The following is a 111,823-nucleotide window of genomic DNA, read 5'->3' on the forward strand; positions in this document are numbered from 1 at the left end:
GCAATGATTTCGTGGGTGCGGGCGTTGGTGTGAGTAATCCAGCAACTGACCTGGCGTGGATGTTGTTCCTTGTTGCCCATGAACGACATCACCGGGATCGGCGTATCGCCTGGTTGCTCGGTCATCACCGAGAAATCCACAGACTTGCCATCAATGCGCGGTGGCGTACCGGTTTTCAGGCGACCGACACGCAGCGGCAGTTCACGCAGACGATGTGCGAGGGCAATCGATGGCGGATCACCGGCACGACCGCCGGAGAAGTTCTGCAAACCGATGTGGATAAGTCCACCGAGGAACGTTCCGGTGGTCAGTACCACGGAATCGGCGAAGAAGCGCAGACCCATTTGTGTGACCACACCACGCACTTGTTCCTGCTCGACGATCAAGTCGTCAGCAGCCTGTTGAAATATCCACAGGTTCGGCTGGTTTTCCAGGATTTCGCGGACAGCGGCCTTGTACAGAATCCGGTCCGCCTGGGCACGAGTCGCACGCACGGCCGGGCCTTTACGGCTGTTCAACACGCGAAACTGGATGCCACCCAGGTCGGTAGCCACGGCCATCGCGCCGCCGAGGGCATCGATTTCCTTGACCAGATGGCTTTTGCCAATGCCACCGATGGCCGGGTTGCAGCTCATGGCACCGAGGGTTTCCACGTTATGCGTCAGCAACAGGGTTTTTGCCCCCATACGTGCTGAGGCCAGTGCTGCCTCGGTACCGGCATGACCGCCGCCGATGACGATCACTTCAAAACGGGAAGGGAAATCCACCACGCACCTCGTGCCTGCTTAAGTAGGTCATTCAGGAATAGTTTGAGATCAGGTTTCTGAACCTGGTCGACAAGTATAGGGACTTCGCCCTTCCTAAAGAACCCTTTGCACAAAATTTAACCAGCTGTGGAGAACTCGAGATCAAAAGAATAAAAAAGAGAGAAATTTATAAAACCTTTGTTTTTATGTTTATTCTTACTGACCATCCTTTCTGTGGATAGATCGCTACAAGCCTTATATTTCAGTATGTACAGAGTTTCAAAACCCTGTGACCAGGTGCCAATGAGGCCCTTGGATAACCGGTTTAAGCCTGTGGATGAATGGGGTGGTTATCCACAGAGGCAGTTATATCCAGTTTTGGAGCCCTGTTATCAACTGCCCTCAGTGGCAGTTATTCACAGGGCTTAATCCACAGAAATAGGCTGAGCGACTGTACGACGGCCGAGGGAAATCCACTGAGGGAGAGAGAATCTGCCCGGCACTGGAGAAAGGAATTGGAAATGAGGGTGCAGACAGGCCGCGAATGGGCCTGTCTGGTTACAGCAGAGGGGTTATTTACCGATGCAGAAGCTGGAAAAGATCCGGCCGAGCAGGTCATCGGAGCTGAATGCCCCGGTGATTTCGCCCAGTGAGTGCTGTGCCTGACGCAAATCTTCGGCCAGCAGTTCACCGGCACCTGCCAGCGTCAGCTGTGCACGACCATGTTCCAACGCTGCACTGGCATGGCGCAGGGCCTCCAGATGGCGGCGACGGGCACTGAAGCTGCTTTCCGAGGTTTGCTCATAGCCCATGCAGGCCTTGAGGTGGTCGCGCAGCAATTCCAGACCTTCGCCGGCGGATTTGGCGCTGAGGCTGATGGTCACGTGGCCATCGTCACTGACTTCCAGGGCAATCGTCTCACCCGTCAGGTCAGCCTTGTTGCGGATCAAGGTGACTTTGGCCGGATCTGGCCGGGTTTCGAGGAATTCCGGCCACAGGGCAAACGGATCCGCCGCTTCCGGCGCAGTGGCATCGACCACCAGCAGCACCCGGTCGGCTTCGGTGATCGCCTTCAGCGCTCGTTCAACACCAATCTTTTCCACCTGATCATCGGTATCGCGCAGACCGGCGGTGTCCACCACGTGCAACGGCATGCCATCAATGTGGATATGTTCGCGCAGAATGTCCCGCGTGGTACCGGCGATCTCAGTCACGATCGCGGCTTCGCGGCCAGCCAGGGCATTCAACAGGCTGGACTTGCCGGCATTCGGACGACCGGCAATCACCACGGTCATACCGTCGCGCAACAAGGCACCCTGTCCGGCCTCTCGCAGCACAGTGGATAACTCTTCGCGTACCTTGTCGAGCATGCTCAACACATGGCCATCGGCAAGAAAGTCGATTTCCTCTTCCGGAAAGTCGATGGCAGCTTCCACGTAGATGCGCAGGCCGATCAGTTGTTCGGTGAGGTTATGCACACGCTGGGAAAACGCTCCCTGCAGCGAGCGCAAGGCATTGCGTGCAGCCTGTGCAGAACTTGCTTCGATCAGATCGGCAATCGCCTCGGCCTGCGCCAGGTCGAGTTTGTCGTTGAGGAACGCGCGCTCGCTGAATTCACCGGGGCGGGCCAGACGGCAACCCAGATCCAGGCAACGCTTGAGCAACATGTCCAGAACAATCGGGCCGCCGTGGCCCTGCAGTTCCAGCACATCTTCGCCGGTGAACGAGTTCGGCCCCGGGAAATACAGGGCCAGTCCTTCGTCCAGCACTTGCTGATCATCACTGAAAAACGGACCGTAATGCGCGTAACGCGGTTTCAATTCACGGCCGCTGATGGCTTTGGCTGCGACGCTGGCCAACGGCCCGGAAATACGGACGATGCCGACACCGCCGCGACCTTGAGCGGTGGCGACAGCGGCGATGGTTTCACGAGGTGCGCTCATAAACCGGAATCCAGACAAAAGTGGCAGATAGCAAAACGCCCCACTAGGGGGCGTTTTGAGTGGTGTTATCCACAGAGTAAGTTACGCCTCGGCTTTTTTCGTCGCCGCTTCGATCTTACGCGTGATGTACCACTGTTGGGCAATCGACAGGCAGTTGTTCACAACCCAGTACAGCACCAGACCAGCCGGGAACCACAGGAAGAAGAAGGTGAAGATGATTGGCATCATTTTCATCACCTTCGCCTGCATCGGATCCGGTGGAGTCGGGTTCAGACGCTGCTGAATGAACATGGTCGCGCCCATGATGATCGGCAGGATGAAGAACGGATCCTTGATCGACAGGTCAGTGATCCACAGCATGAATGGCGCCTGGCGCATTTCCACGCTTTCCAGCAGAACCCAGTACAGCGAAAGGAAAACCGGCATCTGCACGAGGATCGGCAAGCAGCCGCCCAGCGGATTGATCTTCTCTTTCTTGTACAGCTCCATCATGGCTTGCGACATTTTCTGCCGGTCATCGCCATGTTGCTCTTTCAATGCAGCCAGTTTCGGCGCAACGGCACGCATGCGCGCCATCGATTTGTAGCTGGCGGCCGACAATGGGAAGAAGATCCCTTTGATCAGCATGGTCAGGAAGATAATCGACCAGCCCCAGTTACCCACAATCGCGTGAATGTGTTGCAGCAGCCAGAAGATCGGTTGAGCGATGAACCACAGAATGCCGTAGTCGACCGTCAGTTCCAGACCTGGGGACAACTGTTTCAGCACGGCCTGGCTTTTCGGACCGGCGTACAGAATGGCGCTGGTTTCAACTTTCGCACCCGGTGCAGCGGTCAGCGAAGGACCGGTGTAACCGATGATGTAGTTGCCTTTGCTGTCTTTACGCGTCTGAACGATGTTGTTTTCGCCTTTCGGCGCAACCCACGCAGTCACGAAGTAGTGTTGCAGCCAGGCTACCCAGCCACCGGTGACGGTTTCCTTGAGCTGACCTTTGTCCATGTCTTTCATGGACACTTTCTTGTACGGCTCGGAACTTGTCCACAGGGCAGCGCCCAGGTAAGTCGCGGTGCCGGTGGCAGTGGTCGACGAAGGGTCGGCACTGGCATCGCGCTTCAGCTGGGCGAACATCGAACCCGACCAAGGCTGAGCGCTCTGGTTATCCACAAGGTAGGTCACGGTCACGTCATACAGGCCGCGTTTCAAAGTGAAGCGCTTGATGTAATTGACGCCGTCCTTGCTGAACTTCAGGTCGACAACCAGTTGGTCCTGACCGTCAGCCAGTTGATAACGTTTCTTCTCCGAAGCGTAAACCGGACGACCGGCCGGGCTTGCGTCCGGACCGTTGGTGCCGATCAGGCCACTTTGTGCCAGATAAGTACGCTCGCCGCCGTTGTCGAACAGTTGAAACGGCACATCAGGACGGTCCTGACGACGTGGATACAGTGGCAAAGTCAGTTGAGCAACGTCACCGCCCTGTGGATCGATCGCCAGATCGAGCACGTCGGTTTTGACCTGGATCAGATCCTTGCTGGCAGCGACTGGCGTTTCCACAGGTGCGCTGGTATCGCTGGCGGCACGCGGAATATCGTCACTGGCGGAAGCGTTATTGCCAGGAACGGTGTCCGGCAAACCGGATGCAGTCGTACTGGAAGCAACATTCTGAGTCGGCAGGGCAGCCTGGCCATAATCCTGGTTCCATTTAAGAACCATGACGTAGGACACGATTGCCAGGGCGACGATCAGGATCGTGCGTTTGATATCCATGATTACTCGGCCATCGAAGAAGAACGGGAGGTAGGGATAGGTGGAACCGGGTCATAACCACCGGGATTCCACGGATGACAGCGACCTAAACGACGAAAGGTCAGCCAGCCACCGCGCAGAAGGCCATGATTTTCGATGGCTTCATACGCGTAGCAAGAACAACTGGGGTAGAAACGACAGTGATTGGCCATCAAAGGACTAATGGCGTAGCGATAAAACTGGATCGGAACGAGGGCCAGTTTACGCATCTGGACTGTCTACCCCTACAGTTTCGGTTTTGACTGCTGGAACTGGCTTGTTACGGGCCAGACGCTTCCAGAGTTTGCCGAAATGCTGAATCAATTCGGGGTTTTCTACGTCGCCCAAACCTTTGCGCGCGACGATAACGATGTCCCAGCCGACCAGAGAATCCTGGTGCAGACGGAACGATTCGCGCATCAGACGTTTGAGGCGATTGCGCTCAACGGAGAGCTTTACGCTCTTTTTCCCGATAACCAGCCCGAGACGGGGGTGATCAAGATCGTTGTTGCGCGCAAGGAGCAGGAGATTTTTCCCCGGAACCTTGCCGGTAGGGGAGTCAAAGACTGCCTTGAAATGCCGGGGGGTAAGCAGACGCTTTTCCCGACTGAAGTCCTGACTCACCTCCAGTGCCGGATTATCAAACTGCCAGACGCGCACGACCTTTGGCGCGGCGACGCGACAGGACGGCACGACCGTTCTTGGTAGCCATGCGAGCACGGAAACCGTGGGTACGAGCGCGTTTGATAGTGCTTGGTTGGAAAGTACGTTTCATGTCGTGTTACCTGGTTCGTCCACAACGGGCCGGAATGGCCCCCGTTTTAAGAGACCGGGGATTCTAGAGAAAGCAAGCCTTCAGGTCAATTTCCAACCAGCGTTTCCTTATAAATAGATCTCTGGAGCTCACGTAACCGAAATCCTGTTAGCCAGACATAAAAATAAAGAAGGGAATTATTTAAAGCTTTTCTGTAAAGCTTGTAAAAGCTAGGCCGGCCCTCTTCTGTGGATAACCGTGCTCAGGCCTTGTAAAGCGTGATGTACAGAGAATGACAACTACGGTGGAAAACCGTGTTCAGCCTGTGCTGCGCTATCGGATAACCTGTGCGTGGAATGACCTGTTATCCACAGGCTGGTTATCCACCGAGTTCTACCCCCAGTTGTCCAGTGCTCTCAGAGGCGGTTATCCACAGAGCTTATGCACACACCGTTGGTCGCCTTTTTCCCGGTTAACGCATTGATTAATCATGCTCGCCACACCACCTGCATGTGGATAAGTGGACGGCTCGCCGCTACAATGGCCGCTTGTTTTTGCCTCACCGGCTTTCAACTTAGGGGATATCCGTGTCAGTGGAACTTTGGCAGCAGTGCGTGGAGCTTTTGCGCGAAGAGCTGCCTGCCCAACAATTCAACACCTGGATCCGTCCACTACAGGTCGAAGCCGAAGGCGACGAGTTGCGCGTCTACGCACCGAACCGTTTTGTGCTGGACTGGGTCAACGAAAAGTACCTCGGTCGCGTCCTTGAACTGCTGGATGAGCACGGCAATGGCATGGCGCCAGCGCTTTCCTTATTAATAGGCAGCAAACGCAGTTCGGCCCCGCGTGCCGCGCCTAATGCGCCGTTGGCCGCCGCGCAGGTATCCCAGGCGCAGGCCAATACCGCGCCGGCCAGTGCGCCAGCCCCCGCTCCAAGTGCAGCCCCGGCCAAGCGCTCGACGCAGAAAACCGAGGAAGTCAGTGAAGAGCCGTCCCGCGACAGCTTTGACCCGATGGCCGGTGCCGCCTCGCAACAGGCCCCGGTTCGCGCCGAACAGCGCACCGTGCAGGTCGAAGGCGCGCTCAAGCACACCAGTTACCTGAACCGCACCTTCACCTTCGAGAATTTCGTCGAAGGCAAGTCCAACCAGCTCGCCCGCGCGGCGGCCTGGCAGGTGGCGGATAATCCCAAGCACGGCTACAACCCGCTGTTCCTGTATGGTGGCGTCGGCCTGGGTAAAACCCACTTGATGCACGCGGTGGGCAACCATCTATTAAAGAAGAACCCGAATGCCAAGGTCGTGTACCTGCATTCCGAGCGCTTCGTGGCCGACATGGTCAAGGCGCTGCAACTGAATGCGATCAACGAGTTCAAGCGTTTCTACCGTTCGGTGGACGCTCTGCTGATCGACGATATTCAGTTCTTCGCCCGTAAAGAGCGTTCCCAGGAAGAGTTTTTCCACACCTTCAACGCCCTGCTTGAAGGTGGCCAGCAGGTCATTCTCACCAGTGACCGCTACCCGAAAGAAATCGAAGGCCTTGAAGAGCGCCTCAAGTCCCGCTTCGGCTGGGGTCTGACGGTTGCCGTCGAGCCGCCGGAGCTGGAAACCCGCGTGGCGATCTTGATGAAGAAGGCTGATCAGGCCAAAGTCGAGTTGCCTCACGACGCGGCGTTCTTCATTGCCCAGCGCATTCGTTCCAACGTCCGCGAGCTGGAAGGTGCGCTGAAACGCGTGATCGCTCACTCGCACTTCATGGGCCGCGACATCACCATCGAATTGATTCGCGAATCCCTGAAGGACTTGTTGGCACTGCAGGACAAACTGGTCTCTGTGGATAACATTCAGCGCACCGTCGCCGAGTACTACAAGATCAAGATTTCCGACCTGCTGTCCAAGCGCCGTTCGCGCTCGGTGGCACGTCCGCGTCAGGTGGCCATGGCATTGTCCAAGGAGCTGACCAACCACAGCCTGCCGGAAATCGGCGATGTGTTTGGTGGTCGCGACCACACGACGGTGTTGCACGCCTGCCGCAAGATCAACGAACTTAAGGAATCCGACGCGGACATCCGCGAGGACTACAAGAACCTGCTGCGTACACTGACCACTTGATGAACACCAGCGCAGCTTATTAAGGCAAGGGACTAGACCATGCATTTCACCATTCAACGCGAAGCCCTGTTGAAACCCCTGCAACTGGTCGCAGGCGTCGTCGAGCGCCGACAGACCTTGCCGGTACTGTCCAACGTGCTGTTGGTCGTCGACGGCCAGCAACTGTCGCTGACCGGTACCGACCTGGAAGTCGAGCTGGTGGGGCGCGTGCAACTCGAAGAGCCGGCCGAAACCGGTTCCATCACCGTGCCTGCGCGCAAGCTGATGGACATCTGCAAGAGCCTGCCCAACGACGCACTGATCGACATCAAGGTCGACGAGCAGAAACTGGTCGTGAAGGCCAGTCGTAGCCGTTTCACCCTGTCGACCTTGCCGGCCAACGATTTCCCGACGGTTGAGGAAGGCCCGGGTTCGCTGACCTGCAGCCTGGAACAAAGCAAACTGCGTCGTTTGATCGAACGCACCAGCTTCGCCATGGCCCAGCAGGACGTGCGCTACTACCTCAACGGCATGCTGCTGGAAGTCTCGGCTGGTGTAATCCGTGCCGTGGCCACCGACGGCCACCGTCTGGCGATGTGCTCGATGCAGGCCGATATCGGTCAGCCGGATCGCCACCAGGTGATCGTGCCGCGCAAAGGTATCCTCGAACTGGCGCGTCTGCTGACCGAGCCGGACGGCAACGTCAGCATCGTTCTGGGTCAGCACCACATCCGCGCCACCACCGGCGAATTCACCTTCACCTCGAAGCTGGTCGACGGCAAGTTCCCGGACTACGAGCGCGTTCTGCCGAAGGGTGGTGACAAGCTGGTACTGGGCGATCGTCAGGCTCTGCGTGAAGCCTTCAGCCGTACCGCGATCCTGTCCAACGAGAAGTACCGCGGCATCCGTCTGCAACTGGCCAACGGTCAGTTGAAGATCCAGGCCAACAACCCGGAGCAGGAAGAAGCGGAAGAAGAAGTGGGTGTTGAATACAACGGTGGTTCGCTGGAAATCGGCTTCAACGTGAGCTATCTGCTCGACGTGCTGGGCGTGATGACCACCGAGCAGGTTCGCCTGATCCTGTCCGACTCCAACAGCAGTGCGCTGGTGCAAGAGTCCGACAATGACGACTCGGCTTATGTTGTCATGCCGATGCGTCTCTAATCAGCTGATCCTGGATGTCGTTAAGTCGTGTTTCGGTCACCGCGGTGCGCAATCTGCACCCGGTGACCTTCTCCCCCTCCCCCCGCATCAACATTCTTTACGGCGCCAACGGCAGCGGCAAAACCAGTGTTCTGGAAGCCATTCATCTGCTGGGGCTTGCCCGTTCGTTTCGTAGCACGCGGCTGTTGCCGGTCATCCAGTACGAGCAACTCGCCTGCACCGTGTTCGGTCAGGTCGAATTGGCTGAGGGTGGCCACAGTGCGTTGGGCATATCTCGCGACCGTCAGGGCGAGTTCCAGATTCGCATCGACGGCCAGAACGCCCGTAGCGCTGCGCAACTGGCAGAAATCCTGCCGTTGCAGCTGATCAATCCCGACAGCTTCCGCTTGCTCGAAGGCGCGCCGAAGATTCGCCGGCAGTTTCTGGACTGGGGCGTGTTCCACGTCGAACCGCGTTTCATGGCGACCTGGCAGCGTTTGCAGAAGGCCTTGCGCCAGAGAAACTCCTGGCTGCGGCATGGTACACTTGACGCCGTTTCGCAAGCGGTTTGGGACAGGGAGCTGTGCCAGGCCAGCGCTGAAATCGATGAATACCGCCGCGCTTATATCAAAGCCTTGAAACCAGTCTTTGAACAAACCTTGAGCGAACTGGTTGAGCTTGAAGGTTTGACGCTCAGCTATTACCGAGGCTGGGACAAGGACCGGGAATTGAGTGCCGTACTGGCTGGCTCCGTGCAACGGGACCAGCAAATGGGACATACCCAGGCCGGACCGCAACGGGCTGATTTGCGTCTTAGATTGGGCGCACACAATGCCGCGGACATTTTGTCCCGGGGTCAGCAGAAACTGGTGGTCTGTGCCTTGCGAATTGCCCAGGGGCATCTGGTGAGCCAGGCCCGACGCGGCCAGTGTATTTATCTGGTGGATGACTTGCCGTCCGAGCTGGACGAGAGCCACCGCCGCGCGCTGTGCCGCTTGCTGGAAGACTTACGCTGCCAGGTTTTCATCACCTGTGTAGATCACGAATTATTGAGGGAAGGCTGGCAGACGGAAACGCCAGTCGCTCTGTTCCACGTGGAACAGGGCCGTATCACCCAGACCCACGACCATCGGGAGTGAAGGCATTGAGCGAAGAAAATACGTACGACTCAACGAGCATTAAAGTGCTGAAAGGCCTGGATGCCGTACGCAAACGTCCCGGTATGTACATTGGTGACACCGACGATGGCAGCGGTCTGCACCACATGGTGTTCGAGGTGGTCGACAACTCGATCGACGAAGCCCTCGCCGGCCACTGCGACGACATCAGCATCATCATCCACCCGGATGAGTCCATCACCGTTAAAGACAACGGCCGTGGCATCCCGGTAGACGTGCACAAAGAGGAAGGCGTTTCCGCTGCCGAGGTCATCATGACCGTCCTCCACGCTGGCGGTAAGTTCGACGACAACTCCTACAAGGTCTCCGGCGGTCTGCACGGTGTAGGTGTGTCGGTTGTGAACGCGCTGTCCGAAGAGCTGGTACTGACCGTACGCCGCAGTGGCAAGATCTGGGAACAGACCTACGTCCACGGCGTGCCTCAGGCACCGATGGCGATCGTTGGCGACAGCGAAACCACCGGTACCCAGATTCACTTCAAGGCTTCCAGCGAAACCTTCAAGAACATTCACTTCAGCTGGGACATCCTGGCCAAGCGCATTCGTGAACTGTCCTTCCTCAACTCCGGTGTCGGCATCGTCCTCAAGGATGAGCGCAGCGGCAAGGAAGAGCTGTTCAAGTACGAAGGCGGCCTGCGTGCGTTCGTTGAATACCTGAACACCAACAAGACTGCGGTCAATCAGGTGTTCCACTTCAACATTCAGCGTGAAGACGGCATCGGCGTGGAAATCGCCCTGCAGTGGAACGATAGCTTCAACGAGAACCTGTTGTGCTTCACCAACAACATCCCGCAGCGCGACGGCGGTACTCACTTGGTGGGTTTCCGTTCCGCACTGACGCGTAACCTGAACAACTACATCGAGCAGGAAGGTCTGGCGAAGAAGCACAAAGTCGCCACCACCGGTGACGATGCCCGTGAAGGCCTGACCGCGATCATTTCGGTGAAAGTGCCGGATCCGAAATTCAGCTCGCAGACCAAAGACAAGCTGGTGTCGTCCGAAGTGAAGACAGCGGTCGAGCAGGAGATGGGCAAGTACTTCTCCGACTTCCTGCTGGAAAACCCGAACGAAGCCAAGCTGGTTGTCGGCAAGATGATCGACGCGGCCCGTGCCCGTGAAGCGGCGCGCAAGGCCCGTGAGATGACCCGCCGCAAAGGCGCGCTGGACATTGCCGGCCTGCCGGGCAAGCTCGCTGACTGCCAGGAAAAAGACCCGGCGCTGTCCGAACTGTACCTTGTGGAAGGTGACTCCGCGGGCGGCTCTGCCAAGCAGGGACGTAACCGCAAGACCCAGGCGATCCTGCCGCTGAAGGGCAAGATCCTCAACGTCGAGAAAGCCCGTTTCGACAAGATGATCTCGTCCCAGGAAGTGGGCACCCTGATCACCGCACTGGGCTGCGGTATCGGTCGCGAAGAGTACAACATCGACAAGCTGCGCTATCACAACATCATCATCATGACCGATGCTGACGTCGACGGTTCGCACATCCGTACCCTGCTGCTGACTTTCTTCTTCCGTCAGTTGCCGGAGTTGATCGAGCGCGGTTACATCTACATCGCCCAGCCGCCGCTGTACAAGGTCAAGAAAGGCAAGCAAGAGCAATACATCAAAGACGACGACGCCATGGAAGAGTACATGACGCAGTCGGCCCTGGAAGATGCGAGCCTGCACCTGAACGAAGAGGCCCCGGGCATTTCCGGTGAGGCGCTCGAGCGTCTGGTGAACGACTTCCGCATGGTGATGAAGACCCTCAAGCGTCTGTCGCGCCTGTATCCGCAGGAGCTGACCGAGCACTTCATCTACCTGCCGGCCGTGAGCCTGGAAATGCTTGGCGACCACGCCAAGATGCAAGACTGGCTGGCTCAGTACGAAGTGCGTCTGCGCACCGTCGAGAAGTCGGGCCTGGTCTACAAAGCCAGCCTGCGTGAAGACCGTGAACGTGGCGTGTGGCTGCCGGAGGTTGAACTGATCTCCCACGGCCTGTCGAACTACGTCACTTTCAACCGCGACTTCTTCGGCAGCAACGACTACAAGACCGTCGTCACCCTCGGCGCTCAACTGAGCACCCTGCTCGACGAAGGCGCGTACATTCAGCGTGGCGAGCGCAAGAAAGCGGTCACCGAGTTCAAGGAAGCCCTCGACTGGCTGATGGCTGAAAGCACCAAGCGCCATACCATCCAGCGCTACAAAGGGCTGGGCGAAATGAACCCGGATCAATTGTGGGAAACCACCATGGACCCAAGCGTGCGCCGCATGCTGAAAGTCACCATCGAAGACGCCATTGGCGCGGATCAGATCTTCAACACCCTGATGGGTGATGCGGTCGAACCTCGCCGTGACTTCATCGAGAGCAATGCGTTGGCGGTATCCAACCTGGATTTCTGATCCCGGTCGGCGTCAAACCAAAAGGCCAACGCTCAAGCGTTGGCCTTTTTGTTGGCAGATCAAAAGATCGCAGCCTGCGGCAGCTCCTACATGGATTACCGGTAGGAGCTGCCGCAGGCTGCGATCTTTTGATTTTTACTCGGATGCAACCATCACACTCTCCAACCGATACCCATACCCATAAATCGTCAGCAACTGCCAACCGCGATCCGCCGTCAGCCCCAGTTTGTTGCGCAGGCGATAAATGTGCGTATCCAGCGGCCGTGACGAAGCGACTTCTTCGTGGGGCCAGAAGCGCTCGTACAGATACTCCCGCGACAACGGCCGACCCAGGTTACTGAACAGGCACCGCGCCAGGCGGTATTCACGTTCGGTCATGACGACTGACTTTCCCTCGCGGGTGACACTCAGTTCGGCATCGTCGAAGGTCAGGTCATTGAAGGTCAGGACTTCGCCAGCGCTACTGCGTGGCTGGCTGTGCCGGCGCAGGACGGCGGCGACGCGGGCTTTCAGCTCGTTGGGGCGGAAAGGCTTGCTGACGTAATCGTCGGCACCGGCGTTCAGCGCCTGGACGATATCGCTTTCGCCGTCGCGGCTGGTCAGCATGATCGCGGCGGGTGGCGATTCCATGTGTTCGCGGGTCCAGCGCAGCAGCACCAGGCCGGTGATGTCCGGCAGTTGCCAGTCAAGGATCAGCAAGTCGAAGGTGTCCCGACGTAGCTGGCGCAACAGGTCCTCCCCCCGTTCGAAGCTGTGCAGCGACCAAGGCTGCTCTCCCACTGCAGCCATCTGCTGCAGGGTTTGCTCGACCCGACGCAGTTCGGCGGGTTCATCATCCAGTATCGCAACGCGCATACGCGTGGGTTCCTTGTTGCTTGGGCAGTGGCCGGCCACGTTAACGGCTCGGCCTGCGCAATAAAAGTAGCCGTTCACCATCGGTCGACGTCCGCTATGATTCTTCGGATCTACATCCTCAGACCTGTGGCCCATGAATCCATTCACTGTCCCCTGCCCTGTTTGTCATGAATAGCCCGCGTCGGCGTGAAAGCCGCGAGCCCAGTCAGGTGCAGCGCCTGTTTCGGCGATTGGGGCGTGAGTGGTTGTGGATAAGTCTAGTGCTATTGCCACTGACTGCGCTGTTGTCGTATCGCGCGCAGATTAATCTGCACGATACGTCAGCGGTTTGGAGCGCGTTGCTTTCCGTGGGATGGGTGGCGGTTGTCCTCGGTTTGCTGCCGTGGCGTCCGCGATGGGCGATCTGGGTAACGCTGGGCGGGGTGGCGGGTGTGCTGCTCACCAGCGCCGCACTGGCGGAAGTTCGACACTGGTGGTCACCAACGCCGGCAGCGCTTGGCATATTGTTCGGCTACCTGGTCTGGAACTGGCGGCGCCTGAGCGTGGTGCTGACGTACTTTGGCTGGGAGCTGGCACGGCTGGATCGCGAGCCGAAAGTATTCCCGGAACGGCGCCGCGCGCAATTCACCAGCGCTGACCAACTGCAGGGCCAGATCATGGCACTGGAGCAAGCCATGAGCCGCACGCGCGATACCCGGCGCTTCATTGCCGACGGTCTGGAGTACCTGCCGGTGGCGACGCTGATCAGCGATCCCAAGGGACAGATCCTGCTGGGTAATCGCAAGGCCCGCGTATTGTTCGATGACCCACTGGTCGGTGACGACGTTGTCGAGCAACTGGCCCGCCTCGGTTACCCGGAGTTGTCCACAGAACCACGCCCGGCGCTGTCCGACCTGGCGCTGCTGGAGTTTCGCGATCACAAGGAACGCAGCCTGCGTCTGGAGCGCGCGGCTTTGCTGCCGGTGGATGGCGATACCCCCATCGGCTGGCTGCTGAGCCTCACCGACCTGAGTGCCGAACGCGCCGCCGAAGAACAGCGAGGGGTCTTGTTGCGGTTTCTTTCCCACGACCTGCGTGCCCCACATTCAGCGATTTTGGCCCTGCTCGATGTGCATCGCCATCAAGTCGGAGCGGACTCACCGCTGTTCGAACAGATCGAACGCCAGGTACGCCGCGCGCTGGAATTGACCGATGGTTTCGTGTTGCTGGCCCGTGCGGAATCCGAGGCTTACCAGTTTCAACCCAGTCTGTTCGCGATGCTGGTGCTGGACGTGCTGGATCAGGCGCTGCCCATTGCCCAGCAGAAAAGCATCAAACTGTTGCACGCGATGGATGAGCAATCCCAGGAACGCCTGATCAGCGCGGATCAAGGCCTGTTGACCCGGGCCTTGTTCAACCTGTTGGAAAACGCCATCAAGTACAGCCCGGCAGGCACCACGATCCGGTTGGGCGTCAGTTGCCAAGGCGAGTGGCTGTGCTGTGAATTGACCGATCAGGGCAAAGGCATTGCCGCCGAGGAACTGCCGGATCTGTTCACTCAATACCGACGGTTTTCATCGGCGCAGGGAATTGATGGCGTCGGTCTGGGGCTGTCGATGGTCAAGGCAGTGATCGATCATCATGGCGGTCGCATCGAGTGCCATAGCATCGTCGATGAAGGCACTACGTTCCGGCTGCAGCTACCGTTGATGGCCGAGTGAACAGGCACAAAAAAACCGGCTATATCAGCCGGTTTCTTTACTTCCGAAAAAAACTTATGCACCTTTTACGGTGTTTTATGAGCTTGAGAAATATATAAGTAAATCAACAAGTTAATTTCTATATTCAGGCTTTTTCTACAAAACCGTACACAGGTTATCCACAAATCTCAGACAGCTACCTGATCATTCGCGGCAGGTGCCTGCGGCGCCGGTGGCAGCGAACCCATTTCGCGCTGAGTCTGTTCATTCCAGGCCTGTACCCGGTCGTTCAGATCGGCAATGGCGCGAGGTCCAGTGCCTTCGGCGTACATCGGCTGACCGATGACCACGGTGATCACACCCGGCTTCTTGCCCCAGCCGATTTTCGGCCAGAACTTGCCGGCATTGTGTGCAATCGGCAGGACCGGAAGCGCCGCATTCACCGCCAAGGCGCTGCCACTGCGCGAGAACTTGCCAATAGTGCCGTGGGGAACGCGGGTGCCTTCCGGGAAGATCAATACCCAGACGTTGTCCTTGAGCAGCTCATCGCCTTTGGCTGCGACTTGCTTGAGTGCGGCTTTCGGGTTGTCGCGGTCAATCGCGATCGGCCGCAGCATGGCCATGGCCCAGCCGAAGAACGGGACGTACAGCAATTCGCGCTTGAGCACCTGGCTCAAGGGCGAGAAATAAGCGGAGAGAAAGAACGTCTCCCAGGTGCTCTGGTGGTTCGACTGAATCACGCAGGGCCGGTCCGGCACGTTTTCCGCACCTTTGATTTCGTAACGAATGCCGAGAAACACCTGGGTCAACCACAAGGCGCAACGGCACCAGTACACGTTGATAAAACGATAACGCGCCTTGAACGGCAGAAAGGGCGCGATAAAAAAGCTCAGGCTGCACCACAGCAAGGCAGTGGTGCCCAGCAGCAGGTAAAAGAGAAAAATTCTGATGGCCTGCAGTATCGACATGGCGACGTTTACCGTTACGGGCACTGCCCGACTGTTCAAGCGCACTCCCGATCAATCCCTGGTCAGGAACTTCAGAAGCACTCTAGTTGTGGATAAGTTCTGCGGCAATCGCCGCCAGATCGTCAAAAATCAGGGTGCCGACCGGAAGGGTCTTGCCCAGAGTTTTTTCGCCTTTCCCGGTCTTTACCAAAACGGGCTGTGAATCGACGGCTTTGGCGGCCTCCAGGTCACCAAGGCTGTCGCCAACGAACCAGACATTCGTCAGCGCCACGTTGTAATGCGCCGCGATGGTTTGCAACATCCCCGGTTTCGGCTTGCGACAGTCGCAACCTTCGTCCGGCCCGTGCGGGCAATACACGATCAGCCCGACTTCACCGCCCTGCTCCGCTACCAGCGCGCGCAAGCGCGCGTGCATGGCGTCGAGGGTGGCGAGGTCGTAGTAGCCGCGAGCAATGCCCGACTGGTTGGTGGCGACCGCCACCGTCCAGCCGGCCTTGCTCAACTGCGCAATCGCTGCGATCGAACCGGGCAGCGGAATCCACTCTTCCACCGACTTGATGTAAGCATCGGAGTCGTAATTGATCACACCGTCCCGATCGAGAATCAGCAGTTTCAACAGCAGTCCCTCAACCCAGCAGCGAAATGTCGGCAACCCCGAGAAACAGACCACGCAGGCGCGCCAGCAGCGCGTAGCGGTTGGCCCGGACTTTGGCGTCTTCGGCATTGACCATGACGGCGTCGAAGAACGCATCCACCGGCTCGCGCAATGCCGCCAGACGCGCCAGCGATTCGTTGTACTGACGCGCTGCGGCCATTGGCTGCACCGCCTGATCCGCTTGCTGGATCGCCGAATACAGCGAGAACTCGTTGGCGTTGTCGAAGTATTTGGCCTCGACCACGGTCGGCACCGAGCCTTCGACTTTGCTCAACAGGTTCGATACACGCTTGTTGACCGCCGCCAGCGCCGCCGCTTCCGGCAGCTTGCGGAAGGCCTGTACCGCTTGCACACGCTGGTCGAAGTCCAGCGCCGAACCTGGCTTCAGGGCACGGACCGACAGGTAGGTGGCGACATCCACGCCTTCGTCTTCGTAACGCGCACGCAGACGGTCGAAGATGAACTCCAGCACCGAATCGGCCAGACCGGCAGCCTTGACCTTGGCGCCGAACGCAGTCACGGCGAAGGCCACGGCGTCGTTCAAGTCCAGATCCAGTTGTTTCTCGATCAGGATGCGCAGCACACCCAGCGCCGCACGCCGCAGGGCATACGGGTCTTTGCTGCCGGTTGGCAGCATGCCGATACCGAAGATACCGACCAGCGTGTCGAGTTTGTCGGCGATCGCGACAGCGGCACCGGTCAGGGTGGCCGGCAGTTCAGCACCGGCACCGCGTGGCATGTACTGCTCGTTCAGCGCCAGCGCGACATCTTCCGGCTCGCCGTCATTGAGCGCGTAGTAGTAACCGGCGACACCTTGCATCTCCGGGAACTCGCCGACCATTTCGGTGGCCAGGTCGCATTTCGACAGCAAGCCGGCACGGGCCGCCCACGAAGCGTTGCCGCCGATGCGCGCGGCAATGTACGCCGCGAGTTTTGAAACGCGCTCGGCCTTGTCGTAGACGCTGCCGAGTTTTTCCTGGAACACCACGTTCTGCAGGCGCAGGTTGAACTCTTCGAGTTTCTGCTTCTTGTCTTGCTTGAAGAAGAACTCGGCGTCGGTCAGACGTGGGCGAACCACTTTCTCGTTACCGGCGATGATCTGCTGCGGGTCTTTGCTTTCGATGTTGGCCACGGTGATGAAACGCGGCAGCAACTTGCCCTCGGCATCCAGCAGGCAGAAGTACTTCTGGTTGTCCTGCATGGTGGTGATCAGTGCTTCTTGCGGCACGTCGAGGAAACGTTCCTCGAACGAGCACACCAGCGGCACCGGCCATTCAACCAGCGCTGTCACTTCGTCGAGCAGCGCCGGCGGTACGATTGCAGTGCCTTCCTGACGGGTCGCCAGTTCTTCGGTGCGCTTGCTGATGATCTCGCGACGCTCGTTGGCGTCGGCCAATACATAAGCGGCACGCAGGTCGGCCAGGTAGCTCGACGGCGAGCCGATGCGCACGTTTTGTGGATGGTGGAAACGGTGACCACGGGAGTCGCGGCCCGCTTTCTGCGCAAGGATGGTGCAGTCGATGACCTGGTCACCGAGCAGCATCACCAGCCATTGGGTCGGACGCACGAACTCTTCCTTGCGCGCACCCCAACGCATGCGTTTCGGGATCGGCAGGTCGTTCAGCGAATCTTCGACGATGGTCGGCAGCAGGCTCGCGGTCGGCTTGCCGGCGATGTTCTGGCTGTAGCGCAGTTTCGGACCGCTCTGGTCGATTTCGCTCAGCTCGACGCCGCACTTCTTGGCAAAGCCCAGGGCGGCCTGAGTCGGGTTGCCTTCAGCGTCGAAGGCGGCCTGACGTGGCGGGCCGTCGAGGTTGATGCTGCGATCCGGCTGCTGAGTGGCCAGCGCCGTGATCAGTACGGCCAGACGACGCGGCGCAGCGTAGACGGTTTTGCTTTCGTAGCTCAGGCCGGCAGCTTGCAGGCCCTTGTCGATACCGGCGAGGAACGCTTCAGCCAGGGTGTTCAGGGCTTTTGGCGGCAGTTCTTCAGTGCCCAGTTCAACCAGAAAATCTTGAGCACTCATTGTGCAGCCTCCAGCTTGGCCAGTACTTCGTCACGCAGGTCCGGGGTCGCCATCGGGAAGCCCAGCTTGGCGCGCGCCAGCAGGTAGGCTTGCGCAACGGAACGCGCCAGGGTGCGAACGCGCAGAATGTATTGCTGACGCGCGGTCACCGAGATCGCCCGGCGCGCATCCAGCAGGTTGAAGGTGTGCGAGGCCTTCAGGACCATTTCGTAGCTTGGCAACGGCAGCGGCTGGTCGAGTTCGATCAGGCGCTTGGCTTCGCTTTCATAGAAGTCGAACAGTTCGAACAGTTTGTCGACGTTGGCGTGTTCGAAGTTGTAGGTGGACTGCTCCACTTCGTTCTGGTGGAACACGTCGCCGTAGGTCACTTTGCCGAACGGACCGTCAGCCCAGACCAGGTCGTAGACCGAATCCACGCCCTGCAGGTACATGGCCAGACGTTCCAGACCGTAAGTGATCTCGCCGGTCACCGGGTAGCACTCGATGCCGCCAGCCTGCTGGAAGTAAGTGAACTGAGTCACTTCCATGCCGTTGAGCCAGACTTCCCAGCCCAGACCCCAGGCGCCGAGGGTCGGCGATTCCCAGTTATCTTCGACGAAGCGAATGTCGTGGACCAGCGGGTCCAGGCCGACATGCTTGAGCGAGCCCAGGTACAGTTCCTGGAAATTGTCCGGGTTCGGCTTCAGCACCACCTGGAACTGATAGTAGTGCTGCAGACGGTTCGGGTTTTCCCCGTAGCGGCCGTCAGTCGGACGGCGGCTTGGCTGCACGTAGGCGGCGTTCCAGGTTTCCGGGCCGATGGCGCGCAGGAAGGTCGCGGTGTGGAAAGTGCCGGCGCCTACTTCCATATCGTAGGGCTGAAGTACCACACAACCTTGCTCGGCCCAGTATTGCTGGAGCGCGAGGATCAAGTCTTGGAAGGTACGCACGGCTGGCGTAGGCTGGCTCACGAAATTCACCTGTTTCTTGGGCTGCGATTTAAAGAGCGGGAGTATACCCGATTCAGTCGCACCTCCACCCCCTGGAGCCTTATGCCACGCTGCTTTTGGTGTACCGAAGATCCGCTGTACATGGCTTATCACGATCAGGAGTGGGGCACGCCGCTACGCGATGCGCAGGGTTTGTTCGAGTTGCTTTTGCTCGAAGGGTTCCAGGCCGGGCTGTCGTGGATCACCGTGTTGCGCAAACGCGAGCGCTACCGCGAGGTGTTGTACGGCTTCGATGTGCAGCGTGTGGCGCAGATGAGCGACGCCGAAATCGCTGAATTGATGCTCGATCCGGGGATCATCCGCAACCGTCTCAAACTCAATGCCGCCCGGCGCAATGCCCAGGCCTGGCTGGCGCTGGAAGACCCGGTGGCGTTTCTCTGGTCGTTTGTCGGCGATCGCCCGATCATCAATCATTTCAAGGATCGCAGCGAAGTCCCGGCGATCACGGCCGAAGCGCTGGCAATGAGCAAGGCCCTGAAAAAGGCCGGTTTCACCTTCGTCGGCCCGACCATTTGCTACGCGTTGATGCAGGCCTCGGGCATGGTCATGGATCACACTCAGGACTGCGACCGCTACGCGCAGTTGGTCAACGGCGGTTAGAATGGCCGCCTCGCGCACAGCACAAGATCAGGAGTGACCTGTGGAAAAGTTTAAAGGCGCCTTGCTGGTAGGCGCTCTGCGGCTGTTTGCCCTGCTGCCATGGCGGGCCGTGCAGGCCGTGGGTTCAGCGATCGGCTGGATCATGTGGAAAACCCCCAACCGTTCCCGCGACGTGGTGCGGATCAACCTTTCTAAATGTTTTCCACAGATGGATCCGGCCGAACGTGAGCGTCTGGTCGGCCAGAGCCTGAAAGACATCGGCAAATCCCTGACCGAAAGCGCCTGCGCCTGGATCTGGCCGGCCCAGCGTTCAATCGATCTGGTACGCGAAGTCGAAGGCCTCGACATCCTCAAGGAGGCGCTGGCCTCGGGCAAAGGCGTGGTCGGCATCACCAGCCACCTGGGCAACTGGGAAGTGCTCAACCACTTCTATTGCAGCCAGTGCAAACCGATCATTTTCTACCGCCCGCCGAAGCTCAAGGCTGTGGATGAATTACTGCGCAAGCAACGCGTGCAGCTGGGCAACAAGGTCGCTGCCTCCACCAAGGAAGGCATCCTCAGCGTCATCAAGGAAGTGCGCAAAGGTGGTGCAGTGGGCATTCCGGCTGACCCGGAACCGGCCGAATCCGCCGGGATTTTCGTGCCGTTCTTCGCCACCCAGGCGCTGACCAGCAAATTCGTGCCGAACATGCTCGCCGGCGGCAAAGCGGTCGGCGTGTTCCTGCACGCCCTGCGTCTGCCGGACGGTTCCGGCTACAAAGTGATCCTCGAGGCGGCGCCGGAAGCCATGTACAGCACCGATACCGAGGAGTCCTGTGCAGCGATGAGCAAAGTCGTTGAACGCTACGTTGCCGCGTATCCAAGCCAATACATGTGGAGCATGAAGCGCTTCAAAAAACGTCCACCGGGCGAAGCGCGCTGGTACTGACCAAGTTGGCACACTCTGTGGATAACCTGCAGGAGCTGCCGCAGGCTGCGATCTTTTGATCTTGCTTCCGCGGCTTATCCACAACCCCGTTCATTCAAGGGCGCATAAAGATGTCCGAACAACGCAAATCCTTCCGCATCAAGATCACCCACGACAGCTTCGGTGAATGTCTGGGCCAGACGCGCAATCTGTCGGCCACCGGCGTGTATGTGCAGCATCCGCGTCTGGCGTCATTGCCCAAGGGTGCGGTGGTTTATGGCCAGGTGCAGGATTTGCCCACCGGCGCGCCACGGGTGCGAATGGAAGTGGTGACGGTGGATGCCGAGGGCATTGGCCTGCGCTATATCTAGCTCATTGCGCCTGGCGGTCGAGCTTCTTCAGAAACACGGTCATTTCCTTCTCCGCCTGCTTGTCACCATGGGCGCGGGCGGCTTCCAGACCATGCTCCCACGCCTGCCGCGCGGCGGCGTGCTCGCCCAGTGCAAGCTGGGCCTTACCCAATAACTTCCACGCCGCCGAGTACTTCGGATCGAAGCCGACGCAGCGCTGAAAATGTTCGGCAGCCTTGGCGTTCTCCCCCAGATCCAGATAACCCTTGCCCAGGCCGAAGCGCAGCAATGAGTTATCCACACCCTTGGCGAGCATTTTTTCCAGGGATTCGAGCATGGGTGGAGTCCTTTTCTAGTGCGTCAGAAAGATCTGCGGTGCCGCCATCGCTGGCAAGCCAGCTCCCACAAGGATCTCGGGTGCACATCACATGTGTGAACAACCGAAAAACCTGTGGGAGCTGGCTTGCCAGCGATGGGGCCAATGAAGGCACCGCTCATTCAGGATCAGAAGAAGCTCAGCCCCACATGAAACAGCTTCTCCACATCGCGGATATGCTTTTTATCCACAAGGAACAGAATCACATGGTCACCCGTTTCGATCACCGTATCGTCGTGGGCGATGATCACTTCTTCGTTGCGGATGATCGCGCCAATCGTGCTGCCCGGCGGCAGGCCGATTTTCTCGATCGGCCGGCCGATGACCTTGCTCGACTTCGCATCGCCGTGGGCAATCGCCTCAATGGCTTCCGCCGCACCCCGACGCAGTGAGTGCACACTGACGATATCGCCACGCCGTACGTGAGCGAGCAAAGTGCCGATGGTCGCCAGTTGCGGACTGATGGCGATGTCGATGTCGCCGCCCTGGATCAGGTCGACGTACGCCGGGTTGTTGATGATCGTCATCACCTTCTTTGCCCCCAGCCGTTTGGCCAGCAGCGACGACATGATGTTGGCTTCGTCATCGTTGGTCAGCGCGAGGAAGATGTCGGCGTCGGCAATGTTCTCTTCCAGCAGCAGATCACGGTCCGAGGCGCTGCCCTGCAACACCACGGTGCTGTCGAGGGTGTCGGAGAGATAGCGGCAGCGTGCCGGGTTCATCTCGATGATCTTTACCTGATAGCGGCTTTCGATGGCCTCGGCCAGACGCTCGCCAATCTGCCCGCCACCGGCAATCACGATGCGCTTGTAGGTTTCGTCGAGACGGCGCATTTCGCTCATCACCGCGCGAATATTCTCACGGGCGGCGATGAAGAAAACTTCGTCATCGGCCTCGATCACCGTATCGCCCTGCGGCAGGATCGGTCGGTCACGGCGGAAAATAGCCGCGACCCGCGTCTCCACATTCGGCATGTGCTCGCGCAACTGGCGCAGTTGCTGGCCCACCAGCGGTCCGCCGTAATAGGCGCGCACCGCCACCAGTTGCGCCTGGCCTTCGGCGAAATCGATCACTTGCAGCGCGCCCGGATGCTGGATCAGGCGCTTGATGTAGTTGGTCACCACTTGCTCGGGGCTGATCAGCACGTCGACCGGAATCGCTTCATTCTGGAACAGCTGTTCTTCGCGATTGAGGTAGGACGCTTCGCGCACCCGGGCGATCTTGGTCGGGGTGTGGAACAGCGTGTGCGCGACCTGACAGGCGACCATGTTGGTCTCGTCACTGTTGGTCACCGCCACGAGCATGTCGGCATCGTCGGCGCCAGCCTGACGCAGCACCGACGGCAGCGAGCCGCGGCCCTGAATGGTGCGGATGTCGAGACGGTCGCCGAGGTCGCGCAGGCGCTCGCCGTCGGTGTCGACCACGGTGATGTCGTTGGCTTCGCTCGCCAGGTGTTCGGCCAGCGAACCGCCGACCTGCCCCGCGCCGAGGATGATGATTTTCATCCAGTCACTCCGTTGAATCCGTTTAGCCGCGCGCGGCAGCGATCTTGATCAGCTTGGCGTAGTAGAACCCGTCATGCCCGCCCTGCTGGGCCAGCAGTTGGCGACCGTGGGGCTGTTTGATCCCGGCGGTGGTCGCCAGATCCAGTTCGCGGGCACCCGGCGTGCGCTCGAGAAACGCGGCGATGACGTCGGTGTTCTCGGTTGGCAAGGTCGAGCACGTGGCGTAGAGCAAAATGCCGCCGACTTCGAGGGTTTTCCACAGGGTGTCGAGCAGCTCGCCTTGCAGTTGCGCGAGGGCGGCGATGTCGTCGGCCTGACGGGTCAGCTTGATGTCCGGATGGCGGCGGATCACGCCGGTGGCCGAGCACGGCGCGTCGAGCAGGATGCGCTGGAACGGCTTGCCGTCCCACCATGCTGCGGTATCGCGTCCGTCAGCGGCGATCAGTTCGGCGCTCAGGCCCAGCCGATCAAGGTTCTCCTTTACGCGCACCAGACGTTTGGCTTCCAGATCCACGGCCACCACACCGGCCAGCGCCGGTTCGGCTTCGAGGATGTGGCAGGTTTTGCCACCGGGGGCGCAGCAGGCGTCGAGCACCCGTTGGCCCGGCGCCAGATCGAGCAGATCGGCGGCCAGTTGCGCGGCTTCGTCCTGCACGCTGATCCAGCCTGCGGCAAAACCCGGCAGGCTGCGCACGTCGGTGGCGGCTTCGAGGACGATGCCGTCGCGGCTGTAAACACACGGCGTGGCAGCGATGCCAGCGTCGCTGAGCATGCCGAGATAGGCGTCGCGGCTGTGATGCCGGCGGTTGACCCGGAGGATCATCGGCGGATGCGCGTTGTTCGCGGCGCAGATCGCTTCCCACTGTTCTGGCCAGAAGGCTTTCAGGGATTTTTGCAGCCAGCGCGGGTGGGCGGTGCGCACCACCGGGTCGCGCTCAAGTTCCGCGAAAATCGTCTCGCTTTCGCGCTGGGCGTTGCGCAGCACGGCGTTGAGCAATCCCTTGGCCCACGGCTTTTTCAGCTTGTCGGCGCAACCGACGGTTTCGCCGATCGCCGCGTGCGGCGGCACGCGGGTGTAGAGCAATTGATAGAGACCGACCAGTAGCAGCGCCTCGACATCGGCGTCGGCAGCCTTGAACGGCTTCTGCAAAAGCTTTTCCGCCAGTGCCGACAGCCGTGGCTGCCAGCGCGCAGTGCCGAACGCCAGATCCTGGGTGAAACCGCGATCGCGGTCTTCGACCTTGTCCATTTGCGTTGGCAGGGAGCTGTTCAACGACGCCTTGCCACTGAGCACGGCGGCGAGTGCCTTGGCGGCGGCCAGACGCGGGTTCATTGCGCGTCCACCGCAGCACCCAACACAGTGCCAACGGCAAATTTCTCGCGGCGGCTGTTGAACAGATCGGCGAAGTTCAGCGCCTTGCCGCCGGGCAGTTGCAGGCGGGTCAGGCACAGTGCCTGCTCACCGCAGGCGACGATCAGGCCGTCCTTGCTGGCGCTGAGGATTTCACCCGGTGCGCCTTTGCCCTCAGCCAGCGTCGCGGCCAATACCTTCAGCGCTTCGCCGTTGAGGGTGCTGTGGGTAATCGGCCATGGGTTGAAAGCACGCACCAGACGCTCCAGCTCAAGCGCCGGACGACTCCAGTCGAGACGCGCTTCATCTTTGTTCAGTTTGTGGGCATAAGTGGCGAGCTTGTCGTTCTGCACTTCGCCTTCGAGGGTTCCGGCAGCCAGACCGGCAATCGCCTGGACCACGGCGGGCGGGCCCATTTCGGCGAGGCGGTCGTGCAGCGTGCCGCCGGTGTCGTTGGCGCTGATCGGGGTCACGACCTTGAGCAGCATCGGTCCGGTGTCGAGGCCCGCTTCCATACGCATCACGGTTACGCCGCTTTCGGCATCACCGTGTTCCACGGCGCGCTGGATCGGCGCCGCACCGCGCCAGCGTGGCAGCAGCGAAGCGTGGCTGTTGATGCAGCCCAGGCGCGGAATATCCAGCACGGCTTGCGGCAGGATCAGGCCGTAGGCGACCACCACCATCAAGTCCGGCTTCAGTGCGGCGAGTTCTGCCTGAGCCTCAGCGTTGCGCAGGGTCGGCGGCTGCAACACCTGGATATTATTTTCCTGCGCCAACTGCTTAACCGGGCTCGGCATCAGTTTTTGCCCACGACCGGCCGGACGATCCGGTTGGGTGTAGACCGCAACGATCTCGTAAGGGCTGTTCAGCAGGGCCTTGAGATGTTCGGCGGCGAATTCCGGGGTGCCGGCAAAAACGATGCGCAGTGGCTCAGTCATGAAAGGAGTCTCATAAAAAGAAAAAGGCTTGCCGCAGCAAGCCTTTGAAGAGGGGCATCAAGCGTTCTGGCGGTGCAGCTTTTCCAGTTTCTTCTTGATCCGGTCGCGTTTGAGCGTGGACAGGTAATCGACGAACAACTTGCCATTGAGGTGGTCGCACTCGTGCTGGATGCACACCGCGAGCAAGCCTTCGGCGATCAGTTCGTAAGGCTGGCCATCGCGGTCCAGTGCCTTGATTTTGACCTTCTGCGGGCGGTCGACGTTTTCGTAGAAACCCGGCACCGACAGGCAGCCTTCCTGGTATTGATCCATCTCGTCGGTCAGCGATTCGAACTCGGGGTTGATGAACACCCGGGGTTCGGTGCGGTCTTCGGAAAGGTCCATCACGACGATACGTTTGTGCACGTTGACCTGGGTCGCGGCGAGGCCGATGCCCGGCGCTTCATACATTGTTTCAAACATGTCATCGACCAACTGACGCACTTCGTCGTCCACTACAGCCACAGGCTTGGCGATAGTACGCAGACGCGGGTCCGGGAATTCGAGGATGTTTAAAATGGCCATAGGCTGATTGCTGCACGTATTGAGTAAAGTCGGGTCGATGGCCTGGCAGGTCCGAAGATGCAGGCTACCGTTGTGAAGCGTAGCTAATGCAATTTGCAGTAGCGAGCCACGGGGGCTCTGACGGTTCACGCGAACGCACATGATAAAGGGATTCGCTGCATGAGGAAAACACTACTCGCCCTGCTGCTTCTGGCATCGGCCGCGGCTGCGCAAGGGCAAGTGCAACTCAGGGATGGTTTTCCACAGCAATACACGGTGGTTTCGGGAGACACCCTCTGGGACATTTCCGGCAAATACCTGCGCGAGCCCTGGCAATGGCCACAGCTGTGGCGGGCCAATCCGCAAATTGAAAACCCCAACCTGATCTACCCCGGCGACACGCTGACGCTCAGTTACGTCAACGGCCAGCCGCAACTGACCCTCAAGCGCGGCGAGTCACGGGGCACCATCAAGCTGTCGCCACGCATCCGCACCAGCCCGGTGGCCGAGGCCATTCCGAGCATTCCGCTGAAATCGATCAACAGCTTTCTGCTGAGCAACCGCATCGTCGACAAGGTCGAGGACTTCGACAAGGCGCCGTACATCGTCGCCGGCGATGCCGAGCGCGTATTGAGCGGCACCGGTGACCGAATCTTCGCTCGCGGGCATTTCGACCCGAATCAGCCGGTGTACGGCATCTTCCGCCAGGGCAAGGTCTATACCGACCCGCAGACCAAGGAGTTCCTGGGGATCAACGCCGACGATATCGGTGGCGGTGAAATCGTCGCCACCGAAGGCGACGTCGCCACCCTCGCCCTGCAACGCACCACTCAGGAAGTGCGTCTGGGCGACCGCCTGTTCAGCGGCGAAGAGCGCTCGGTCAATTCGACCTTCATGCCCAGCGCCCCGAGCACCCACATCAATGGACTGATCATCGACGTGCCGCGCGGCGTTACGCAGATCGGCGTAATGGACGTGGTCACCCTGAACAAGGGCAGGCGCGACGGCCTCGCCGAAGGCAATGTGCTGGTGGTGATGAAAACCGGGGAAACCGTGCGTGACCGGATCACCGGCCAGCCGCTGAAAATTCCTGACGAACGGGCCGGTCTGCTGATGGTGTTCCGCACCTACGACAAGCTCAGTTACGGCCTCGTACTCAACGCATCACGCTCGTTGGCGGTGCTCGACAAGGTGCGAAATCCTTAGCAGGCTTAACAAGTTACCAACAGAGTTATCCACAGCTTGTTCCGAATGGTTCGGGACTTATAACGATCAAGGATGATCCATGATGCTGTCTGCCAGTACCTCCATTTCCCCTGCGGAACTGGAAGCGCGTCTGCGCCTGCACCGCTTGCCGGAAATCGGCCCGAAACGTTTTGCCAAGCTGCTTGAAGCCTTCGGTTCGGCGTCAAAAGCCATCAGTGCGCCGGGCAGTGCCTGGCGTGCGCTGGGTTTGCCGGCGGCGTGCAGTGACGCTCGGCGCAGTTGCGAAGTGCGTGATGGCGCGAGCCATGCGTTGCGCTGGCTAGAGCAGCCGCAGCAGCATGTGCTGATGTGGGATCAAGCGGATTACCCGGCGCTGCTGGCGCAGATTTCCGACCCGCCACCGCTGTTGTTTGTGGCCGGCGATCCGCTGATTCTGGAAAAACCGCAACTGGCGATGGTTGGCAGTCGCCGCGCTTCACGTCCGGGCATGGACACCGCCGCAGCGTTTTCCCGTAGCCTGGCCGGGGCCGGTTTTGTCATCACCAGTGGTCTGGCGCTGGGTATCGATGCGGCGGCCCATCAAGCGGCGCTGGACGTCGGCGGACAAACCGTCGGCGTGCTTGGCACGGGACTGGAAAAATTTTATCCACAGCGCAATCGACGCCTTGCCGATGCAATGATCGCCTCCGGCAGCGCGGTGCTTTCAGAGTTTCCCCTGGACGCCGGCCCGACGGCGAGCAATTTTCCCCGACGCAACCGGATCATCAGCGGTCTGTCCCTTGGCGTGCTGGTGGTCGAGGCCAGTGTCGCCAGCGGTTCGCTGATCACCGCGCGACTGGCGGCGGAACAGGGTCGCGAGGTCTATGCGATTCCTGGCTCGATTCACCACCCCGGCGCGCGTGGTTGTCACCAGTTGATCCGCGACGGTGCGGTGCTGGTGGAAACCATCGAACACATCCTCGAAGCCCTGCGCGGCTGGCAGCAGCTGCCTTTATCCACAGAGATGCCGGAGGCCGGACACCCGTTGCTTGCCTTGCTGCATGCAGCGCCGCACACCAGTGAGGCTTTGGCCGACAGCTGTGGCTGGGCGTTGCCCAAAGTGCTGGCGGCGTTGACCGAACTGGAAATGGACGGCCGTGCGGTGTGTGAAAACGGTCGCTGGCTGGCCAGGACACGCTAGGTTTTACAGGGAAGATCGGTAAACTGCGCAAAACCTGTTTGCGGAGAGTTTTTTCATGGTCAACAGTTGGCGTGTGCAACAAGCCGCACGAGAGATTCGCGCCGGGGCGGTGATTGCCTATCCAACCGAAGCCGTCTGGGGGCTGGGTTGCGACCCGTGGAACGAAGAGGCAGTGGATCGGCTGCTGGCGATCAAGAACCGTTCGGTGGACAAGGGCCTGATCCTGGTCGCCGACAATATCCGTCAGTTCGACTTCCTGTTCGAAGATTTCCCGCAAGAATGGATCGACCGCATGGCCAGCACCTGGCCGGGGCCGAACACCTGGCTGGTGCCGCATCAGAACCTGTTGCCGGAATGGGTGACGGGCGTGCATGACACTGTGGCTTTGCGGGTCAGCGATCATCCGCAGGTGCGCGATCTGTGCTCAATAGTCGGGCCGTTGATCTCGACTTCGGCCAACCCGCAGGGGCGGCCGGCGGCGCGCACGCGGTTGCGCGTCGAGCAGTATTTCCGTGGGCAGATCGATCTGATCCTCGGCGGCCAACTGGGGGGGCGCAAGAACCCCAGCGTGATCCGCGATCTGGCAACCGGCAAGGTCATTCGTCCCGACTGATCCTGCGTCGAAAACCTTTACCGTGAGTCTTCCTCGCCTGAATGGCGAGGAAGACTACGCGTGCCTGCGATTCATCCTGCAATGACGCTGTTTTCCATGTCGGAAAAGTCGCCAAGTGTCCGTATTCATTGATATTTCCCACCTGATTATCAGATTTTCTGGCGTGGCGGAATTGTCAAAAGCAACCATCCTTTCCCTGCACTTGAAACACTTCGATAAGTTAAGGTCTGCGGAGAAAGAATGGACACTACCAATTTGCAACTCACGGATTACCTGCAGGCGCTTCAGGTGACGTTGAAGAGTCACCATGACGGGTGTCGCATCGTGACGCTTGAGGCGGGGGCGGATACTCAGGAGTTTGACCGGTTTATTGATCGACAATTTCGGCTTCGGCTGCAGCATTACATGCTGACTTCACGGGCGCGGATGCTCGAAACCAGACTGGCGATAAAGTCGCGCAGTACTCACTTTCTGCTGTATCGCCACGATCAACTGCTGGCGGTATTGAGGGCGACTCCGGCACCGTTCGAATGGGTATCGCTGGCGCAGCAACACGTTTCTCCCACGGCGGCGCTGTCGCGCCATGTCGAATTCAGCCGCTTGATCTCCTACACCCCCCATCAGCTACCCATCGCGGTCAATGGTTTGTTGGCAGCCGCTACCGAATGGGCCATCAAACGCGGCTATAAGGGCGTGACCGTGTTGTGCAGATCGCAACAGTTGCGCTTTTACCAGCGATTCGGGCTGATGCCGATCGCCTCCAACGCGCTGCACATCGAACAGCGCGCACGCGGCGATTACTGGGTGGTGTCAGCCGAATGGCGGCAAATCCTCGCGGCGGTTCAACCGCCGGATCACGCGACGGTTGGCCATTTGCTGCAGAAACCGCTGGAGTGTCATCTGCCGAGGTGTTGAACGCGTTCGAACGGTGTTGCCAGCCAGGAAGTTGCAACCCTGACTGGCAAGCCACCGAAGGTGGGTCAGGGCAGCAGGATGGTCGAGCCGGTGGTGCGTCGCGCCGACAGTTCGGTCTGCGCCTTCGCCGCATCAGCCAGTGGATAGCGCTGGCTGATATCGACCTTGAGCTTGCCGCTGATGATCATCTCGAACAGTTCGTCGGCCATGCGCTGCAGGTTCTCGGCGTTGTTGGCGTAGGTCGCCAGGGTTGGCCGGGTCACGTACAGCGAACCCTTGGCCGCGAGAATCCCCAGATTGACCCCGTCCACTGCACCGGAGGCGTTGCCGAAACTCACCACCAGTCCGCGCGGCGAGACGCTGTCGAGCGAGGTCAGCCAGGTGTCCTTGCCGACGCCGTCGTACACCACCGGGACTTTCTGGCCATTGGTCAGCTCCAGCACCCGCTCTGCCACGTTTTCGTGGCTGTAATCGATGGTCGCCCAGGCGCCGTTGGCCTTGGCCAGTTCGGCTTTTTCCTTCGAGCTGACCGTACCGATCAGTTTCACGCCCAGCGCCTTGGCCCATTGGCAGGCCAGCGAACCGACACCCCCGGCAGCGGCGTGGAACAGTATGGTTTCGCCGCCCTTGAGTTCATGGGTCTGGCGCAGCAGATACTGCACGGTGAGGCCCTTGAGCATGACCCCGGCAGCGGTCTCGAAGCTGATCTCGTCCGGCAGCTTCACCAGATTGGCTTCGGGCAGGGTGTGCAAATCGCTGTAGGCACCCAACGGGCCACTGCCGTAGGCGACGCGGTCGCCGACCTTGAACCGGGTGACGTCGCTGCCCACCGCATCGACAATGCCGGCACCTTCCGCGCCCAGGCCGGACGGCAAGGCTGGTGGGGCATACAGACCGCTGCGGTAATAGGTGTCGATGAAGTTCAGGCCGATCGCCTTGTTGGCCACCCGCACCTGATTCGGGCCGGGCGCGGCGGGCTGGTAGTCAACATACTCGAGCACTTCGGGACCGCCATGGGCACGGAACTGGATACGCTTTGCCATCTGCCTGCTCTCCTTGGGTCGTTTGTAAGCCCCCTATCCAACTCCCCTGCTTGATCTTCGTCAACTGCGGCACGCTTGCCTGCGGTGTTATGCTACGCGCCCATTTGCGCCGCCCCCTGCCTGCGGGGCGTGCGCGTAGTTATGCCCGATTCAAGGTGAAGCCATGACGACCCGCACCGACGCCGTAAAGGCCTATCTGCTCGACCTGCAAGACCGCATCTGCGCCGCGCTGGAAACCGAGGACGGCGGTACGCGCTTCGTTGAAGACGCCTGGAGCCGGCCTGCCGGTGGTGGCGGTCGCACCCGCGTGATCGAGAACGGTGCGGTGATCGAAAAGGGTGGCGTCAACTTTTCCCACGTGTTCGGCAGCGGTCTGCCGCCGTCGGCCAGCGCCCATCGTCCGGAACTGGCCGGTCGCGGTTTCGAAGCCCTCGGCGTGTCGCTGGTGATTCACCCGCACAATCCACATGTGCCAACGTCCCACGCTAACGTGCGCTTTTTCATCGCCGAGAAGGAAGGTGAAGAACCCGTCTGGTGGTTCGGCGGCGGCTTCGACCTGACCCCGTATTACGGCAACGAAGAAGACTGCATCCACTGGCACCGCGTCGCCGAGCAAGCCTGCGCGCCGTTCGGGGCGGACGTCTATCCGCGTTACAAGGCGTGGTGCGACACCTACTTCCACATCAAGCATCGCCACGAACCGCGCGGCATCGGCGGCCTGTTTTTCGATGACCTGAACGAGTGGGACTTCGACACCAGTTTCGCCTTCATGCGCGCCATCGGCGACGCTTACATCGACGCTTACCTGCCGATCGTGCAGCGCCGCAAGCACGAGGCATTCAGCGCCAAGCAGCGTGAATTCCAGGAATTCCGCCGTGGCCGTTACGTCGAGTTCAACCTGGTTTACGACCGTGGCACGCTGTTCGGCCTGCAATCGGGCGGGCGTACCGAGTCGATTCTCATGTCGCTGCCGCCGCAAGTGCGCTGGGCCTATGACTTCAAGGCCGAGCCCGGCAGCGAGGAAGCGCGCCTGACCGACTACTTCCTGCAAGACCGCGACTGGTTGGCCCAGGCCTGAGGACTGTTGATGGATCGTTACGTCGTTTTCGGTAACCCGATCGGCCACAGCAAGTCGCCGATGATTCACAAACTGTTCGCCGAACAGACCGGGCAGCGCCTGGACTACACCACCCTGCTGGCGCCGCTGGACGGCTTCAGTGCCTGCGCCACGGCGTTCTTCCAGGAAGGTCGTGGCGCCAACGTCACCGTGCCGTTCAAGGAAGAGGCCTATCGTCTGGCGAACAGCCTGACCGCCCGTGCGCAACGCGCTGGTGCGGTGAACACCTTGAGCAAACTGGCCGACGGTTCGCTGCTGGGCGACAACACCGACGGCGCCGGTCTGGTGCGTGACCTGACGGTGAATGCCGGGTTCAGCCTGACCGGTAAACGTATTTTGTTGCTCGGCGCTGGCGGCGCGGTGCGCGGCGCGCTGGAGCCATTGCTGGCGGAAAAACCGGCGTCGGTGATCATCGCCAATCGTACGGTGGACAAAGCCGAGCTGCTGGCGGAGTTGTTCTGTGATCTGGGGCCAGTGTCGGCCAGTGGTTTCGACTGGTTGCAGGAGCCGGTGGACGTGATCATCAATGCCACCTCCGCCAGCCTCACCGGCGACGTGCCGCCGATTGCAGCAAGCTTGATCGAGCCGGGCCAGACCCTGTGCTACGACATGATGTACGGCAAGGAACCGACCGCGTTCTGCCGTTGGGCCAGCGAGCATGGCGCGGCGGTGTCGATGGATGGTCTGGGGATGCTGGCTGAACAGGCTGCCGAGGCGTTTTTCCTGTGGCGCGGGGTGCGTCCGGATACGGCGCCGGTATTGGCCGAGCTACGCCGCCAGTTGGCGCAATAACAGCGTCTTTGTGGCGAGGAAGCTTGCTTGCGCTCGGGTGCGAAGCGCCCGCAACCGGCTTTGGGCTGCTGCGCAGCCAGCGGGAGCAAGCTCCCTCGCCACAGAGGTCTGGTATGGCCGGCAGGTCAGTCCTCAAACCGGATCGGGCATTTCTCCGGCCCTTCCAGCTTGCGCAATTCCTCCACCACCTGCGGCCGCGCCCGGCGCAGGGTCAGGCTGCGATCCTGACGCAGCAGGCGCCGCGCCTCCTGATGCAGCATTTCCACTCCCGAGTAATCGATGAAGTTGATCTGCTGCGCTTCGATCACCACCCGCGTGCCGTGCAGCCGTTGCAGGCGCACTTGCAGGTAATGGCTGGCGCCGAAGAAGATCGAGCCACCAACCCGCAGCACGTCCTCCTCACCCTCGCGCCAATGCTGCACTCGCGGTTGCGAGGTGCGCTTGAGGTAGAAGAACAGCGACGCCAGCACTCCGGCATAGATTGCTGTCTGCAATTCCAGCAGCAGCGTAGCGAGGCAGGTCAGCGCCATGACCACGAACTCGGCGCGGCTGACTCGAAGCAATGAGCGGATCCCGCGATGATCCACCAAACCCCAGGCAATCAGCAGAATGCTCCCGGCCATGGCGGGAATGGGAATGTGCGAAATCAGCCCGGCGCCGAAAATCGCGAACAGCGCGACCCAGATCGCCGAAAACACCCCGGCCAGCGGCGAGCAGGCACCCGCTTCGTAACTCAGGCCCGAGCGGGTGAACGAGCCGGCTGACAGCGATCCGGAAAAGAACGCCCCGACGATGTTCGACAAACCCTGCGCGCGGACTTCCTGATTGGCATCGAGCAACTGCTGCGAACGCGCGGCAATCGAACGGGCAATCGACAGGCTGGTGACCAGCCCGAGCATGCCCACCGCCACCGCGCTCGGCAGCAAGCGCAGGATCAGGTCCAGATCCAGTGGCAAGCCACTGAACGGCGGCAAGCGCCCGACAAAGGCGCTGACCCGATGTACATGGCCGAACATTGATGGCCACAGCCACACCAGCAGGCTGGCCAACACCAACGTAATCAACAACGTCGGCCAGCGTGGCAGCAGTTGTTTCAGCACCACGCCAACCACCACGGTGGCCAGGCCGAGCAGCAAAGAGGGTTTATCCACAGCCCTGAGGTGGTTCAACAAATCCATCAGACTGGCCAGCGCCGTGGCTTTGGCCGGCAGGTCCAGCCCCAGCAGATTGGGTAACTGGCCGATGGCAATCACGACTGCCGCGCCGAGGGTGAAACCGAGCACCACTGAATGCGAGACAAAATTCACCAAAGCGCCGAAGCGCAGCAACCCCAGCAGCCACTGAAAAATTCCCGCAAGGAAAGTCAGCAACAGGATCAGCGTGATGTAGTCCTGTGACGCGGGCACGGCCAAGGGACTGACGCTGGCATACAGCACAATCGAAATTGCTGCAGTCGGGCCACAAATCAGATGCCACGACGAACCCCACAGGCAGGCGATCAGCACCGGGATGATCGCGGCGTAGAGGCCGTATTCCGGGGGCAGGCCGGCGATCAGCGCGTAGGCGATCGACTGCGGTAGCGCGAGAATGGCACCGCTGAGGCCAACGACCAGATCCCGGCCGACACTGGCGCGGGTTTGCCGCGGCAGCCAGGTCAGGAAGGGGAAGAGTGAGTGGCGACTGGGCAGGGCCATGGGTCCTCGCGGTTGGGGTTTCAGGTAAAGCCTAACAGGACAGTACGGTCATTGTGGTGAGGGGATTTATCCCCGATGGGCTGCGAAGCAGCCCTGAATCCACTAGTCGCGGTAGATCTGACATACCGTGAATTCAGATTTAAGGGCCGCTTTGCGGCCCATCGGGGATAAATCCCCTCACTACAAGAAGCGGGTTGGACTGGATCAGAGTTTGGCCTTCACCGCTGGCAAAGCATCCTTGCCATCGACGGTCTTCACCCCCTCCAGCCACTTGTCCAGCACCGCCGGATTGGCCTTGATCCATGCCTTTACCGCATCGGCATTGCTGACTTTCTTGTTCACCACCTCGGCCATGATGCTGTTCTCCATGTCCTGAGTGAACGACAGGTTGGTCAGCAACTTGCCCACGTTCGGGCAAGCCTCGGCGTAGCCCTTGCGCGTCAGGGTGTAGACGCTGCCGGTGTCGCCGAAATACTTCTCGCCGCCCTTGAGGTAATGCATCTTCAGTTGCACGTTCATCGGGTGCGGGGTCCAGCCGAGGAAGGTGACGAATTTCTGCTTCTTCACGGCCCGCGAGACTTCGGCGAGCATCGCTTGTTCGCTGGATTCGATCAGCTTCCACTGGCCCAGGTTGAAGTCGTTTTTCTTGATGATTTCCTGTAGCGAAATGTTCGCGGGCGCGCCGGAACCGATGCCGTAGATTTTCTTGTCGAATTTGTCCGCGTATTGGTTCAGGTCGGCAAAGTCATGCACACCGGCATCCCACACATAATCCGGGACGGCCAGGGTGAATTCGGTGCCGTCGAGGTTCTTCGCCAGTTGCGTGACGTCACCGGTGGCGACGAACTTGTCGTAGAAGCCCTGCTGCGCCGGCATCCAGTTGCCGAGAAAGACATCCACCTGGCCGTCCTTCAGACCGCCGAAGGTGATCGGTACCGCGAGAGTGTCGACCTTGGCCTTGTAGCCCATGCCGTCCAGCAGAAACCCGGTGATGGCGTTGGTCGCGGCGATGTCACTCCAACCCGGGTCGGCCATTTTCACCGTTTCGCAGCTTTGCTCGGCAAATGCCGACGCGCTGCCCAGAGCCAGCAGGCCTATCGTCAGTACTGTGGATAACTTGCGCATGGACTTCCCCTTACATTATTGGTTTTGGCAGGGTTGTGGATAACGAGCCTTGCGTTCCAGATCGTCGAGGTCGATGTGGTTGCGCATGTACTGCTGACTGGCGTCCACCAGCGGCTGGTGGTCCCAGCTCTTCAGCTTGCCGATGGTCAGGGCATCGGCGACAAAACGACGACGGCGCTGGCTGGCGAGGACCTCGCGGTGAATGGCCGGCATGTCCCATTTGGCCCGCGCTTCGGCGAGAAAATCGTCGAACAGTTGGCGATGTTGCGGTGACTGGCTGAGTTCTTTGAGTTCACGCGGGTCGTTGTGCACATCGAAGAGTAGGCAAGGGTCGCTTTCGCTGTAGATAAATTTGTAGGCGCCGCGGCGGATCATCATCAGCGGGCTGACGGTGCCTTCGGCCATGTATTCGCCGAACACTTCGTCATGCCCGCCCTGCCCTTGCAGATGCGGCACCAGGGAGCGGCCGTCCAGCGGCAGATTCAGTTCCAGGCTGCCGCCGGCCAGTTCGACGAAGGTCGGCAACAGGTCGGCGGTGGAGACGGCCGAGCTGACACGGCCCGATTTGAACTGACCGGGTGCACTTATCAACAGGGGCACGCGAGCGGCCATCTCGAACCAGTGCATTTTGTACCAGAGTCCCTTTTCTCCCAGCATGTCGCCATGGTCGCCAGAGAAGACGATGACGGTGTCGTCCATCAGCCCACAATCTTCGAGGGTTTTCAGGAGTTTGCCGACGTTGGCATCGATATAGCTGCAAGCACCGAAGTATGCGCGCCGCGCGTCGCGGATTTTATCCACAGGCAGTGGCTTGTCCCACAGGTCATAGACCTTGAGCAGGCGTTGCGAATGTGGATCGAGGGAATGTTGATCAGGCGTCGTCGGAAGCGGGATATCCGCGTCGTCGTACAAATCCCAGAACGCCTTGGGAATGGTGTATGGGTCGTGTGGGTGCGTCATCGACACGGTCAGGCAGAACGGTTGGTCGCCGTCCTCGCGGATGTGATCGAACAGGTATTGCTGGGCCTTGAACACCACCTCTTCGTCGAAGTCGAGCTGATTGGTGCGCACGCACGGCCCGGCCTGCAACACCGACGACATGTTGTGATACCAGCTCGGGCGCACGTCCGGTTCGTCCCAGTTCACCGCCCAGCCGTAGTCGGCCGGGTAGATGTCGCTGGTCAGACGCTCTTCGTAGCCGTGCAATTGGTCCGGGCCGCAGAAATGCATCTTGCCTGACAGCGCGGTGCGGTAGCCGAGGCGGCGCAGGTAGTGGGCGTAGGTCGGAATGTCGGCGGGGAAATCGGCGGCGTTATCGTAGGCGCCGATCTTGCTCGGCAACTGGCCGCTGACCAGGGTGAAACGCGACGGCGCGCACAGCGGGCTGTTGCAGTAAGCGGCATCGAACACCACGCCCTGGGCGGCGAGGCGCGAAAGATTCGGCAGTTTGATCGGCGACGGGCCGTAGATCGGCAACATTGGCGCGGCCATTTGATCGGCCATGATGAAAAGAATGTTCTTGCGCTTCATGTGATCGCGGCATTCCATAGTGAATAGTTATGCGACATTGCTGCGATCGAGCATGGAGTCCATGCTCTGTCGGGTAAAGCCCGCGCCGGACAATGACTAGGATAAGCACAGCTTATGTATGAAGCCCTCGGCAATTTGTCTCTCGACCTGTTGCGCGCTTTCGAAGCGGCGGCCCGTCACCGCAGTTTTACTGCGGCGGCGGTTGAGCTGGGCACCACGCAGCCAGCGATCAGCCAGCAGATCAAGCGTCTGGAAGAACAGCTGGGAGCACGACTGTTTGACCGGATCTATCGCGGTATTGAACTGACCGAGGGCGGCGCGATCCTGTTCGAGCAGGTTCAGCTCGGTTTGCAGCATATTGACGCAGGATTGAGTGCGATCAGCACGCAGCAACAACACGAGGTATTGCAGGTCGCCACCGATTTCGCCTTCGCCGCCTACTGGCTGATGCCGCGCCTGCACCGCTTCCATGAAGCCAATCCGAACGTCGATGTCAGCCTGGTCACCAGCGAGCGCAACCACAACATGCTGCGCACCGACATCGATGTCGCGATCCTGTTTGGTGACGGGCGCTTCAAACAGGGCGAAAGCCATTGGCTGTTCAGCGAAGAAGTGTTCCCGGTGTGCAGCCCGCAACTGCTCAAGGAGCGCGCCCTGCCTTTGCCTGCCCAGGCGTTGCTGGAGTTTCCGCTGCTGCATCTGCGCGGGGAAAACAGCAGCAACTGGTTTGACTGGAGCGGGCTGTTTCGCGAACTGGGCATCAGCACCCCGCCGGCACCGGGGCAATTGCGCTTCGACAACTACACGCTGTTGATTCAAGCGGCGATTGGCGGCCAAGGCGTGGCCATCGGCTGGCGCCACCTTGTGGATAACTTGCTGAGCCAAGGCTTGCTGTGTCGGCCGATCGCCGAGACCACGTTGTCGCGCCTGGGTTATTACGTGGTGCTGCCGCAACGCAAACGCCGGGGCGCGTTGATTCAGCAGTTTGTCGACTGGTTGATGGCCGAGCAGGCCAGCAGCGCCGAATCCCTTGCCGGGGTGGCGCTGCCGTCGATTGCGGTTTGAACATCAAAAACAACTCTCTGTAGGAGCTGCCGCAGGCTGCGATCTTTTACGTATCCGACGTCGCCACAAAATTCACATGCTGCCCGACATGCAGGTTCAGCCGCAGCTCATCGGCAATCCCCACCGCGACCCGGTTCAGCCGCTCCAGCGGCTCCGCCAGCCCTGGCTCAAGATTGCCGCCGACCTGGCTGAAATGCTCGATGGTCAGCCCCGCCACGCCATGAGGTGCGTTCACCAGCGTCCACTGCAGCGGACTGCTCTGCAGGGCTTCGCGGATTTCTTCGGCGGCGTGGCGTTGCAGGCCGTCGTCCAGTTCCGGCTCGTCGAGCACGGCAAAATTCCCCACCAGAAACAGCCGTGAAACATTGGCCGCTTGCAGGCCGTCGACCAGCGCATCGACCGCCAGCACTTGTTCCACCGGCCCGAGCACCACGGACCTTTCCACATGGTCGCTGCTGAACGGCAAGCCCGGCGCGTCCAGCAGACAGATCACTGCCGAGCTGCCAGCTACGCTTTGCTTGACCCGCTCGGCATCGAACAAATCGCCGCTTTTGGTGCGCAGGCCGGGACGTGGCGCGAGTACGTTCAAATCGTCGAGAATCGTGATGACTTCGTGCTGGCGTCGCAGCAACTCAGCCATCAACGCACCGCCCAGGCTGGCCATGGCACCATAGAGCACCACTTTCACCGTCGGGGTTTCGGCATTTTTCATGGCTGATCCTTTTTATAATCCCTTGTATGGCGTGTGACATATGGGCACCGCCCAGGGTTCGAACCGATTTGCGAGGGTTTCAGATGCCAGCGATCAAGGGCTACCACGCCCACATCTATTTCGATGCCGACACCATCGATCAGGCACGCGCGTTGTGTGAGCAAGCCGCGCAGTCGTTTCCATTGAAGATGGGCCGCGTTCATGAACGCCCGGTCGGCCCGCACCCTGACTGGAGCTGCCAGTTGGCCTTCGGCCCGCAGATGATCGGAGAGGTATTGCCGTGGCTGGCACTCAATCGCAAGGGCCTGGTGGTGTTCCTTCACCCCGACACCGGCGACGATTTGCTCGATCACACCGAGCACGCGATCTGGATGGGCGCGATGCGGCCGCTGGACCTGTCTGTTTTCCGGTCAACGAAAGGTAGCTGAAAGGTTGCCCGATTAGGATCGCCGCCACTACCGGCAACAGACCGGTTGGCCAACGCGTGTGATCGCTCGCATGTCAGGCCCAATTAACAACAACAATGGTGATTCTGATGTCCTCTGTAGCCCGCCTTCTCGCTGAAACTCCGCCCGTACGTCTCGTGCTTCCCGTTCTGCGCTGATCCCTTCCGATCCGCTCACTCAATTAGCCGCGCTACGCCTGGAGTAATCCCATGCTGACTTTCCTTGGCTTCGCCATGGTCATCACGTTCATGTTCCTGATCATGACCAAGCGCCTGTCTGCGCTGATCGCCCTGATCATCATCCCGATCCTGTTCGCCCTGTTCGGTGGTTTCGCGCCGAAGATCGGCCCGATGATGCTCGAAGGTATTACCAAGCTTGCGCCGACCGGCGTGATGCTGATGTTCGCCATTCTGTACTTCGCCCTGATGATCGACTCCGGCCTGTTTGACCCGGCCGTGCGCAAGATCCTCAAACTGGTCAAGGGCGACCCGTTGAAAGTTTCGGTCGGTACCGCCGTGCTGGCGCTCGTCGTCTCCCTCGATGGTGACGGCGCGACCACTTACATGATCTGCGTGGCCGCCATGCTGCCGCTGTACAGCCGCATCGGCATGAGCCCGCGGATCATGGCCGGTCTGATCATCCTCGCCGGTGGCGTGATGAACATGACCCCGTGGGGTGGCCCGACCGCCCGCGCCGCCAGTGCGCTGCATGTGGACCCGTCGGACATCTTCGTGCCGATGATCCCGGCGATGGCCGCCGGTGTGGTGGCGATCCTGATCATTGCCTACTTCTACGGCAAACGTGAACGTGCGCGTCTGGGCGAGTTGCACCTGATCGGCGACGAGATCGATCACAGCGAAATCAGCGTCTCGCAGTTCCCCGATGCCCGCCGTCCGAAGCTGATCTGGTTCAACGGCCTGCTGACCCTGGCGCTGATGTGCACCCTGATCGCCGGCCTGCTGCCGCTGCCGGTGCTGTTCATGGTGGCGTTCAGCATCGCGATGATCGTCAACTACCCGTGCCTGCAAATGCAGAAGGACCGCGTGGCGGCCCACGCCGGCAGCGTGCTGTCGGTGGTCAGTCTGATTTTCGCGGCGGGTATCTTCACCGGTATCCTGTCCGGAACCGGCATGGTCGACGCCATGTCGAAAAGTCTGCTGGCGGTGATCCCGGACTTCCTCGGGCCCTATCTCGCGGTAATCACGGCGCTGGTGAGCATGCCGTTCACGTTCTTCATGTCGAACGACGCGTTCTACTACGGCGTGTTGCCGGTGCTCTCCGAAGCGGCCAGCCATTACGGCATCACCGCGGTGGAAATGGCCCGTGCCTCGATCGTCGGTCAGCCCGTCCACTTGCTCAGCCCGCTGGTACCGTCGACGTACCTGCTGGTGGCGCTGGCCGGTATCGAGTTCGGTGACCACCAGCGTTTCACCCTGAAGTGGGCAGTGCTGGTCTGCCTGTGCATACTGGTGGCCGCCTTGCTGCTGGGGACATTCCCGCTGTTCAGCACGATGTAACGGCATTCACTCACCATGACGCCAGCTGCTTGCTGGCGTCATGGTTTAACACTCGCTCAAAGGAATACACATGGATTGGCTGACCAACCCCGAAATCTGGGTTGCCTTCTTTACTCTGACCGCCCTGGAAATCGTTCTGGGCATCGATAACATCATCATGATTTCGATCCTGGTCAGCCGCATGCCCAAGCACATGCAGCAGCGCACGCGGATCTTCGGCCTGGGTCTGGCGATGATCACGCGGATCCTGTTGCTGCTGTCGATCACCTGGGTCATGCGCCTCACCGCCGACCTGTTCGTGGTGTTCGGCCAGGGCATTTCCGGGCGCGACCTGATCCTGTTCTTCGGTGGCCTGTTCCTGCTGTGGAAGAGCTCGCAAGAGATGTACCACGCACTCGAAGGCGAAGACGAAAGCGGCGACGAGCCTTCGGGCAAGGGCGGCAATTTCCTCTACACCATCATCCAGATCGCGATCATCGACATCGTGTTCTCGCTGGATTCGGTGATCACCGCCGTCGGCATGGTCTCCCATGTGCCGGTGATGGTCGCGGCAATCGTCGTTGCCGTGCTGGTGATGATGGCGGCCTCGGGCAAGATCAGCGAATTCATCGACAAGCACCCGTCGCTGAAGATGCTGGCGCTGTCGTTCCTGCTGGTGGTCGGTACCGTACTGATCGCCGAAGCGTTCGATGTGCATGTACCAAAAGGCTACGTGTACTTCGCCATGGCGTTCTCGCTGGCGGTGGAAGCGATCAACATCAAGATGCGCACCGCGATCGCCAGGAAGAAAAAACAGCAGGACCCGGTGAAGCTGCGCAAGGATGTGCCGGGGCAGTAACCCGGTAATCTGAATCACGCAACCCCCCTGTGGGAGCGAGCCTGCTCGCGAAGACGGAGTGTCAGTCGACAACAATGTTGACTGACCCAGCGCTTTCGCGAGCAGGCTCGCTCCCACAGTTTTTGTGCATTCAGGCAGGGGGGACGAGGTTGTGCAGCACCCGGTTCACCGCCAGTTCGCCGAGCATGATTACCTGCTGAATGCCGAGCAGAGAATTGCGCTGTGGCCCGTCGATGAACCCGGCCAGATCACTGGCCATGATGCTCGCCGACGCCAGTGATTCGCAGGCATGCACCAACAGGGTTTCGTTATCGACCTTGGGGTCGATGAGGAAAATCGTGCTGGGTTTGCGCACCGGCTCACAGGCTTTCTTGAGCGTGGGGTCGAGGTAGAAATCGATGGCCCGGTCGGCCGCCTCTTTCATCTTCTGGGTGTCGGTAGCCGGATCGGTGTCCGGTGGGTTGGGTGTCACTTTGAACATATTGACTAGCTCCTCAAATGAAGCCGCCATCGTTCTCTACTAAAAGAATGGAGGCGGCTGTGCGCAGGTTAGTAGACCGGGGAGCTAGCTTTACCGGCGCACCCGAGGGTGCCCTGCGCACAACCACCATCGAGTGCAGGAAAGCGAAACCTGACTGAACGGTACTTGTGCACAACACTAGCAACCCGGGCTACTAATCCCGACCACTGATGAGCAGTGGCAAGCAAACGATAGAGACCGGCCCCAAGGCGCACAAGCCGGCGGATTCTGGCGTAGCCGTAGGCAACGGCGCAAGGTTTTGTAGCCTTCCGGACGTAACACGGCGTGTGCATAAACACCCTGCAAAATCCGCGTTTAACCTCTTCAGGATCTGACACAAAACCTGTGGGAGCGAGCCTGCTCGCGAAGGCGTCATCTCAGTTAAAAAATAGCCTGCCTGACCCACCGCATCGCGAGCAGGCTCGCTCCCACAGTGGCACATCGCAACCCTTTGAGACGGAATTCAAAGGTTGACGCCCCAAGCTTCGCTCGCTAGCTTCCCCGCTCGCCCAAACGACAAACAAGGAGTGTTCATGTCTGGAAAACCCGCCGCACGCGTCACGGACCCGACCACCTGCCCGCTTCCCGGCCATGGCACCAACCCGATTGCCAGTGGCTCCGGCGACGTCTTTTTCAACGGCCTTGCCGCCGCCCGCCTCGGTGACACCTGCACCTGCGGCCAAGCCCTCAATGGCGCCTTTTCCGCGACGGTATTTATCAACGGCAAAAACGCCATGACCCTCGACAGTACCGCCAGCCATGGCGGCGTGGTGATTGGCGGCTCCGGCGACGTCATCATTGGCAGTTCGCACACACCCGCGCCTTTCATCCCGCCGCTGCCGATCATTGGCCAGCCGCTGGTGGAGTTCAAAGCCGTCAGCGCCGGCAACGGCGAACCCATCGCCGAACAAGGCTACGAAATCGAAACCGCCGAAGGCCGCATCGTCAAAGGCCAGACCAATGAAAAAGGCATGACCCAAAGCGTCGCCACCCTGCAACCCGATCTCGCCATCGTGCGCTGGACAGTCTGAGACTCAAGGAAGAAGCAATGACCGGACAATGCATCGCTCCAGACGACCTGGACATGAAAAAGCTTTGGGACAGCACCTGCGAACTGCCCACCTGCAAACGCGAAACCAGCACCGCCGGCCCCAATCCGAAAACCCGCGTCGAAGTCCCGCTGCTGACCTGCAACTGCCTATGGCGGCGCTTCCAGAAAGAAGCCGAAGACTGGGTCGCCCCCGGCGGCGTGCTCATCGCCGACCCTCAGGCACGCAACCGCAAAATCAACGCCGCGTACGCGCAGTTGTGGCTGGCGGATAACCGATTTCAGTGGGCGGGGCTGGCGGCGTTTGCATCGAAGCAGGTGGGGTGTGGCTTGATCCACGCTACCAAACTGCAAACTGCCATTGCTGCGCAGAAAGCAGCGCTGGAAAAGCTGCGCAACGCCCCATCGGAAACCTTGTTCGAAGGCTTCGGATTCAAATTCAGCAGAACCAATCCTGAGGTTGAGGAGGAACTTGAGAAAGCCCGAGCGGCAAACCCGATGCCGACCGAGGACATCACTATCGGCGACAACCCACGCTCAGTGGTTCAGCAGCAGCTGGATTATGTGTATGAGATGTTGGCGCTAGGTAATACATCGCTGTTTCTGGACGTTTATCCGTTGCACCGGTTTTTTATGGTGCGGGGGTACAAGGAAATGGAGAAGTGTCTGAAGAGCCGGCGCGAGATCGCGAAAGATGTGATTTGGCCGATTGCGAAGAAGGTAGAGTTTGGCGCTGATAATCCTGAGATTTACGCGACCTTCAAAGCCATTGATCAAGGAAACATCTCAGGTAGCGTTGAGCAAATGGCGCTCCATGAACAAGTCAACATTCTTCAGCCCGCGATGTACGACGAAACCCACTTTGCCCTGTTGATGCGAGGGACACATGGGGGGGACGTAATTTCGGTTGTGACTGGATTGTTGCCGGGGGCTGCCGAAGAGATCCAACTCACTCTCGCTAGTCAATGTAAAGCGCCTGACAATCGAAAAGTCGCTTTTGGCAGCAATCCCCTGGCTAACCTTGCCGATAAGGATCAGCGAATGGAGTTTGTTCTGCGCGCTGCTACTCAATTTAACGAACTGCTTAAACAGCCGTCCTCTCGGGCAAAACTTGAGCAATCCATCCGTGAGATTGCAGCCGGCGGGGGAGTAAAGTGATGCGTAAGCGCAGTTTTTACATTGCTGCTGTCGTCGTATTAGGAGCTATCGCGTTAACACTCTATTTGGGAAGAGGTCCGCATCAAATTTCCTTCCACATTGGAAAAACATATGACGAGGTCGTGCGCGACTCATCATTTCCTGTAACAGATAAAACTGCCATCTATCCTAGTGATCCCCCTCACCCGAGTTCGACTTGGATCAGTAGCCCAGTAATTATCACTTTCGATGACGAACAACACGGGTTCACGCTGCCCGTCACAAAATTCGGTGCAATTGGCTGGTCTGACTTCAAAGCAATCACCCTTTCTACGTCACCAATGCTGGAGACGTTGCCGTTCGAGCAAGCAGTGAATCTGCTGGGTGAGCTGCAGCAGATGTTCAAAAAGGCAGGTTGGTCGCCAGAAGCTGTTGAAGGGAATGATTGGCTCAAAACTGAAACCGAAGAAGATAAGACGCGTCTCCAGGCCAAGCTTTTTGATCAATTAGATGGTGTCATTCTGTTGATCCCCCATAAGTACAGCCTGTTTCTCCACATCAAATGCTATGCACGTTGCGACGAGCGAAATCCCGAAACGGCCAAATATTTGATTGATGTAGGTTTTGGTGAAGACCATTTCAGCGATTGACCCGGCAAAGCCGCAAACCCTGTGTGAGCTGGCAAGCCTGCTCCACAGGGGAATCGGGGATTTTCAAGTCAGGTGAATAAATCCATTTACATGACACTTTTGTTTCAATCCGCACTTTAGCTGTGCAATGCTGGCGCCCAGTCCGTTAGCCGACTACAGCTTAAGTACAAGACGTAGAAACCGCGCGGTGCCGTCCACTTGCCCCTCTGGGGCGCTGCTACTACAGGGGGTCTGCATGCTCACCCTGCTCAATTTGCTGTCTGCCGTGGCCCTGCTGATCTGGGGTACGCATATCGTCCGAACCGGCATCCTGCGGGTGTACGGCACCAATCTGCGCCATGTGATCGGCCAGAACATGTCCAGACGCTGGCTCGCGTTCGTCGCCGGCATCGTCGTCACCGCGATGGTGCAGAGCAGCAACGCCACGGCCATGCTCGTCACTTCATTTGTCGGTCAGGGCCTGATGGCGCTGACCCCGGCGCTGGCGACCATGCTTGGTGCCGACGTTGGTACCGCGCTGATGGCGCGGGTGCTGACCTTTGACTTGTCGTGGCTGTCGCCGTTGCTGATTTTCCTCGGGGTGATTTTCTTTCTGTCGCGCAAACAGACGCGCCTCGGGCAGATGGGCCGGGTCAGCATCGGTCTGGGGCTGATTATTCTCGCCCTGCAACTGATCGTCGAAGCTGCCGCGCCGATCACCCACGCCCAAGGTGTGAAGGTGATCTTCGCTTCGCTGACCGGCGACATCCTCCTCGACGCCCTGGTTGGTGCGTTGTTCGCGATGATTTCCTATTCCAGCCTCGCCGCTGTGCTGCTGACCGCGACGCTGGCCGGCGCCAGCGTGATCAGCCTGCCTGTGGCGATCGGCCTGGTGATCGGCGCCAACATCGGCAGTGGCGTGCTGGCGTTCATGAGCACCAGCATGCAGAACGCAGCAGGCCGACAAGTGGCGCTGGGCAGCCTGCTTTACAAGCTGATCGGTCTGCTGCTGATCATCCCGGTGCTCGATCCGCTGGTGCACTGGATGGACGGGCTCGACTTCAGCCCGCAGGAAATGGTCATCGGGTTTCACCTGCTCTATAACACCGCGCGCTGCCTGATCCTGCTGCCCAGCGTCGCCCCGATGGCGCGGCTGTGCGCCTGGTTGCTGCCGGAGCGCCCGGAAGTCAACGGCACCGCCAAGCCGCGGCATCTTGATTTGACGGCACTGTCGACACCGAGCCTGGCGCTGGCCAACGCGGCCCGCGAGACCCTGCGCATGGGCGATCTGATCGACAACATGCTCGACGCGATGCTCGATGTGTTGCGTGTCAAGCAGACCGCCGTGACCCAGGAGATGCGTCGTCTGACCGATGACGTCGAAGCGCTGTACAGCGCGATCAAGCTGTACCTGGCGCAAATGCCCCGCGAAGATCTCGGCGAGCAGGACAGTCGGCGCTGGGCGGAGACCATCGAACTGGCGATCAACCTGAAACTGGCCAGCGACCTGATCGAACGCATGCTGCGCAAGGTGCAGCAGCAGAAGACTTCCCAGCGTCGGTCGTTTTCTGAAGAAGGCCTGGAGGATCTGGCCGGGTTGCATCAGCAACTGATCGCCAACCTGCGCCTGGGCCTGTCGGTGTTCCTCAGCGGTGACAAGGAAAGCGCCCGTCAGCTGTTGCGCGAGAAACGTCGCTTTCGCGCACAGGAACGGCGTCTTGCCCACGCCCATGTCAGCCGTTTGCAACGTAAGATCGTGCAGAGTCTGGAAACCAGTTCGCTGCACCTGGAGCTGATTGCGGATATGAAGCGCTTGAATTCGCTGTTCTGCAGCAGTGCTTATGTGGTGCTGGAAACGGTGGATACCGGGGCGCTGGAAGCAGACGATATGGTAGACATTACGCATTCGCCTTGAACGTCTGGGGCTGGGGTCAGTCAGTAACATTGATTCAGCTGCAAGATATTCGCGAGCAGGCTCGCTCCCACAGGGAATGCATTTCAAGGTGGGAGCGAGCCTGCTCGCGAAAGCGGCCTGAATAGCGACACGGATCTCCAAATCAGCCGTACGGAAGCCTGTTATGCGTTGCCTGTTGTTCGCCTGTCTGTTGCTCGGTTCCCTGCCCGCCTTCGCCGTTGATCGCTTTCAGGTCGAAGGCTATGCGCTGCCCAACGGATTACAGCTGTTGCTCAAACCCGGCACTGAACGCGGGCATGTGGCGATTCGTCTGGTGGTCGGCGTCGGCCTCGACGATTTCGATTGTGATGAAAAAGAGCTGCCGCACCTGCTCGAGCACCTGTTGTTCAGCGGTGTCGATGCCACCGGCGAAGGTGGCCTTGAGGAGCGCATGCAGGCGTTGGGCGGTGAGTGGAACGCGTTCACCAGCAACGCCGACACCACGTTCGTCATCGAAGCCCCGGCGAAGAATCAGCGCAAAGTGCTCGACTTGCTGCTCGGTCTGCTGACCCAGACCCGCATTGACGACAATGCGATCAACGCCGCCAAGCGCGTAGTCGAGCGCGAGGACGGCGGCCATTACACGCGCCTGCAACGCTTTCTCGACCGCCAGGACCTGGGCCACACCGCCAGCAATCAACTGGCGGTGGAGCTGGGCCTGAAATGCCCGCAACGCGCCGAGGTCGGGCACCTGACCCAGGAGCAACTGGAGAAGGTGCGCAAGACCTGGTACGCGCCGAACAACATGACGCTGATCGTCGTCGGTGAACTCGACAAACTGCTGCCGGCCTATCTGGAACGCACCTGGGGCGCGCTCGAAGCGGTGGACCCGGCCGAACACCGCGAACTGCCGGATATCCGCACCAGCGCCGCCCATGAGCGCACCCTCACCCGTGGCTTCATCGGCGACAGCGCCAAGTTGCACTGGCTGGTGCCGGAGCCGATGCTTGACGATCAGTACGACGAGACCTTCGACATCCTCAAGGACTACCTCGACTGGGCACTGTACCGGCAGATTCGCCTGAACCATGGCTTGTCCTATGGGCCGTGGGCCGAGCGCGAAGTGTTCGGCGGGGTCGGTTTCATGAGCCTCAATGCCGATGTCGATCGCGATGATCTCGTCGAGGCCAGACAGGTGCTGGAAGACCTCAAGGCCGATTTGCTGAAAAACGGCCTCGACCCCGACACCTTCGCCCGGATCAAACAGGCCGCCATCGCCCACCAGGCCTGGGCGGTACAGGGCAACAGCGCGATGGCAGACTACTACTGGAGCGCGCTTGGCGATTACGAGGACGGGCGCTTTGCCAACCCTGCCCGCGAGCTGCAAGGCGTGACCCTGGAAACGGCGAACAAGGCCATGCGCGAGTTGCTGTTGCAGCCGGGGTATCTGCGGATCGAGAAGCCGTTGCTCAGTGATGATGAAGTTTTGTGGCTGATTGCCGGTGGTCTCGGGGTTCTGCTGTTGATCTTGATCGGCTGGCGTCTGCATCACCGCCGAAAACCCGCCGAACACTGACCCTGTGGGAGCGAGCCTGCTCGCGAAGGCGTCGTGTCAGTTGATGCAATGTTGTATGACCCACCGCATTCGCGAGCAGGCTCGCTCCCACAGGGGGGCTGCGTGATTTTACTGACCGGGAGCCTCGCCACCTCGCCCGGCGGACGGTACTCTGTCGAGGTTTTTCCCATCCAGTCGTGAACCGCCACCATGCAGAAAATCCCCCAGCTGATCCAGCGCATCCTCGAATTGATGAAGCGCTATCCCGGGGTCATTGCGCTCGGCGGTTTCATCTCCGGGGTCGGCAGTTTCATTTTGGTCGATCGCCAGCAAGGGCTGGCGAGCTGGATCACCATCATCATGCTGCTCAGCTGGATCTGGCTGATGCTGGAAAACACCCTGACCGGGCTGTTCACGCGCATCTTCAAGCGGGAAATCCCCCAGCCGCTGCTGCGCTACGCGACGCAGATGATCCACCAGGAAAGTCTGTTTTTCGTCCTGCCGTTCTTCTTCATCACGACGACGTGGAACAGCGGCCAACTGATCTTCACCGGCCTGCTGTGCATCGCCGCGCTGATCTCGATTGTCGACCCGCTCTACTACAAATGGCTGGCGCCACGGCGCTGGGCGTTTCTTGCGTTGCATACCCTGACCCTGTTCGCCGCCCTGCTCACCGCGCTGCCGGTGATCATGCACCTGACCACCGCGCAGAGTTTCAAATGGGCACTGGGTACGGCGGTGGTGCTGTCGTTCCCGAGTCTGGCGTCGATCTTCCCGATCCGCACCGTGCGCAACGCGTTGGCCATTCTGTGCATCACCGTCGGCATCGGCGCGGTCGGCTGGACCCTGCGCTCGTGGGTGCCGCCGGCGACGCTGTGGATGACCGACGTAGCGATCAGCACGCAGTTGCAGGACCGCACGCCTGGCGCCAGCCTCGACGAGGTCAGCGCCGAGCAGATTCGCAATGGCGGTCTCTACGCCTACACCGCCATCAATGCGCCGCGCGGGCTGGATGAACGCATCTACCATGTGTGGCAGTTCGACGGCAAAGAGGTCGATCGCATCGCCCTCGACATCCACGGCGGGCGCAAGGAAGGCTACCGCGCCTGGACGCACAAGCAGAACTTTCCCGGTAACCCGGCGGGCAAGTGGCAGGTGCGGGTGCTGACTGAAGACGGTCAGGTGATCGGCGTGCTGCGTTTCAAAGTGACAGACAGCACAGCGATCAAAGAAAAGTAATCCGGTTCGTGCTATTACGTTAGTTCGCTTAATAGCCGAACAAGCACGGAGCTTATGATCAGCAGCTCAATGAGCGGTAATGCCCAGCTGGACACGTCAATCAGCCCTGCCCGCCTGCGGGTTTCCGGGGACTGGACGCTTGCCCATTACGCCGAGCTCAAGCACCTGACCGAACAACTGACCGGCCAGTACGACGCCAACACCGTGGTCGACCTCAACAGCCTCGGTGCCCTCGACACTGCAGGCGCTTCGTTGCTGGTGGAGCTGCTCGGTTCCGAGCGTCTGGGCCGCTCCGCCGAACACCCTGACTGCACGATTTCCCAGGCTGACCGCGCGCTGCTGCAAACGGTGTATCGCTCGCTGACCGACTTCTGTGTGCCGATCAAGGAGCCGGAAGTCAGCGTCAGCGTGCAACTGTTGACCCGCATCGGGCGCGCGGTGGAAACGGTCTGGCAGGACACCCTGCAAGTATTGGGTTTCATTGGCCTGATCCTCGAAACCATTGCCCGCAGCCTGTTTCGTCCCAAGCGCTGGCGCATCACCCCCGTCGTCGCCCACATCGAACAGACCGGCCTCGACGCCGCGCCGATTGTGGCGCTGCTGACCTTTCTGGTGGGCGCGGTGGTGGCGTTTCTCGGCGCCACGGTGCTGGCCAGTTTCGGCGCGACGATCTTTACCGTGGACTTGGTGGGCTTCTCCTTCCTGCGTGAGTTCGGTGTGCTGCTCACGGCAATCCTGATGGCCGGACGCACCGCCAGCGCGTTTACCGCGCAGATCGGTTCGATGAAGGCTAACGAAGAGATCGACGCAATCCGCACCCTCGGCCTCGATCCGATGGAGCTGCTGGTAGTGCCGCGGGTATTGGCGATGCTGGTGGCGCTGCCGATGCTGACGTTTCTGGCGATGCTCTGCGGGATCATTGGTGGCGGCGTGGTGTGCGCGGTGTCGCTGGGGATTTCGCCGGCGATGTTCCTCTCGCTGTTGCAGAGCGACATCGGCATTCAGCACTTTCTGGTTGGTCTGGTCAAAGCGCCGGTGTTTGCCTTCCTGATTGCGACCATTGGTTGCCTGGAAGGCTTCAAGGTCAGTGGCAGCGCCGAATCGGTCGGCGCGCACACCACGTCCGCCGTGGTGCAGTCGATTTTCGTGGTGATCGTACTCGACGCGGTGGCTGCGCTGTTCTTCATGGAGATGGGCTGGTGAGTCGTTTACCCCGTGCGCCCTCGGAGGCGGTGATCGAAGTCCGTGGCCTGTGCAATCGCTTTGGCAGCCAGAGCGTGCACGAGAACCTCGACCTGGATTTGTACAAGGGCGAAATCCTCGCCGTGGTCGGCGGTTCCGGCAGCGGTAAATCGGTGCTGCTGCGCAGCATTGTCGGCCTGCGCCGGCCCAGCGAAGGCAACGTAAAGGTGTTCGGGCAGAATCTGCCGAGCCTGTCCGAGCATGAGCGCTCACTGGTCGAGCGGCGTTTCGGCGTGCTGTTCCAGAAAGGCGCGCTGTTTTCCTCGCTGACGGTGACCGAGAACGTCGCCCTGCCGCTGATCGAACACGCCGGTCTGAGCCGCAACGACGCCGAGCACCTGGCGGCGGTGAAGCTGGCGCTGGCCGGGCTGCCGCTGTCGGCGGCGGACAAATACCCGGCGTCGCTGTCCGGCGGGATGATCAAGCGCGCGGCGCTGGCCCGGGCCCTGGCGCTGGATCCGGACATCCTGTTTCTCGACGAGCCCACCGCCGGCCTCGATCCGATTGGCGCGGCGCAGTTCGATCAACTGATCCTGACCCTGCGCGATGCGCTGGGCCTGAGCGTGTTTCTGGTGACCCACGACCTCGACACGCTCTACACCATCACCGACCGTGTGGCGGTGCTGGCGCAGAAGAAGGTACTGGTCGCCGGTCCGATCGACGTGGTCTCGGAAACCGATGACGGGTGGATTCACGAATACTTCCACGGCCCGCGTGGCCGCTCGGCGCTGGACGCCGCCAAATTGCTCAACGAGGTCTGACATGGAAACCCGAGCCCATCATGTGTTGATCGGCCTGTTCGCCGTAATTGTCGTGGCGGGCGCCCTGCTCTTCGGTCTGTGGCTGGCCAAGTCCAGCGTCGACAGCGAGTTCAAGGATTATGAAATCGTCTTCAATGAGGCGGTCAGCGGTCTGTCCAAGGGCAGCCCGGTGCAGTACAGCGGGATCAAGGTCGGTGACGTGGTCAGCCTGCGCCTCGACCCGAAAGACCCGCGCCGGGTGCTGGCGCGGATTCGTCTGGGTGGTGACACCCCGGTCAAGGAAGACACCCAGGCCAAACTGGCGCTGGCCGGGATCACCGGCACTTCGATCATCCAGCTCAGCGGCGGCACTCCGGAGAGTCCGAAACTGCGCGGACACGACGGCGAATTGCCGACCATCGTCGCGTCGCCCTCGCCCATTTCCCGGCTGCTTAACGACAGCAACGACCTGATGACCGGCGTCACCGCCCTGTTGAACAATGCCAACCAGATGTTTTCCCCGGAGAACGTCGAGCGCGTCAGCAACACCCTGGCGCATCTGGAACAGACCACCGGTTCGATCAACGATCAGCGTGGCGACTTGCGTCAGGCCATGCAGCAACTGGCGAGCGTCGGCAAGCAAGCCGGCAGCATGCTCGAGCAAACCTCGGCACTGATGCGCAACGCCAACGGCCTGCTCAACGATCAGGGCAAGCAGGCGCTGGGCAGTGCCGAGCAGGCGATGAAGTCGCTGGAACAGAGCAGCGCCACCATCAACGGCCTGCTGAGCAAAAACCAGAACTCCCTCGACAACGGCCTGCAGGGCCTCAATGGGCTGGCGCCGGCGATCCGCGAACTGCGCGAAACCCTGACCTCGCTGCGCGGCATTTCCCAACGCCTTGAGGCCAACCCCAGCGGCTACCTGCTGGGCAGTGACAAGAACAAGGAATTCACCCCATGAAGCTGACTCACTTCGCCTTTCTCGCCAGTTTTACCCTGCTCTCGGCGTGCTCGATTCTGCCCAAGGCCGAGCCGTCGGACGTCTATCGCCTGCCCGCTGCGCAAGCGCCCGCCCCGGCCAGTTCGGCGGCGACCCAGCACTGGTCGCTGCGCCTGAACAAATTGCAGGCCAGCGAAGCGCTGAACCGGCCGAACATCGCGGTGATTCCACAGGGTGACGTGATCAGCAGCTACAAAGCCTCGCGCTGGAGCGATCCGGCGCCGGTGCTGGTGCGTAATCGGCTGCTCGATGGTTTTGCCCGCGATGGTCGGGTGACATTGCTCAGCACCGATGACAGCAACTTCGCTGCGGATCTGGAACTGGGCGGCAACTTGCAGGCGTTTCAGACCGAGTATCAGGGCAATCAGGCCAGCGTCGTGGTGCGCGTCGATGCGTTGTTGGTGCGCGGCTATGACCAGAAGATTCTCGCCAGTCGGCGCTTTGAAGAGCGCCAACCGCTGAGCGATGTGCAGGTGCCAGCAGTCGTTGCCGGGTTTGGACAGGCCAGTGATCGGCTGACGGCCAAGGTTGTTGCGTGGGCGGTAGATCAAGGCCAGAAAGTCGCCCTTCAGAGACCCTGATCGATCAACATTGCTTTTGTGGCGAGGGAGCTTGCTCCCGCTGGGCTGCGTAGCAGCCCCATCTTTCAGGGCCGCTTCGCGCCCCGGCGGGAGCAAGCTCCCTTGCCACAGAGAAATTGGTCGCCCGAAGCCCTTGTGGGTCAGCCGAAGAACCAGTAGCAGACGCCGATGGCGCCGAGTACGCCGGCCAGTTCGGCCAGCAGCGCGCATCCAACGGCATGCCTTGCGCGCTGAATGCCCACCGCACCGAAATACACCGCCAGCACATAGAACGTGGTTTCGGTACTGCCCTGCACCGTCGCCGCCACCAGCGCCGGGAAGCTGTCGACGCCGGAGGTCTTCATGGTCTCGATCAGCATCGCCCGGGCGGCGCTGCCGGAGAACGGTTTGACCATCGCCGTCGGCAGCGCGTCGACAAAGCGCGTGTCCCAACCGGCCCACTGCACCAGATGGCGGATGCCGTCCAGGCCAAAGTCCAGCGCTCCGGATGCGCGCAGTACGCCAATCGCACAGAGCATCGCCACCAGATACGGCAGCAGGTTCCTGGCGACGTCGAAGCCCTCCTTCGCGCCCTCGACAAACGCCTCGTAGACCTTGACCTTGCGTAATGCGCCGATCACCAGGAACAGCATGATCAGGCCGAACAGCGTCAGGTTGCCAAGGATCGACGACAGCCCGGCCAGCGCCGTGGCCGACATCGTCGCCAGCAGCGCCATGAAGCCGCCGAGGATCAGTGCGCCGGGAATCAGATAAGCCAGCACCACCGGGTCCCAGATGCGCAGGCGTTGCATGAACGCCACCGAAAGGAAGCCGACAATAGTCGAGCAACTGGTCGCCAGCAGAATCGGCAGGAATACCAGGGTCGGATCCGGTGCACCTTGCTGGGCGCGGTACATGAAGATGGTCACCGGCAACAGGGTCAGGGACGAGGCGTTGAGTACCAGGAACAGGATCTGCGCGTTGCTGGCGATGGTCGCGCTGGGGTTGAGCTCCTGCAGCGCTTTCATGGCCTTGAGGCCGATCGGTGTGGCGGCGTTGTCCAGGCCCAGGCCGTTGGCGGCGAAGTTCAGGGTAATCAGACCGAGCGCCGGGTGCCCCGCCGGGACTTCCGGCATCAGCCGCAGGAACAGCGGGCCCAGCACTTTCGCCAGCCACTCGACGATCCCGGCTTTTTCGGCGATGCGCAGAAAGCCCAGCCACAGGGTCAGCGTGCCGAACAGCAGGACCATGACCTCGACCGAGAGTTTGGCCATGGCGAAAATGCTTTCCACCATCGCTGCGAAAATCCCGGCGTTGCCGCCGACCAGCCACTGCACCAGCGCAGATATTGCTGCCACGACGAAGAAGCCAAGCCACAGGCCATTAAGCATCAGTCAAATCCCCCGGAAGATGCGGCGAATGATAGCGGGGTCGCCAGAAACGACAAACCCCGGATTGCGCCGGGGTTTGTCGGTAAGGCTTGCCTCAATCACCTGTAGGAGCTGCCGAAGGCTGCGATCTTTAAAAGCAAGATCAAAATATCGCAGCCTGCGGCAGCTCCTACAGAGGTTCAGCGATCAGTTCTTGGAGATTTCGCCAGCCGGCAGTTTTTCCTTGCTGCGCCAGTGCGGCAGGGAGTTCCAGTAGCGCTGGCCCTTGGCGTCGTCGTACATGCCTTCCCAACGTGCGATAACCAGTACCGCCAGGGCGTTGCCGATCACGTTCAGTGCGGTACGGGCCATGTCCATGATGCGGTCGACACCGGCGATGAAGGCCAGGCCTTCCAGCGGGATACCAACGCTGCCCAGGGTCGCCAGCAGCACCACGAAGGACACGCCCGGTACGCCGGCGATGCCTTTGGAGGTGACCATCAGAGTCAGCACCAGCAGCAGTTGCTGGCTGATCGACAGGTCGATGCCGTACAGCTGGGCAATGAAGATCGCTGCGATCGACTGGTACAGGGTCGAACCGTCGAGGTTGAACGAGTAACCGGTCGGCACCACGAAGGAGCAGATGGCTTTTGGTGCGCCATAGGCTTCCATCTTCTCGATGACGCGTGGCAGCACGGTTTCCGAGGAGGCGGTGGAGTACGCCAGGACCAGCTCATCCTTGAAGATGCGCATCAGCTTGATCACCGAGAAGCCGAACAGCTTGGCGATCAGGCCCAGCACCACGAAAGCAAAGAAAGCGATGGCGACGTAAACCAGAATCACCAGCTTGGCCAGCGGCAGCAGCGAGGCGAAACCGAAGTTGGCCACGGTCACCGCGATCAGGGCGAAAACGCCGATCGGGGCGTAGTTCATGATCATGTGGGTGACTTTGAACATGCTTTCCGAGACGCCCTGGAACATCTTCACCAGCGGCTCGCGCAGGTCCGACTGCAGGCTCGACAGACCGAGACCGAACAGTACGGAGAAGAAAATGATCGGCAGCATTTCGCCGCGGGCCATGGCCGCGAAGATGTTCGACGGGATCAGGTTGAGGATGGTCTCGATGAACGCGTGTTCATGTTGTACTTCGGCGGCGGTCGCCTGGTACTTGGAGATGTCCACGGTGCCCAGGGTGCTCATGTCGATGCCGGCACCCGGGTGGAACAGGTTGGCCAGCAGCAGGCCGACGATGATCGCGATGGTGGTGACGACTTCGAAGTAGATGATGGTCTTCAGGCCGATACGCCCGAGTTTCTTGGCGTCGCCCACGCCGGCGATGCCGACGATCAGGGAGGAGATGACGATCGGAATCACGATCATCTTGATCAGACGGATAAAGATATCGCCTGCCGGTTGCAGGACGTTGCTGATCCACCAGGCTTTTTCGGCACTGAAGTGGTTGAGCAACGCACCAATTGCAATCCCTAAAACCAGACCGATGAGGATCTGCCAGGCGAGGCTGAGTTTTGCCTTCTTCATTATCTTTACCCTTACTTGCGTTTGACTCAGGCACATGCAGCAACTGGAACGCTCTTTAGCGGAAAAGTCTGTGCATCTGCCTCCGTATAAGGTGCCCCGAAGCGCGTATTTACGGCTCTTCGGCAGGCGAAAAAAGGCGCAACTATTCCGATGCAAGGTTGCGCCGTCTAATGCCGTAAACGCCTACCCTATGCCGAATCGGCATGAGATTTTTTAAATGAAACTGACGTCCCAAGCGGTTCGATTACGACATTTCAGCCGGCATAAGTGCCGTGAACCGGCCATTTCAGCTTAGGTTGGTTGTTTTTTGAACGAGTGAATTCATCGAAAAATTCAGGAAAAAGCCTACATTTGCAGACTAGAAGTCCCACAGTTTAAAGGGGCTCTTTCTCGATATACGGTCGCCAGGAAACACGGCGAAATGTTTTCGCGCGCAGTCTGAACCATAAAAAGGCGAGCAGGACGCTCTGGATCAATGTTTTGTATCGCGCAAAGCTCAGCGCAAGTCCGTCGAACCGCTGAGGGTCGGCGAACCTGCGTCGCAGCTTTTGCCCTGACCCGGCCCTCGCGCAGGCACTCCCTGTACCCGTAGGTCACTCCGACCCTGCAACAGTCAGAACGTCCCGGCCCCTTGGTCATGCGCCGACCTTCCTCGGGCAGGCGCAATAAAGGGCAGCGGGGCGCTGCCCTCATGTTCGAATCAGTACCAGTTCGGATCTTTCTTCAGCGTTTCCATCAACAGGTTCTGCATGCCCTGATCCGGTTTGCCGAGGAAGCGGTAAGTGGCATGTCGCGTTGGCGACTTGTCGGCCGGCAGTCCTTCGGGCACATCGACGAGCATGGCGTAGGCATCTTTCTTGTCGAAGCTGAACGCTACGATCAAGCGGTGGTTGAGGCACTTGTCTGCGGATTCGCAGAGCGGCCCGACCAGATACTTGTCGCCATCTTCGGTCACGGCATTCATCTGCTGCTCTGGCGTACCGGACAGGTTCATCACCCATTCCGGGAGGCGCTCTTCATGCTTCACAACGCCTTGCCAGGTTTCCCGGTATTGCGGGTCGGAGCTGAGCAGCTCGTTGACCCGCGCCTGGCCATCATTGGCCGCGATCGCCATGGCACTACCGCCCAGAAGCAGGGCGGCTGCCAGTGTCTTTAACGCAATCATCGTTAACCTCGGCCGCGACGGCCAAAGAAGAAGGAAGCGATGAACATCACCAGGAACACGACAAAGAGAATCTTGGCGATACCCGTGGCGGTGCCCGCGATACCACCGAAGCCCAGGACGGCGGCGATGATGGCAATGATCAAGAATGTAATTGCCCAACTCAACATGGTGATTCTCCTTACTTCTCTATTTAGGGATATTGCGTGTCCCGGCGCCAGGCGCCCGAATTCGTTGGTTTGTCAGAAAACCCAGCGCTCTTCACGTGGCAGTTGATCCAGCGCCTGCGGCTGATCGACATCCATCATGCGCATCGAGGCGTTTTCGGCCTGACTGCTGCTGACGGCGCTGAAGTGCGTCTGCGTGCTGTGTTGAATCGAGATCAGCGGCTCAGGCTTCTGGCTGTTTTCCCAGCTCAGGTATTGCTGGCAGGCGATCAGGGTGATCAACAGTGCAAGCACGCCAAACAGGCCTTGCCGGATATGCAGTGGCGAGATACGCACTTGGGCGGCACGTTGGCGAGTCATCCTGGGTTCCTCACTCTTATTCGGTTGGGGCAGTGGAATCTGCCCGGGCTGAATGAGTTATTGCAGGCTGCATGCCAGTTTTTTCATTGAAAAATATTCAATAAAATCAATAGCTTACAAGTAGTTAAAATTCAGCGACGGACGCATCCTGCACGATGGGTCGTCTACGGTCGTGCGGAATGCACGATTATTTCGTAGGAGATTTCATTCTTATGGAATTGAGAGCACGTCCTGGATGTCAGAAATGTACGCGGGGTTACCCCTGCGAATCGGTGATTGTTTAAAAACTCAACAAAATCAATGGATTGGCCGTTAAGGCAGGAGAGAGCTACCCTCCTATGGCTCGCATCGTTCAGAATCAACCATGCAACTTGCCCGATTTTTCCGGGACTAACCCAAGATCAATCACTATGGAGCGTAGGAAAAATGGAATCTGCCACTGAGCATCAAGGCCGCATTCTGCTGGTGGACGATGAGTCCGCCATCCTGCGAACCTTTCGTTACTGCCTCGAGGACGAAGGTTATACAGTGGCCACCGCCAACAGCGCGGCTCAGGCCGAGGCATTGTTGCAACGTCAGGTGTTTGACCTGTGCTTCCTTGATTTGCGTCTGGGTGAAGACAACGGTCTCGACGTACTGGCGCAGATGCGCATTCAGGCGCCATGGATGCGCGTGGTCATTGTCACCGCCCACTCGGCGGTTGATACCGCGGTGGATGCGATCCAGGCGGGCGCCGCCGATTATCTGGTCAAACCGTGCAGCCCCGACCAGTTGCGCCTGGCCACCGCCAAACAACTGGAAGTGCGTCAGCTCTCGGCGCGTCTGGAAGCCCTCGAAGGCGAGATCCGCAAACCCAAGGACGGCCTCGACTCCCACAGCCCGGCGATGAAAGTCGTGCTGGAAACTGCGCGGCAGGTCGCCGGTACCGACGCCAACATCCTTATTCTCGGCGAATCCGGCACAGGTAAGGGCGAACTGGCCCGGGCCATTCATGGCTGGAGCAAGCGCGAGAAGAAATCCTGCGTGACCATCAACTGCCCGTCGTTGACTGCGGAACTGATGGAGAGCGAGCTGTTCGGCCACAGTCGCGGTGCGTTCACCGGGGCCAGTGAAAGCACCTTGGGTCGGGTCAATCAAGCAGACGGCGGCACGCTGTTTCTCGATGAGATCGGCGATTTCCCGCTGACTTTGCAACCAAAGTTGCTGCGTTTCATTCAAGACAAAGAATATGAGCGGGTAGGGGATCCGGTGACCCGCCGCGCCGATGTGCGGATTCTCGCCGCGACCAACCTCAATCTTGAGGACATGGTGCGCGACGGGCGCTTCCGTGAAGACCTGTTGTATCGCCTCAATGTGATCACCCTGCATTTGCCGCCATTGCGCGAACGTGCCGAGGACATCCTGACTCTGGCGGACCGCTTCCTCGCGCGTTTCGTCAAAGAGTACGCGCGGCCGGCACGGGGCTTCAGTGACGAGGCGCGAGAGGCGTTGCTGGGTTATCGCTGGCCGGGCAACATCCGAGAGCTGCGTAACGTGGTGGAACGGGCAAGCATTATCTGCCCGCAGGAACGCGTGGAAATCAGCCACCTCGGCATGGCCGAGCAACCGGCGAACAACGCACCGCGGGTCGGTGCCGCGCTGAGCCTCGATGAACTGGAAAAAGCCCACATTGGCGCGGTGCTGGCAACGGCAGGCACCCTTGATCAGGCAGCGAAAACCTTGGGCATCGACGCGTCGACCCTGTATCGCAAGCGCAAGCAGTACAACCTGTGAGCACCCGACGATGAAACTGGCGATGAAGTTGCGCACTCGCTTGTTTCTGAGCATCTCTGCGCTGATCACGGTCGCCTTGCTCGGGCTGTTGCTCGGGCTGGTCAGCGTGATGCAGATGGCTGGTACTCAGGAAGCAACGATCCGCAGCAACTTCGTGACCCTCGACCTGGGGCTCAAACTGCGCCAGACCCTCGGCGATCAACTGGTGCTGATGCTGGCCGAAAAGCCCGACCCGGCCGCGTTCGAAGCGTCAAAGCAGCATTACCTGCAATTGCTGGATGAAGGCATTTCGCAGGAGGCAGAGGGCGATGGCCGACAGTACGGGTTTACCCAGGCCAAGGCTGACTACCTGAGTTTTCTCCAGGCGTTCGAGATGTCGCGTGATCCGGGCAATGTGCTCAGTGGCAACAGCGACCTCAGGGAGCGCTTCAACACCTTGCGCAACGGTTTGATTACCGAGCACAAGCACGCGCTGGACAACATCAACGCAGTGCAGCATGACGCCCGGGAAAGGGCACTGCTGGTCTCCGGTCTGCTCGGGCTGGTGGGATTGGCGGTGCTGATTATCGGCTTCGTCACCGCGCACGCCATTGCCCGGCGTTTTGGCGCGCCCATCGAGGCGCTGGCCAAAGCGGCGGACAACATCGGCCAAGGCAATTTCGAAGTGACGCTGCCGATTTCCTCGGCGATGGAAATGAACCAGCTGACCAAGCGCTTCGGGCTGATGGCCGAGGCGCTGCGCGAGCATCAGGCGACCAACGTCGACGAATTGCTGGCCGGTCAGCAACGCCTGCAGGCGGTGCTCGACAGCATCGACGACGGCTTGTTGATGATCGACCGTGAAGGGCATCTGGAACACCTCAATCCAGTGGCTCAGCGTCAGTTGGGTTGGGACAGTGACCGTCTCGGCCAAGGCCTGGGCACTGCGCTCGAGCGCCCGGAGCTCGACGCGCAACTGCAACTGGTGCTGCGCGGCGGTACCCTTGAGCGCGCCCCGGAAGATTTGAGCATCGAGGTCGATGGCGAATCGCGCTTGCTGACCTACAGCTTGACCCCGGTCAGTCACATCCAGGGGCATATTCTGGGTGCGGTGATGGTGCTGCACGATGTCACCGAGCAACGCGCCTTTGAGCGCGTGCGCAGCGAGTTCGTGCTGCGCGCCTCCCATGAGCTGCGTACGCCGGTCACCGGCATGCACATGGCGTTCGGCCTGTTTCGCGAACGTGCGAAGTTCCCCCCGGAGTCACGCGAGGCGGACCTGCTCGACACGGTCAACGAAGAGATGCAGCGCTTGATGCAGTTGATCAACGACTTGCTCAACTTCTCGCGCTATCAGAACGGCTTGCAGAAACTCACCTTGGCGCCGTGCTCCATCGAAGATTTGCTGGAGCAGGCGCAATCGCGCTTTGCCGATTGCGCTGCGGGCAAAGGCATTGCCCTGAGCGTCGAAGTGCAAGGGCCGTTGCCGCGTCTGCAGGCCGATCAGGCACAGCTTGAGCGGGTACTCGACAACCTGATCGACAACGCTCTGCGCCATACCGCCCGCGACGGCCAGATTCGCCTGCAGGCGCGGCGGCATGGCGAACGGGTGATCATCAGCGTCGAAGACAACGGCGAAGGCATTGCCTACGGTCAGCAGGGGCGGATTTTCGAGCCGTTTGTGCAGGTCGGGCGCAAGAAGGGTGGCGCCGGGCTGGGTCTGGCGCTGTGCAAGGAAATCGTCCAGCTGCATGGCGGGCGGATGGGCGTCTATTCGCGGCCGGGGCAGGGCACGCAGTTCTACATGGCGCTGGCGGTCTAGGCTTCGTCGTCCAGCCGGCGCCCGGTGAGGCGCCGTCCACGGGTGATCAGTTCGATGAACTGCACCGCACTCAGGGCCTGGGCGAACAGCCAGCCCTGACCGAACTTGACCCCCTCACTGCTGAGAAACACGGCTTGCGCTTCGTGCTCGATGCCTTCGGCAATCACCTTCAACTCCAGAGCCTGCGCCATGTGAATGATGTGCGGCGCAACGCCGCTGCTGGCCGCATCATGGCCGAGCGCGTCGATAAAGGCCTTGTCGATCTTCAAGCAATCCACCGGCAGCGTCTGCAGATAGGCGAGGCTGCAATAACCGGTACCGAAGTCATCGATCAGCACCTGATGGCCGACATCGCGCAAGGCTTGCAGATTCTCCCGCGCCACCACCACGTCGATCAGTCCGCGCTCGGTGACTTCAAAGGCAATCTGGCGCGCGGCGACCCGGTGCAGCGTCAGCAGCCTGGCCATGACCTGGCCGATGCGCGGCACCATCACGTCGCAGGCGGCGAGGTTGACCGAAATGTACAGCTGCGGATTGGCGCGCAGCACCGGTCCCAGTTGTTCCAGCAGCCGCTGCAGGACAAAGTCTGTCATCTGCCGAATCTGCCCGGTGTTTTCCGCCAGTGGAATGAACAGGTCGGGGCTGGTCAGGGTGCCGTCCGGGCGACGCCAGCGCAGCAGGGCTTCGGCGCCCACGCAATTGCGGCTATCGAGATCGAAGATCGGTTGATACAGCACTTGCAGCTCGCCACGTCGAATGGCGCCCTGGAGTTCGGCGTCCAGTGACTGGCGCTGGCGCACCAGCAAAAACACAAAGAATCCGACAAACGCCCCCAGCAGCAGGCAGATCGGCACCATCCACCACCAGACGCTGGGAATATGCATGCCGCTGCGCGGGGTGATCAGCACCAACTGGTATTCCGGATTGTTGGTTGGCATGCGGTAGATCAGCCGTGACTGGGTGACTTGCAGGGGCGCGCGGCTTTTGGGTGGCCACGCTTCGGTTGGTGGCCACGTCTGCGCGGTGCCCAGCACCGGAATCGCCCGTTTGCCGTGGTCCAGCACCACCAGCAGGCTGCTGTCCGGCGGCAGATCGACCATGTCGGTCAAATGCCCGCGTGATGTCGCCACACGAAAATTGCCGCGCCCGAGCATCAGTGCCGCGCGGTTTTCATCCGGTTCGGTGGTGGTGTTGAGCCAGTAACTGTAGGTCGGTCCTTTGATATCCGGTGCGCGAACCACCGACAGTCCTTCCTGACGGGGCCGGTTGGAGCATATCCGCGCACCATCCATGTAGGCCGCTTCATAGACGAAGCGATAGTTGAAGGTGACCTGTTGCAGGGTGGCGATCATTTCCTCATCGCAACTGCGCAGCGGCTGCGCTTCGAGGTCATCGAGACTTTCGCGCAGTTGTCCGAACAGCTGCTCAAGGCGTGCGAGAAAACGCTCGCCCTGGGTGTTCATTTCCTGGCTTTCGTTCTGTTCAATCTGGCGCATGGCGACGAACATTCCGCCGGCTATCAGCAATGCAACACTGAAGACAGCCGCGATCATCGCCAAAAACCACGGGCGATAAAACCAGCTACGCAGCGTCGCTCGGGTAGCTACCATCATGGAATATCCGAAGAATTACCAATGAGTTATAGCTGCTGATTTCGTTTTCGCCCTGACCGTCGGGCGGGCGTCATTATTTTGTCTGATTGAAGACCTGCAACAACGCTGCCGTTTGTGCGTCCGGTGTACCGTCGAAGCGTGAAGGGCGAAAGTGCATCTGGAACGCTGCCAGGACATGGCGGGTCGCTACGTCCAGCTCGCCGGTCTGCGGGGTGTCGTAACCGACGCGCGCCAGTTGTTCCTGGAACCAGCTGATGCTTGGCAGTTCGGCGTTGAACTGCACTTGCTGCCGCGCTACCGCTTGTTCGTTGGGCCATACGCCCAGGCCTTCGGCGGCCAGGCGTTTCCATGGGAACAAGGGACCCGGGTCGAGTTTGCGCAGGGGCGCGATGTCGCTGTGGCCAATGATATGGCGCGGGCTGATGCCCTGGCGCTGGCTGATGTCCTTGAGCAGGACGATAAGCGATTGAATCTGCGCTTCGCTGTACGGGTACCAGAGGCGCCCGGTCGGCGTGTCCTTGAAGCCCGGATTGACGATTTCGATGCCGATCGAGCTGGAGTTTAGCCAGGTACGGCCCTGCCACTGGCTCTCGCCGGCGTGCCAGGCGCGCTGGTTTTCATCCATCAGTTTGTAGATAGTGCCGCCTTTGTCGTCGCCGATCAGATAGTGGCTGCTGACTTCGCCGTGGGTCAGCAGTTGCAGCGAGCGGGCGAGGGAAGCGGAGGTGTAGTGCACGATCACGAACTGCACGCGGCTGTCGTGATTGGCCGAAGGGTGGCTGGTGTCATAACGCGGGCCGCTGGCACAACCGGCCAGAACGAGCAGCGACGCGAGGAGGGCGAAAAATTTCATGGCAGAAGGCAGTACACGCAAGACAATAATGCAACAGTGTAACGTACTGCCTTGCCTATCGACGCCCGACGGGCCGATTTAAACAAAATGGAACAACTTGCTCAGCCCAGTTCGACTCGGTTACGTCCGCCGTTTTTCGCCCGATACAACGCCTGATCGGCTCTTTTAAGCACCAGATCGCTGTGTTCTCCCGGCTTGAACGACGCCAGTCCCATGGAGATGGTGATCGTCACTCGCTCACCTTTGAAGTGAAACGGGCACGCTTCGATGGCCGCTCGCAGGGTTTCCAGCAATTTGGCGCCGACGGTCGGCGTGGTGGCTGGCAGCAGCAGAACGAATTCCTCTCCGCCGAAACGAGCAATGAAATCCGCCCCACGCAGACGTTTGCGCAGCACCGTGGCGATGATTTTCAATACCTTGTCGCCCGCCAGATGGCCGTAGTTGTCGTTGATGCGCTTGAAATGATCGAGGTCGAGCATCGCCAGGCTCAAGGTGTTGCCGTGTTGTTGCCATTGCCTGATCTCGTGTTCCAGCCGTTCGCTCCAGGCAGCGCGGTTGGGCAGGCCGGTCAACGGATCGATCAGGGCTTTCTGTCGCTGTTCTTCCAGATGTTCGCGAAAACCCAGGGCTTCCTGCTCCATGTGCGCCACACGTTCGGCCAGGCCTTTGAGACGTGCTGCCACTTCCTGCTCGCGGGCATCGCGTTGTTGCTGATGCTGGTCCATGGTACCGAGCAGGCCTTCGAGATGGTTCTCCAGCACTCGCTTGAGATCATCCAGATCGGCCGCTTCCTGCACGCTGGTCTGCAAGCCGTCGACTTGCTCGCGAATCTGCGTGTCCATCGCCCGGGCTGCCGAGCTGTTGTCGGCATGGCCCTCGCTGGCGGCCTGCAAATTGCTCTGGAATGCTTCGAGGCGTTCGTTGAGCCGCTGCAGATAGGCTTCGAATTCGTGTTGGCCGCTGTCGGTGATTGCCAGCATCAAGGTGGCAAGGTCGTCGAGAATGGGCAGGAGTTCGTACCAGTTCAGGCCATTTTTCAAGCGATCACGCATGGCCTCGGCTTGCGGGCGATGGCGCTCTGGCAAGGTTAGGTCGTCGAGCAGCCCGATCAGCGTGTCTTCGATGTGTTTGGCCACCGAGCTGTAGGAAGGCTCCGGCGAATCGGGCAGGGCGTAAAGAATGTCTTGCTCGGGCTGCTCCGGATCGATGGCAGCCAAGGCTTGGGCAATCGGGGCGGGCAGGGGCAGGCTGTCGAGGAGCAAGGGGGCCGGGGCGTCGCCCGGGTGGATCAACTCGTCAGGGTTGATCGCCGCTATGAAGGCTGGTGGCGCAAGCGGCGGGGCCAGAGGTTCGAGGGGCGGTTTGAGTTCAGGCAGTGGTTCGGGCGCCGTCTCGATGGCAATGACCGGCGGCACAAGCGAAACCACAGGCGATTCGGCCTGCGGTTGCGCTGCAGGTGCCTGGTGAGGGCTTGCCTCTGCCGGTTGCAATAGAGGCGCGGCGCTGACCGGTGCCGGAGTCGGTTCGCCTGTTGGCATCTGTGCGGGCTCGACATCAGGTTCAGTGTTGGCTGATGGCGGCGCTGGTATTGGCGCAGGCGCTTGAGGTTGCTCCGGGCCCTGCGTCCCTGGCGTTTCTTCGGCTTCGCGATTGCCAAACAGGCGTTGCAGAAGGCCCGGGCGTTCTGGCGCGGGTGGGGTTTCCAGCTGGCTCAACGCTTTACCCTGCAAACCGCTGAGTTCGCTCAACAGCAGCGGCATTTCCCGCGCCTGGCCGACCCGACTGTCCAGTTGCTTGGCGAATTTCTTCAGCGGCTGGGCGACTTCCCGCGGCAGCGGTAACGCTTGCAGTTGGGTAACCAGTGCGGTCAACGCGGTGCTGACCTGATCAATGCGGGTTTCGCGGCGCTGCTCGGAGTCGAGTACGGCTTTCTCCAGGCGCGGCAGCAGGGCGGCGAGACCGGCATCCATGTCGTCGGTGCGCACCACGTCGCGCATCTCTTTCATGCACTGATCAACAACCTTGTCGGTGCCTTCAGCAGCCAGCGTACTGCGTACCAGACCGCGGCGCAGCAAGTCGAGACGGGCGGCCCAGCGCCGTTCGAGCTTGTCCTGCTGTTCGATACTTTTGAGGTATTTCTCTTTCCAGCGCTGGGCGTCGTCGCTCATTCAGGGGTTCCGCGAGGGGCAGGACTCAACGCGGGCAATGCATCGGCCGTGAGCGAACCCGGCAGACGAATCTCTACCGCGACCGGCAGGTGATCGGAAATGGGTTGGGCCAGCACTTCGACCTTTTCCAGAGTCAGGGTCGGGCTGAGCAAAATATGATCCAGGCAACGTTGCGGCCGCCAGCTGGGAAACGTGGCTTGCATCTGCGGGGCCAGCAGGCCGAGATCGCGTAACGGTGACTGTTGTAGCAGATCGCTGGCATGGGTGTTCATGTCGCCCATCAATACCTGGTGCTTGTAGCCACCGATCAGGTCCCGAATGTAGGCCAGTTGCAGGCTGCGCACCCGGGCGCCGAGGGCCAGGTGCATCATCACCACCACCAGCGCTTCCGGGCCTTCGCCAAAGCGCAGCAGGATTGCGCCGCGACCTTTCGGGCCCGGCAGCGGATGGTCTTCGATCGCCCACGGTTTCAGTCGACTGAGCACGCCATTGCTGTGCTGGGCCAGCCGGCCGAGGTTGCGATTGAGTTGTTGATACCAGTAAGGGAAGGCGCCGAGGTGGGCCAGGTGTTCGACCTGATTGACGTAGCCTGAGCGCAGGCTGCCGCCATCGGCTTCCTGCAGGGCGACCAGGTCGAAGTCGCCAAGCAGGTCGCCGATCTTCTGCAGATTGCCTGAGCGCCCCGTGTGCGGCAGCAGGTGCTGCCAGCTGCGGGTCAGGTAATGCCGATAGCGTTCGGTGCTGATGCCGACCTGGATGTTGAAGCTGAGCAAGCGCAGACGATGGTCTGCGGGCAAGCCCGTGGACTCCAGGTGATGCTCGTTGACCTGCGGATCATGCAGGCCAACGATGCGTTCGGTGCCCCAGCGGCGCATGGCAATGACCGCGCTTAGTTGGCAGCTGCCTTGTTGGCCGCTCGCTCTTTGGCGACCAGTTGATCAGCCAGCTTCAAGGCTTCTTCGGCACCACCGGCAGAACCGATGTCGAAGCGGTATTTGCCGTTGACGATCATGGTTGGCACGCCAGTGATTTCATATTTCTTGGCCAGCTCACGCGCCTTGACGATCTGCCCTTTGATCGCGAACGAGTCAAAGGTGGCAAGGAACTTGTCCTTGTCCACGCCTTGTGTGGCGAGGAAGTCAGCCATGTCGTTCTTGTCGGTCAGTTTCTTGTGTTCTTTCTGGATCGCATTGAATACCGCAGCGTGAACCTTGTGCTCGACGCCCATTGCTTCCAGGGTCAGGAACATTTGACCGTGAGCATCCCACGGGCCACCGAACATGGCAGGAATGCGTACGAAGTTGACATCGGACGGCAGTTTTTCAACCCAGGGATTGATCACCGGCTCGAACGCGTAGCAATGCGGGCAGCCGTACCAGAACAGCTCCACGACTTCGATCTTGCCAGGCTCTGCCACCGGCACCGGGTTGGCCAGTTCGACATAAGGGGCAGCGGGTGCTTCGGCGGCCTGGGCGGTCACGCCGAAAAGGCTGGCAGCGACGAGAGCGGCGCTGATGATCAGATTACGCATGCTTTACTCCTGGACAATTTTGGTCGCCTCGCGCGACCTGTTTTCAGACAGATCCTGGCGGGCATGAGTTCTGTAGTGTAACGGTAGCGGCCACAAAAAAGGGCGGCCAAAGCCACCCTTTTTATACTTGCTGCGACGGATTAATCGAGCGTTAACGTTGCAGGAGATGTCCATCACCGGTAACGCTCGATGCAGGGCGGTTAGTGCAGGCCCTGAATGTAGCTGGCGACCGCAGCAATGTCTTCGTCGCTGAGTTTGCGTGCGATGGTGCGCATCGGCATGGAATCGCCGTCGTTGGCGCGCCCGCCTTCTTCCTTGCGGAAGTCGGTCAGCTGTTTGGCGATATATTGAGCGTGTTGGCCTCCCAGGTGCGGGAAGCCGGCGGCGGCATTGCCGGCACCGTTCGGCGAGTGGCAGCCGGTGCAGGCTGGCAGGCCTTTGTCCAGGTTGCCGCCACGGAACAGGGCTTCACCACGGGCGACGATTTTTGGATCGGCGGCGCCGACGCTGCCCTTCTGACTGGCAAAGTAAGCGGCAATATCGGCCAGGTCCTGATCGCTCAGGTTGGTCAGCAGGCCGGTCATTTCCAGAACCTGGCGTTTGCCCGACTTGATGTCGTGCAACTGCTTGTCGAGGTAGCGTTCACCTTGACCGGCCAGTTTCGGGAAGTTGGGTGCCATGCTGTTCCCGTCCGGGCCATGGCAGGCTCCGCACACGGCAGCTTTTGCCTGGCCGGCTGCTGCATCACCTGCAGCATGGGCGATGCCGGAGATTCCCACGGTCAACAGCAGACTCACGATCAATTTGTTCATCAGCTAATCCAACTACGGCTAAGGGTTAAGAGTTATGGACCGGGTTTACTCTCGCTCATCCAAAGGATGATGGCCTGGTAATCCTCGGCACTGCAGTCCATGCACAAACCACGCGGCGGCATCGCCTTGAAACCCTGGGTCACGTGTTGCACCAGCGTCTCCATACCTTTCGCCAACCTCGGCGTCCAAGCTGCCTGATCGCCTCTTTCGGGCGCCATGGGTAGTTGGCCGGAATGACAGGCACCACAAACACGGTTGTACACGGCTTCCGGTTCCTGTGTAGCCTGTGCGCCGTAAAGCGGTATCAGGACTCCGGCAGCCAGCAGCCATTTCGTCATAAAACGACCTTTTCAGGGTTGAGAGCGTTCTGCGTTCTGATGCGCAATCAAGGTCTTTGGCTCTCGTGAACTTCATCCTTCGCTGGGACAAAGCACACACAAAATCTGCGGCATTATATACTGGCGTCACTGAAACGGAAGCGACACCGCGTTCCGCGCCCAATCCCGGCGCCGCCCACATCGGAAATCCCATGCAACTCAAGAATCCCATCCTCGGCCTGTGCCAACAGTCCACGTTCATGCTCAGTGCCGCCAAAGTCGATCAATGCCCTGACGACGAAGGCTTCGAAGTGGCGTTCGCCGGTCGTTCCAACGCCGGTAAATCCAGCGCACTGAACACCCTGACTCACGCCAGCCTGGCGCGCACCTCGAAAACCCCAGGTCGCACACAGCTGTTGAACTTCTTCAAGCTAGACGATGAACGGCGTCTGGTCGACCTGCCGGGCTACGGTTATGCAAAAGTACCGATCCCGCTCAAGCAACACTGGCAGCGTCACCTCGAGGCGTACCTCGGTGGCCGGGAGAGTTTGAAGGGATTGATTCTGATGATGGACATCCGTCATCCAATGACCGACTTCGACCTGTTGATGCTCGACTGGGCCGTCGCCGCCGGCATGCCGATGCACATTCTGCTGACCAAGGCCGACAAGCTGACCTACGGCGCCGCCAAGAACACGCTGCTCAAGGTGCAGTCGGAAATCCGCAAGGGCTGGGGGGATCTGGTGACGATCCAGCTGTTCTCCGCGCCCAAACGCATGGGCCTGGAAGAGGCCTACACTGTGTTGGCAGGCTGGATGGAACTGGCGGACAAGGGTTCGGAAGCAACAGCTGAATAAGAAGTTTTCAAAACTGTCTGTGGTGCTGCCAGGCAAGGCAAAAGTGCGACAAAAAAGCGGAGTTTAGGGGACCTAAATGAGCATTTTTAGTAACGCTTTTAACGCAGCATGACCGCGCTACAGCCGATTTTGGGGCAAAAAAAGCCCCGGACTTCATATGGGGAGGGAGAAGTTCCGGGGTTTAAGTTCCGAACCGCTAGGGCGGGGTTCAGATATCTGCCAACACTTAACACAACATAGGAGCATCGAAGGGCTTCACCAGCCATTCAGTATCTCTGAGTAGTGAGTTGTCAGATTAGTTCAGATTTTTTTCAAAAAGCTTTGGAATAACCCCAAGCGCGATTCGAAATAAGGCCATTTCGGGCGTTTGCCGCGACAGTGTGTCGCGGCAAACGCCCGGTCCAGACGCCTTAGTGCGCCTCATCCCAGTTGTTGCCGACGCCGACTTCCACCAGCAACGGTACGTCCAGTTTCGCCGCTTCGCTCATATGCAGGCGAATTTCCTGACTCACCTGCTCAACCAGATCCTCGCGAACCTCCAGCACCAGTTCGTCGTGTACCTGCAGGATGACCTTGGCGTCCAGCCCGGACGCTGTCAGCCAGTTATCCACCGCCACCATGGCTTTCTTGATGATGTCGGCGGCGGTGCCTTGCATCGGCGCATTGATCGCCGTGCGTTCGGCGGCGGCACGTTCCTGCGGCTTGTTCGAGTTGATTTCCGGCAGGTACAGGCGTCGACCGAAGAAGGTCTCGACGTAGCCTTGATCGGCGGCCTGCTTGCGGGTGCGCTCCATGTATTCGCGCACACCCGGGTAGCGGGCGAAGTAGGTGTCGATGTAGGCCTTGGCGGTCTTGGTGTCGACGCCGATGTCCTTGCCGAGCTTCTGCGCGCCCATGCCATAGATCAGGCCGAAGTTGATCGCCTTGGCACCTCGGCGCTGGTCGGAGGTCACTTCGTTGAGCTCGACCTTGAACACTTCGGCAGCGGTGGCGGTGTGCACGTCCAGATTGTTGCGGAAAGCGTTCATCAAGCCCTCGTCCTTGGACAAGTGGGCCATGATCCGCAGTTCGATTTGCGAATAGTCCGCCGCCAGCAACTTGTAGCCTTTCGGCGCGACGAACGCCTGACGAATGCGGCGGCCTTCAGCGGTGCGCACCGGAATGTTCTGCAGGTTCGGATCGCTGGAAGACAAGCGTCCGGTGGACGCTACAGCCTGATGGTACGACGTGTGGATACGTCCGGTGCGCGGATTGATCTGCTCCGGCAGGCGATCGGTGTAAGTGCTTTTCAGCTTGCTCATGGAGCGGTGTTCCATCAGCACCTTCGGCAAGCGGTGATCATCCTCGGCCAGTTTCGCCAGCACTTCCTCGGCGGTCGATGGTTGGCCCTTGGCGGTTTTCTTCAAAACCGGCAGGCCGAGTTTTTCGTAGAGGATCACGCCCAACTGCTTCGGCGAGCCGAGGTTGAACTCTTCCCCGGCGATCTCGAACGCTTCGCGCTCCAGTGCGACCATCTTGTTGCCCAGCTCGATGCTCTGGATGCCGAGCAGTTCGGCGTCGACGAACGCGCCCTGACGCTCGATCCGCGCCAGCACCGGTACCAGCGGGATTTCGATGTCGGTCAGCACGCTGGCCAGGCTCGGGATCGCGCTGAGTTTTTCAAACAGGGTCTGGTGCAGACGCAGGGTGATGTCGGCGTCTTCGGCGGCATACGGGCCGGCCTGCTCCAGAGCGATCTGGTCAAAGGTCAGCTGTTTGGCGCCTTTGCCGGCGATGTCCTGAAAACTCACAGTGGTGTGATCCAGGTACTTCTGCGCAAGGCTGTCCATGTCGTGGCGAGTGGCGGTGGAGTTGAGTACGTAGGACTCAAGCATGGTGTCGAAGGCAATCCCGCACACATTGATGCCTTGGCTCTGATCGCCGCCAATGGCGCAGTTGGCCAGAATGTTCATGTCGAACTTGGCGTGCTGGCCAACCTTGAGTTTGTTCGGGTCTTCCAGGATCGGCTTCAGCGCGCGCAGCACAGTGTCGCGATCCAGTTGCTCGGGTACGCCGATGTAGGAATGGGTCAGCGGGATGTACGCCGCTTCGTTGGCCTGAACCGCGAACGACAGACCGACCAATTGCGCCTGTTGCGCGTCGATACCGGTGGTTTCGGTGTCGAAGGCGAACAGCTTGGCGTTGTTCAGTTTTTCCAGCCAGACATCGAAACGCGCCTGATCGAGGATGGTTTCATACGCGGCTTCAGCGGGGGCGACGGGCGCTTCGACTGTCGTCGCGCTGAACAGATCGCCCGCCGGCGCAGGCTCGGCGGGCGCGCTCAGCTCCTGGCGCTTGGCGTCGCGATCGAGGTCATTCAGCCAGCTCTTGAATTCCAGCAGGGTGTACAGCTCGTAGAGCTTGGCCGGGTCTTCCGGGCCCATTTGCAGATCATCGAGGCCAATATCCAGCGGTACGTCGACCTTGATCGTTGCCAGCTGATAGGAGAGGAAGGCCATCTCCTTGTGCTCTTCAAGCTTGGCCGGCAGGGTCTTGGCCCCGCGAATCGGCAAGGTCGGCACGATGTCGAGGTTTGCATAAAGCTCGGTGAGGCCGCCGTTAACGCCGACCAGCAGGCCGGACGCGGTCTTCGGGCCGATGCCGGGAACGCCCGGGATGTTGTCGGAAGAATCGCCCATCAGCGCTAGATAATCGATGATCTGCTCCGGAGCGACGCCGAATTTCTCCTTTACGCCCTCAACGTCCATCGAGCTACCGGACATGGTGTTGACCAAGGTAATGTGGCCGTCGACCAATTGCGCCATGTCCTTGTCGCCGGTGGAAATGATCACCGGGCGAGCGGCTGCCGCGCTGCTGCGGGCCAGGGTGCCGATCACGTCGTCTGCCTCGACACCCTCCACGCACAACAAAGGGAAGCCGAGAGCAATCACGCTCTGGTGCAGCGGCTCGATCTGCACGCGCATGTCGTCGGGCATGCTGGGGCGGTTGGCTTTGTACTCGGCGTACATCTCATCGCGAAACGTCCCGCCCTTGGCATCGAAAACCACGGCGAACGGGCTGTCCGGATACTGCTTGCGCAGACTCTTGAGCATGTTCAGCACACCTTTGACCGCACCGGTCGGCAGGCCTTTGGAGGTGGTCAGCGGTGGCAGTGCATGGAAAGCGCGGTACAGGTAAGACGAACCGTCCACCAGGACGAGGGGGGCTTGGCTCATGAGCAGAATCAACCTTTTCGGCGGGCCCGGCGCTAGAATAGCGGGACCGTTGACGACAAAGGGACAAGGTTATCATGCGTACGTTAAATCGCTTGCTGCTGGTCGGTTTGATTGCTGTCTCACCATTGGCCGCGATGGCGGCGGATGATGCGCCGTCGAAGGAGCCGGAAGTTACCATTAACACGCACACCGAGGGCGACAAGGTCATTCAGGAATACAGCCGCAGTGGCTTCGTTTATGCGATCAAGGTCACGCCGAAGGGCGGCAAACCGTATTTCCTGGTGCGCGCCGATGGTTCGGACGTGAACTACATCCGTTCCGACCAGCCGGATATGCTGATTCCGTCGTGGGAAATCTTTACCTGGAAGTAAGATTCCTGACTTTTTAATCGGCGCCGCTTGATCGCGGCGCCCGAACTGAGCAGTTTTTAACCATGTCTGTGTTCACCCCCCTGGCTCGGCCAGAGCTGGAAACCTTTCTTGACCCTTACGGGCTTGGCCGTCTGCTTGATTTCCAGGGGATCGCCGCCGGCAGCGAAAACACCAACTTCTTTATCAGTCTGGAGCAGGGCGAATTTGTCCTGACCCTGGTCGAACGTGGCCCGGTGCAGGAAATGCCGTTCTTCATCGACCTGCTCGACGTGTTGCACGAGGCTGATCTGCCGGTGCCTTACGCGCTGCGCACCACTGACGGCGTGGCGTTGCGTGAGCTCAAGGGCAAGCCGGCGCTGCTGCAACCACGGCTGTCCGGCAAACACATCAAGGTCGCCAACGCCCAGCATTGCGCGCAGGTCGGCGAGTTGCAGGCGCATCTGCACCTGGCGACCCAGGGCGAGCGCATGATCAAGCGCAAGACCGATCGTGGCCTGGACTGGATGCTGGAGGAGGGCAACGAGTTCCTCTCGCACTTGAGCGACGAGCCGCGTGCGCTGCTGCACAAGGCGCTGGATGAAATCACCGTGCAGAAAGACAAAATTCTCGCGCTGCCACGGGCCAACATTCACGCCGACCTGTTCCGCGATAACGCGATGTTCGAAGGCACGCACCTGACCGGGTTGATCGACTTTTACAACGCCTGCTCGGGGCCGATGCTCTACGACGTGGCGATCGCCTTGAATGACTGGTGTTCAGACGAGGAAGGCTTGATTGACGGGCCGCGCGCCCGCGCATTCCTCGGCGCCTATGCGGCACTGCGTCCGTTCACTGCCGCTGAAGCTGAACTCTGGCCGACCATGCTGCGCGTGGCGTGCGTGCGGTTCTGGCTGTCGCGGTTGATCGCCGCCGAGCAGTTTGCCGGGCAGGACGTGCTGATTCACGATCCGCGGGAATTTGAGTTGCGGTTGGCGCAGCGGCAGCAGGTGCATACGCCGCTACCCTTCGCTCTTTAAGATCAAAAGATCGCAGCCTTCGGCAGCTCCTACAGGGGATCACCATGTAGGAGCTGCCGAAGGCTGCGATCTTTTTCTTTGGGGTTACAACGATTCCAGGCAGCCGGCCAAATCGTTGCCCAGCTTCTCCAGCACCTGCTCGTACCCTTGAGCCGTCGCCGGCGTATAACCGCCCAGCGCATCCAGTTCCGCCAGCTTCACCGGCAGGCCCGCCACCAGGGTTTCTGCCAGGCGTGGACGCAGTGGCGGTTCGCTGAACACACAGGTCTTGCCCACTTCCTGCAGGCGTTTGCGCATCGCGGCGACATGTTGCGCGCCCGGTTGCACTTCGGCGGCCACGCTGAACACGCCAGTGTGTTTCAGGCCGTAAGCATCTTCGAAATAGTCGAAGGCTTCGTGGAACACGAAATACGGCTTGCCTTCAACGCTGGCCAGACGCTGCTTCAGCCGCGCGTCCAACGCATCGAGACGCTCATCGAAGGCCTTGGCGTTGCGCTGATAGCGTTCGGCGTTGGCCGGATCGGCAGCACTGAGGTCGGCAGCCATTTTCCCGGCAATGACTCGGGCGTTGACCGGCGATAGCCACAAATGCGCGTCCAGCGTACCCGGACGATGATCGTGATCATGCTCGTCGGCGTCTTCGGCGTGGGAGTGGCTGTCTTCGGCGAAGCGGCGCAGTTTCATGCCCGGCAGATCCTGCACGGCCACGCTTGGCAGCGTTCGACCGCTGAGCACACGCGGCAGGAAACCTTCCATGTCCGGGCCGATCCAGTACAAAAGGTCCACCGATTGCACCTTGCGCACGTCGGACGGGCGTAGTGCGTAGTTATGCGGCGAAGCACCCGGCGGCAGCAGCACTTCCGGGATGGCCACACCGTCCTGGACCGCTGCAGCGATCAACTGCAACGGTTTGATGCTGGTGAGAACCTTGACCTCGGCCTGAGCCGAACCGATCAGCAGAAAACTGGCGACAAAAGCCACAAAAACAGAAAAAAGTCGGGACACGATGACCACTCAAGGAGGCGAGAACGGGTAACATAATAACGTCTCTATCAAAACTCGTCGCCGCCCATGCCTATTACACCGATTGCCAGCCGTCCCCACGACCACTCTCATTGCGTGCACAGCGCACTGACCGAGGCCGATACCTTGTGCGCCCAGAAAGGCCTGCGCCTGACTGCGCTGCGCCGGCGGGTGCTGGAACTGGTATGGCAGAGCCACAAGCCGCTGGGCGCCTACGACATTCTTGCGGTACTGAGCGAACAGGACGGCCGTCGCGCCGCGCCGCCAACCGTTTACCGCGCGCTGGATTTCCTGCTGGAAAACGGCCTGGTGCACCGCATCTCTTCACTCAACGCCTTCGTTGGCTGTGTGCATCCGGAGCATGCGCATCAGGGCCAGTTCCTGATCTGCCGCGAGTGCCACGCCGCGATCGAGCTGGAACAGAAAGCCATCAGCGACGCGATTATCCACAGCGCCAAAGACGTCGGGTTCATTGTCGAAGCGCAGACCGTCGAAGTGGTCGGCCTGTGCGCCGGTTGCCAGGGGGCTTGATGAGCAACCCGTTGATCCGTCTTCAGCACGTTGCTGTCACGTTTGCCGGGCAGACCGTGCTCGACAACATCGAGCTGAGCGTCGAGCCGGGGCAGATCGTCACCCTGATCGGCCCCAACGGCGCCGGCAAGACCACGCTCGTGCGCGCCGTACTCGGGCTGCTGAAGCCGGACAGCGGCAGCGTCTGGCGCAAGCCGAAACTGCGCGTTGGCTACATGCCGCAAAAGCTGCACGTCGACCCGACCTTGCCGCTGTCAGTGTTGCGCTTCCTGCGCCTGGTGCCCGGTGTAGACCGCCCGCGTGCATTGGCGGCGCTGAAAGAAGTCGGTGCCGAACACGTCATCGACAGCCCGGTGCAAAGTGTTTCCGGTGGTGAGATGCAGCGTGTGTTGCTGGCCCGGGCGCTGCTGCGTGAGCCGGAGTTGCTGGTGCTGGACGAGCCGGTGCAAGGCGTCGATGTCGCCGGGCAAGCCGAGCTCTACAGCCTGATCACCCGCCTGCGTGACCGTCACGGCTGCGGCGTGCTGATGGTGTCCCACGATTTGCACCTTGTCATGAGCACCACCGATCAGGTGGTGTGCCTGAATCGCCACGTCTGCTGCTCGGGGCATCCCGAGCAAGTCAGCGGCGATCCGGCGTTCGTCGAGCTGTTCGGCAAGAATGCGCCGAGTCTGGCGATCTATCACCACCATCACGACCACGCCCATGACCTGCACGGTTCGGTGGTCAAGGCGCCCGGTGCGGGCCACACCCACGTTCACGGAGACCACTGCAAGCATGGCTGATTTTCTGTTGTATGCCCTGCTTGCAGGTCTGGCACTGGCGGTGGTCGCCGGGCCGCTTGGTTCGTTTGTGGTGTGGCGGCGCATGGCCTATTTCGGCGACACCCTGTCCCACGCCGCGCTGCTCGGCGTGGCTTTGGGCTTTCTGCTGGATGTCAGTCCGACGGTCGCGGTGACCGTCGGCTGCCTGCTGCTGGCAGTGCTGCTGGTGACCTTGCAGCAGCGTCAACCACTGGCCTCCGACACGCTATTGGGGATTCTTGCACCGAGCACGCTCTCTCTCGGCCTGGTGGTACTAAGCTTCATGCATGAAGTGCGGATTGACCTGATGGCCTATCTGTTCGGTGACCTGCTGGCGATCAGTCCGACCGACCTGGCGTGGATTCTCGGCGGCAGCGCGGCAGTGCTGGTGTTGCTGGTGACACTGTGGCGGCCGCTGCTGGCGATTACCGTGCATGAGGAGTTGGCCAAGGTCGAAGGTCTGCCGGTGGCGGGCCTGCGCATGGCGCTGATGCTGTTGATTGCGGTGGTGATCGCGGTGGCGATGAAAATCGTCGGTGTGTTGCTGATCACTTCGCTGCTGATCATCCCGGCGGCTGCGGCGCAACGTCACGCCCGCTCGCCGGAGCAGATGGCGCTGGGCGCGAGCCTGCTGGGCATGCTCGCGGTGTGTGGCGGGCTGGCGCTGTCATGGTTCAAGGACACCCCGGCGGGACCGTCGATCGTTGTGACAGCGGCCGCACTGTTTCTGCTGAGTTTTGTTCTGCCCCGTCGAGGGGTGTAGACTTGCTCGCTTTTTGCGCAATTAGAGAGTCGCAGGAATGAAGCCGTTCGCCTCCCGTTATCTGCTCCTTGTCGCATTTTCCGTGCTGCTGGGCGCCTGCCAAAGCACGCCGCCGGTGGCCGAAGCCCCCGACGCGCGGGCCACGGCCATCGCACAGCTGGAGCAAAGCCTGGCCAGCAGCGAACTGGCCACCGCCGAAGACCAATTGGCCGCCTTGCAGGCACAGAACCCCAACGATCAGTCCCTTGAGCAATACCAGCGCCAGCTGGCCGAAGCCTACTTGCGCCGCAGCCAGATCGTATTGCAGAAAGGTGATGTGAATGCGGCAGCCACCGCGCTGAGCCGAGCCCGTGCCCTGATGCCCAAAGCCCCGGCACTGACCGGTGGCGTCAATGGCGCCATCACCGAAGCCCGCAAAGCCGAGCTGGAAAAAGCCGAAGCGGCGCTGCTGGCGGCCGAAGCCAAACCGAAAGCCAAGGTCATTGATCCGACTGCCGAAAGCACCACGGTGGCGTTGAACATCAACGATAGCCGCAAACTTCGCCGGCAACTGGATGCGATCGCCGCCGATGTGGTGAATTATGAGTGTGCTGTGAGCATTCAGGCGCCGCGGACCCAGGATTACCCTTGGCTGGCGACGTTACTGAAAAAACGTGTGAAGAAATTGAATCCGGATTTCGAGCTGAAGATTGAGAAACAGATCCTGCGTACAGTGCCGGCGCAGATGGTCTTGATTCCAGCCAAACCCTAAAAGATCGCAGCCTCCGGCAGCTCCTACAGGTGCAAGTAAACCCTGTAGGAGCTGCCGAAGGCTGCGATCTTTTGCTTTAGGCTGGAATGGCCTTGGCCTTAGACTCCCGCGCCCAGACCCGATGCTGCCCGATCGCCGCAAAGAACGGCTTGGTCAATCCCGGCACATCCTTGCTCTGCAGCAACCCTGCATCCGCCTCCAGCTTCAGCAGATCCTGCAACTGTTTGGCATCGCCGTGCAGCGCAATCGCCTTCAGGTGCTTGTACGCCTCCAGCAGGTAGTGCAGCGCCACGCCGTCGCCACTCAACGCCTTGATCGACGCCGCGCCACCGGGCACGAACACCGCATCGAAGATCACTGAAGGCATGCCTTCCATTGATGCGTCCACTGGCAGGGCTTTGCCGTCGGCAGTCTTCACCGGTGCCGAAGTCGGGCCGAGCAGCTTGGCATGTGCGCCTTCAGCCGCCAAAGCCTTTTTCATCGCATCAATCGCCGCACCATCGACGCCGTTAGCGGCAAGAATCGCCACTTTGCGGGTTTTGATGTTTTCTGGCAGCAAGTTGGCCTGGCTCAGCGCCGGCGAATGATCGAACGAAGTCTTGCGCACCTCGACCGTGCCTTTGCTCGGCGCCGGTAACCCGAGGTTGGCCGCCACGCGCTTGGCCAATTCCAGGTCAATGTTGGCGAGAATTTCGTTCACCTGCCGTGCACGGATGAACTCACGTTCGACCTTGCCCAGCTCGAAGCTGTAAGCGGCGATGATGTGTTCCTTTTCGTGCTCACTCATGCTGTTGAAGAACAGCCGCGCCTGGGAAAAGTGATCGCTGAACGACTCGCTGCGCTGACGGATCTTGTTCGCGTCGATGCGTTCCGGGTAGCTCTCGAAGCCGCCGTCTTGCGCGGCTGGCGGGGTTTCTTTCGGCCAGCCGCCATCGATCGAGTTCGGTTCGTAGGACGCGCGACCCTTGTCGATCACTGTGCGGTGCTGCGCGTCGCGCTGGCCGTTGTGGAATGGCGCCACCGGGCGGTTGATTGGCAGTTCATGAAAGTTCGGCCCACCGAGTCGGCTGATTTGCGTATCGGTGTAGGAAAACAGCCGGCCTTGCAGCAGCGGGTCATTGGAGAAGTCGATTCCCGGCACGATGTGGCCCGGGCAAAACGCGACCTGCTCGGTCTCGGCGAAGAAGTTGTCCGGGTTGCGGTTCAGGGTCATTTTGCCCAGCGGGGTGATCGGCACGATTTCTTCGGGGATCAGCTTGGTCGGGTCGAGGATGTCGAAATCGAAGTCGTGTTCGTTTTCCTCCTCGATGATCTGTACGCCCAGCTCCCATTCCGGGTAGTCGCCCATCTCGATGGCTTCCCAGAGGTCGCGACGGTGGTAGTCGGTGTCTTTACCGGCGAGCTTCTGCGCTTCGTCCCATACCAGCGAACAGGTGCCGGCGGTCGGCCGCCAGTGGAACTTGACGAAGCGTGATTTGCCCTCGGCGTTGACCAGGCGGAAGGTGTGCACGCCAAAGCCCTGCATGCTGCGCAGGCTTTTCGGGATTGCCCGGTCAGACATGGCCCAGATCACCATGTGCGCCGATTCCGGCACCAGCGAAACGAAGTCCCAGAAGGTGTCGTGGGCCGAACCGCCGGTGGGGATTTCATTGTGCGGCTCGGGCTTCACCGCGTGGACGAAGTCGGGAAACTTGATCGCGTCCTGAATGAAGAACACCGGCATGTTGTTGCCGACCAGGTCGAAGTTGCCCTCGTCGGTGAAGAACTTCACCGCGAAACCGCGCACGTCACGCACGGTATCGCCGGAGCCGCGTGGTCCCTGCACCGTGGAAAAGCGCACGAACACCGGCGTCTTTTTCCCTGGGTCCTGCAGGAAACCGGCCTTGGTCAGCGTCGAATGGTTCTCGTAGGCCTGAAAGAAACCATGCGCGCCGGTGCCGCGGGCATGGACGATGCGCTCCGGAATGCGTTCATGGTCAAAGTGCGTGATTTTCTCACGCATGATGAAGTCTTCCAGCAACGACGGCCCCCGCGGGCCGGCCTTGAGGGTGTTCTGGTTATCGGCGACCTTCACCCCCTGATTGGTGCGCAGGGCCTGGCCGGTAGCGTCGGAGCGAAACTTCTCCAGGCTGTCGAGTTTGGCGTTGGTGTTGGCGCGATCCTTGGTATCGGTTCCGGCCAGCTGGCTTTTGTCGGTGGTAGGTTTCTTGCTGCTCATCAGACGTAAACTCCTCGGTTGACCCCGTTTCACCGGGGACTCTTGAGCGTTTCCGGGCACGGTTACCCAGGGTTTCAAGTCGCTTAACTAGTGACCAATGAGCAGGAACGGGCGTTCCTTTTTTATGACCTTTGATCTTGTTATTGCCAAATCGAAGGTTAATTACGAAATAAATGCTAAGAACCTCTATACGGACAGGCTAAAATGCGCGCCCGGCTAACCGCTGATCCTTTTCTAACGCGCCCCACAAGGTTCGCTACGTGATCGAGTTTCAAAACGTCCACAAAACTTACCGCGTCGCCGGTAAGGACATCCCCGCCCTGCACCCGACCAGTCTTTCGATTGAAAACGGTCAGGTCTTCGGCCTGATCGGCCATTCCGGTGCGGGAAAAAGTACCCTGCTGCGTCTGATCAATCGCCTGGAAGACTCCAGCGGCGGCAAGATCATCGTCGACGGCGAAGAAGTCACCGCGCTGGACGCCAACGGCCTGCGCCGTTTTCGCCAGCAAGTCGGGATGATCTTCCAGCACTTCAACCTGCTTGCCTCCAAGACCGTGGCCGACAACGTCGCGCTGCCGCTGACCCTGGCCGGCGAACTGTCGAGCAGCGAGATCAATCAGCGCGTCGCCGAATTGCTGGCGCGGGTCGGTCTGTCCGATCACGCCAGGAAATACCCGGCGCAGCTGTCCGGCGGCCAGAAACAGCGCGTCGGCATCGCCCGCGCCCTGGCGACCAAGCCGAAGATTCTGCTGTGCGACGAGGCCACCAGCGCCCTCGACCCGCAGACCACCGCCTCGGTCCTGCAACTGCTGGCCGAGATCAACCGTGAGCTGAAACTGACCATCGTCCTGATCACCCACGAGATGGACGTGATCCGTCGCGTCTGCGATCAGGTCGCGGTGATGGACGCCGGGGTGATCGTCGAGCAAGGTTCGGTGGCCGATGTGTTCCTGCATCCGCAGCACCCGACCACCAAGCGTTTCGTCCAGGAAAGCGAGCAGATCGACGAAAGCGAACAGCGCGATGACTTCGCTCATGTGCCGGGTCGCATCGTGCGTCTGACCTTCCAGGGCGAAGCGACCTACGCGCCGTTGCTCGGTACCGTTGCCCGGGAAACCGGGGTCGACTACAGCATCCTTGCCGGTCGCATCGACCGCATCAAAGACATTCCGTACGGGCAGTTGACCCTCGCCGTCACCGGTGGCGACATGGAGGCGGCCTTTGCCCGCTTCACCGCCGCTGACGTTCATATGGAGGTGCTGCGTTAATGGAAATGCTCAAGGCTTTCTTCGAAAACATCGATTGGCTGGAAATCTGGCTGGCCACGGGCGACACCCTGCTGATGCTCGGTGGTTCGCTGCTGTTCACCGTATTGCTCGGCCTGCCGCTGGGCGTGCTGCTGTTCCTCTGCAGCCCGCGTCAGTTGCTGGAAAACCGTGGCTTCTACGCCTTCATGTCGTTGGCGGTGAACATCCTGCGTTCGCTGCCGTTCATCATTCTGCTGATCGTGATGATTCCGTTCACCGTGCTGATCACCGGCACTTCGCTGGGCGTGGCCGGTGCGATTCCGCCGCTGGTGGTGGGTGCGACCCCGTTCTTCGCGCGTCTGGTGGAAACCGCGCTGCGTGAAGTCGATCGCGGCATCATCGAAGCCACTCAATCGATGGGTGCGACCACCCGGCAGATCATCATGAACGCCTTGCTGCCTGAGGCCCGTCCAGGCATCTTCGCCGCGATTACGGTGACTGCGATTACTCTGGTGTCCTACACGGCGATGGCCGGTGTGGTCGGCGCCGGTGGTCTGGGTGACCTGGCGATCCGTTTCGGCTACCAGCGTTTCCAGACTGACGTGATGATCGTCACCGTGGTGTTGCTGCTGATTCTGGTACAAGTGCTGCAAATGGTGGGCGACCGTCTGGTCGTGCATTTCTCGCGCAAATAACCGGTTTTTGTAATCAAGAGATGAGCCGGCCATTCGCTGGCAGGCGCCACACGGGCGCTTTGAAAAGGAGTTAGCTGAATGAAAAAACTGATCGCTGCTTTCGCTGCCGTAGCCGCTTTTTCGGCCCACGCTGAAACCCTGACCGTTGCCGCCACCCCGGTGCCGCATGCGGAAATCCTCGAGTTCGTGAAGCCGGCCCTGGCCAAGGAAGGCGTGGATCTGAAGGTCAAGGTCTTCACCGACTACATTCAGCCGAACGTACAGGTGGCCGAGAAGCGCCTGGACGCCAACTTCTTCCAGCACCAGCCGTACCTCGATGAGTTCAACAAGGCCAAGGGCACCAGCCTGGTGGCGGTGACCGGCGTGCACCTGGAGCCGCTGGGCGCGTACTCGAACAAGATCAAGGATCTGAAGGACCTGCCAAGCGGCGCCAACGTGGTGATTCCGAACGACGCCACCAACGGCGGCCGCGCGCTGTTGCTGCTGGCCAAGGCTGGCCTGATCACCCTGAAGGATCCGACCAACATTCTGTCGACCCCGAAAGACATCGCGCAGAACCCGAAAGACCTGAAAATCCGTGAACTGGAAGCCGCGACCATCCCGCGCGTGCTGACCCAGGTCGATCTGGCGCTGATCAACACCAACTACGCGCTGGAAGCCAAGCTCGATCCGTCCAAGGATGCGCTGGTGATCGAAGGCAACGACTCGCCGTACGTGAACATCCTGGTGTCCCGTGCGGACAACAAGGACAGCGACGCGATGCAGAAACTGGCCGCTGCGCTGCACAGCCCGGAAGTGAAGAAATTCATCACCGAGAAGTACAAAGGCGCGGTATTGCCGGCGTTCTGATACAGGACCGGACAGGCGCAATAAAAAGGCGATCCCTCGGGATCGCCTTTTTTATGGGGCAAATTCCCCTGTAGGAGCTGTCGAGTGGAACGAGGCTGCGATCTTTTGATCTTGCTGTTGAAGATCAGAGCAAAAGATCGCAGCCTTCGGCAGCTCCTACAGAGAAATGTTTACCCCTGCAGGTACTGCATTATTTGCGGTTGAGCATTACTGGCAGCTGCGCCACCAGTTTGGCGTTGTTCAGCGGCGCCCGGATGAACCCGCGTTGCGTGCCGTCCGGGCCGATCACCGCGAGATTGCCGCTGTGATCCACCGTGTAATTCGGCTTGCTGGTGTCGGCCGGAATGAACGGAATACTCACCGCATTCGCGACTTTCTGCAGCTCTTCGATCGACTTCGGCGTCAGTCCCACAAACTGCGGATCGAAGTAGCCCAGGTACTGCTTCAGCTGCTGCGGGTTGTCGCGGTTCGGGTCGACGCTGACTAGCACGATCTGCAATTTATCCACAACATCCTTGGGCAATTCGCTCTTGATCTGGCGCAGTTGGGCGAGGGTGGTCGGGCAGATGTCGGGGCAGAAGGTGTAGCCGAAGAACAGCAGGCTCCATTTGCCTTTCAACTCGTCGATGGCGACCGGTTGGCCGTCCTGATTGGTCATGGTCACGCCCGGCAGGGTGCGGCTCTGCGGCAGCAGGATGATGCCGGCGTCGATCAGTGCGGTGGGGTCGCCCTGGCCCTTGCCGCTCAGCACTTTGTTGACGGTCAGTCCCAGGATCAGCGCGATCACGGCGACGAGGATGAAGACGGTTTTCTGGGTTCGAGTCATAGGTTCAACAGTAAGTAGTGGTCTACGAGCAGGGCGATGAACAACAGGAACAAGTAATAAATAGAGTACTTGAAGGTGTTGATCGCCGCGTGCGGCCGAGTGCCACGGTACAGCACCACGGCCCATTGCAGAAACCTTGCGCCGAGGGCGAGGGCGCAGATCAGGTAGAGCACGCCGCTCATGTGGATCACGTATGGCAGCAGGCTCACCGCGAGCAGGGCGAAGGTGTACAGCAGAATATGCACCTTCGTGTAGTGCTCGCCGTGGGTCACCGGCAGCATCGGAATGTCGGCCTTGGCGTATTCCTCCTTGCGATGGATTGCCAGCGCCCAGAAGTGCGGCGGCGTCCAGGCGAAGATGATCAGCACCAGCAGCAACGGTTCGGCGCTGACATGGCCGGTAGCGGCAGTCCAGCCGAGCAGCGGTGGGGCGGCGCCGGCGAGGCCGCCGATGACGATGTTCTGAGGCGTCGCGCGTTTGAGAAAACCGGTGTAGATCACCGCGTAACCCAGCAGCGAAGCCAGTGTCAGCCATGCCGTCAGCGGATTGGTGAACGTCAGCAGCATCGCCTGCCCGAGCAGCGCCAGCACCAGCGCAAAGGTCAGCGCCGCCGCCGGTGAAACCCGGCCCTCGGCCAACGGTCGTTTGTGCGTGCGCGCCATCACCGCGTCGATGCGCCGGTCCACCACATGGTTGACCGCCGCCGCGCCGCCGGCACACAGCGCGATCCCCAGGTTGCCGAACACCAACACCGTCCATGGCACCCCGGCGCGGGTCGCGAGGAACATGCCGACCAGCGAGGTGATCAGCATCAGCACCACCACTTTTGGCTTGGTCAGCTCCAGATAGTCACGCCACAGCGCTTGCGCGGGACGTTCGCCGATCAGAAGCGCCATGGCGTTTCTCCTTTTATCGTGATGGGCGCGGCCGAATGTTTACGCGGGCTCAGACGCCAGCGCGCCAACATCGGCTGTTTGACCCGAACCAGACTGGTGCGCGCGTGGTAATTGACCAGCACCATGGTCAGCAGCAGCGCGGCGCCACCGGCGTTGTGCGCCACGGCCACCGGCAGTGGCAGATGGAACAGCACGTTGCTGATGCCAAGGGTGATCTGTGCACCGAGGGCGATCAGCACCAGCCCGGCGAGCCGGGTCATGCCGACGGCTCTCAGTTGCCAGGCCAGACCGAGCAGCACCAAGGTCACCAGCAGGGCACCGATACGGTGAGTCAGGTGAATCGCCGTGCGCGCATCGCTGTCGAGTTGCCCGCCGAGGTAGTTCGGGCCGATGTGCTGGGTCAGGTGAAAGCCGTTGGCAAAGTCCGCCGGCGGCAGCCATTGACCGTGGCAGGTCGGGAAATCGATGCAGGCCACTGCCGCGTAGTTGGAGCTGACCCAGCCGCCGAGGGCAATCTGGCCGATCACCAGCAACAGCCCCGCCGTCGCCCAATACTGCAAGCGCTTGGGCACGCTCAGCGCCGGCAGCACGCCGGACAGTCTCAACGTCAGCAGAAACAGCAAGCTCAAGGTCGCAAAACCGCCGAGCAAGTGCCCGGTAACCACTTGCGGCCAGAGCTTGAGCGTCACCGTCCACATGCCGAATGCCGCTTGCGCGAACACCACCGCCAGCAGAAACAGCGGCAGCTTCAGCGGCTGTCCCGGATGGCGGCGATTGACCCAGGCGCGCCCGGCCAATACCGAAATCAGCAGGCCGAGGGTGCCGGCGAAGTAGCGGTGGATCATCTCGTTCCAGCCCTTGTGCGCCACCACTGGCGAGTCGGGGTAATGCAGTTCGGCATGGGCCAGTTGGGCTTCGCTTTTCGGCACGCTGATAAAGCCGTAGCAGCCCGGCCAGTCCGGACAGCCCAGGCCGGCGTGGGTCAGGCGGGTGTAGGCGCCGAGCAGCACGACGATCAGTGCCAGCAGGGTGGCAAACAGCGCGAGGCGAAATCCAGGTTTGGCCATGACGATGCCCTTATCCGATGTTCGACAGTTTCAGCAGGTGGCGCAGGTCGTTGAGCAGATCCTTGCCCTTCACGCTCGGGTCGTAGCGCAGTACGAGATTGCCGTGCGGGTCGATGATCCACAGCTGCGGCACGGCCTTGTCGCCAGTGGCTTTGCTCAACGCTGCGGTGTCCAGCGGGTAGCGTTGCAGTTGCGGGTATTCGCGGCTCAGTTTTGCTTCGTAGTCGCTGCTCAACGGTTGGGCAGTGGCGAGGGCATGGCTGGCGCGTCCGGCATCGCGACCGAGACCGATCTGAATCTGCCGGGCGAGGTACACCAGTTGCTGACAGTCCACTGCGCAATCTTTCGGCGCGGTCACCAGCATCTGCCAGCGCTGCTCATCGGCCTGCACGCCGAGGTCGGCGCGGGTCTGGCCGTTGCCGATCAGTTCGCCGTGATAGCTGCGACCTTCCGGCACCCAGAACTGCAATTTGTACATGCCGGTGGCAAGGATCATCGGGCCCACTACGCCGAGCACAATCAGCAACAGCTGGATCCGTCCACGGCGGCGGGTGGTCGGGGTTTTCGCCTCAGACATGCTGGGTGGATTCATGGCCGTTCCCATGGTGGTTCTCCTTTGCGTTGTGCAAGCCCAAATAGACATAGAGACCGAGCAGGGCGGTGGCCATGGCGAACCACTGCACGGCGTAACCGAGGTGTTTTTCCGGACCCATGGCCACGACCGGCCAGTCGGCCTCATAACTGGCGGGACCGGGTTCGGCGCGCAGTTCATAGGCGAAGCCCTCGCGATCGAGGGTTTGCCACAGTTTGGCCGGCTCCACGGCGGTGACGGTTTGCGGCCAGGTGCTGCTGGCCGGGTCGGCGTGCAACTGGAAGGTCGCGCCGGGGGCGACGTACACCCAGGCGTCCAGACTCACGGCATCGACGGGGGTTGAGAATTGCGGGGTAACGCGGCGGTCCGGCCAAGCCAGCCAGCCGCGATTGACCAGCAGCCACTGGCCGCTGGCCCGATCCTGAAACGGTTGCAGCAACTCGATGCCAACCTTGCCGTTACGCTGACGGTTGTCCAGCAGCAGGCTGTGAGCGCTATCGAACTGACCATATAGATGAACGCGGCGAAAGGCCGGGTCGGCGCTGTGCAGCAATTCGCTGCTGGCCATCGGCTCGGCTGCGCGACGCTCGGCATAACTGGCGAGCAGGGCGGTTTTCTCCGCGCCCCGTCCCAGTTGCCAGAAGCCCAGCGACACCAGCAACGGCAGCAACAGCGCCACCACCACGGTCGGTATCACGCCCGGGCGGAAGCGCTTCATGGCTGCGCCATAAAGGCAGTCGTCGCGATCGCTATACTCAACTGCATCGCCTGTCCCCCGGAGTTCTTCCCATGCTCAAAGCAGCCATTGTCGTGCTGCTGATTGCCACGGTGATCAGCCTGTTCAGCGGCCTGTTTTTCCTGGTCAAGGACGACAGCAGCTCCAATCGTCTGGTAATCGCCTTGAGTGTTCGGGTGGCCCTGGCCGCTGCCACCGTCGGCTTGATTGCCTGGGGCTTCTACAGCGGCCAACTGGTGTCGCATGCGCCTTGGTGATCAGTGCTCAAAGCACATAAACGAAGATGAACAAGCCGATCCACACCACATCGACGAAGTGCCAGTACCAGCTCGCCGCCTCGAAGCCGAACTGATGCTCGGCATCGAAATGGCCCTTCATGATGCGCATCAGCATCACGAACAGAATGATCGTGCCGATGGTCACGTGGGCACCGTGGAAACCGGTGAGCATGAAGAACGTCGCGCCGTAGATGCCCGAACCCAGGGTCAGGCCCAGTTCGTGGTAGGCGTGCATGTATTCCTCGGCCTGCAAGGCAAGGAAGCCGCAGCCCAGCAGCACGGTGATCGCCAGCCAGATTTTCAGCGCGCCGCGATGGCCCTTCTTCAAGGCATGGTGGGCGATGGTGATGGTCACACTGGAGCTGACCAGCAGAATCGTGTTGATCAGCGGCAGGCCCCACGGGCTGATGACTTCTTTGGGCGGCGGGAACAGTTTCGGGTCAGGCGTGTGCAATAGCGGCCAGGTGAACTGGAAGTTCGGCCAGAGCATGTGGGCGATGCCCTTCGGCCCTTCGCCCCCCAGCGCCGGGCCGGAAATGTGCCGCACGTAGAACAGCGCACCGAAGAAGGCGATGAAGAACATCACCTCGGAAAAGATGAACCAACTCATGCCCCAGCGGAACGAGCGATCGAGTTGCGGGCTGTACAGCCCGGCGCGACTTTCCTTGATCACCGCGCCGAACCAGCCGAACAGCATGTACGCCAGCAACAGTCCGCCGACGAAAAAGATCAGTGGCCCGTGGGATTCAGGGCGCGCGGCCTTCAGATCGTTGAACCAGGTCGCCAGGCCGTACACGGTGACGAACATCCCCACCGTGGCGACGATCGGCCATTTGCTCTGGGCCGGAACGTAATAGTGCTCATGAGTTGCCATTTATTGTTCTCCTTATCGGGCACGCTTAACCGCCAGTGTTTGCAGCCACCGGAGGATGTCGGGCGGTGATATCGAACAGCGTGTAGGACAGCGTCAGGTGCTTCACGTCCTTGGGCATGTCGCGGTCAACGATGAAACGTACCGGCATCTCGATCTGCTGACCGGGCTGCAGCACCTGCTGGGTAAAGCAAAAGCATTCGGTCTTGTGGAAATACGCTGCCGCATTGCTTGGCGCGATGCTCGGCACGGCTTGCGCACTCATCGGTTTATCGGTGGGATTGCGCGCGACGAAAATCATCTCGTTGACCGCGCCGGGGTTGGCGGTCAACTCATCGTGTTTGGGGTAGAACTCCCACGGCATGTCGATGTTGTTGGTCGACAGAAACTGCACGCGCACTTGCCGCGAACTGTCCACCACCTGCTCGCCCTCGTACTGCCCGGCAGTTTTGCCATTGATGCCGAAGGCCTTGCACATCACGTCGTAGATCGGCACCAGGGCAAAGCCGAAGACAAACATCGCCACCACCACGCCGAGCAGGCGGGTGACCAGTTTCTTCAGCGAGATCGAGTCAGCCATGGTTCCAACCTTCCCGGTGATCACTTTTGCCTGGCAATACCTTTGTGGTGAGGGGATTCATCCCCGACCGGCTGCGCAGCAGTCGTAAAGCCCGCATATGCGGTGTGCTTGATACACCTCGATTGCAAGTTTTGGGGCTGCTTCGCAGCCCATCGGGGATGAATCCCCTCGCCACAAGGGATGAGCCAGCAGAGGAGGTGTTCATTTCACTTCCGGCGGCGTGGTAAAGGTGTGATACGGCGCCGGCGACGGCACGCTCCACTCCAGGCCCTCGGCGCCGTCCCACGGTTTGGCCGGGGCTGGTGCGCCGCCACGAATGGTCTTGATCACGATGAACAGGAAGAAGATCTGCGTGGCGCCGAACATGAACGCGCCGATCGAGGAGACCATGTTGAAGTCGGCGAACTGCAGGTTGTAGTCCGGAATCCGTCGCGGCATTCCCGCCAGTCCCACGAAGTGCATCGGGAAGAAGGTCAGGTTCATGCCGACGAATGACAGCCAGAAATGCAGCTTGCCGAGGGTTTCGTCGTACATGTGCCCGGTCCACTTCGGCAGCCAGTAATAGGCCGAGGCGAAGATGCCGAAGATCGCCCCCGGCACCAGCACGTAGTGGAAGTGCGCGACCACGAAGTAGGTGTCCTGGTACTGGAAGTCCGCCGGAGCGATAGCGAGCATCAGCCCGGAGAAACCGCCGATCGAGAACAGGATCACGAACGCCACGGCGAACAGCATCGGCGTCTCGAAGGTCAGCGAGCCTTGCCACATGGTGCTGGCCCAGTTGAACACCTTCACCCCTGTCGGGACGGCGATCAGCATGGTCGCGTACATGAAGAACAGCTCGCCCACCAGCGGGATGCCGACCACGAACATGTGGTGCGCCCAGACGATGAACGACAGGAACGCGATGCTCGCCGTGGCGTAGACCATCGAGGTGTAGCCGAACAGCGGCTTGCGCGAGAAGGTCGGGATGATCTGGCTGACGGCACCGAAGGCCGGCAGGATCATGATGTACACCTCGGGATGCCCGAAGAACCAGAACACGTGCTGGAACAGCACCGGATCACCGCCACCGGCGGCACTGAAGAAACTGGTGCCGAAGTGGATGTCCATCAGCATCATCGTCACGCACCCGGCCAGCACCGGCATCACCGCGATCAGCAGGAACGCGGTGATCAGCCAGGTCCAGACGAACAACGGCATTTTCATCAGGGTCATGCCGGGGGCGCGCAGGTTGAGGATGGTGGCGATCACGTTGATCGCGCCCATGATCGAACTGATCCCCATCAAGTGGATGGCGAAGATGAAGTAGGTGACGCTTTCCGGCGCGTAGGTGGTGGACAGTGGGGCGTAGAACGTCCAGCCGAAGTTCGGCCCGCCACCGGCGGTGAACAGGGTCGAGACCAGCAGCAGGAACGCCGCGGGCAGCAGCCAGAAGCTGAAATTGTTCATCCGTGGCAGGGCCATGTCCGGCGCACCGATCATCAACGGGATCATCCAGTTGGCGAGGCCGACGAACGCCGGCATCACCGCCCCGAATACCATCACCAAGCCGTGCATGGTGGTCATCTGGTTGAAGAACGCCGGTTCGACGATCTGCAACCCGGGCTGGAACAGCTCGGCGCGGATCACCATGGCGAACGTGCCGCCGAGCAGGAACATGCAGAATGCAAACCACAGGTACAGCGTGCCGATGTCCTTGTGGTTGGTGGTCAGCACCCAGCGCATCAGGCCTTTGGCGGGGCCGTGGGCGTGGTCGGCGTGACCGTGGTCATCGATGACAGCGCTCATGGCCGGTCTCCTTTACGTGAGTGGACTGGGCGGGCCGGGGCGCGCGGCCCCGACCGATTGACGAAGTACGCGGTAGACCGGCTCATTTGCTTTCCGCCTGTTTGAGCTCAAGCACTTCTTTTGGTGTGACCATGTCGCCTTTGTTGTTGCCCCAGGCGTTACGTTCGTAGGTCACGACCGCTGCGATATCGACTTCCGACAACTGCTTGCCGAATGCGGCCATGGCGGTGCCGGGTTTGCCGTGGAAGACAATGCTCAAGTGGCCTTCTTTCGGCCCGGTGGCGATTTTCGAGCCCTTGAGCGCCGGGAACATCGGCGGCAGGCCCTGGCCTTCGGCCTGGTGACAGGCCACGCAGGTGGTGTGGTAGATCTTGTCGCCACGTTCCTTGAGTTCGTCCAGCGTCCATTCCTTGCTGGTCAGCTCCTTGAGCTGCGCGGCTTCGGCTTTGCGCTCGGCGAGCCACTTGTCGTAGTCGGCCTTCTCCTTGACGTCGACCACGATCGGCATGAAGCCGTGGTCCTTGCCGCACAATTCGGCGCACTGCCCGCGGTAGAGGCCGGGCTTGTCGATGCGCGTCCAGGCCTCGTTGACGAACCCGGGGATCGCATCGCGCTTGACCGCGAAGGCCGGCACCCACCACGAGTGGATGACGTCGGCGGAAGTCACGAGGAAGCGCACCTTGGCGCCGACCGGCAGCACCAGCGGCTTGTCGACTTCGAGCAGGTAGTGCTCGCCCTTGGCTTCCTTGTTGTGAATCTGTTCGGCGGGGGTGGCCAGGTTGCTGAAGAATTCGACGTCCTGGCCCAGGTATTTGTAGTGCCACTTCCACTGATAACCGGTGATCTGGATATCGATATCCGGTTCACTGGTGTCGTACATGCGGATCAGGGTGGCGGTCGCCGGAACGGCCATCGCCACCAGGATCAGCAGCGGCACGACGGTCCAGAGAATTTCAACGGTGGTGCTTTCGTGGAATTTTGCGGCGACCTGCCCGGTCGAGCGGCGATGCACGATCATCGACCAGAACATGGCACCGAAGACGATGATCCCGATCACCACACAGATCCAGAAAATGGTCATGTGCAGGTCGAATACTGCGTGACTGATTTCAGTCGCTCCAGGCGCCATATTCACAGTCCAGGCCGCCTGGGCCGGGCTGAAAATCGACCACAACAGGAGGCCCATCCAGACGTGTGGATGTCGCATCATTGCGGGTTCCCCTTATCGTTCTTGTTATCCCGTAGGCGCAACGCCTTCGGCAAGGGAGCGGCTGCATCAGACTACGAACTTGAATCGCCGGGCCTTGCTGCGTGGGCAGTCGGGCGTCATCAGCTAACTCCATTCAATGGCGAGTATAGACAGCCGTCGGAAATTGCAATGTCGTGGCGTTAATGTTCTGAAACAGCCGGGACTTGCGCTAAAGGGCACGAATGGAGAAGGATGCAGACGAGTGGTGGCGAACCGATATAACGCTGCTGCATCAAGGATGAAATAATTATGACAAATGCGTCTTAGCATTTTTCGTAAGCCAGCTAAGTTATGTCTTCCCTATTTCATTGCCTTGTTCCCTGGAGTTTTCATGAACACCGCCGCATTGCGCGAGCAGATCCAAAAAGCCCGACAGACCGAAAACGAAACCGGACGGCTCAAGCGTCAGCTGGAAGCCAAGTTGCCTCATCTGCATTCGGCCATTCAGTTGCCGGACGCTAACCGCGAAGACGCGTTGACGAGTTTTGTCAGCGCCTATATCGATGAAGTACCAGACATGCTGGACGCAGCCAATGAAGTTGCCAGGGAAGCGGGAATCGAGTCGCAGATCAAACCGGTGCTGAAAATCGCCGAGCAGTACTTCCTCCAGCCGCCGGTCGGTCTGGACAGCCTGCTGGACGAAGCCTATCTGGCGCACCGCTTTGTCGAAGAGGTCAACGACCTGTACATCAAACACCTCGGCCAGCCACTGATCCCCTTGGACATGACGGTCGCCAACCTGATTGCTCACCAGCTGCTCGGTGAGGAATTTGCCAATCAACTGGATGAAGTCGTGCATCACACCATCGACGAGATGCTTGACGACGAGAGTTTTGCGCTGGAATCGGTAGAAGCCTACCGCGACAAACTGAGCAGCCCGGACACCGGTGCCGCCTGGAAGCGCTGGCCGTGCATGGGCCGCCGCCTGGGCGTTGGCCTGGAGCTGGATCAGCCCGCTGCCTGAGTTACACACAATCCAATGTAGGAGCTGCCGCAGGCTGCGATCTTTTGATGTTGTTTCTAACAATCAAGAGCAAAAGATCGCAGCCTGCGGCAGCTCCTACAGGGGTTGAGTTCACCCCGGAGATTTAACCGGCAGCGCCGATGCCTGTTGTTGTGCGAACCCGTCCCTCCAACCGCCGCTTCAACCCGCGCGACTCGATCAACAGCTTCGACCCCTTCGCCGCATTCGCCCGGCCCCATTCCTCTAGCAACTCCAGACACGAATGGTCGATGTAGCTCAGGTGATTGAGCGGCACATGCACCGTTGTGCCCGCTGGAATGCTGCCCAGCACTTGAGTCAGTGCCGGTACCTTGAGAAAGGTCGCCGCGCCTACCAGACGCAACTCCATCTCACCGTCCTGCGGCAGGTCGATCAGGCTGATCTTCAGGCGCGAAGCCTTGAACGCCAGTTTCAACATCGTCAGACCGAAACCGATCAACACACCGGTCAGCAGGTCGGTGAAGATGATCGCCAGCGCCGTGGCGGCGTAGGTGAACATCGGCATCCGCCCGTAACGGCCCAGCCCGCGAAAGGCCTTGAGATCCACCAGTTTGAAACCGGTGTACACCAGCACGCCTGCCAGACTCGCCACCGGAATGCTTTGCAGCACGCTCGACAACAACAGCACGAACGCCAGCAGCCACAAACCATGGAAGATCGTCGAATAGCGGGTGGTTGCGCCAGCCTGGACGTTGGCCGAACTGCGCACGATCACCCCGGTCATTGGCAGCGCACCGACCAGTCCGCAAAGCATGTTGCCGACGCCTTGCGCTGAGAGTTCACGGTCGAAGTCCGAGCGCACACCGCTGTGCATGCGATCTACTGCTGCTGCAGACAGCAGGGTTTCGGCGCTGGCGATGAACGCCACGGCAAAAGCCGCAATCAGCAGGGTTGGATCAGCAAGGCTGAGCAAATCCGCCGGTTTCAGCCAGTCGATGGCTTCGGCCAGATTGGCCGGCACCTCGACTCGTTTCACCTGCAACGCCAGCAGCAGGCTGGCACCCGTGGCCAGGCCAACGCCGAGCAGCGCACCGGGAATGAAGCGTAGCGAATGCGGACGGAATTTTTCCCACAGCCACATCACCGCAATAGTCGCCAGCCCGAGCAATCCGGCCTGCCAGCCGAACGACGGCAAGGCTTGCGCTACCGCGCCGGGGAACGCTGTGAGGTTATCCAGCCCCGAGGGCTGCGGCTTGGCATCCAGCATCACATGCACCTGCGACAGAACGATCAGCACACCGATCCCCGCAAGCATGCCATACACCACCGCGGGCGCCGTTACCCGAAACCAGCACCCGAGCTTCAGGCGCCCGGCCACCAGTTGCAGGAACCCGGCGAGCAGCAGAATCGGCCCGAGCATCTCGATCCCGTGCTGGCGCACCAGCTCGAACACCAACACCGCCAGTCCCGCCGCCGGCCCGCTGACTTGCAACGGCGACCCCGCCAGCCAACCGACCACCAGACCACCAATAATCCCGGTGATCAGGCCTTTGGCCGGTGGTAACCCGGAAGCAATCGCAATACCCATGCACAGCGGCAGGGCGACCAGAAACACAACCACCGAAGCCAGCAACTCCCGTGGCAGAACCGCTTTCAATTGAGCAGCACGCATGGTGACTCTCCCGAAGTTTTCTTCAGGCGTGGCTTCGCCGCACCGCTGAAACAGCGGCCGGCGTCAAACCACACAGATTTTTAGGAGGATTTAGAAGCGCGCTTTGGGCGTCGCCACCGGAATCGGATGGCTGCCGTCGAGCGGCAGGAAGCGTCCCTGATCCGCGTCGTAAGCTTTGATTTCGCTGGTTTCGATGTTGTAGACCCAGCCATGGATGAACAGATGACCGTTCGCCATGCGTGAGGCTACCGAAGGATGGGTACGCAAGTGCTGCAGTTGGGCGATGACGTTCTCCTCGGTGAGGATCGGCATGCTTTCTTTTTCGTCGGTGCAGTTGCAGTTGTCATGCACCATGGTCTTCGCCACTTCCGCATGACGCAACCAGGCTTTGACTGTCGGCATTTTTTCCAGGCTGTCCGGATTGAGCACTGCGCGCATGGCGCCGCAATCGGAGTGGCCGCAAATGATGATGTGTTGCACGCCCAGCGCCAGTACCGCGTATTCGATGGCGGTGGAAACGCCGCCGTTCATCTGGCCATAAGGCGGTACGACGTTGCCCACGTTACGGGTCACGAACAGATCGCCCGGCGAGCTCTGAGTGATCAACTCGGGCACGATGCGCGAGTCGGCACAGGTGATGAACATCGCCCGTGGCGATTGCGCCGTGGCGAGTTTCTTGAAGAGTTCTTCCTGTTGCGGAAAGACCTCATGATGAAAATGCAAAAAGCCGTCAACGATCGTTCGCAGCGCTGCATCGGCGGATTGCGCCCCAGGGACGGCTTGCGCCGACGCAGCCAACGGCTGTTTATCCTTGTCACTCATGATTCATCCTCTTTGGCGGATTCGGGGAGTCATTCCCGTGTATTCCGGTATGAAGCCAGTGGCTGTTTAAACCATCCGGGCCATCCCGACCCGTCAGTCACTCGATGAACAAGGTAGCCGCCGAAACTTAACTGAAACTGAATCAAGCGCTCTAGAACGTGTGTTCCAGGTCACAAAAAACGTGACTGAGGGTTACGGCGGAAGGAGTCCAGCCCCTCAACCACAGGGCCAATTGTCGCTAAATCAACGACATCTGGCGACCCGGTGGACAGAAGGCGCTGCAGTCGAGGTCATAGCCCTCGCGATGATTGAGGTCGAGACGCTTGATCGTTTTGGCAAAGCGTTGCGCGAGCAAGTCGGCGAACGGCCCTTCGCCGCGCATCCGTGCACCGAAACGGCTGTCGTAGAGCTCGCCGCCACGGCTCTGGCGGATCAGGCTCAGGACATGGGCCGCGCGCTGCGGATAGTGCGCGTGCAGCCACTCCTCGAACAGCGGCGCCACCTCCAGGGGCAGGCGCAGCATCATGTAGGCGGCACTTTGCGCACCCGCCGCATGCGCCTCGGTCAGCAGGCTTTCGATTTCGCTGTCGTTGATCATCGGAATCATCGGCGAACACAACACCCCCACCGGAATGCCCGCTTCGCGCATCACCCGGATCGCCCGCAACCGGGCCTTGGGTGCCGCGGCACGGGGTTCGAGGATGCGTTTGAGTTCATCGTCCAGCGTCGTCAGGCTGATCATCACCGCCACCAGCCGTTGTTGCGCCAGTTCCGTGAGCAGATCGAGGTCACGCAGGATCAGCGAGCCCTTGGTGACGATGGTCACCGGGTGCCGGTAGCGCAGCAGCACCTCGAGGGTCTGGCGGGTGATCCGGTGTTCACGTTCGATGGGTTGGTACGGGTCGGTATTGGAGCCGAGGTTGATCGGCGCGCATTGATAACCTTTTTTCCCAAGCTGTTCTTCCAGCACCTGGGCGGCGTTGGTCTTGGCGATCAGCCGGGTTTCGAAATCCAGTCCCGGCGACATGTCCCAATAAGCGTGGCTGGGCCGCGCGTAGCAATAGATGCAGCCATGCTCGCAGCCGCGATAGGGATTGATCGAACGATCGAAGGGCAGGTCCGGCGAGGTATTGCGGGTGATGATGGTTTTCGCGGTCTCGATCATCACCTCGGTGTTCTGTGTCTCGGGCACTTCCTGATACCAGCCGTCGTCCTCGGCTACCGAACGATTCGGCGCGAAGCGGTTGTGCGGGTTGGTCGCAGTGCCGCGACCACGAGGAGGCAAGGGCGTGTGCATCGCAAGTGTCCTGATTGCTGTATGTGCATACAGTATCGCTGGATCGAGGAAACAGCCAGTGCCGTTCGGCGATTCGGCGCACCAACACCAGTCCGTGGTTCATGGATTGATATATATATTTATCGCAAACCGAAGACACATCTTTCAACTGGAAGTACAACTTGCAACGTCGTTATTATTCGTCTTGTTGTCTTTCTGTTATTCAATATTTTAAAAGGAATTAAACGTGTCTTACTTTAACCATCGCGGCATCTTTTTGCAGAAACTTGGTCCGACTCCGGTTGATCCGGATGAAGTACTGGTGTCCATGCAGTTTGCGCAGAAGCAATCTGGCTGGGACGCAGAAAACGCCGTGCCGACCGACTCTCTGCTGGATTCGCGGATCATCATTGCATCGTCCTATGACGGTGGCGAAACGTTCGATGTCAGTAATGAAAAAGATGTCGATGGGGATGGTGATATTGATGCAGATGATAAAGCCAAGTTGCTGGCGCTGGCCAAGGCTTATGTCAGTATCATGAATCCATAATCTGGTCAGGCGTCAGCTTAGTTGTGATCTGAACAAAAAGCCCTGCCCGTATTAAATACGGGCAGGGCTTTTTTTAGTTGCTGCGGGTTACCTGACCAAGATCATCAGCCGAGGTGGTGGTCATGTCGCTGGTGCGTAGATGACGGACCTCGTCTGCGCTCACCGGGGCGCCTTTGTTGCCCCAACTGCCACGGATAAAACTCACCACGTCCGCCACTTCCTGATCCGACAAGCGCCAGGCGAAGCCCGGCATGGTGAAGGTCGATGGCGCGGTGTGGGTGGCCGGCAGGGTGCCGCCCTTGAGCACGATATGGATCAGCGAGGTCGGGTCTTCCGATTGCAGCACCGGATTGCCCGCCAGCGCCGGGAACACCCGGGTGTAGCCGTGGCCGTCGGTACGGTGGCAGGCCGCGCAGTTGTCGATGTACACCGCTGCGCCGCGTTGACTGTCGTCGCCGTTCCACAGGGCTTTGGCGGCTTTCTCGTCGTACTGGTGCGGCTGATCGTTCGGATCAACTGCCGGCAGTGACTTGAGGTAGCGGGCAATCGCAGTGAGGTCGGCGTCGGTCATGTATTGCATGCTGTGAGTCACCACATCGCTCATGCCGCCGAACACTGCGCTGCGGTCGCTGCGTCCGGTCTTGAGGAACTGCACCAGCTGCGCTTCGCTCCAGCTGCCCAGGCCATCCTTGTGATCACCGCGCAGACTTTTGGCGATCCAGCCTTCCAGCGGTGCGCTGCCGGCGAGGAAGCTCTTGCCATCTGCCGCGCTCAGGGATTTCTCCTGCATGGTCAGGGCCCGTGGCGTATGGCAGGCGCCGCAATGGCCGAGGCCTTCGACCAGATAGGCGCCGCGGTCGATCACCGGGTCGTCCGAAGTGGCCTTGTAGTCCTCGACTTTCGGCGCAAACAGCCAGCGCCAGCCCATCAGCGGCCAGCGCATGCTCAGCGGCCATGGGATGTCGCTGGCCTTGTTCTCCTGCGCCACCGGTTCAACGCCGTGCATGAAGTAGGCGTACAGCGCCTGCATGTCGGTTTCGCTGACCCGGGCGTAGGACGGATACGGCATCGCCGGGTACAACGTACTACCGTTTTTGGCGACGCCGTGGCGCACCGCTTGGTCGAAGTCCTCGAAGCTGTAATCACCGACGCCGGTTTTGTCCGGGGTGATGTTGGTCGAGTAGATCGTGCCGATCGGCGTTTCCATCGGCAGGCCGCCGGCGAACGGTTTGCCGCCCTTGGCGGTGTGGCAGGCCACGCAGTCACCGGCGCGGGCGAGGTATTCGCCTTGTTTGATCAACGCCTGATCGACGTCGGCGGCGTGCACGGCAGCACTGCCGAGCAGGGCCAGGGTGGCGATAACGAGATTGTTCATGGTCATCGCTCCTTAAGCCTGAACCAGCGGGCCGGGGTTTTTCAGGTACTGCTCGCGGATCGCCTTGGCCGACCAGTAGGTCAACGCCGCCACCAATCCGGTCGGGTTGTAACCCAGTCCTTGCGGGAACGCCGACGCGCCTGGCACAAACACGTTGTGCACGTCCCAGCTCTGCAGGTAACGGTTCAGGGCGCTCTTTTTCGGATCGGTGCCCATGATTGCGCCACCGTTGAGGTGGGTGGTCTGGTAGGCCGCAGTGTTGAAATGATCACCGACCTGCTTGCCGATCACCGCAATGGCTTTCGGGCCCATGGCTTGGGCGACCTTGCCCATTTTCTCGACCATGAAGCGGTTCATCTTGATGTCGTTTTCCTGCCAGTCGAAGGTCATCCGCAGCAGCGGCAAACCGTAGGCATCGCGGTACACCGGATCCAGATCGAGGTAGTTGCCTCTGTAGGACTGGTGCGCGCCGTGGGCGTCCATCGATACCTGGTGGGTGTAGTAATCGGCGGTCGCGCGTTTCCACTGGCTACCCCAGGCCGGCGTGCCGGGCGGGTTCGAGGTGCCGGCAATCGGCCGGCTGCCGGCCTGGTTGACCCACATTGGCGAGCCACCGACGAAGCCGTGCGGGCCGTGGTCGAAGTTGTCGGCGTTGAAGTCATCCAGCGCCACACCGTTGCCGCCCGCCCCGATGAAGTTGTTGGTGTGGGTGTCCTTGTCGAAGAACGCCTTGATGGTCGCCATGTTCTGGTAGGCGAAGTTACGTCCGACCACGCCTTCGCCGCTGATCGGGTCGTACGGTTTGCCGATGCCCGAGAGCAGCATCAGGCGCACGTTGTGCAGCTGGAAAGCGCCGAGGATCACCAGATCCGCCGGCTGCTCGATCTCGCGGCCCTGGCCATCGATGTAAGTCACGCCGGTGGCCTTGGACTTGGTGCTGTCGAGATTGACCCGCAGCACATGCGAGTTGGGCCGCAATTCGAAATTCGGCAGCGGCTTGAGCGCTGGCAGAATGTTCACGTTCGGCGACGCCTTGGAATACATGTAGCACACGTAACCGCTGCAGAATCCGCAGAAATTGCACGGGCCCATCTGTGCGCCGTAAGGGTTGGTGTACGGGCCTGAAGTATTCGCCGACGGCAGGTTGTAGGGTTTGTAACCGACCTCTGCCGCCGCTTTGCCGAACAGTTGTGCGGAAACGGTGTTCTTCTGCGCTTCCAGCGGGAACGGATTGGAGCGATCCGGTGCGTAAGGGTTGCCGCCCTTGCCCTGTCCGACCAGTTGACCTTTCACGGTCCAGGCCTGGCCCGAGGTGCCGAAGACTTTCTCGGCGAAATCGAAAAACGGTTCCAGCTCTTCATAGCTGACGCCGAAGTCCTGAATGGTCATGTCCTTGGGGATGAAGCGTTTGCCGTAGCGTTCTTCGTAATGGCTGCGCATACGCAGTTCGATCGGATCGACGCGAAAATGCACGCCCGACCAGTGCAAACCGGCGCCGCCGACGCCATTACCCGGCAGGAATGCACCCAACTGGCGGTTCGGCAGGGCAATGTCGTTGACGCTGTGGCGGATGGTGACGGTTTCTTTCGAGATGTCCTGAAAGAGTTTTTTGCGCACGCTGTAGGTGAGTTCGTCGATCACCTGCGGATAGTTGCCGTCAGGGTAGGTGTCCTGCATCGGCCCGCGCTCCAGCGCCAGCACGTTGAGCCCGGCTTCGGTCAGCTCCTTGGCCATGATCGCGCCAGTCCAGCCAAAACCGACGATCACCGCGTCGACCTTCTTCATTACGGTTGCCATGCTCAAGCCCTCTCGCCGCGAATCGAAACTGCCGGGAAGGGGTACTGCTCGTTGCGTTCCACCCAATCCATGAAATCGGCGCGGGCGCCGGGGAAGCCGATCATGGTCCAGCCGACCATGCCTTTATTGCCGCCGTGGATCGGGTCGCAGAAGAACCCTTCCTTGGTGTTTTGCAGCAGCAGGCTGAAGAAAATCTTCGCTGGAACCGCATCGAACTGCGGTTTTCCCGCTTCGAGTTGCTTGAGCAAATCGTCTCGGGTAGCGCTGTCTTGCTCGGCAAATGTTTTACCGTTGAGGGATTTTGCCCACTGATCCGTGGCAGCGATGCCCAGGCGATAGATCTCTTTGGGCACCAGTTTGCTCTGCCAGCCCATCTCCGGCGCAGCGTCGGCGTTGAACGGACCCTGCATGTACCACAGGGCACCCGCGGCGTACGGGGTGTTCATCTGGCGGTCGATGTATTCCGGCACACCGGCTTCCAGGGCACCCGGGCCTTGCTCGTCATTGGGGATCAATTGCGCCACGGCGGCGTTGATGAAGGCCCATTCCTCGGCGGTGAAATAGCTCGGCTGATAAGCGCTGGCGTCAGCCTGGGCCGGTGTTGCTGCGGGCGTCTTCGAGGTGGCTTCAGGGGCAGCTTGCAACACGCTGCTGCCCAAGCCGGCTCCGGCGAGGGTAACCACGGGAATCAGGGTCAGGGATTTGCGCAAAAACTCACGCCGCGGGTTGTCTCGATCTGCATCAGACATGGGGTGCACCTCATCAGGCATTGATGGTTGTCCGTTTCTGCGAACGGCTTGAGCAGTTTTTCGTCGCAGCGCGCGGCCCGTTTGACCGGGAAAAGGGGGACGCCTGCAACATCGTGTGACAAATGGTAGCAGGCTAATCATCGGGATGAACCGATTCAGTGGGAAAAAGCCTCGGTTTTTTACCCGGCGCTGAATGAAATCGCCCGGATTCACAATTCTTTGACAAGAGCCTCACAGGGCTTTGACCGTCAGACGTGGAAGCTGCGAGGCCTTTCATTGATGAATTCCGATTACGGTCAGCCCAGCATGTCTCGAGTGCGTCTTTTTCCTGTTTTGTGTTTGTCGCTTGTCGCTCTGCTGCACTTGATGCCGGCCCAGGCTGATGCCGCTGTCACATCGCGCCCGCCGGAGTGGGCGCAACCGGTGGAAGTGCAGTACAACCTGTTCCAGATGTCGCCAACGCTGTACCGCAGTGCCTTGCCGGATGGCGGCGCGGTGCCGTTGCTGAAAAATCTCAAAGTGGCGACGGTGATCACCTTCCTGCCGGAAGCCGACAGCAGCTGGCTGTCCGAGCCGGGCATCAATCAAGTGCAACTGCCTTATCGCACCAACCACGTCGATGACGCCGATGTGCTCAAGACGCTGCGCGCGATTCAGGCTGCCGAAGCCAACGGCCCGGTGCTGATGCACTGCAAACACGGTTCAGACCGCACCGGCCTGATGGCGGCGATGTACCGAATCGTGGTGCAGGGCTGGAGCAAGGAAGACGCGCTGAATGAAATGACGCAGGGCGGTTTTGGTGAAAGCGGCCATTTCAAGGATGGCGTGCGCTACGTGATGCAGGCCGATGTCGACAAACTGCGTACCGCGCTGGCCAACGGCGACTGCAGCACCAGTGCCTTTGCCACTTGCTCGATGAAGAGCTGGTTCCAGTCAGTCAACCTCAAGTAAGCCGCACCCTCCACGGCATTGCACCGTGGAGGGTTATTTGCCGGCTCAGTCTTCGGACTTTTTCTTCAGCTTCGGATTCGGAAAGAACTGCACGGCCTGGACAGTCTTGTCCGGCGCCGGCTTGAGCGCGCTGGTATTGACCCGCGTGCCCAGTTCCTTGGGAACCGACAGCCCTTGCTCGTTCAGCGTATCCGAGTAACCGCAGGCCACGCACTCGCGGTGCGGCACGCTATCCTCGTTCCACATCATCAGTTTGTCCGGCTCGCTGCACGCCGGGCAGACAGCCCCGGCGATAAAGCGCTTCTTGGTAATCACAGGTGCCTCACTCATGCTGCTGCGTCCTCACTCAGGCCGCTATGGCGCAAGAGTGCGTCAATCGATGGCTCTCGGCCACGGAAGTCGACGAACAGCACCATCGGGGCCTGCGAGCCGCCACGCGCCAGAATCGCTTCGCGGAAGGCGCGACCGGTGTCGGCGTTGAGCACGCCATCCTCTTCGAATTTGGAGAAGGCATCCGCCGACAGCACTTCCGCCCACTTGTAGCTGTAATAGCCCGCCGCGTAACCGCCGGCGAAGATGTGCGCGAAGCTGTTGGGGAAGCGGTTGTACGCCGGTGGACGCATCACCGACACCTCGTCGCGCACGCCTTCCAGCACTTGCGCCACGCTGCGGCCGTCACCATGGGTAGCGTGCAGTTCGAAGTCGAACAGCGAGAATTCCAGCTGCCGCACCATCATCAGGCCGGACTGGAAGTTCTTCGCTGCGAGCATTTTCTCCAGCAGGTCTTGCGGCAGCGGCTCGCCGGTTTCGTAGTGACCGGAAATCAGCGCCAGGCCTTCCGGTTCCCAGCACCAGTTTTCCATGAACTGGCTCGGCAGCTCGACCGCATCCCACGCCACGCCGTTGATCCCGGAAACACCGGCGTGATCAACTCGGGTCAGCAGGTGATGCAGGCCGTGGCCGAATTCGTGGAACAGGGTGGTCACTTCATCGTGGGTCAGCAGCGCAGGCTTGCCGCTGTCGGCCGGGGTGAAGTTGCACACCAGGTTGGCCACCGGGCTTTGCAGCACGCCGTCGACGGTGCGGCGACGGTCGCGGGCGCCGTCCATCCACGCGCCGCCACGCTTGTTGGCGCGGGCGTAGAGGTCGAAGAAGAAGCGCCCGACGTGCTGGCCGTTTTCCTTGATTTCGAACAGGCGAACATCCGGGTGCCAGGTGTCGAAGCCTTTCAGCTCGGCGATCTCGATGCCGTACAGACGCTGAACGATGGCGAACAGGCCGCCGAGGACTTTGTCGATCGGGAAGTAGGCGCGCAGGGTTTCCTGAGCGACGCTGTAGCGCTGCTCGCGGAGTTTTTCCCCGTAGAAACCGCTGTCCCAGCTCTGCAGATCGGCGCAGCCCTGTTCGGCGGCGAAGGCGCGCAGCTGCTGCAGATCCTGCGCGGCAAACGGTTTGCTGCGCTTGGCCAGGTCGCGCAGGAAGCTCAGCACCTGATCGCTGGACTCGGCCATCTTCGTGGCAAGGCTCAGCTCGGAGAAGCTGGCGAAGCCCAAGAGTTTTGCCAGTTCCTGACGCAGGTCGAGGATCTCTTCCATTACCGGGCCGTTGTCGTTCTGCCCGGCGTTCGGGCCTTGATCCGACGCACGGGTGCAGTAGGCGGCGTAGACTTCTTCGCGCAACGTGCGGTCCTGGGCGTAGGTCATCACCGCGTAGTAGCTCGGGAATTCCAGGGTGATCAGCCAGCCATCAAGGCCTTTGGCCTGTGCGGCGGCGGCCATTTGCGCCTTGGCCGAGTCGGTCAGGCCGGCGAGGGCGGCTTCGTCGGTGATGTGCTTGGTCCAGGCTTGCGTGGCGTCGAGCAATTGGTTGGAGAAGCGGCTGCCCAGCTCGGACAGTTTGCTCTGCACTTCAGCGTAACGCTTCTGTTCGGCTTCCGGCAGGTCGATACCCGACAAACGGAAATCGCGCAGGGCGTGTTCCAGAATGGTTTTTTGCGCCACGTCGAAATTGGCGGCTTCCGGGCTGTTGGCCAGCGCTTCATAAGCCTGGAACAGCTCGCGGTTCTGCCCCATCTCGGTGGAGTAGGCGCTCAGGGCCGGCAGGCACGACTCGTAGGCCTCGCGCAGTTCAGCGCTGTTGCACACGGCGTTGAGGTGGCTGACCGGGCTCCAGGCAGCGCCGAGGCGATCGTTGAGTTCGTCCATTGCCAATACCAGGCCGGCCCAGGTCGGGTTCTCGACTTGAGTCTTGAGGATTTCGGCGATGGCGGCGCGGTTGTCGGCCAGGATCGTTTCAATGGCTGGCAGCACGTGTTCGGCACGGATCGTGGAGAACGGCGGCAGGTCGTAGGACTGCAGAAGAGGGTTGTTCACGCTCACGGTTGGCACCTTGGCTGGGAGAAACATGCGCCCATCTTAATTACAATCGGCACTCACCGCAGCTATCGGCGACAGAGAGAGAAATTATCGTGTCCGTTCGCAAGTACCAGAGTCACACCCCGCAGCTCGGTAAAGGCGCGTTTGTCGACGCCTCCGCGGTGGTGATCGGCGACGTCGAAATCGGCGAAGACAGCTCCGTGTGGCCGCTGACCGTGATCCGTGGCGACATGCACCGCATCCGCATCGGTGCGCGCACCAGCGTGCAGGACGGTTGCGTGTTGCACATCACCCACGCCGGGCCATTCAACCCGGACGGTTTTCCGCTGCTGATCGGCGATGACGTGACCATCGCCCACAAGGTCATGCTGCATGGCTGCAGCGTTGGCAGCCGCGTATTGATCGGCATGGGCAGCATTGTCATGGACGGCGCGCAGGTCGAGGATGACGTGATCATCGGCGCCGGCAGCCTGGTACCACCGGGCAAGCGCCTGGAAAGTGGTTTCCTGTACGTGGGCAGCCCGGTGAAACAGGTCCGTCCGCTGACCGACAAGGAACGCGCCTTCTTCACCTACAGCGCGGCGAACTACGTGAAGCTCAAGGACCTGCATCTGGCCGAAGGCTACGACCAGCTCTGAATCGACCTACACCTGCTCAGGATTTCTCATGCATTACCAGACCGTACTGTTCGACCTCGATGGCACCCTGACCGACCCGCGAGAGGGCATCACCCGATCCATCCAGTTCGCTTTGAGCAAACTCGGCATCGACGAGCCGGACCTGAGCAAACTCGAACACTTCATCGGCCCGCCGCTGTTGCAGGCGTTCATGCAGTTCTATGGCTTCGACGAGGCCAAGGCCTGGGAGGCGGTGAATTTCTATCGCGAGCGCTTCAAGGTCACCGGCCTGTACGAGAACCGTGTGTTCGAGGGCGTCACGCCGCTGCTGGAAACCCTGAGCGGCCAAGGGCGACAGCTGTATATCGCGACGTCCAAACCGTGGGAGTTCGCCCGGGAAATCGCCCGGCACTTCGACTTCGCCAAACACTTCAAGGTGATCTACGGCAGTGAGCTGGATGGCACGCGGACCAACAAGGTCGAGCTGATTGCGCATCTGATCGCTGAGGAAGGGCTGGATCCGCGCAACACGCTGATGATCGGCGATCGCAAGCATGATCTGATCGGCGCGCGCAGCAACGGCGTGGACGCGGCGGCGGTGGGGTATGGGTTTGGCAGTTTTGAAGAGTTGAGTGCCGAGGCGCCGGCTTATCACTTTGAAACGCTGGCGGAGTTGCATCAGGCGTTTTTGCGGCGTTGATCATAGCGCCATCGCTGGCAAGCCAGCTCCCACAGGTGAGCAGTGTGCGAAGGTTCACCTGAATCCATGTGGGAGCTGGCTTGCCAGCGATGAGGCCGGATCAGCCGACATCAGTTCAAGATCCGGCCAAAGTTTTCAAGGCCGCTTTACGCTCCGCGACAGGTAACCCGCCTAGCTTCTCGACCTCAACATAAAACCGCACCCAATCCCCGCCAACCTGCCTGAACAACGTCGCAAACGCCGGTACCCACTGGTCATACAGCCCAAACGGCAACAACCGCGCATTGTTCAGCGGCAGATTCACCCACGCGTCATAACGCTTGTCCCCAGCCCACTGGCTGTCGCGCATGACCCGGTAATCGCGGCGAAATTGCTCGAACGTCGCCGCTTTGCATTCGCGCATCTGCTCGGCCGGTAGCGGCTGAGCGTAGAGCTTTTCCAGGCGTGAGCGTGTTTCCAGCACCAGCTCAATGAACTGATCACGCTGCTTTAGCCGCGAGTCGGTATTCGCAGGCAGGCCACGAAACGCCCGCCACTGGCGGGTGCCTTCCTGCTCGACAAACGTGGCAAAGGACTCGTTGAACTCGGTGTCGTCCTTCACATAGAAGCGCTGATGCGCCAGTTCGTGAAAGATCAGCGTGGCCAGGCGCTCATCGCCCCAGCCCATCATCGAATTGAGGATCGGGTCATTGAACCAGCCGAGGGTCGAATAGGCCTCGACGCCGCCAATCGACACATCCATGCCTTGCAGACGCTGGATCGCCGCTTCGCCGCGCGCGGCGCTCTGGCTGTAGTAGCCGCGATAGGCCACGCAACCGGCGATCGGGAAGCAATGGTTCTGCGGCTTCAGGGAAAACTCCGGGGTGGCGAACACGTTCCACACCACATAGGGCCGGCCAATGTCAGCGTACAGCCGATAGCTCTGGTTGTCCGGCAGGTGCAGCTGTTCGCTGGCAAAGTCCCGGGCCTTCTGTGACTGGCTCAGGTGCGTGCGCAGCTTGGCGTCGCGGCTCGGGTCGGCGATCACCTTGGCCACTGGCTCGCGCGCGCGCAGCAACTGCAATTGGCCGCTCGCCAACTGGCTGTAATAGCTGACGCTGGAACAACCGTTGAGCAACAAAAACATCACACCCGGAAACAAAATCCGCAAAACGCGATCAAGTAACCCATGGCTTGGAAGCGGCCTGCTCAAAATAAAAATCCTTTGGAAAGTCTGCCCGCAAGACTATCCCGCCATTTGGAGCTTCGCTATGCGCATGTTGTTGCTGACAGGAGGCCTGCTGACGCTGGCCGGATGTGCCGGATTCGGAATGCCCGACCCTGATCCCTCGCAAGCCTGGATCGATCTCGATGCCCGGCAACAGGACACCGCGCTGCAAGCGCTGCAGGTCGATAGCCGGGCCACGGTCGACAAACGTTATTTCGAAGTGCAGCCCGGCAGCCACGAATTGAAGGTGCGCTACCAATTCCCGGTCGAAGCCACCAACATTGGCCCCGACGCCGAGCCTCTGTGGCGCGACTGCCAGTTGAAGCTGACATTCAAGGAATTCAACGCCGGACAGCGTTATCAATTGCAAGCTGGCAGCATCGGTTTCCGGCCATGGGCGAAGCTCTATGACGAGCAGCACAATGTGGTCGGCCAAGGTACGCCGGCAGGCTGTCAGCGCACGTGATCAGCGCTATGCTGGAGGTCTGAATCCTTGGACATCCATCATGCGCAAGTTGATGTTGTTGCTCGCAGTCGGCGCTATTGCCGGCTGCCAGACGCCACTGCCACCGGTCGATCCGCAAATGGCCTGGGTCGATTTCTCAACCCCGACCCCGGGCGGCAAATTGCTGATGGCCGAGCGCCTGGACAATCAACGGCTGACCGATGGGCGTTTCTTTCAGGTCACGCCTGGTAGCCACGAGCTGCGTGTGCGGTTTGACTTCGAGGTGTTTGGAGGCGGCGGTGCGCTAATGACTGGCCCGGTCGAGCGCCTGTGCTACCTGTACATCCGCTACGACCATTTCGAAGCCGGCCAGCGTTATCTGCTGGAAGGTCGTTCGCTAGGGTTCACCCCGAGTGCCCGCCTGTACAACGCCAAACGCGAAATCGTCGCCGAGGATCGCGACTACAACTGCATTAACTGAGACGACTCAGCTGTCGTTCTTCTGATAGATGATCGCCTTGCTGCCGTTCTCACATGAACCGACCACCATTGCGATGTCATGTTTTGCGGCTTCTTCCTTGCTGACGATTTCCAGTGTGTAGGACGGCACTGCTTTAGCCTGAATCTTTATTTCGATCTCTTTCCTGAGTTCTTCGCAGTCTTTCGGTGCCGCAAAAACCGAAGTGGCCAGTGCACTGCAGAGGATCGCCAAGCCAATACGTTTCATATCCTGAAGCTCCATGGGGCAGCGCGCACGGGCGTGCGCTGAAGCTGCTGTCACTTATTCGACCATATTCTTGCAGCGCAGGTTCTGATGTCGCTCACATCTTCAGCAATTGCGGTGCTATTCAAATCGCCTTCGCGGGCAAGCCCGCTCCCACAGGTCAGGGGGGCCGACCCAAATCCTGTGGGAGCGGGCTTGCCCGCGAAGGCGTCAGTGCCAGCAACGCCTTTGTCGAAGCCTGCGTAAATCAGCTGACCAGCGAAGCCTCAAGGGTAATCTTCGCATTCAATACCTTGGACACCGGGCACCCTTCCTTGGCCTTGGTGCTCAGTTCTTCAAACTGCGCCTGAGTCGCCCCCGGGATTTTCGCCTTGAGAATCAGCTTGACTGCAGTGATGGCAAAGCCGCCATCCACTTGGTCCAGTGTGACCTCTGCCTGAGTATCGATGCTCTCGGCCTTCAGACCCGCATCACCGAGAATCATTGAAAACGCCATGGAAAAACAGCCGGCATGGGCGGCGCCGATCAGTTCTTCCGGGTTCGTACCTTTGCCGCCCTCGAAGCGGGCCTTGAAGCCGTAAGGCGCTTCTCTGAGGACGCCGGTCTCGGTAGAGATCGAGCCGATGCCGGTTTTCAGATCGCCTGCCCAATGCGCGGATGCTTTCTTCACGATAGCCATGTCTGCCTCCTCAAGATCTGGCGCGAAACGCCGCGCCGTCGTGGTTTTTGCTTGCAAGGCTTCTGAGGATAGACGCCGGGACAAAGTTCAGCTCAGGTGAATCGTTGACTTTTTTAGTAGGATTTTTCCCTCAGCTATTGAAACTCGGGTATATGCCCTCATTGCACAGAACACGCTTATGAATTCGGCAGGTTTTCGTTCGCAAGAAAAAACCTGCACCCCACTCGGAGACGCAGGTTTATGAAGCAACTGTCCGACGTAAAGTTTTCCACCCTCGATCTGGTGCCGGTGCGCGAGAACGGTAGCCCGGCGCAATCGCTGCGCAACTCGCTGGACCTGGCGCAGCACGTCGAGAAATTCGGCTACACCCGCTTCTGGGTGGCCGAGCACCACAACATGGACGGCATCGCCAGCTCCGCCACCTCGGTGCTGTTGGGATATCTGGCCGGGGGGACTTCGACGATTCGCGTCGGCTCTGGCGGAGTAATGCTGCCCAACCACGCACCGCTGGTGATCGCCGAGCAGTTCGGCACGCTTGAAAGCCTGTACCCGGGACGCATCGATCTGGGGCTGGGCCGCGCGCCCGGCTCCGATCAGATGACGGCCCGCGCTCTGCGCCGCGAACGCTCCGGCAGTGCCGACGATTTCCCGGAAGACGTTGCCGAGCTGGCGCGCTTCCTCGGCCCGCGCACGCCGGATCAGCGGGTGATCGCGATGCCCGGCACCGGCACCCATGTGCCGATCTGGCTGCTCGGCTCCAGCCTGTTCAGTGCGCAACTGGCCGGTGAGCGCGGCTTGCCTTATGCCTTCGCCTCGCACTTCGCTCCACGTTTCATGCATGAGGCGATTCGCGTCTATCGCAACCACTTCAAGCCTTCGGCGGTGCTCGATAAACCGTACGTGATGCTCGGGGTGCCGCTGGTGGCGGCGGATACCGATGAGCAGGCCGATTATCTGGCGACCTCGGTGTACCAGCGAATCCTCGCGCTGATGCGTGGGCAGAGTCTGGTGCAACGTCCACCGGTGAAAACCATGGACGGCCTGTGGCTGCCCCATGAGCGCGAGGCGGTGGGGGATTTCCTCGGCCTGGCGATGGTCGGCAGCCCGCAGAAGATTCGCGCGAAACTGGAAGTGCTGGTCGAGCAGACCCAGGCCGACGAGCTGATTTTCACTTGCGATCTCTATGAACACGCCGATCGCGTACGTTCCTACGAACTGCTGGCGCAGGTCATGAAAGGATAAACGCGGCGCCCTGTAGGAGCTGTCGAGTGAAACGAGGCTGCGATCTTTTGATCTGATTTTTTAAGGTCACGATCAAAAGATCGCAGCGTGCCGCAGCACCTGCATGTAAATCATCGCCCACAAAAAAGCCGACGCCTTCGCGTCGGCTTTTGCATTTCAGGCGCAATCAACCGCGTTTGTAGACGATTTCCTTGGCGCCGCCTTCACAGGTGCCGACGACTTTGCCGTCAGCGGCCGCACCCTTGTCGACGACTTCCAGCGAATACCCGGAAACGTGCTTGGCATCCAGCTTCGCCGCGATCTCGCTTTTCAACTCTTCACAAGGCTTGCCAGCAGCCAACGCGCCACCCGCAAGGCTCAACAAACCTACTGCCAATATGAACTTCTTCATCGGTCGCACTCCCTGGTCGGATTAAAAGAGGCGGGCACCGGCTATGCCGATGCGTTCACCTTGTAGCGCTTTGCCATTCCTATGGCACTCGGCCAGCGCGCAAGTTCAGAAGCGTAGCCCAAACTCAGCTGCTGGCAATGCGGAAGCCGACTTTGAGGGTTACCTGGAAATGCGCAGCCTTGCCGTCCTTGATGTGGCCACGCGTCTCGACCACTTCAAACCACTCCAGATGCTTGATGCTCTTGTTGGCTTCGGCCAGCGCGTTGTTGATGGCGTCTTCGATGCTGCTGGTGGACGAGCCGACCAGCTCGACTTTCTTGTAGGTGTGATGGTCACTCATGGCGATCTCCTTGACGTGTGGATTTGAGACTAGCAGTGAATCTGCACTGTTGATTTCGGCGGCTCGATGCAAGCGAAGTTCAGATTTTCTGCACTTTCTCAAACTGCTGAAGTCCCAACCAACACACGCCACTCATCACCAATGCAGGAGAGCCACCATGGCCAACACCTCTTTACGTAAAGCCTCGTTGCAAAGCATGGAAGCCGAGATCGAGAGTCTGCTCAAATCGTTGGAAAGCCTCAAAGACGACGCTTCGGACGAGTCGCGCAAGACGCTCAAGGCACTCAAGAGCAACGCTGAAAGCGCGCTGAAACATTCGCGCAGCCTGCTCAGCGACGCCTATGAAGAAGTAAAAGTGAAAACCCGCGAGACCGGCATCGCCACCCGCGATTACGCTCAGGAACATCCTTGGACCACTGCTGGTGTGGCCGTCGGTGCGATCGGTCTGCTGGCCGCTTACCTGCTGTTCAAGCGCGGCGAGTGATCCGTCTGGCGCAGCTCGTTCTTGAGCCACTGCGCCAGTTGCCGGGCGCGCCCGTCTGCGGCGCGCTTGGGTAGCCACAACGCCAGTTGCGCCGGGGTTTCGCAGAAGCCCCACGGTGCAACCAGGCGACCGGCCTTCAGGTCTTCGGCCACCAGCGGCTCGGGCGCGATTGCCACGCCAAGTCCGGCCACTGCGGCTTCCAGCAGATAATACAAATGCTCAAAACCTTGCCCCAACTTCAACGCCTTGGCGTCGAGGTGATTTTGCTGTGCCCAGCTCGGCCAGGCTTGCGGACGCGATGTGGTGTGCAGCAGCGGCTCGCTGAGCAAGGCTGACGCCGGCGCTGCCTGCAGGCGTTGATGACCGCTGAACAGCGGGCTCAGCACCGGGCCGATGCGTTCTGCGGCCAGTTCGTAGACCTGCATGTCTGCCGGCCATGGTGGCTCGGCGAAGAGCAGCAAGGCATCGAGACCCGGGCGCCGTGGATCGAGATCACCTTCGCCAGCCGACAGGTGCAGACGCAAGTCTGGCAGGTCGGCATTCAGCCGGCCCAGGCGTGGAATGAACCAGCGCGCCAACAGGCTTCCCGAGCAGCCAAGCACGAACGGCGCGTCAGCGGTGCTCTGCGTCAGCTCGGCACACACACTGCGCAAGCGATCAAAGGCCTCGCCGCTGGC

Annotated in this window: 110 protein-coding genes (2 of these 110 only partly in view); 50 read left to right on the plus strand and 60 right to left on the minus strand. The window is 60.3% G+C overall.

The features are described 5' to 3' along the window. The 6 genes from mnmG to rpmH all read right to left on the minus strand — a co-directional run. On the minus strand, positions 1–767 hold the start of the coding sequence (gene mnmG, locus HXW87_RS04035; RefSeq protein ID WP_131670800.1) for a tRNA uridine-5-carboxymethylaminomethyl(34) synthesis enzyme MnmG. It extends 1,132 nt beyond the left edge of the window; the window shows 767 of its 1,899 coding nt (coding positions 1–767); its start codon is at positions 765–767; its stop codon lies beyond the left edge, outside the window. A 551-nt stretch (positions 768–1,318) separates the two neighbouring features. Next, the gene (mnmE, locus tag HXW87_RS04040; protein ID WP_047297392.1) at positions 1,319–2,689 is read right to left on the minus strand and encodes a tRNA uridine-5-carboxymethylaminomethyl(34) synthesis GTPase MnmE; all 1,371 of its coding nucleotides are present in this window, start codon (positions 2,687–2,689) and stop codon (positions 1,319–1,321) included. 81 nt (positions 2,690–2,770) lie between these two features. Further along, entirely contained in the window at positions 2,771–4,453 is a 1,683-nt protein-coding gene (yidC, locus tag HXW87_RS04045; protein ID WP_239778452.1) for a membrane protein insertase YidC, read from the minus strand. 2 nt (positions 4,454–4,455) lie between these two features. Further along, on the minus strand, positions 4,456–4,701 hold the full coding sequence (yidD, locus tag HXW87_RS04050; RefSeq protein WP_080921994.1) for a membrane protein insertion efficiency factor YidD: 246 nt from the start codon (positions 4,699–4,701) through the stop codon (positions 4,456–4,458). Continuing rightward, positions 4,694–5,095: a ribonuclease P protein component gene (rnpA, locus tag HXW87_RS04055; RefSeq protein WP_011336726.1), complete on the minus strand. Its 402-nt coding sequence runs from the start codon at positions 5,093–5,095 to the stop codon at positions 4,694–4,696. Before rnpA ends, yidD begins: the two co-directional genes overlap by 8 nt. 16 nt (positions 5,096–5,111) lie before the next feature. Beyond that, complete coding sequence (rpmH, locus tag HXW87_RS04060) at positions 5,112–5,246, minus strand: 50S ribosomal protein L34 (RefSeq protein WP_003213577.1); 135 nt, start codon at positions 5,244–5,246, stop codon at positions 5,112–5,114. Positions 5,247–5,812: 566 nt separating this feature from the next. Here rpmH and dnaA point away from each other — a divergent pair. The 4 genes from dnaA to gyrB are packed head-to-tail and all read left to right on the plus strand — an operon-like array spanning position 5,813 to position 12,020. Beyond that, positions 5,813–7,336 (plus strand): chromosomal replication initiator protein DnaA, encoded by a 1,524-nt coding sequence (dnaA, locus tag HXW87_RS04065; RefSeq protein WP_041073598.1) that lies wholly within the window; start codon positions 5,813–5,815, stop codon positions 7,334–7,336. 39 nt (positions 7,337–7,375) lie between these two features. After that, the gene (gene dnaN, locus HXW87_RS04070) at positions 7,376–8,479 is read left to right on the plus strand and encodes a DNA polymerase III subunit beta (RefSeq protein ID WP_239778453.1); all 1,104 of its coding nucleotides are present in this window, start codon (positions 7,376–7,378) and stop codon (positions 8,477–8,479) included. Positions 8,480–8,493: 14 nt separating this feature from the next. After that, positions 8,494–9,597 (plus strand): DNA replication/repair protein RecF, encoded by a 1,104-nt coding sequence (gene recF, locus HXW87_RS04075; RefSeq protein ID WP_003220208.1) that lies wholly within the window; start codon positions 8,494–8,496, stop codon positions 9,595–9,597. Between the two features lie 5 nt (positions 9,598–9,602). Then, the gene (gyrB, locus tag HXW87_RS04080) at positions 9,603–12,020 is read left to right on the plus strand and encodes a DNA topoisomerase (ATP-hydrolyzing) subunit B (RefSeq protein ID WP_007960764.1); all 2,418 of its coding nucleotides are present in this window, start codon (positions 9,603–9,605) and stop codon (positions 12,018–12,020) included. A 135-nt stretch (positions 12,021–12,155) separates the two neighbouring features. Here the strand turns inward: gyrB and HXW87_RS04085 are convergent, their stop codons facing one another. Next, positions 12,156–12,875: a response regulator transcription factor gene (locus tag HXW87_RS04085; protein ID WP_047297419.1), complete on the minus strand. Its 720-nt coding sequence runs from the start codon at positions 12,873–12,875 to the stop codon at positions 12,156–12,158. Between the two features lie 167 nt (positions 12,876–13,042). On the opposite strand from HXW87_RS04085, the gene HXW87_RS04090 reads away from it, so the two are divergent. Next, complete coding sequence (locus tag HXW87_RS04090) at positions 13,043–14,575, plus strand: HAMP domain-containing sensor histidine kinase (protein WP_182403193.1); 1,533 nt, start codon at positions 13,043–13,045, stop codon at positions 14,573–14,575. A 167-nt stretch (positions 14,576–14,742) separates the two neighbouring features. Here HXW87_RS04090 and HXW87_RS04095 read toward each other — a convergent pair whose 3' ends face one another. The 4 genes from HXW87_RS04095 to glyQ form a co-directional block, all read right to left on the minus strand. Further along, positions 14,743–15,522, minus strand: a complete 780-nt coding sequence (locus HXW87_RS04095; RefSeq protein WP_047297421.1) for a lysophospholipid acyltransferase family protein — start codon at positions 15,520–15,522, stop codon at positions 14,743–14,745. 82 nt (positions 15,523–15,604) lie between these two features. Next, complete coding sequence (gene gmhB, locus HXW87_RS04100; protein WP_174377011.1) at positions 15,605–16,144, minus strand: D-glycero-beta-D-manno-heptose 1,7-bisphosphate 7-phosphatase; 540 nt, start codon at positions 16,142–16,144, stop codon at positions 15,605–15,607. A gap of 4 nt (positions 16,145–16,148) precedes the next feature. Continuing rightward, complete coding sequence (gene glyS / locus HXW87_RS04105) at positions 16,149–18,203, minus strand: glycine--tRNA ligase subunit beta (protein ID WP_047297423.1); 2,055 nt, start codon at positions 18,201–18,203, stop codon at positions 16,149–16,151. After that, on the minus strand, positions 18,200–19,153 hold the full coding sequence (glyQ, locus tag HXW87_RS04110; RefSeq protein ID WP_003187265.1) for a glycine--tRNA ligase subunit alpha: 954 nt from the start codon (positions 19,151–19,153) through the stop codon (positions 18,200–18,202). Before glyQ ends, glyS begins: the two co-directional genes overlap by 4 nt. Before the next feature lie 81 nt (positions 19,154–19,234). Here glyQ and HXW87_RS04115 point away from each other — a divergent pair, with 81 nt between their 5' ends. From HXW87_RS04115 to HXW87_RS04125, 3 genes are all read left to right on the plus strand, one after another. Continuing rightward, the gene (locus tag HXW87_RS04115; RefSeq protein ID WP_047297424.1) at positions 19,235–19,792 is read left to right on the plus strand and encodes a DNA-3-methyladenine glycosylase I; all 558 of its coding nucleotides are present in this window, start codon (positions 19,235–19,237) and stop codon (positions 19,790–19,792) included. 40 nt (positions 19,793–19,832) lie between these two features. Further along, the gene (locus tag HXW87_RS04120) at positions 19,833–20,720 is read left to right on the plus strand and encodes a lysophospholipid acyltransferase (RefSeq protein ID WP_041073613.1); all 888 of its coding nucleotides are present in this window, start codon (positions 19,833–19,835) and stop codon (positions 20,718–20,720) included. Positions 20,721–20,830: 110 nt separating this feature from the next. Continuing rightward, positions 20,831–21,070 carry a PilZ domain-containing protein gene (locus HXW87_RS04125; RefSeq protein ID WP_239778454.1) on the plus strand — a complete coding sequence of 80 codons (240 nt, stop codon included), beginning with the start codon at positions 20,831–20,833 and terminating at the stop codon, positions 21,068–21,070. A 1-nt stretch (position 21,071) separates the two neighbouring features. On the opposite strand, the gene HXW87_RS04130 is transcribed toward HXW87_RS04125, so the two are convergent. The 5 genes from HXW87_RS04130 to def all read right to left on the minus strand — a co-directional run bounded on the left by HXW87_RS04130 (position 21,072) and on the right by def (position 25,783). Continuing rightward, complete coding sequence (locus HXW87_RS04130) at positions 21,072–21,386, minus strand: tetratricopeptide repeat protein (RefSeq protein WP_239778455.1); 315 nt, start codon at positions 21,384–21,386, stop codon at positions 21,072–21,074. Between the two features lie 167 nt (positions 21,387–21,553). Then, the gene (gene trkA / locus HXW87_RS04135) at positions 21,554–22,930 is read right to left on the minus strand and encodes a Trk system potassium transporter TrkA (protein ID WP_003220233.1); all 1,377 of its coding nucleotides are present in this window, start codon (positions 22,928–22,930) and stop codon (positions 21,554–21,556) included. A 22-nt stretch (positions 22,931–22,952) separates the two neighbouring features. After that, positions 22,953–24,263, minus strand: coding sequence for a 16S rRNA (cytosine(967)-C(5))-methyltransferase RsmB (gene rsmB / locus HXW87_RS04140; RefSeq protein ID WP_121182888.1), 1,311 nt, complete (start codon positions 24,261–24,263; stop codon positions 22,953–22,955). Further along, on the minus strand, positions 24,260–25,219 hold the full coding sequence (gene fmt, locus HXW87_RS04145; protein ID WP_047297428.1) for a methionyl-tRNA formyltransferase: 960 nt from the start codon (positions 25,217–25,219) through the stop codon (positions 24,260–24,262). Before fmt ends, rsmB begins: the two co-directional genes overlap by 4 nt. A 57-nt stretch (positions 25,220–25,276) precedes the next feature. Next, positions 25,277–25,783: a peptide deformylase gene (def, locus tag HXW87_RS04150; protein WP_027610272.1), complete on the minus strand. Its 507-nt coding sequence runs from the start codon at positions 25,781–25,783 to the stop codon at positions 25,277–25,279. 159 nt (positions 25,784–25,942) lie between these two features. Between def and HXW87_RS04155 the strand changes: the two genes are divergently transcribed. From HXW87_RS04155 to HXW87_RS04170, 4 genes are all read left to right on the plus strand, one after another. Then, entirely contained in the window at positions 25,943–26,968 is a 1,026-nt protein-coding gene (locus HXW87_RS04155) for a LysM domain-containing protein (protein WP_041073622.1), read from the plus strand. A gap of 79 nt (positions 26,969–27,047) precedes the next feature. After that, positions 27,048–28,148: a DNA-processing protein DprA gene (gene dprA / locus HXW87_RS04160; protein WP_239778456.1), complete on the plus strand. Its 1,101-nt coding sequence runs from the start codon at positions 27,048–27,050 to the stop codon at positions 28,146–28,148. 55 nt (positions 28,149–28,203) lie between these two features. Further along, positions 28,204–28,761: an L-threonylcarbamoyladenylate synthase gene (locus tag HXW87_RS04165; protein ID WP_239778457.1), complete on the plus strand. Its 558-nt coding sequence runs from the start codon at positions 28,204–28,206 to the stop codon at positions 28,759–28,761. Positions 28,762–29,001: 240 nt separating this feature from the next. Beyond that, on the plus strand, positions 29,002–29,676 hold the full coding sequence (locus HXW87_RS04170) for a hypothetical protein (RefSeq protein WP_239778458.1): 675 nt from the start codon (positions 29,002–29,004) through the stop codon (positions 29,674–29,676). 65 nt (positions 29,677–29,741) lie between these two features. On the opposite strand, the gene HXW87_RS04175 is transcribed toward HXW87_RS04170, so the two are convergent. Then, complete coding sequence (locus tag HXW87_RS04175) at positions 29,742–30,719, minus strand: NADPH:quinone reductase (RefSeq protein WP_239778459.1); 978 nt, start codon at positions 30,717–30,719, stop codon at positions 29,742–29,744. A gap of 163 nt (positions 30,720–30,882) precedes the next feature. Between HXW87_RS04175 and hemF the strand changes: the two genes are divergently transcribed. Continuing rightward, positions 30,883–31,797, plus strand: coding sequence for an oxygen-dependent coproporphyrinogen oxidase (hemF, locus tag HXW87_RS04180; protein WP_041073630.1), 915 nt, complete (start codon positions 30,883–30,885; stop codon positions 31,795–31,797). A 9-nt stretch (positions 31,798–31,806) separates the two neighbouring features. Then, positions 31,807–32,628: a shikimate dehydrogenase gene (aroE, locus tag HXW87_RS04185; RefSeq protein WP_047297433.1), complete on the plus strand. Its 822-nt coding sequence runs from the start codon at positions 31,807–31,809 to the stop codon at positions 32,626–32,628. A 125-nt stretch (positions 32,629–32,753) separates the two neighbouring features. On the opposite strand, the gene HXW87_RS04190 is transcribed toward aroE, so the two are convergent. From HXW87_RS04190 to betC, 3 genes are all read right to left on the minus strand, one after another. Beyond that, complete coding sequence (locus HXW87_RS04190; RefSeq protein ID WP_121182898.1) at positions 32,754–34,322, minus strand: SulP family inorganic anion transporter; 1,569 nt, start codon at positions 34,320–34,322, stop codon at positions 32,754–32,756. A gap of 204 nt (positions 34,323–34,526) precedes the next feature. Continuing rightward, on the minus strand, positions 34,527–35,447 hold the full coding sequence (choX, locus tag HXW87_RS04195; protein WP_121182900.1) for a choline ABC transporter substrate-binding protein: 921 nt from the start codon (positions 35,445–35,447) through the stop codon (positions 34,527–34,529). A 15-nt stretch (positions 35,448–35,462) separates the two neighbouring features. After that, positions 35,463–36,977 carry a choline-sulfatase gene (gene betC, locus HXW87_RS04200; RefSeq protein ID WP_239778460.1) on the minus strand — a complete coding sequence of 505 codons (1,515 nt, stop codon included), beginning with the start codon at positions 36,975–36,977 and terminating at the stop codon, positions 35,463–35,465. Positions 36,978–37,091: 114 nt separating this feature from the next. On the opposite strand from betC, the gene HXW87_RS04205 reads away from it, so the two are divergent. Next, positions 37,092–38,042 (plus strand): LysR family transcriptional regulator, encoded by a 951-nt coding sequence (locus HXW87_RS04205; RefSeq protein WP_095667921.1) that lies wholly within the window; start codon positions 37,092–37,094, stop codon positions 38,040–38,042. A 46-nt stretch (positions 38,043–38,088) separates the two neighbouring features. Here HXW87_RS04205 and HXW87_RS04210 read toward each other — a convergent pair whose 3' ends face one another. Next, positions 38,089–38,754 (minus strand): NAD(P)H-binding protein, encoded by a 666-nt coding sequence (locus HXW87_RS04210; protein ID WP_041073642.1) that lies wholly within the window; start codon positions 38,752–38,754, stop codon positions 38,089–38,091. Positions 38,755–38,837: 83 nt separating this feature from the next. Between HXW87_RS04210 and HXW87_RS04215 the strand changes: the two genes are divergently transcribed. The 3 genes from HXW87_RS04215 to HXW87_RS04225 all read left to right on the plus strand — a co-directional run bounded on the left by HXW87_RS04215 (position 38,838) and on the right by HXW87_RS04225 (position 41,555). Further along, on the plus strand, positions 38,838–39,182 hold the full coding sequence (locus HXW87_RS04215) for a DOPA 4,5-dioxygenase family protein (protein WP_047297438.1): 345 nt from the start codon (positions 38,838–38,840) through the stop codon (positions 39,180–39,182). Positions 39,183–39,409: 227 nt separating this feature from the next. Beyond that, positions 39,410–40,717, plus strand: coding sequence for a CitMHS family transporter (locus HXW87_RS04220; RefSeq protein WP_041073646.1), 1,308 nt, complete (start codon positions 39,410–39,412; stop codon positions 40,715–40,717). 70 nt (positions 40,718–40,787) lie between these two features. Beyond that, on the plus strand, positions 40,788–41,555 hold the full coding sequence (locus tag HXW87_RS04225) for a TerC family protein (protein ID WP_047297439.1): 768 nt from the start codon (positions 40,788–40,790) through the stop codon (positions 41,553–41,555). A gap of 130 nt (positions 41,556–41,685) precedes the next feature. On the opposite strand, the gene HXW87_RS04230 is transcribed toward HXW87_RS04225, so the two are convergent. Next, positions 41,686–42,036, minus strand: coding sequence for a DUF6124 family protein (locus tag HXW87_RS04230; protein WP_095667919.1), 351 nt, complete (start codon positions 42,034–42,036; stop codon positions 41,686–41,688). Between the two features lie 572 nt (positions 42,037–42,608). Here HXW87_RS04230 and HXW87_RS04235 point away from each other — a divergent pair. The 10 genes from HXW87_RS04235 to HXW87_RS04280 all read left to right on the plus strand — a co-directional run bounded on the left by HXW87_RS04235 (position 42,609) and on the right by HXW87_RS04280 (position 53,140). After that, complete coding sequence (locus HXW87_RS04235; RefSeq protein WP_007962705.1) at positions 42,609–43,106, plus strand: PAAR domain-containing protein; 498 nt, start codon at positions 42,609–42,611, stop codon at positions 43,104–43,106. Between the two features lie 17 nt (positions 43,107–43,123). Continuing rightward, a complete protein-coding gene (locus HXW87_RS04240) occupies positions 43,124–44,281 on the plus strand; it encodes a hypothetical protein (RefSeq protein WP_182403221.1) in 1,158 nt (385 codons plus the stop codon). After that, the gene (locus HXW87_RS04245; protein ID WP_095667918.1) at positions 44,281–44,910 is read left to right on the plus strand and encodes a hypothetical protein; all 630 of its coding nucleotides are present in this window, start codon (positions 44,281–44,283) and stop codon (positions 44,908–44,910) included. The genes HXW87_RS04240 and HXW87_RS04245 overlap by 1 nt, the downstream gene beginning before the upstream one ends. Before the next feature lie 235 nt (positions 44,911–45,145). Then, positions 45,146–46,804, plus strand: a complete 1,659-nt coding sequence (locus HXW87_RS04250; RefSeq protein ID WP_239778461.1) for a Na/Pi cotransporter family protein — start codon at positions 45,146–45,148, stop codon at positions 46,802–46,804. A gap of 163 nt (positions 46,805–46,967) precedes the next feature. After that, positions 46,968–48,359 carry an insulinase family protein gene (locus HXW87_RS04255; protein WP_095667917.1) on the plus strand — a complete coding sequence of 464 codons (1,392 nt, stop codon included), beginning with the start codon at positions 46,968–46,970 and terminating at the stop codon, positions 48,357–48,359. Between the two features lie 189 nt (positions 48,360–48,548). After that, positions 48,549–49,577 carry a DUF5924 family protein gene (locus tag HXW87_RS04260; RefSeq protein ID WP_182403227.1) on the plus strand — a complete coding sequence of 343 codons (1,029 nt, stop codon included), beginning with the start codon at positions 48,549–48,551 and terminating at the stop codon, positions 49,575–49,577. Between the two features lie 54 nt (positions 49,578–49,631). Then, a complete protein-coding gene (locus HXW87_RS04265; RefSeq protein ID WP_239778462.1) occupies positions 49,632–50,780 on the plus strand; it encodes an ABC transporter permease in 1,149 nt (382 codons plus the stop codon). After that, positions 50,777–51,580, plus strand: a complete 804-nt coding sequence (locus HXW87_RS04270) for an ABC transporter ATP-binding protein (protein ID WP_182403229.1) — start codon at positions 50,777–50,779, stop codon at positions 51,578–51,580. Before HXW87_RS04265 ends, HXW87_RS04270 begins: the two co-directional genes overlap by 4 nt. Before the next feature lies 1 nt (position 51,581). After that, positions 51,582–52,520 (plus strand): MlaD family protein, encoded by a 939-nt coding sequence (locus HXW87_RS04275; protein ID WP_121182912.1) that lies wholly within the window; start codon positions 51,582–51,584, stop codon positions 52,518–52,520. Then, positions 52,517–53,140: an ABC-type transport auxiliary lipoprotein family protein gene (locus tag HXW87_RS04280; protein WP_121182914.1), complete on the plus strand. Its 624-nt coding sequence runs from the start codon at positions 52,517–52,519 to the stop codon at positions 53,138–53,140. Before HXW87_RS04275 ends, HXW87_RS04280 begins: the two co-directional genes overlap by 4 nt. 140 nt (positions 53,141–53,280) lie before the next feature. Here HXW87_RS04280 and HXW87_RS04285 read toward each other — a convergent pair whose 3' ends face one another. The 5 genes from HXW87_RS04285 to HXW87_RS04305 all read right to left on the minus strand — a co-directional run bounded on the left by HXW87_RS04285 (position 53,281) and on the right by HXW87_RS04305 (position 57,717). Then, entirely contained in the window at positions 53,281–54,510 is a 1,230-nt protein-coding gene (locus tag HXW87_RS04285) for a spore maturation protein (protein ID WP_041073662.1), read from the minus strand. A gap of 186 nt (positions 54,511–54,696) precedes the next feature. Further along, positions 54,697–56,028 carry a glutamate/aspartate:proton symporter GltP gene (gene gltP, locus HXW87_RS04290; protein WP_047297447.1) on the minus strand — a complete coding sequence of 444 codons (1,332 nt, stop codon included), beginning with the start codon at positions 56,026–56,028 and terminating at the stop codon, positions 54,697–54,699. A gap of 700 nt (positions 56,029–56,728) precedes the next feature. Further along, the gene (locus HXW87_RS04295; protein ID WP_047297448.1) at positions 56,729–57,193 is read right to left on the minus strand and encodes an inhibitor of vertebrate lysozyme family protein; all 465 of its coding nucleotides are present in this window, start codon (positions 57,191–57,193) and stop codon (positions 56,729–56,731) included. A 2-nt stretch (positions 57,194–57,195) separates the two neighbouring features. Further along, positions 57,196–57,360 carry a DUF1328 domain-containing protein gene (locus HXW87_RS04300; protein ID WP_003177151.1) on the minus strand — a complete coding sequence of 55 codons (165 nt, stop codon included), beginning with the start codon at positions 57,358–57,360 and terminating at the stop codon, positions 57,196–57,198. A gap of 72 nt (positions 57,361–57,432) precedes the next feature. Further along, a complete protein-coding gene (locus HXW87_RS04305; RefSeq protein WP_239778463.1) occupies positions 57,433–57,717 on the minus strand; it encodes a hypothetical protein in 285 nt (94 codons plus the stop codon). 426 nt (positions 57,718–58,143) lie between these two features. On the opposite strand from HXW87_RS04305, the gene algB reads away from it, so the two are divergent. Both algB and HXW87_RS04315 read left to right on the plus strand, forming a co-directional pair. After that, positions 58,144–59,490, plus strand: a complete 1,347-nt coding sequence (algB, locus tag HXW87_RS04310; RefSeq protein WP_047297450.1) for a sigma-54-dependent response regulator transcription factor AlgB — start codon at positions 58,144–58,146, stop codon at positions 59,488–59,490. A 10-nt stretch (positions 59,491–59,500) separates the two neighbouring features. Continuing rightward, positions 59,501–61,291, plus strand: coding sequence for a KinB sensor domain-containing domain (locus tag HXW87_RS04315; protein ID WP_047297451.1), 1,791 nt, complete (start codon positions 59,501–59,503; stop codon positions 61,289–61,291). Here HXW87_RS04315 and HXW87_RS04320 read toward each other — a convergent pair. From HXW87_RS04320 to HXW87_RS04350, 7 genes are all read right to left on the minus strand, one after another. Then, positions 61,288–62,901, minus strand: coding sequence for an EAL domain-containing protein (locus HXW87_RS04320; RefSeq protein WP_179295003.1), 1,614 nt, complete (start codon positions 62,899–62,901; stop codon positions 61,288–61,290). The two genes, HXW87_RS04315 and HXW87_RS04320, sit on opposite strands and share 4 nt — an antisense overlap. A 76-nt stretch (positions 62,902–62,977) precedes the next feature. Further along, positions 62,978–63,757, minus strand: a complete 780-nt coding sequence (locus tag HXW87_RS04325) for an N-acetylmuramoyl-L-alanine amidase (RefSeq protein ID WP_182403237.1) — start codon at positions 63,755–63,757, stop codon at positions 62,978–62,980. A gap of 101 nt (positions 63,758–63,858) precedes the next feature. Next, complete coding sequence (locus tag HXW87_RS04330; RefSeq protein ID WP_239778464.1) at positions 63,859–65,925, minus strand: GGDEF domain-containing protein; 2,067 nt, start codon at positions 65,923–65,925, stop codon at positions 63,859–63,861. Then, positions 65,922–66,800, minus strand: coding sequence for an endonuclease/exonuclease/phosphatase family protein (locus HXW87_RS04335; protein WP_047297455.1), 879 nt, complete (start codon positions 66,798–66,800; stop codon positions 65,922–65,924). Before HXW87_RS04335 ends, HXW87_RS04330 begins: the two co-directional genes overlap by 4 nt. 14 nt (positions 66,801–66,814) lie before the next feature. Next, a complete protein-coding gene (locus tag HXW87_RS04340) occupies positions 66,815–67,456 on the minus strand; it encodes a thiol:disulfide interchange protein DsbA/DsbL (protein ID WP_007962741.1) in 642 nt (213 codons plus the stop codon). A gap of 200 nt (positions 67,457–67,656) precedes the next feature. Then, positions 67,657–68,268 carry a c-type cytochrome gene (locus HXW87_RS04345; RefSeq protein WP_041073681.1) on the minus strand — a complete coding sequence of 204 codons (612 nt, stop codon included), beginning with the start codon at positions 68,266–68,268 and terminating at the stop codon, positions 67,657–67,659. Between the two features lie 32 nt (positions 68,269–68,300). Continuing rightward, entirely contained in the window at positions 68,301–68,606 is a 306-nt protein-coding gene (locus HXW87_RS04350) for a c-type cytochrome (protein WP_047297457.1), read from the minus strand. Positions 68,607–68,797: 191 nt separating this feature from the next. Between HXW87_RS04350 and yihA the strand changes: the two genes are divergently transcribed. Next, positions 68,798–69,442 carry a ribosome biogenesis GTP-binding protein YihA/YsxC gene (gene yihA, locus HXW87_RS04355; protein ID WP_239778465.1) on the plus strand — a complete coding sequence of 215 codons (645 nt, stop codon included), beginning with the start codon at positions 68,798–68,800 and terminating at the stop codon, positions 69,440–69,442. Positions 69,443–69,852: 410 nt separating this feature from the next. Here the strand turns inward: yihA and polA are convergent, their stop codons facing one another. Then, positions 69,853–72,657, minus strand: a complete 2,805-nt coding sequence (polA, locus tag HXW87_RS04360; protein ID WP_239778466.1) for a DNA polymerase I — start codon at positions 72,655–72,657, stop codon at positions 69,853–69,855. Between the two features lie 74 nt (positions 72,658–72,731). Between polA and HXW87_RS04365 the strand changes: the two genes are divergently transcribed. Both HXW87_RS04365 and HXW87_RS04370 read left to right on the plus strand, forming a co-directional pair. Beyond that, on the plus strand, positions 72,732–73,028 hold the full coding sequence (locus HXW87_RS04365) for a DUF2782 domain-containing protein (RefSeq protein ID WP_041073689.1): 297 nt from the start codon (positions 72,732–72,734) through the stop codon (positions 73,026–73,028). 62 nt (positions 73,029–73,090) lie between these two features. Continuing rightward, complete coding sequence (locus HXW87_RS04370) at positions 73,091–74,044, plus strand: homoserine kinase (protein ID WP_131671845.1); 954 nt, start codon at positions 73,091–73,093, stop codon at positions 74,042–74,044. A gap of 84 nt (positions 74,045–74,128) precedes the next feature. Here the strand turns inward: HXW87_RS04370 and HXW87_RS04375 are convergent, their stop codons facing one another. Continuing rightward, on the minus strand, positions 74,129–75,049 hold the full coding sequence (locus tag HXW87_RS04375) for a zinc ABC transporter substrate-binding protein ZnuA (protein ID WP_095669264.1): 921 nt from the start codon (positions 75,047–75,049) through the stop codon (positions 74,129–74,131). A 66-nt stretch (positions 75,050–75,115) separates the two neighbouring features. On the opposite strand from HXW87_RS04375, the gene HXW87_RS04380 reads away from it, so the two are divergent. The 4 genes from HXW87_RS04380 to HXW87_RS04395 are packed head-to-tail and all read left to right on the plus strand — an operon-like array spanning position 75,116 to position 77,915. Further along, positions 75,116–75,598, plus strand: coding sequence for a Fur family transcriptional regulator (locus HXW87_RS04380; RefSeq protein ID WP_041073695.1), 483 nt, complete (start codon positions 75,116–75,118; stop codon positions 75,596–75,598). Next, positions 75,598–76,383 (plus strand): zinc ABC transporter ATP-binding protein ZnuC, encoded by a 786-nt coding sequence (gene znuC / locus HXW87_RS04385; RefSeq protein ID WP_041073697.1) that lies wholly within the window; start codon positions 75,598–75,600, stop codon positions 76,381–76,383. Before HXW87_RS04380 ends, znuC begins: the two co-directional genes overlap by 1 nt. Further along, entirely contained in the window at positions 76,376–77,164 is a 789-nt protein-coding gene (gene znuB / locus HXW87_RS04390) for a zinc ABC transporter permease subunit ZnuB (protein ID WP_041073699.1), read from the plus strand. The genes znuC and znuB overlap by 8 nt, the downstream gene beginning before the upstream one ends. A 37-nt stretch (positions 77,165–77,201) precedes the next feature. Then, positions 77,202–77,915, plus strand: coding sequence for a PA5502 family lipoprotein (locus HXW87_RS04395; protein ID WP_041073701.1), 714 nt, complete (start codon positions 77,202–77,204; stop codon positions 77,913–77,915). Positions 77,916–77,991: 76 nt separating this feature from the next. Here HXW87_RS04395 and katE read toward each other — a convergent pair whose 3' ends face one another. Then, positions 77,992–80,133: a catalase HPII gene (katE, locus tag HXW87_RS04400; protein WP_239778467.1), complete on the minus strand. Its 2,142-nt coding sequence runs from the start codon at positions 80,131–80,133 to the stop codon at positions 77,992–77,994. A 260-nt stretch (positions 80,134–80,393) separates the two neighbouring features. On the opposite strand from katE, the gene HXW87_RS04405 reads away from it, so the two are divergent. From HXW87_RS04405 to HXW87_RS04415, 3 genes are all read left to right on the plus strand, one after another. Beyond that, a complete protein-coding gene (locus HXW87_RS04405; protein ID WP_095667904.1) occupies positions 80,394–81,401 on the plus strand; it encodes a methionine ABC transporter ATP-binding protein in 1,008 nt (335 codons plus the stop codon). Further along, positions 81,401–82,075 (plus strand): methionine ABC transporter permease, encoded by a 675-nt coding sequence (locus HXW87_RS04410; protein WP_041073706.1) that lies wholly within the window; start codon positions 81,401–81,403, stop codon positions 82,073–82,075. Before HXW87_RS04405 ends, HXW87_RS04410 begins: the two co-directional genes overlap by 1 nt. 78 nt (positions 82,076–82,153) lie before the next feature. Further along, positions 82,154–82,924: a MetQ/NlpA family ABC transporter substrate-binding protein gene (locus HXW87_RS04415; RefSeq protein ID WP_047597043.1), complete on the plus strand. Its 771-nt coding sequence runs from the start codon at positions 82,154–82,156 to the stop codon at positions 82,922–82,924. A 190-nt stretch (positions 82,925–83,114) separates the two neighbouring features. Here the strand turns inward: HXW87_RS04415 and HXW87_RS04420 are convergent, their stop codons facing one another. Genes HXW87_RS04420 through HXW87_RS04440 form a run of 5 tightly spaced genes read right to left on the minus strand, consistent with a single transcriptional unit; the run spans position 83,115 to position 87,023 of the window. Continuing rightward, on the minus strand, positions 83,115–83,750 hold the full coding sequence (locus HXW87_RS04420; protein ID WP_239778468.1) for an SCO family protein: 636 nt from the start codon (positions 83,748–83,750) through the stop codon (positions 83,115–83,117). Continuing rightward, the gene (cyoE, locus tag HXW87_RS04425) at positions 83,747–84,646 is read right to left on the minus strand and encodes a heme o synthase (protein WP_047297465.1); all 900 of its coding nucleotides are present in this window, start codon (positions 84,644–84,646) and stop codon (positions 83,747–83,749) included. Before cyoE ends, HXW87_RS04420 begins: the two co-directional genes overlap by 4 nt. Then, a complete protein-coding gene (locus HXW87_RS04430) occupies positions 84,634–85,713 on the minus strand; it encodes a COX15/CtaA family protein (RefSeq protein ID WP_095667902.1) in 1,080 nt (359 codons plus the stop codon). Before HXW87_RS04430 ends, cyoE begins: the two co-directional genes overlap by 13 nt. A gap of 10 nt (positions 85,714–85,723) precedes the next feature. After that, positions 85,724–86,317 (minus strand): hypothetical protein, encoded by a 594-nt coding sequence (locus HXW87_RS04435; protein WP_095669263.1) that lies wholly within the window; start codon positions 86,315–86,317, stop codon positions 85,724–85,726. Next, entirely contained in the window at positions 86,283–87,023 is a 741-nt protein-coding gene (locus HXW87_RS04440) for an SURF1 family protein (protein ID WP_239778469.1), read from the minus strand. The genes HXW87_RS04435 and HXW87_RS04440 overlap by 35 nt, the downstream gene beginning before the upstream one ends. Before the next feature lie 71 nt (positions 87,024–87,094). Here HXW87_RS04440 and HXW87_RS04445 point away from each other — a divergent pair, with 71 nt between their 5' ends. Then, positions 87,095–87,298, plus strand: a complete 204-nt coding sequence (locus HXW87_RS04445; protein ID WP_041073718.1) for a twin transmembrane helix small protein — start codon at positions 87,095–87,097, stop codon at positions 87,296–87,298. Between the two features lie 7 nt (positions 87,299–87,305). Here the strand turns inward: HXW87_RS04445 and HXW87_RS04450 are convergent, their stop codons facing one another. The 4 genes from HXW87_RS04450 to coxB form a co-directional block, all read right to left on the minus strand. Beyond that, positions 87,306–88,193, minus strand: a complete 888-nt coding sequence (locus HXW87_RS04450) for a cytochrome c oxidase subunit 3 (protein ID WP_121182933.1) — start codon at positions 88,191–88,193, stop codon at positions 87,306–87,308. 25 nt (positions 88,194–88,218) lie between these two features. Further along, complete coding sequence (locus tag HXW87_RS04455; protein ID WP_041073722.1) at positions 88,219–88,770, minus strand: cytochrome c oxidase assembly protein; 552 nt, start codon at positions 88,768–88,770, stop codon at positions 88,219–88,221. Between the two features lie 201 nt (positions 88,771–88,971). Then, a complete protein-coding gene (gene ctaD / locus HXW87_RS04460) occupies positions 88,972–90,558 on the minus strand; it encodes a cytochrome c oxidase subunit I (RefSeq protein ID WP_041074772.1) in 1,587 nt (528 codons plus the stop codon). Positions 90,559–90,640: 82 nt separating this feature from the next. Next, a complete protein-coding gene (gene coxB, locus HXW87_RS04465) occupies positions 90,641–91,768 on the minus strand; it encodes a cytochrome c oxidase subunit II (RefSeq protein WP_047297471.1) in 1,128 nt (375 codons plus the stop codon). Between the two features lie 370 nt (positions 91,769–92,138). Here coxB and HXW87_RS04470 point away from each other — a divergent pair, with 370 nt between their 5' ends. Then, positions 92,139–92,771, plus strand: a complete 633-nt coding sequence (locus HXW87_RS04470; RefSeq protein WP_239778470.1) for a hypothetical protein — start codon at positions 92,139–92,141, stop codon at positions 92,769–92,771. Between the two features lie 124 nt (positions 92,772–92,895). Here HXW87_RS04470 and HXW87_RS04475 read toward each other — a convergent pair whose 3' ends face one another. The 3 genes from HXW87_RS04475 to HXW87_RS04485 all read right to left on the minus strand — a co-directional run bounded on the left by HXW87_RS04475 (position 92,896) and on the right by HXW87_RS04485 (position 96,541). Then, positions 92,896–94,422, minus strand: coding sequence for a SulP family inorganic anion transporter (locus tag HXW87_RS04475; protein ID WP_095667898.1), 1,527 nt, complete (start codon positions 94,420–94,422; stop codon positions 92,896–92,898). Between the two features lie 90 nt (positions 94,423–94,512). Continuing rightward, positions 94,513–95,244 carry a carbonic anhydrase gene (locus HXW87_RS04480; RefSeq protein ID WP_047297474.1) on the minus strand — a complete coding sequence of 244 codons (732 nt, stop codon included), beginning with the start codon at positions 95,242–95,244 and terminating at the stop codon, positions 94,513–94,515. 238 nt (positions 95,245–95,482) lie between these two features. Continuing rightward, on the minus strand, positions 95,483–96,541 hold the full coding sequence (locus HXW87_RS04485; protein ID WP_047297475.1) for a PA0069 family radical SAM protein: 1,059 nt from the start codon (positions 96,539–96,541) through the stop codon (positions 95,483–95,485). 226 nt (positions 96,542–96,767) lie between these two features. Between HXW87_RS04485 and HXW87_RS04490 the strand changes: the two genes are divergently transcribed. Then, positions 96,768–97,070 (plus strand): hypothetical protein, encoded by a 303-nt coding sequence (locus HXW87_RS04490; RefSeq protein ID WP_095667896.1) that lies wholly within the window; start codon positions 96,768–96,770, stop codon positions 97,068–97,070. 73 nt (positions 97,071–97,143) lie between these two features. On the opposite strand, the gene HXW87_RS04495 is transcribed toward HXW87_RS04490, so the two are convergent. The 3 genes from HXW87_RS04495 to HXW87_RS04505 are packed head-to-tail and all read right to left on the minus strand — an operon-like array spanning position 97,144 to position 100,991. Further along, entirely contained in the window at positions 97,144–98,445 is a 1,302-nt protein-coding gene (locus tag HXW87_RS04495; RefSeq protein ID WP_047297477.1) for a cytochrome c, read from the minus strand. 12 nt (positions 98,446–98,457) lie between these two features. Further along, positions 98,458–100,242 (minus strand): GMC family oxidoreductase, encoded by a 1,785-nt coding sequence (locus tag HXW87_RS04500; RefSeq protein ID WP_121182947.1) that lies wholly within the window; start codon positions 100,240–100,242, stop codon positions 98,458–98,460. Positions 100,243–100,244: 2 nt separating this feature from the next. Beyond that, complete coding sequence (locus tag HXW87_RS04505; RefSeq protein WP_239778471.1) at positions 100,245–100,991, minus strand: gluconate 2-dehydrogenase subunit 3 family protein; 747 nt, start codon at positions 100,989–100,991, stop codon at positions 100,245–100,247. 306 nt (positions 100,992–101,297) lie between these two features. Here HXW87_RS04505 and HXW87_RS04510 point away from each other — a divergent pair, with 306 nt between their 5' ends. After that, positions 101,298–101,942: a tyrosine-protein phosphatase gene (locus HXW87_RS04510; RefSeq protein ID WP_239778472.1), complete on the plus strand. Its 645-nt coding sequence runs from the start codon at positions 101,298–101,300 to the stop codon at positions 101,940–101,942. A 45-nt stretch (positions 101,943–101,987) separates the two neighbouring features. Here HXW87_RS04510 and HXW87_RS04515 read toward each other — a convergent pair whose 3' ends face one another. Both HXW87_RS04515 and prlC read right to left on the minus strand, forming a co-directional pair. Next, complete coding sequence (locus HXW87_RS04515) at positions 101,988–102,272, minus strand: YheV family putative zinc ribbon protein (RefSeq protein ID WP_007962808.1); 285 nt, start codon at positions 102,270–102,272, stop codon at positions 101,988–101,990. After that, the gene (gene prlC, locus HXW87_RS04520; RefSeq protein ID WP_239778473.1) at positions 102,269–104,320 is read right to left on the minus strand and encodes an oligopeptidase A; all 2,052 of its coding nucleotides are present in this window, start codon (positions 104,318–104,320) and stop codon (positions 102,269–102,271) included. Before prlC ends, HXW87_RS04515 begins: the two co-directional genes overlap by 4 nt. Before the next feature lie 89 nt (positions 104,321–104,409). Here prlC and HXW87_RS04525 point away from each other — a divergent pair, with 89 nt between their 5' ends. Both HXW87_RS04525 and HXW87_RS04530 read left to right on the plus strand, forming a co-directional pair. Beyond that, positions 104,410–104,955: a gamma carbonic anhydrase family protein gene (locus tag HXW87_RS04525; RefSeq protein WP_239778474.1), complete on the plus strand. Its 546-nt coding sequence runs from the start codon at positions 104,410–104,412 to the stop codon at positions 104,953–104,955. Positions 104,956–104,983: 28 nt separating this feature from the next. Beyond that, complete coding sequence (locus tag HXW87_RS04530) at positions 104,984–105,634, plus strand: HAD family hydrolase (protein WP_121182953.1); 651 nt, start codon at positions 104,984–104,986, stop codon at positions 105,632–105,634. Positions 105,635–105,749: 115 nt separating this feature from the next. On the opposite strand, the gene HXW87_RS04535 is transcribed toward HXW87_RS04530, so the two are convergent. Then, a complete protein-coding gene (locus tag HXW87_RS04535) occupies positions 105,750–106,826 on the minus strand; it encodes an aminopeptidase (RefSeq protein ID WP_239778475.1) in 1,077 nt (358 codons plus the stop codon). A 58-nt stretch (positions 106,827–106,884) separates the two neighbouring features. On the opposite strand from HXW87_RS04535, the gene HXW87_RS04540 reads away from it, so the two are divergent. Together HXW87_RS04540 and HXW87_RS04545 are read left to right on the plus strand one after the other, a co-directional pair. Beyond that, the gene (locus HXW87_RS04540) at positions 106,885–107,307 is read left to right on the plus strand and encodes a hypothetical protein (RefSeq protein WP_182403275.1); all 423 of its coding nucleotides are present in this window, start codon (positions 106,885–106,887) and stop codon (positions 107,305–107,307) included. A gap of 40 nt (positions 107,308–107,347) precedes the next feature. Then, complete coding sequence (locus HXW87_RS04545) at positions 107,348–107,767, plus strand: lipoprotein (RefSeq protein ID WP_047297484.1); 420 nt, start codon at positions 107,348–107,350, stop codon at positions 107,765–107,767. A gap of 6 nt (positions 107,768–107,773) precedes the next feature. Here HXW87_RS04545 and HXW87_RS04550 read toward each other — a convergent pair whose 3' ends face one another. After that, positions 107,774–108,013, minus strand: a complete 240-nt coding sequence (locus tag HXW87_RS04550; protein WP_047297485.1) for a DUF1161 domain-containing protein — start codon at positions 108,011–108,013, stop codon at positions 107,774–107,776. 244 nt (positions 108,014–108,257) lie between these two features. Continuing rightward, entirely contained in the window at positions 108,258–108,689 is a 432-nt protein-coding gene (locus HXW87_RS04555) for an OsmC family protein (protein WP_041074742.1), read from the minus strand. A 240-nt stretch (positions 108,690–108,929) separates the two neighbouring features. On the opposite strand from HXW87_RS04555, the gene HXW87_RS04560 reads away from it, so the two are divergent. Then, complete coding sequence (locus HXW87_RS04560; protein ID WP_239778476.1) at positions 108,930–109,931, plus strand: LLM class flavin-dependent oxidoreductase; 1,002 nt, start codon at positions 108,930–108,932, stop codon at positions 109,929–109,931. Positions 109,932–110,097: 166 nt separating this feature from the next. Here HXW87_RS04560 and HXW87_RS04565 read toward each other — a convergent pair whose 3' ends face one another. Further along, entirely contained in the window at positions 110,098–110,322 is a 225-nt protein-coding gene (locus tag HXW87_RS04565) for a DUF1161 domain-containing protein (protein WP_047297488.1), read from the minus strand. A 124-nt stretch (positions 110,323–110,446) separates the two neighbouring features. Continuing rightward, positions 110,447–110,662 carry a dodecin gene (locus HXW87_RS04570; protein WP_027610201.1) on the minus strand — a complete coding sequence of 72 codons (216 nt, stop codon included), beginning with the start codon at positions 110,660–110,662 and terminating at the stop codon, positions 110,447–110,449. A 157-nt stretch (positions 110,663–110,819) separates the two neighbouring features. Here HXW87_RS04570 and HXW87_RS04575 point away from each other — a divergent pair, with 157 nt between their 5' ends. Further along, positions 110,820–111,146 carry a DUF883 family protein gene (locus tag HXW87_RS04575; RefSeq protein ID WP_003220391.1) on the plus strand — a complete coding sequence of 109 codons (327 nt, stop codon included), beginning with the start codon at positions 110,820–110,822 and terminating at the stop codon, positions 111,144–111,146. On the opposite strand, the gene HXW87_RS04580 is transcribed toward HXW87_RS04575, so the two are convergent. Continuing rightward, positions 111,119–111,823, minus strand: partial view of a LysR family transcriptional regulator gene (locus tag HXW87_RS04580; protein ID WP_047297489.1) — the 3' portion only. It continues 213 nt past the right edge of the window; 705 of the gene's 918 nt are visible here — the last part of the coding sequence; its start codon lies beyond the right edge, outside the window; its stop codon occupies positions 111,119–111,121. The genes HXW87_RS04575 and HXW87_RS04580 overlap by 28 nt on opposite strands.

Source organism: Pseudomonas sp. Y5-11 (assembly GCF_022368695.1).
In the GTDB taxonomy this organism is placed as follows: domain Bacteria; phylum Pseudomonadota; class Gammaproteobacteria; order Pseudomonadales; family Pseudomonadaceae; genus Aquipseudomonas; species Aquipseudomonas parakoreensis.

Excerpts from the sequence above, each read along its gene's own strand:
- betC (WP_239778460.1), bottom strand. The coding sequence starts at position 36,977 with ATGAAGCGCAAGAACATTCTTTTCATCATGGCCGATCAAATGGCCGCG.
- HXW87_RS04220 (WP_041073646.1), top strand. The coding sequence starts at position 39,410 with ATGCTGACTTTCCTTGGCTTCGCCATGGTCATCACGTTCATGTTCCTG.
- gltP (WP_047297447.1), bottom strand. The coding sequence starts at position 56,028 with ATGAAGAAGGCAAAACTCAGCCTCGCCTGGCAGATCCTCATCGGTCTG.
- HXW87_RS04320 (WP_179295003.1), bottom strand. The coding sequence starts at position 62,901 with ATGGTAGCTACCCGAGCGACGCTGCGTAGCTGGTTTTATCGCCCGTGG.
- HXW87_RS04370 (WP_131671845.1), top strand. The coding sequence starts at position 73,091 with ATGTCTGTGTTCACCCCCCTGGCTCGGCCAGAGCTGGAAACCTTTCTT.
- znuC (WP_041073697.1), top strand. The coding sequence starts at position 75,598 with ATGAGCAACCCGTTGATCCGTCTTCAGCACGTTGCTGTCACGTTTGCC.
- aroE (WP_047297433.1), top strand. The coding sequence starts at position 31,807 with ATGGATCGTTACGTCGTTTTCGGTAACCCGATCGGCCACAGCAAGTCG.
- glyS (WP_047297423.1), bottom strand. The coding sequence starts at position 18,203 with ATGAGTGCTCAAGATTTTCTGGTTGAACTGGGCACTGAAGAACTGCCG.
- recF (WP_003220208.1), top strand. The coding sequence starts at position 8,494 with ATGTCGTTAAGTCGTGTTTCGGTCACCGCGGTGCGCAATCTGCACCCG.
- HXW87_RS04545 (WP_047297484.1), top strand. The coding sequence starts at position 107,348 with ATGCGCAAGTTGATGTTGTTGCTCGCAGTCGGCGCTATTGCCGGCTGC.
- katE (WP_239778467.1), bottom strand. The coding sequence starts at position 80,133 with ATGAGCAGCAAGAAACCTACCACCGACAAAAGCCAGCTGGCCGGAACC.
- HXW87_RS04280 (WP_121182914.1), top strand. The coding sequence starts at position 52,517 with ATGAAGCTGACTCACTTCGCCTTTCTCGCCAGTTTTACCCTGCTCTCG.
- HXW87_RS04235 (WP_007962705.1), top strand. The coding sequence starts at position 42,609 with ATGTCTGGAAAACCCGCCGCACGCGTCACGGACCCGACCACCTGCCCG.
- HXW87_RS04500 (WP_121182947.1), bottom strand. The coding sequence starts at position 100,242 with ATGGCAACCGTAATGAAGAAGGTCGACGCGGTGATCGTCGGTTTTGGC.
- HXW87_RS04285 (WP_041073662.1), bottom strand. The coding sequence starts at position 54,510 with ATGCTTAATGGCCTGTGGCTTGGCTTCTTCGTCGTGGCAGCAATATCT.
- HXW87_RS04300 (WP_003177151.1), bottom strand. The coding sequence starts at position 57,360 with ATGTTGAGTTGGGCAATTACATTCTTGATCATTGCCATCATCGCCGCC.
- HXW87_RS04455 (WP_041073722.1), bottom strand. The coding sequence starts at position 88,770 with ATGGCTGACTCGATCTCGCTGAAGAAACTGGTCACCCGCCTGCTCGGC.
- fmt (WP_047297428.1), bottom strand. The coding sequence starts at position 25,219 with ATGACTGAGCCACTGCGCATCGTTTTTGCCGGCACCCCGGAATTCGCC.
- HXW87_RS04450 (WP_121182933.1), bottom strand. The coding sequence starts at position 88,193 with ATGGCAACTCATGAGCACTATTACGTTCCGGCCCAGAGCAAATGGCCG.
- HXW87_RS04275 (WP_121182912.1), top strand. The coding sequence starts at position 51,582 with ATGGAAACCCGAGCCCATCATGTGTTGATCGGCCTGTTCGCCGTAATT.
- HXW87_RS04085 (WP_047297419.1), bottom strand. The coding sequence starts at position 12,875 with ATGCGCGTTGCGATACTGGATGATGAACCCGCCGAACTGCGTCGGGTC.
- HXW87_RS04175 (WP_239778459.1), bottom strand. The coding sequence starts at position 30,719 with ATGGCAAAGCGTATCCAGTTCCGTGCCCATGGCGGTCCCGAAGTGCTC.
- algB (WP_047297450.1), top strand. The coding sequence starts at position 58,144 with ATGGAATCTGCCACTGAGCATCAAGGCCGCATTCTGCTGGTGGACGAT.
- coxB (WP_047297471.1), bottom strand. The coding sequence starts at position 91,768 with ATGATGCGACATCCACACGTCTGGATGGGCCTCCTGTTGTGGTCGATT.
- HXW87_RS04420 (WP_239778468.1), bottom strand. The coding sequence starts at position 83,750 with ATGACTCGAACCCAGAAAACCGTCTTCATCCTCGTCGCCGTGATCGCG.
- HXW87_RS04130 (WP_239778455.1), bottom strand. The coding sequence starts at position 21,386 with ATGCTCGAATCCCTGGAAAAAATGCTCGCCAAGGGTGTGGATAACTCA.
- HXW87_RS04240 (WP_182403221.1), top strand. The coding sequence starts at position 43,124 with ATGACCGGACAATGCATCGCTCCAGACGACCTGGACATGAAAAAGCTT.
- rpmH (WP_003213577.1), bottom strand. The coding sequence starts at position 5,246 with ATGAAACGTACTTTCCAACCAAGCACTATCAAACGCGCTCGTACCCAC.
- choX (WP_121182900.1), bottom strand. The coding sequence starts at position 35,447 with ATGCGCAAGTTATCCACAGTACTGACGATAGGCCTGCTGGCTCTGGGC.
- HXW87_RS04350 (WP_047297457.1), bottom strand. The coding sequence starts at position 68,606 with ATGACGAAATGGCTGCTGGCTGCCGGAGTCCTGATACCGCTTTACGGC.
- HXW87_RS04335 (WP_047297455.1), bottom strand. The coding sequence starts at position 66,800 with ATGCGCCGCTGGGGCACCGAACGCATCGTTGGCCTGCATGATCCGCAG.
- HXW87_RS04210 (WP_041073642.1), bottom strand. The coding sequence starts at position 38,754 with ATGAAAAATGCCGAAACCCCGACGGTGAAAGTGGTGCTCTATGGTGCC.
- HXW87_RS04265 (WP_239778462.1), top strand. The coding sequence starts at position 49,632 with ATGATCAGCAGCTCAATGAGCGGTAATGCCCAGCTGGACACGTCAATC.
- HXW87_RS04445 (WP_041073718.1), top strand. The coding sequence starts at position 87,095 with ATGCTCAAAGCAGCCATTGTCGTGCTGCTGATTGCCACGGTGATCAGC.
- HXW87_RS04090 (WP_182403193.1), top strand. The coding sequence starts at position 13,043 with ATGAATAGCCCGCGTCGGCGTGAAAGCCGCGAGCCCAGTCAGGTGCAG.
- HXW87_RS04225 (WP_047297439.1), top strand. The coding sequence starts at position 40,788 with ATGGATTGGCTGACCAACCCCGAAATCTGGGTTGCCTTCTTTACTCTG.
- HXW87_RS04230 (WP_095667919.1), bottom strand. The coding sequence starts at position 42,036 with ATGTTCAAAGTGACACCCAACCCACCGGACACCGATCCGGCTACCGAC.
- HXW87_RS04570 (WP_027610201.1), bottom strand. The coding sequence starts at position 110,662 with ATGAGTGACCATCACACCTACAAGAAAGTCGAGCTGGTCGGCTCGTCC.
- HXW87_RS04255 (WP_095667917.1), top strand. The coding sequence starts at position 46,968 with ATGCGTTGCCTGTTGTTCGCCTGTCTGTTGCTCGGTTCCCTGCCCGCC.
- yidD (WP_080921994.1), bottom strand. The coding sequence starts at position 4,701 with ATGCGTAAACTGGCCCTCGTTCCGATCCAGTTTTATCGCTACGCCATT.
- HXW87_RS04315 (WP_047297451.1), top strand. The coding sequence starts at position 59,501 with ATGAAACTGGCGATGAAGTTGCGCACTCGCTTGTTTCTGAGCATCTCT.
- HXW87_RS04365 (WP_041073689.1), top strand. The coding sequence starts at position 72,732 with ATGCGTACGTTAAATCGCTTGCTGCTGGTCGGTTTGATTGCTGTCTCA.
- HXW87_RS04575 (WP_003220391.1), top strand. The coding sequence starts at position 110,820 with ATGGCCAACACCTCTTTACGTAAAGCCTCGTTGCAAAGCATGGAAGCC.
- HXW87_RS04380 (WP_041073695.1), top strand. The coding sequence starts at position 75,116 with ATGCCTATTACACCGATTGCCAGCCGTCCCCACGACCACTCTCATTGC.
- hemF (WP_041073630.1), top strand. The coding sequence starts at position 30,883 with ATGACGACCCGCACCGACGCCGTAAAGGCCTATCTGCTCGACCTGCAA.
- HXW87_RS04480 (WP_047297474.1), bottom strand. The coding sequence starts at position 95,244 with ATGAGTGACAAGGATAAACAGCCGTTGGCTGCGTCGGCGCAAGCCGTC.
- HXW87_RS04305 (WP_239778463.1), bottom strand. The coding sequence starts at position 57,717 with ATGACTCGCCAACGTGCCGCCCAAGTGCGTATCTCGCCACTGCATATC.
- rsmB (WP_121182888.1), bottom strand. The coding sequence starts at position 24,263 with ATGAACCCGCGTCTGGCCGCCGCCAAGGCACTCGCCGCCGTGCTCAGT.
- dnaN (WP_239778453.1), top strand. The coding sequence starts at position 7,376 with ATGCATTTCACCATTCAACGCGAAGCCCTGTTGAAACCCCTGCAACTG.
- HXW87_RS04345 (WP_041073681.1), bottom strand. The coding sequence starts at position 68,268 with ATGAACAAATTGATCGTGAGTCTGCTGTTGACCGTGGGAATCTCCGGC.
- HXW87_RS04510 (WP_239778472.1), top strand. The coding sequence starts at position 101,298 with ATGTCTCGAGTGCGTCTTTTTCCTGTTTTGTGTTTGTCGCTTGTCGCT.
- HXW87_RS04165 (WP_239778457.1), top strand. The coding sequence starts at position 28,204 with ATGGTCAACAGTTGGCGTGTGCAACAAGCCGCACGAGAGATTCGCGCC.
- polA (WP_239778466.1), bottom strand. The coding sequence starts at position 72,657 with ATGAGCCAAGCCCCCCTCGTCCTGGTGGACGGTTCGTCTTACCTGTAC.
- HXW87_RS04415 (WP_047597043.1), top strand. The coding sequence starts at position 82,154 with ATGAAAAAACTGATCGCTGCTTTCGCTGCCGTAGCCGCTTTTTCGGCC.
- HXW87_RS04475 (WP_095667898.1), bottom strand. The coding sequence starts at position 94,422 with ATGCGTGCTGCTCAATTGAAAGCGGTTCTGCCACGGGAGTTGCTGGCT.
- trkA (WP_003220233.1), bottom strand. The coding sequence starts at position 22,930 with ATGAAAATCATCATCCTCGGCGCGGGGCAGGTCGGCGGTTCGCTGGCC.
- HXW87_RS04530 (WP_121182953.1), top strand. The coding sequence starts at position 104,984 with ATGCATTACCAGACCGTACTGTTCGACCTCGATGGCACCCTGACCGAC.
- HXW87_RS04505 (WP_239778471.1), bottom strand. The coding sequence starts at position 100,991 with ATGTCTGATGCAGATCGAGACAACCCGCGGCGTGAGTTTTTGCGCAAA.
- znuB (WP_041073699.1), top strand. The coding sequence starts at position 76,376 with ATGGCTGATTTTCTGTTGTATGCCCTGCTTGCAGGTCTGGCACTGGCG.
- HXW87_RS04395 (WP_041073701.1), top strand. The coding sequence starts at position 77,202 with ATGAAGCCGTTCGCCTCCCGTTATCTGCTCCTTGTCGCATTTTCCGTG.
- HXW87_RS04170 (WP_239778458.1), top strand. The coding sequence starts at position 29,002 with ATGGACACTACCAATTTGCAACTCACGGATTACCTGCAGGCGCTTCAG.
- HXW87_RS04550 (WP_047297485.1), bottom strand. The coding sequence starts at position 108,013 with ATGAAACGTATTGGCTTGGCGATCCTCTGCAGTGCACTGGCCACTTCG.
- HXW87_RS04555 (WP_041074742.1), bottom strand. The coding sequence starts at position 108,689 with ATGGCTATCGTGAAGAAAGCATCCGCGCATTGGGCAGGCGATCTGAAA.
- HXW87_RS04440 (WP_239778469.1), bottom strand. The coding sequence starts at position 87,023 with ATGAAGCGCTTCCGCCCGGGCGTGATACCGACCGTGGTGGTGGCGCTG.
- yidC (WP_239778452.1), bottom strand. The coding sequence starts at position 4,453 with ATGGATATCAAACGCACGATCCTGATCGTCGCCCTGGCAATCGTGTCC.
- HXW87_RS04250 (WP_239778461.1), top strand. The coding sequence starts at position 45,146 with ATGCTCACCCTGCTCAATTTGCTGTCTGCCGTGGCCCTGCTGATCTGG.
- HXW87_RS04495 (WP_047297477.1), bottom strand. The coding sequence starts at position 98,445 with ATGAACAATCTCGTTATCGCCACCCTGGCCCTGCTCGGCAGTGCTGCC.
- HXW87_RS04205 (WP_095667921.1), top strand. The coding sequence starts at position 37,092 with ATGTATGAAGCCCTCGGCAATTTGTCTCTCGACCTGTTGCGCGCTTTC.
- ctaD (WP_041074772.1), bottom strand. The coding sequence starts at position 90,558 with ATGAGCGCTGTCATCGATGACCACGGTCACGCCGACCACGCCCACGGC.
- HXW87_RS04215 (WP_047297438.1), top strand. The coding sequence starts at position 38,838 with ATGCCAGCGATCAAGGGCTACCACGCCCACATCTATTTCGATGCCGAC.
- HXW87_RS04430 (WP_095667902.1), bottom strand. The coding sequence starts at position 85,713 with ATGGCCAAACCTGGATTTCGCCTCGCGCTGTTTGCCACCCTGCTGGCA.
- def (WP_027610272.1), bottom strand. The coding sequence starts at position 25,783 with ATGGCCATTTTAAACATCCTCGAATTCCCGGACCCGCGTCTGCGTACT.
- HXW87_RS04560 (WP_239778476.1), top strand. The coding sequence starts at position 108,930 with ATGAAGCAACTGTCCGACGTAAAGTTTTCCACCCTCGATCTGGTGCCG.
- HXW87_RS04340 (WP_007962741.1), bottom strand. The coding sequence starts at position 67,456 with ATGCGTAATCTGATCATCAGCGCCGCTCTCGTCGCTGCCAGCCTTTTC.
- HXW87_RS04515 (WP_007962808.1), bottom strand. The coding sequence starts at position 102,272 with ATGAGTGAGGCACCTGTGATTACCAAGAAGCGCTTTATCGCCGGGGCT.
- HXW87_RS04565 (WP_047297488.1), bottom strand. The coding sequence starts at position 110,322 with ATGAAGAAGTTCATATTGGCAGTAGGTTTGTTGAGCCTTGCGGGTGGC.
- HXW87_RS04295 (WP_047297448.1), bottom strand. The coding sequence starts at position 57,193 with ATGATTGCGTTAAAGACACTGGCAGCCGCCCTGCTTCTGGGCGGTAGT.
- HXW87_RS04155 (WP_041073622.1), top strand. The coding sequence starts at position 25,943 with ATGAGGAAAACACTACTCGCCCTGCTGCTTCTGGCATCGGCCGCGGCT.
- HXW87_RS04325 (WP_182403237.1), bottom strand. The coding sequence starts at position 63,757 with ATGAAATTTTTCGCCCTCCTCGCGTCGCTGCTCGTTCTGGCCGGTTGT.
- mnmE (WP_047297392.1), bottom strand. The coding sequence starts at position 2,689 with ATGAGCGCACCTCGTGAAACCATCGCCGCTGTCGCCACCGCTCAAGGT.
- HXW87_RS04485 (WP_047297475.1), bottom strand. The coding sequence starts at position 96,541 with ATGCACACGCCCTTGCCTCCTCGTGGTCGCGGCACTGCGACCAACCCG.
- cyoE (WP_047297465.1), bottom strand. The coding sequence starts at position 84,646 with ATGGCGCTTCTGATCGGCGAACGTCCCGCGCAAGCGCTGTGGCGTGAC.
- HXW87_RS04435 (WP_095669263.1), bottom strand. The coding sequence starts at position 86,317 with ATGGGAACGGCCATGAATCCACCCAGCATGTCTGAGGCGAAAACCCCG.
- HXW87_RS04095 (WP_047297421.1), bottom strand. The coding sequence starts at position 15,522 with ATGTCGATACTGCAGGCCATCAGAATTTTTCTCTTTTACCTGCTGCTG.
- HXW87_RS04540 (WP_182403275.1), top strand. The coding sequence starts at position 106,885 with ATGCGCATGTTGTTGCTGACAGGAGGCCTGCTGACGCTGGCCGGATGT.
- HXW87_RS04125 (WP_239778454.1), top strand. The coding sequence starts at position 20,831 with ATGTCCGAACAACGCAAATCCTTCCGCATCAAGATCACCCACGACAGC.
- HXW87_RS04245 (WP_095667918.1), top strand. The coding sequence starts at position 44,281 with ATGCGTAAGCGCAGTTTTTACATTGCTGCTGTCGTCGTATTAGGAGCT.
- HXW87_RS04190 (WP_121182898.1), bottom strand. The coding sequence starts at position 34,322 with ATGGCCCTGCCCAGTCGCCACTCACTCTTCCCCTTCCTGACCTGGCTG.
- HXW87_RS04330 (WP_239778464.1), bottom strand. The coding sequence starts at position 65,925 with ATGAGCGACGACGCCCAGCGCTGGAAAGAGAAATACCTCAAAAGTATC.
- yihA (WP_239778465.1), top strand. The coding sequence starts at position 68,798 with ATGCAACTCAAGAATCCCATCCTCGGCCTGTGCCAACAGTCCACGTTC.
- HXW87_RS04470 (WP_239778470.1), top strand. The coding sequence starts at position 92,139 with ATGAACACCGCCGCATTGCGCGAGCAGATCCAAAAAGCCCGACAGACC.
- dprA (WP_239778456.1), top strand. The coding sequence starts at position 27,048 with ATGATGCTGTCTGCCAGTACCTCCATTTCCCCTGCGGAACTGGAAGCG.
- HXW87_RS04260 (WP_182403227.1), top strand. The coding sequence starts at position 48,549 with ATGCAGAAAATCCCCCAGCTGATCCAGCGCATCCTCGAATTGATGAAG.
- HXW87_RS04115 (WP_047297424.1), top strand. The coding sequence starts at position 19,235 with ATGCCACGCTGCTTTTGGTGTACCGAAGATCCGCTGTACATGGCTTAT.
- HXW87_RS04410 (WP_041073706.1), top strand. The coding sequence starts at position 81,401 with ATGGAAATGCTCAAGGCTTTCTTCGAAAACATCGATTGGCTGGAAATC.